The organism is Micromonospora sp. NPDC049301, assembly GCF_040678715.1.
GTDB lineage: Bacteria > Actinomycetota > Actinomycetes > Mycobacteriales > Micromonosporaceae > Micromonospora.
Map to the genome: position 1 here is coordinate 56,342 of NZ_JBFAQO010000006.1, position 91,660 is coordinate 148,001.

General features: G+C 72.5%; 79 protein-coding genes and 3 pseudogenes (1 of these 82 only partly in view). 53 read left to right on the top strand and 29 right to left on the bottom strand.

Annotated features, from left to right (window positions below; genetic code table 11):
- A protein-coding gene (locus tag AB0K07_RS18925) for a lytic murein transglycosylase (protein ID WP_363756738.1) crosses the window boundary here: on the bottom strand, nucleotides 1–921 show its 5' portion. The gene continues 486 nt to the left of window position 1, outside the view; only the first 921 of its 1,407 coding nucleotides appear in the window; it begins with the start codon at nucleotides 919–921; its stop codon lies off the left edge, out of view.
- Between the two features lie 56 nt (nucleotides 922–977).
- Here AB0K07_RS18925 and AB0K07_RS18930 point away from each other — a divergent pair, with 56 nt between their 5' ends.
- Both AB0K07_RS18930 and AB0K07_RS18935 read left to right on the top strand, forming a co-directional pair.
- Complete coding sequence (locus AB0K07_RS18930) at nucleotides 978–1,190, top strand: zinc ribbon domain-containing protein (protein WP_363756739.1); 213 nt, start codon at nucleotides 978–980, stop codon at nucleotides 1,188–1,190.
- A 152-nt stretch (nucleotides 1,191–1,342) separates the two neighbouring features.
- Nucleotides 1,343–4,183 carry an adenylate/guanylate cyclase domain-containing protein gene (locus AB0K07_RS18935; protein WP_363756740.1) on the top strand — a complete coding sequence of 947 codons (2,841 nt, stop codon included), beginning with the start codon at nucleotides 1,343–1,345 and terminating at the stop codon, nucleotides 4,181–4,183.
- Nucleotides 4,184–4,302: 119 nt separating this feature from the next.
- Here AB0K07_RS18935 and AB0K07_RS18940 read toward each other — a convergent pair whose 3' ends face one another.
- Nucleotides 4,303–4,842, bottom strand: coding sequence for a phospholipase (locus AB0K07_RS18940; protein WP_363756741.1), 540 nt, complete (start codon nucleotides 4,840–4,842; stop codon nucleotides 4,303–4,305).
- Between the two features lie 186 nt (nucleotides 4,843–5,028).
- Entirely contained in the window at nucleotides 5,029–6,690 is a 1,662-nt protein-coding gene (locus tag AB0K07_RS18945) for a family 10 glycosylhydrolase (protein WP_363756742.1), read from the bottom strand.
- Nucleotides 6,691–6,995: 305 nt separating this feature from the next.
- Between AB0K07_RS18945 and AB0K07_RS18950 the strand changes: the two genes are divergently transcribed.
- A complete protein-coding gene (locus AB0K07_RS18950) occupies nucleotides 6,996–8,498 on the top strand; it encodes an amino acid permease (protein ID WP_363757158.1) in 1,503 nt (500 codons plus the stop codon).
- Between the two features lie 52 nt (nucleotides 8,499–8,550).
- On the opposite strand, the gene AB0K07_RS18955 is transcribed toward AB0K07_RS18950, so the two are convergent.
- Genes AB0K07_RS18955 through AB0K07_RS18975 form a run of 5 tightly spaced genes read right to left on the bottom strand, consistent with a single transcriptional unit; the run spans nucleotide 8,551 to nucleotide 14,319 of the window.
- A complete protein-coding gene (locus AB0K07_RS18955) occupies nucleotides 8,551–9,579 on the bottom strand; it encodes a glycoside hydrolase family 43 protein (RefSeq protein ID WP_363756743.1) in 1,029 nt (342 codons plus the stop codon).
- Entirely contained in the window at nucleotides 9,576–10,430 is an 855-nt protein-coding gene (locus tag AB0K07_RS18960; RefSeq protein WP_363756744.1) for a carbohydrate ABC transporter permease, read from the bottom strand. Before AB0K07_RS18960 ends, AB0K07_RS18955 begins: the two co-directional genes overlap by 4 nt.
- 10 nt (nucleotides 10,431–10,440) lie before the next feature.
- The gene (locus AB0K07_RS18965) at nucleotides 10,441–11,406 is read right to left on the bottom strand and encodes a sugar ABC transporter permease (protein WP_363756745.1); all 966 of its coding nucleotides are present in this window, start codon (nucleotides 11,404–11,406) and stop codon (nucleotides 10,441–10,443) included.
- A 6-nt stretch (nucleotides 11,407–11,412) separates the two neighbouring features.
- Nucleotides 11,413–12,744, bottom strand: a complete 1,332-nt coding sequence (locus AB0K07_RS18970; RefSeq protein WP_363756746.1) for an ABC transporter substrate-binding protein — start codon at nucleotides 12,742–12,744, stop codon at nucleotides 11,413–11,415.
- Between the two features lie 60 nt (nucleotides 12,745–12,804).
- Nucleotides 12,805–14,319, bottom strand: a complete 1,515-nt coding sequence (locus AB0K07_RS18975; protein ID WP_363756747.1) for an alpha-N-arabinofuranosidase — start codon at nucleotides 14,317–14,319, stop codon at nucleotides 12,805–12,807.
- Nucleotides 14,320–14,465: 146 nt separating this feature from the next.
- On the opposite strand from AB0K07_RS18975, the gene AB0K07_RS18980 reads away from it, so the two are divergent.
- Nucleotides 14,466–15,473, top strand: coding sequence for a LacI family DNA-binding transcriptional regulator (locus AB0K07_RS18980; RefSeq protein WP_363756748.1), 1,008 nt, complete (start codon nucleotides 14,466–14,468; stop codon nucleotides 15,471–15,473).
- Between the two features lie 53 nt (nucleotides 15,474–15,526).
- Here AB0K07_RS18980 and AB0K07_RS18985 read toward each other — a convergent pair whose 3' ends face one another.
- From AB0K07_RS18985 to AB0K07_RS18995, 3 genes and pseudogenes are all read right to left on the bottom strand, one after another.
- A complete protein-coding gene (locus AB0K07_RS18985; protein ID WP_363756749.1) occupies nucleotides 15,527–16,252 on the bottom strand; it encodes a methyltransferase domain-containing protein in 726 nt (241 codons plus the stop codon).
- Nucleotides 16,253–16,428: 176 nt separating this feature from the next.
- Nucleotides 16,429–16,674 (bottom strand): annotated as a pseudogene (locus tag AB0K07_RS18990) (hypothetical protein); the annotation flags it as partial.
- Between the two features lie 38 nt (nucleotides 16,675–16,712).
- Nucleotides 16,713–18,350, bottom strand: a complete 1,638-nt coding sequence (locus AB0K07_RS18995) for an ABC-F family ATP-binding cassette domain-containing protein (RefSeq protein WP_363756750.1) — start codon at nucleotides 18,348–18,350, stop codon at nucleotides 16,713–16,715.
- Between the two features lie 62 nt (nucleotides 18,351–18,412).
- Between AB0K07_RS18995 and AB0K07_RS19000 the strand changes: the two genes are divergently transcribed.
- The 9 genes from AB0K07_RS19000 to AB0K07_RS19040 all read left to right on the top strand — a co-directional run bounded on the left by AB0K07_RS19000 (nucleotide 18,413) and on the right by AB0K07_RS19040 (nucleotide 25,680).
- The gene (locus AB0K07_RS19000; protein ID WP_363756751.1) at nucleotides 18,413–19,183 is read left to right on the top strand and encodes an ROK family protein; all 771 of its coding nucleotides are present in this window, start codon (nucleotides 18,413–18,415) and stop codon (nucleotides 19,181–19,183) included.
- 112 nt (nucleotides 19,184–19,295) lie between these two features.
- Nucleotides 19,296–19,664: a tetratricopeptide repeat protein gene (locus AB0K07_RS19005; RefSeq protein ID WP_109819174.1), complete on the top strand. Its 369-nt coding sequence runs from the start codon at nucleotides 19,296–19,298 to the stop codon at nucleotides 19,662–19,664.
- A gap of 121 nt (nucleotides 19,665–19,785) precedes the next feature.
- Complete coding sequence (locus tag AB0K07_RS19010; protein ID WP_007465523.1) at nucleotides 19,786–20,040, top strand: Smr/MutS family protein; 255 nt, start codon at nucleotides 19,786–19,788, stop codon at nucleotides 20,038–20,040.
- A gap of 618 nt (nucleotides 20,041–20,658) precedes the next feature.
- Nucleotides 20,659–20,844, top strand: a complete 186-nt coding sequence (locus tag AB0K07_RS19015; RefSeq protein ID WP_363756752.1) for a hypothetical protein — start codon at nucleotides 20,659–20,661, stop codon at nucleotides 20,842–20,844.
- Nucleotides 20,837–21,577 (top strand): hypothetical protein, encoded by a 741-nt coding sequence (locus AB0K07_RS19020; RefSeq protein ID WP_363756753.1) that lies wholly within the window; start codon nucleotides 20,837–20,839, stop codon nucleotides 21,575–21,577. The genes AB0K07_RS19015 and AB0K07_RS19020 overlap by 8 nt, the downstream gene beginning before the upstream one ends.
- A 229-nt stretch (nucleotides 21,578–21,806) precedes the next feature.
- On the top strand, nucleotides 21,807–23,042 hold the full coding sequence (locus AB0K07_RS19025; RefSeq protein ID WP_363756754.1) for a hypothetical protein: 1,236 nt from the start codon (nucleotides 21,807–21,809) through the stop codon (nucleotides 23,040–23,042).
- Nucleotides 23,043–23,081: 39 nt separating this feature from the next.
- Nucleotides 23,082–23,423, top strand: coding sequence for a hypothetical protein (locus AB0K07_RS19030; protein WP_363756755.1), 342 nt, complete (start codon nucleotides 23,082–23,084; stop codon nucleotides 23,421–23,423).
- Between the two features lie 537 nt (nucleotides 23,424–23,960).
- Nucleotides 23,961–25,103: a CapA family protein gene (locus AB0K07_RS19035; RefSeq protein WP_363756756.1), complete on the top strand. Its 1,143-nt coding sequence runs from the start codon at nucleotides 23,961–23,963 to the stop codon at nucleotides 25,101–25,103.
- Nucleotides 25,104–25,350: 247 nt separating this feature from the next.
- A complete protein-coding gene (locus AB0K07_RS19040) occupies nucleotides 25,351–25,680 on the top strand; it encodes a hypothetical protein (RefSeq protein WP_363756757.1) in 330 nt (109 codons plus the stop codon).
- Nucleotides 25,681–25,776: 96 nt separating this feature from the next.
- On the opposite strand, the gene AB0K07_RS19045 is transcribed toward AB0K07_RS19040, so the two are convergent.
- Complete coding sequence (locus AB0K07_RS19045) at nucleotides 25,777–26,511, bottom strand: hypothetical protein (RefSeq protein WP_363756758.1); 735 nt, start codon at nucleotides 26,509–26,511, stop codon at nucleotides 25,777–25,779.
- A gap of 550 nt (nucleotides 26,512–27,061) precedes the next feature.
- On the opposite strand from AB0K07_RS19045, the gene AB0K07_RS19050 reads away from it, so the two are divergent.
- Both AB0K07_RS19050 and AB0K07_RS19055 read left to right on the top strand, forming a co-directional pair.
- A complete protein-coding gene (locus AB0K07_RS19050; protein WP_363756759.1) occupies nucleotides 27,062–27,862 on the top strand; it encodes a hypothetical protein in 801 nt (266 codons plus the stop codon).
- A gap of 17 nt (nucleotides 27,863–27,879) precedes the next feature.
- Nucleotides 27,880–28,821: a threonine/serine dehydratase gene (locus AB0K07_RS19055; protein ID WP_363756761.1), complete on the top strand. Its 942-nt coding sequence runs from the start codon at nucleotides 27,880–27,882 to the stop codon at nucleotides 28,819–28,821.
- A 38-nt stretch (nucleotides 28,822–28,859) separates the two neighbouring features.
- Here the strand turns inward: AB0K07_RS19055 and AB0K07_RS19060 are convergent, their stop codons facing one another.
- A complete protein-coding gene (locus AB0K07_RS19060) occupies nucleotides 28,860–31,025 on the bottom strand; it encodes a tetratricopeptide repeat protein (protein ID WP_363756762.1) in 2,166 nt (721 codons plus the stop codon).
- A 284-nt stretch (nucleotides 31,026–31,309) separates the two neighbouring features.
- Between AB0K07_RS19060 and AB0K07_RS19065 the strand changes: the two genes are divergently transcribed.
- Nucleotides 31,310–31,798, top strand: a complete 489-nt coding sequence (locus AB0K07_RS19065) for a hypothetical protein (RefSeq protein ID WP_363756763.1) — start codon at nucleotides 31,310–31,312, stop codon at nucleotides 31,796–31,798.
- 88 nt (nucleotides 31,799–31,886) lie between these two features.
- On the opposite strand, the gene AB0K07_RS19070 is transcribed toward AB0K07_RS19065, so the two are convergent.
- Nucleotides 31,887–34,307: a M28 family peptidase gene (locus AB0K07_RS19070; RefSeq protein ID WP_363756764.1), complete on the bottom strand. Its 2,421-nt coding sequence runs from the start codon at nucleotides 34,305–34,307 to the stop codon at nucleotides 31,887–31,889.
- A gap of 272 nt (nucleotides 34,308–34,579) precedes the next feature.
- On the opposite strand from AB0K07_RS19070, the gene AB0K07_RS19075 reads away from it, so the two are divergent.
- From AB0K07_RS19075 to AB0K07_RS19105, 7 genes are all read left to right on the top strand, one after another.
- Nucleotides 34,580–35,824, top strand: a complete 1,245-nt coding sequence (locus AB0K07_RS19075) for a fused response regulator/phosphatase (protein ID WP_363756765.1) — start codon at nucleotides 34,580–34,582, stop codon at nucleotides 35,822–35,824.
- Nucleotides 35,821–37,572, top strand: coding sequence for an ATP-binding protein (locus AB0K07_RS19080; RefSeq protein WP_363756766.1), 1,752 nt, complete (start codon nucleotides 35,821–35,823; stop codon nucleotides 37,570–37,572). The genes AB0K07_RS19075 and AB0K07_RS19080 overlap by 4 nt, the downstream gene beginning before the upstream one ends.
- A complete protein-coding gene (locus tag AB0K07_RS19085) occupies nucleotides 37,569–38,021 on the top strand; it encodes a response regulator (protein WP_363756767.1) in 453 nt (150 codons plus the stop codon). The genes AB0K07_RS19080 and AB0K07_RS19085 overlap by 4 nt, the downstream gene beginning before the upstream one ends.
- On the top strand, nucleotides 38,014–38,823 hold the full coding sequence (locus tag AB0K07_RS19090) for an inositol monophosphatase family protein (RefSeq protein ID WP_363756768.1): 810 nt from the start codon (nucleotides 38,014–38,016) through the stop codon (nucleotides 38,821–38,823). The genes AB0K07_RS19085 and AB0K07_RS19090 overlap by 8 nt, the downstream gene beginning before the upstream one ends.
- Before the next feature lie 194 nt (nucleotides 38,824–39,017).
- Complete coding sequence (locus AB0K07_RS19095) at nucleotides 39,018–40,034, top strand: hypothetical protein (RefSeq protein ID WP_363756769.1); 1,017 nt, start codon at nucleotides 39,018–39,020, stop codon at nucleotides 40,032–40,034.
- Nucleotides 40,035–40,070: 36 nt separating this feature from the next.
- Nucleotides 40,071–41,633 (top strand): fused MFS/spermidine synthase, encoded by a 1,563-nt coding sequence (locus tag AB0K07_RS19100; protein ID WP_363756770.1) that lies wholly within the window; start codon nucleotides 40,071–40,073, stop codon nucleotides 41,631–41,633.
- 50 nt (nucleotides 41,634–41,683) lie between these two features.
- On the top strand, nucleotides 41,684–43,330 hold the full coding sequence (locus AB0K07_RS19105; protein ID WP_363756772.1) for a serine/threonine-protein kinase: 1,647 nt from the start codon (nucleotides 41,684–41,686) through the stop codon (nucleotides 43,328–43,330).
- A gap of 45 nt (nucleotides 43,331–43,375) precedes the next feature.
- Here the strand turns inward: AB0K07_RS19105 and AB0K07_RS19110 are convergent, their stop codons facing one another.
- Nucleotides 43,376–44,044: a TrkA family potassium uptake protein gene (locus AB0K07_RS19110; RefSeq protein ID WP_363756773.1), complete on the bottom strand. Its 669-nt coding sequence runs from the start codon at nucleotides 44,042–44,044 to the stop codon at nucleotides 43,376–43,378.
- A gap of 193 nt (nucleotides 44,045–44,237) precedes the next feature.
- A complete protein-coding gene (locus AB0K07_RS19115) occupies nucleotides 44,238–45,572 on the bottom strand; it encodes a potassium transporter TrkG (protein ID WP_363756774.1) in 1,335 nt (444 codons plus the stop codon).
- A 140-nt stretch (nucleotides 45,573–45,712) separates the two neighbouring features.
- On the opposite strand from AB0K07_RS19115, the gene AB0K07_RS19120 reads away from it, so the two are divergent.
- Complete coding sequence (locus AB0K07_RS19120; protein WP_363756775.1) at nucleotides 45,713–46,834, top strand: glycerophosphodiester phosphodiesterase; 1,122 nt, start codon at nucleotides 45,713–45,715, stop codon at nucleotides 46,832–46,834.
- Nucleotides 46,835–47,356: 522 nt separating this feature from the next.
- Nucleotides 47,357–48,112: a phage Gp37/Gp68 family protein gene (locus tag AB0K07_RS19125; RefSeq protein WP_363756776.1), complete on the top strand. Its 756-nt coding sequence runs from the start codon at nucleotides 47,357–47,359 to the stop codon at nucleotides 48,110–48,112.
- 36 nt (nucleotides 48,113–48,148) lie between these two features.
- Here AB0K07_RS19125 and tcmP read toward each other — a convergent pair whose 3' ends face one another.
- Both tcmP and AB0K07_RS19135 read right to left on the bottom strand, forming a co-directional pair.
- The gene (tcmP, locus tag AB0K07_RS19130; RefSeq protein ID WP_363756777.1) at nucleotides 48,149–49,309 is read right to left on the bottom strand and encodes a three-Cys-motif partner protein TcmP; all 1,161 of its coding nucleotides are present in this window, start codon (nucleotides 49,307–49,309) and stop codon (nucleotides 48,149–48,151) included.
- Nucleotides 49,310–49,490: 181 nt separating this feature from the next.
- Nucleotides 49,491–49,721, bottom strand: coding sequence for a winged helix-turn-helix domain-containing protein (locus AB0K07_RS19135; protein WP_363757159.1), 231 nt, complete (start codon nucleotides 49,719–49,721; stop codon nucleotides 49,491–49,493).
- A gap of 317 nt (nucleotides 49,722–50,038) precedes the next feature.
- Between AB0K07_RS19135 and AB0K07_RS19140 the strand changes: the two genes are divergently transcribed.
- The 8 genes from AB0K07_RS19140 to AB0K07_RS19175 all read left to right on the top strand — a co-directional run bounded on the left by AB0K07_RS19140 (nucleotide 50,039) and on the right by AB0K07_RS19175 (nucleotide 58,875).
- Nucleotides 50,039–50,341 (top strand): hypothetical protein, encoded by a 303-nt coding sequence (locus AB0K07_RS19140; RefSeq protein ID WP_363756778.1) that lies wholly within the window; start codon nucleotides 50,039–50,041, stop codon nucleotides 50,339–50,341.
- Nucleotides 50,342–50,611: 270 nt separating this feature from the next.
- The gene (locus AB0K07_RS19145; RefSeq protein WP_363756779.1) at nucleotides 50,612–51,817 is read left to right on the top strand and encodes a substrate-binding domain-containing protein; all 1,206 of its coding nucleotides are present in this window, start codon (nucleotides 50,612–50,614) and stop codon (nucleotides 51,815–51,817) included.
- A 2-nt stretch (nucleotides 51,818–51,819) separates the two neighbouring features.
- Entirely contained in the window at nucleotides 51,820–52,563 is a 744-nt protein-coding gene (locus AB0K07_RS19150; RefSeq protein ID WP_074314714.1) for an ABC transporter ATP-binding protein, read from the top strand.
- Between the two features lie 44 nt (nucleotides 52,564–52,607).
- Nucleotides 52,608–53,444 (top strand): ABC transporter ATP-binding protein, encoded by an 837-nt coding sequence (locus AB0K07_RS19155; protein WP_363756780.1) that lies wholly within the window; start codon nucleotides 52,608–52,610, stop codon nucleotides 53,442–53,444.
- Nucleotides 53,444–54,334, top strand: coding sequence for a branched-chain amino acid ABC transporter permease (locus AB0K07_RS19160; protein ID WP_363756781.1), 891 nt, complete (start codon nucleotides 53,444–53,446; stop codon nucleotides 54,332–54,334). The genes AB0K07_RS19155 and AB0K07_RS19160 overlap by 1 nt, the downstream gene beginning before the upstream one ends.
- Nucleotides 54,331–55,440, top strand: a complete 1,110-nt coding sequence (locus tag AB0K07_RS19165; protein ID WP_363756782.1) for a branched-chain amino acid ABC transporter permease — start codon at nucleotides 54,331–54,333, stop codon at nucleotides 55,438–55,440. Before AB0K07_RS19160 ends, AB0K07_RS19165 begins: the two co-directional genes overlap by 4 nt.
- Nucleotides 55,441–55,551: 111 nt before the next feature.
- Complete coding sequence (locus AB0K07_RS19170; protein WP_363756783.1) at nucleotides 55,552–57,681, top strand: DEAD/DEAH box helicase; 2,130 nt, start codon at nucleotides 55,552–55,554, stop codon at nucleotides 57,679–57,681.
- A 267-nt stretch (nucleotides 57,682–57,948) separates the two neighbouring features.
- Nucleotides 57,949–58,875 (top strand): hypothetical protein, encoded by a 927-nt coding sequence (locus AB0K07_RS19175; RefSeq protein WP_363756784.1) that lies wholly within the window; start codon nucleotides 57,949–57,951, stop codon nucleotides 58,873–58,875.
- A gap of 29 nt (nucleotides 58,876–58,904) precedes the next feature.
- Here AB0K07_RS19175 and AB0K07_RS19180 read toward each other — a convergent pair whose 3' ends face one another.
- Nucleotides 58,905–59,321, bottom strand: a complete 417-nt coding sequence (locus AB0K07_RS19180; RefSeq protein WP_363756785.1) for a helix-turn-helix domain-containing protein — start codon at nucleotides 59,319–59,321, stop codon at nucleotides 58,905–58,907.
- Between the two features lie 252 nt (nucleotides 59,322–59,573).
- Between AB0K07_RS19180 and AB0K07_RS19185 the strand changes: the two genes are divergently transcribed.
- Complete coding sequence (locus AB0K07_RS19185) at nucleotides 59,574–60,020, top strand: hypothetical protein (RefSeq protein ID WP_363756786.1); 447 nt, start codon at nucleotides 59,574–59,576, stop codon at nucleotides 60,018–60,020.
- A gap of 26 nt (nucleotides 60,021–60,046) precedes the next feature.
- Here AB0K07_RS19185 and AB0K07_RS19190 read toward each other — a convergent pair whose 3' ends face one another.
- The gene (locus AB0K07_RS19190) at nucleotides 60,047–61,207 is read right to left on the bottom strand and encodes an SAM-dependent methyltransferase (RefSeq protein ID WP_363756787.1); all 1,161 of its coding nucleotides are present in this window, start codon (nucleotides 61,205–61,207) and stop codon (nucleotides 60,047–60,049) included.
- Nucleotides 61,208–61,292: 85 nt separating this feature from the next.
- A complete protein-coding gene (locus AB0K07_RS19195; RefSeq protein WP_363756788.1) occupies nucleotides 61,293–62,978 on the bottom strand; it encodes a DEAD/DEAH box helicase in 1,686 nt (561 codons plus the stop codon).
- A 317-nt stretch (nucleotides 62,979–63,295) separates the two neighbouring features.
- Between AB0K07_RS19195 and AB0K07_RS19200 the strand changes: the two genes are divergently transcribed.
- Nucleotides 63,296–63,946, top strand: a complete 651-nt coding sequence (locus tag AB0K07_RS19200; protein ID WP_363756789.1) for a ferritin-like fold-containing protein — start codon at nucleotides 63,296–63,298, stop codon at nucleotides 63,944–63,946.
- A gap of 57 nt (nucleotides 63,947–64,003) precedes the next feature.
- On the opposite strand, the gene AB0K07_RS19205 is transcribed toward AB0K07_RS19200, so the two are convergent.
- Together AB0K07_RS19205 and AB0K07_RS19210 are read right to left on the bottom strand one after the other, a co-directional pair.
- Nucleotides 64,004–64,231: a DUF3107 domain-containing protein gene (locus AB0K07_RS19205; protein WP_030329796.1), complete on the bottom strand. Its 228-nt coding sequence runs from the start codon at nucleotides 64,229–64,231 to the stop codon at nucleotides 64,004–64,006.
- A 64-nt stretch (nucleotides 64,232–64,295) separates the two neighbouring features.
- Nucleotides 64,296–64,934: a TetR/AcrR family transcriptional regulator gene (locus AB0K07_RS19210; RefSeq protein WP_074314694.1), complete on the bottom strand. Its 639-nt coding sequence runs from the start codon at nucleotides 64,932–64,934 to the stop codon at nucleotides 64,296–64,298.
- A gap of 1,667 nt (nucleotides 64,935–66,601) precedes the next feature.
- Here AB0K07_RS19210 and AB0K07_RS19215 point away from each other — a divergent pair.
- From AB0K07_RS19215 to AB0K07_RS19240, 6 genes and pseudogenes are all read left to right on the top strand, one after another.
- Nucleotides 66,602–68,503 (top strand): annotated as a pseudogene (locus tag AB0K07_RS19215) (hypothetical protein); the annotation flags it as partial.
- A 23-nt stretch (nucleotides 68,504–68,526) separates the two neighbouring features.
- On the top strand, nucleotides 68,527–69,501 hold the full coding sequence (locus AB0K07_RS19220) for an alpha/beta hydrolase (protein ID WP_363756790.1): 975 nt from the start codon (nucleotides 68,527–68,529) through the stop codon (nucleotides 69,499–69,501).
- A 5-nt stretch (nucleotides 69,502–69,506) separates the two neighbouring features.
- On the top strand, nucleotides 69,507–70,361 hold the full coding sequence (locus tag AB0K07_RS19225) for a DUF3152 domain-containing protein (protein ID WP_363756791.1): 855 nt from the start codon (nucleotides 69,507–69,509) through the stop codon (nucleotides 70,359–70,361).
- A gap of 101 nt (nucleotides 70,362–70,462) precedes the next feature.
- Complete coding sequence (locus tag AB0K07_RS19230; RefSeq protein WP_363756792.1) at nucleotides 70,463–71,299, top strand: DUF3152 domain-containing protein; 837 nt, start codon at nucleotides 70,463–70,465, stop codon at nucleotides 71,297–71,299.
- 55 nt (nucleotides 71,300–71,354) lie between these two features.
- Nucleotides 71,355–72,603, top strand: a pseudogene (gene moeZ, locus AB0K07_RS19235) (adenylyltransferase/sulfurtransferase MoeZ).
- A 134-nt stretch (nucleotides 72,604–72,737) separates the two neighbouring features.
- Nucleotides 72,738–73,625, top strand: a complete 888-nt coding sequence (locus AB0K07_RS19240) for a prenyltransferase/squalene oxidase repeat-containing protein (RefSeq protein WP_363757160.1) — start codon at nucleotides 72,738–72,740, stop codon at nucleotides 73,623–73,625.
- 47 nt (nucleotides 73,626–73,672) lie between these two features.
- On the opposite strand, the gene AB0K07_RS19245 is transcribed toward AB0K07_RS19240, so the two are convergent.
- Both AB0K07_RS19245 and proB read right to left on the bottom strand, forming a co-directional pair.
- Nucleotides 73,673–74,914 (bottom strand): glutamate-5-semialdehyde dehydrogenase, encoded by a 1,242-nt coding sequence (locus AB0K07_RS19245; RefSeq protein ID WP_363756793.1) that lies wholly within the window; start codon nucleotides 74,912–74,914, stop codon nucleotides 73,673–73,675.
- A 10-nt stretch (nucleotides 74,915–74,924) separates the two neighbouring features.
- Nucleotides 74,925–76,082: a glutamate 5-kinase gene (gene proB / locus AB0K07_RS19250; protein ID WP_363756794.1), complete on the bottom strand. Its 1,158-nt coding sequence runs from the start codon at nucleotides 76,080–76,082 to the stop codon at nucleotides 74,925–74,927.
- Between the two features lie 13 nt (nucleotides 76,083–76,095).
- Between proB and AB0K07_RS19255 the strand changes: the two genes are divergently transcribed.
- The 3 genes from AB0K07_RS19255 to AB0K07_RS19265 are packed head-to-tail and all read left to right on the top strand — an operon-like array spanning nucleotide 76,096 to nucleotide 79,391.
- Nucleotides 76,096–76,410: an MGMT family protein gene (locus tag AB0K07_RS19255; RefSeq protein WP_121657392.1), complete on the top strand. Its 315-nt coding sequence runs from the start codon at nucleotides 76,096–76,098 to the stop codon at nucleotides 76,408–76,410.
- 32 nt (nucleotides 76,411–76,442) lie between these two features.
- Complete coding sequence (locus AB0K07_RS19260; protein WP_363756795.1) at nucleotides 76,443–77,852, top strand: MFS transporter; 1,410 nt, start codon at nucleotides 76,443–76,445, stop codon at nucleotides 77,850–77,852.
- 27 nt (nucleotides 77,853–77,879) lie between these two features.
- Entirely contained in the window at nucleotides 77,880–79,391 is a 1,512-nt protein-coding gene (locus AB0K07_RS19265; RefSeq protein ID WP_363756796.1) for an aminotransferase class V-fold PLP-dependent enzyme, read from the top strand.
- Nucleotides 79,392–79,434: 43 nt separating this feature from the next.
- Here AB0K07_RS19265 and AB0K07_RS19270 read toward each other — a convergent pair whose 3' ends face one another.
- Together AB0K07_RS19270 and AB0K07_RS19275 are read right to left on the bottom strand one after the other, a co-directional pair.
- Nucleotides 79,435–80,658 (bottom strand): hypothetical protein, encoded by a 1,224-nt coding sequence (locus tag AB0K07_RS19270; protein WP_363756797.1) that lies wholly within the window; start codon nucleotides 80,656–80,658, stop codon nucleotides 79,435–79,437.
- Nucleotides 80,651–81,211 carry a SigE family RNA polymerase sigma factor gene (locus tag AB0K07_RS19275; protein WP_363756798.1) on the bottom strand — a complete coding sequence of 187 codons (561 nt, stop codon included), beginning with the start codon at nucleotides 81,209–81,211 and terminating at the stop codon, nucleotides 80,651–80,653. The genes AB0K07_RS19270 and AB0K07_RS19275 overlap by 8 nt, the downstream gene beginning before the upstream one ends.
- Before the next feature lie 231 nt (nucleotides 81,212–81,442).
- On the opposite strand from AB0K07_RS19275, the gene AB0K07_RS19280 reads away from it, so the two are divergent.
- Both AB0K07_RS19280 and AB0K07_RS19285 read left to right on the top strand, forming a co-directional pair.
- Nucleotides 81,443–82,024, top strand: a complete 582-nt coding sequence (locus tag AB0K07_RS19280; RefSeq protein ID WP_363756799.1) for an NADH-quinone oxidoreductase subunit B family protein — start codon at nucleotides 81,443–81,445, stop codon at nucleotides 82,022–82,024.
- An 87-nt stretch (nucleotides 82,025–82,111) separates the two neighbouring features.
- Nucleotides 82,112–83,428, top strand: coding sequence for a DUF2252 domain-containing protein (locus tag AB0K07_RS19285; RefSeq protein ID WP_363756800.1), 1,317 nt, complete (start codon nucleotides 82,112–82,114; stop codon nucleotides 83,426–83,428).
- A gap of 16 nt (nucleotides 83,429–83,444) precedes the next feature.
- On the opposite strand, the gene AB0K07_RS19290 is transcribed toward AB0K07_RS19285, so the two are convergent.
- The gene (locus AB0K07_RS19290) at nucleotides 83,445–84,491 is read right to left on the bottom strand and encodes a glucose 1-dehydrogenase (protein WP_363756801.1); all 1,047 of its coding nucleotides are present in this window, start codon (nucleotides 84,489–84,491) and stop codon (nucleotides 83,445–83,447) included.
- A gap of 119 nt (nucleotides 84,492–84,610) precedes the next feature.
- Here AB0K07_RS19290 and AB0K07_RS19295 point away from each other — a divergent pair, with 119 nt between their 5' ends.
- Both AB0K07_RS19295 and AB0K07_RS19300 read left to right on the top strand, forming a co-directional pair.
- The gene (locus tag AB0K07_RS19295) at nucleotides 84,611–85,429 is read left to right on the top strand and encodes an NADH-quinone oxidoreductase subunit C (RefSeq protein ID WP_363756802.1); all 819 of its coding nucleotides are present in this window, start codon (nucleotides 84,611–84,613) and stop codon (nucleotides 85,427–85,429) included.
- Nucleotides 85,429–86,391: a complex I subunit 1 family protein gene (locus AB0K07_RS19300; RefSeq protein ID WP_363756803.1), complete on the top strand. Its 963-nt coding sequence runs from the start codon at nucleotides 85,429–85,431 to the stop codon at nucleotides 86,389–86,391. The genes AB0K07_RS19295 and AB0K07_RS19300 overlap by 1 nt, the downstream gene beginning before the upstream one ends.
- A gap of 13 nt (nucleotides 86,392–86,404) precedes the next feature.
- On the opposite strand, the gene AB0K07_RS19305 is transcribed toward AB0K07_RS19300, so the two are convergent.
- Nucleotides 86,405–87,424, bottom strand: a complete 1,020-nt coding sequence (locus AB0K07_RS19305) for a glutathione S-transferase C-terminal domain-containing protein (protein WP_363756804.1) — start codon at nucleotides 87,422–87,424, stop codon at nucleotides 86,405–86,407.
- A 172-nt stretch (nucleotides 87,425–87,596) separates the two neighbouring features.
- Here AB0K07_RS19305 and AB0K07_RS19310 point away from each other — a divergent pair, with 172 nt between their 5' ends.
- The 5 genes from AB0K07_RS19310 (at nucleotide 87,597) to AB0K07_RS19330 (ending at nucleotide 91,640) form a co-directional block, all read left to right on the top strand.
- Nucleotides 87,597–88,028 (top strand): ester cyclase, encoded by a 432-nt coding sequence (locus tag AB0K07_RS19310; protein ID WP_363756805.1) that lies wholly within the window; start codon nucleotides 87,597–87,599, stop codon nucleotides 88,026–88,028.
- Between the two features lie 70 nt (nucleotides 88,029–88,098).
- Nucleotides 88,099–88,710, top strand: a complete 612-nt coding sequence (locus tag AB0K07_RS19315; RefSeq protein WP_363756806.1) for an NADH-quinone oxidoreductase subunit I — start codon at nucleotides 88,099–88,101, stop codon at nucleotides 88,708–88,710.
- A gap of 40 nt (nucleotides 88,711–88,750) precedes the next feature.
- Complete coding sequence (locus AB0K07_RS19320; RefSeq protein ID WP_363756807.1) at nucleotides 88,751–89,329, top strand: NADH-quinone oxidoreductase subunit J; 579 nt, start codon at nucleotides 88,751–88,753, stop codon at nucleotides 89,327–89,329.
- Nucleotides 89,326–89,706 carry an NADH-quinone oxidoreductase subunit NuoK gene (nuoK, locus tag AB0K07_RS19325; RefSeq protein WP_363756808.1) on the top strand — a complete coding sequence of 127 codons (381 nt, stop codon included), beginning with the start codon at nucleotides 89,326–89,328 and terminating at the stop codon, nucleotides 89,704–89,706. Before AB0K07_RS19320 ends, nuoK begins: the two co-directional genes overlap by 4 nt.
- Complete coding sequence (locus tag AB0K07_RS19330; protein ID WP_363756809.1) at nucleotides 89,703–91,640, top strand: NADH-quinone oxidoreductase subunit L; 1,938 nt, start codon at nucleotides 89,703–89,705, stop codon at nucleotides 91,638–91,640. The genes nuoK and AB0K07_RS19330 overlap by 4 nt, the downstream gene beginning before the upstream one ends.
- Nucleotides 91,641–91,660: the final 20 nt, after the last annotated feature.

A 91,660-nucleotide genomic window follows, 5' to 3' on the forward strand; every position in this document is an offset into this window, starting at 1 on the left:
GTAGCCGTACGCCTGCATGGCGGCCGGCGGGACGCCGACCTTGGCGCCGACCTGCTGCGCCCAGCCGGCCAGGACGTCCGAGGGGCGGTAGCCGAGCATCGGCCCGCCGGCCGGCCCGGTGGGCAGCCCTCCGGAGGGGAGCGGCCCGGTCGGCAGTGGCCCGGTGGGGAGTGGCCCGGTCGGCAGCGGGCCGGTGGGCAGGCCGGACGGCAGCCCCGGAGGCGGAACGGCCCCGCTCGGCGTGACGGAGGAGTCGACGGCGACCGGCCTGGGCGCGCGGATGGCGGCCGGGACGAGCACCGCGCCCGCCGCGGCGGTCGCGGCCACCAGGGCGAGCAGGAAGACCCCGGGCAGGGTGAGCCGACCGCTGGGCCGGCGGGCCCAGGCGCGGGTGGCCCGGGCCGCGGTCACCGCCGTCTGGCGCGGCGGCTGGCGAAGCGCGTGCGCGAACGGCACCCGCCGCCGCCGACCGGCGTCGGACGTCGCCGTGCCGGCGGCGCCGTCCACACTGGCCGGTTCGGCGCCCGCCGTGGCGGTGGGCAGGGGTGCGGTCTTCGCATCGCCGGCCGGCGTTTCGGCATCCGGCCCGGCCGGCGTGGTCGCGGCGTCCGATCCGGTGGCTGTGCTCGCCGCGGTCAGGTCACCAGCGGATGCGTCGGCCTCAGGTTCGGCGGCGGTGGCGCCAGCCTCGGTGCTGGCGGTCGGCCCGCTCGTGGCCTCGACGGCCGTCGGAGTCGGTGGTGTCGTCTCTGTCGGTGGTTGGGGAGCACCGGTCGCGCCGCCGCTCAGCCAGGGCCGGCGGGGTCGGGGCACCGCGCGGCGCACCGGATCCGGCGCGGCCCCCGATCCATCGAGCGGCCCGTCCAGCGGCGCGGCCGGTCGCAGCGGTTGCACACGCGTTTTGTCCTCGCCGTCCACCACCCGTCGAGTATCACCCATGCCCCGCCGGACGTCAGGTCCCCCGTACCCTGGTTGCCATGCCGAGGTACGAGTTCCGCTGCCGCGCCTGCGGCGACACCTTCGAGGTCAACCGTCCAATGGCGGCGGCTGGCGCGCCCGCCACCTGCCCGCAGGGGCACACCGACACGGTCAAGTTGCTCTCCGCGGTCGCGGTCACCGGCCGGAGTGCGGGCGGCGCCGCCCCGGCCCCCGCAGGGGGCGGCTGCTGCGGCGGTGCCTGCGGCTGCTGATTCGGCCAATTCACGGCCATCTGGCCGGGCGCCCTTGCCGGGACAGGGTCCGAGTGGCACGTTGAGGCGGCACCTGCCCGGCCGTTCTCACGATGCGTGACCGCTCGGACTCAGGCAGCATGAACCCGACGTCACGGGCGGAGGTTCCACGCATGTCGCCACGGATCCAGCTCCCGAGCGGTTGGGTGACCTTCGTGTTCACCGACATCGAGGGCTCGACCCGGCTGGCCCAGCTGCTCGGCCCGGATTACCGCCCGGTGCTCGCCGAGCACCGACGGCTGTTGCGCCGGACGCTGGCCAGCACCGGTGGAGCGGAGCTGCTGACCGAGGGCGACTCGTTCTTCCTGGCCTTCGACGACGCGGCGGCGGCGTTGACCGCCTGCCTGACCGCCCAGCGCGCGCTGGCCAGCCACGACTGGCCCACGGCGGAGGCCGCGCCCCGGGTGCGGATGGGCCTGCACACCGGCTACGCCGAGCCGCGCGACGGGGAGTACGCCAGTCCCGAGGTGCACCGGGCCGCCCGGGTGGCCGCCGCCGCGCACGGCGGGCAGGTGCTCTGTTCGGCGTCCACGGCTCGTCGGGCGGAGCCGCTGCCACCCGGCGCCACGCTGCTCGACCTGGGCCTGCACCGGCTGCGTGGCTTCGACGACCGGGAACGGCTGTTCCAGCTGGTCGCGCCGGGGCTGGAGCGGCAGTTCCCTCGGCCCCGCACCGCTGACGCGGTGGCGCACAACCTTCCGACCCAGGTGACTTCGTTCGTCGGGCGGCAGGCCGAGCGGGCCGAGCTGGGCCGGCTGGTGGAGGAGCACCGGCTGGTCACCGTGCTGGGTGCGGGTGGCGCGGGCAAGACCCGGCTCGCCGTGGAGCTGGCCAGCGGGGTGGTCGAGGCGTACCCGGACGGGGTCTGGTTCGTCGACATCGCCGCGGTGACCGACCCGGGGTTGGTGGCGTTCGCCATCGCCGCCGTGCTCGGGCTGCGCCCCGAGCCGGGCCGGCCGATGCTGGACACCCTGGTCGAGTACGCCGCGGGCCGCCGGATGCTGGTCGTACTGGACACCTGCGACACCCAGCCGGCCGCCTGCGCGGAGGTCATCTCGCGCCTGCTCTCCGGCGGGCGGGGTGTGCGGGTGCTGGCCACCAGCCGCGAGTCGTTCAGCCTGCCCGGCGAGGTGGTGTGGCGGATCCCGCCGCTCTCGGTCGACCCGAGCGCGGACGGCGCGGAGAGCGACGCGGTGGCGCTGTTGCTGGACCGTACGGCGGCCGCGCGCGGCGGCCGGCAGCCGGATCTGGCCGAGTCGGCCGACCTGAGCCGCGTGGTGCAGCGGCTGGATGGGTTGCCGCTCGCCATCGAGCTGGCCGCCGCCCGGTTGCGGGTGCTCTCCGTCGGCCAGCTCGCCGAGCGGCTGGACGACGTGCTCGGCACCCTGGACGCCGGCCGGGAGGACCCGGAGCCGCCGCCGGTGGAGCGCGGCTGGTCGGGAAACCAGCAGGACACCGTGGACCTGGTGGCCGCGGCAGCCGGCATGTCGCCGCCCACCCCGGCGAGCAGGGCGGTGCAGCGTTCGGCCACCGAGCGGCACCTGACCATGCAGGCCACCGTCACCTGGTCGTACCGCACGCTGGGGCCTCGGGCCGCCCGGCTGCTGCGCTGGCTGGCGGTCTTCGCCGGGCCGGTGGACCTGGCGACGGTGGAGTGGCTGCTGGGCGACGACCCGTTGGATCCGCTCTCGGTGCTGGTGGACAAGTCGATGGTGCTGGCGGAGCCACGCGCGGCCGGCAGCACGTACCGGATGCTCGATCCGATCCGGGCGTACGCCGCGCGGCGGCTGGCCGAGGCGGGCGAGGAGCAGGCTGCCCGGGACCGGCACGTGGCCTGGTCGGCGCACGCGCTGGAGCGGGCTCACCTGGGCCCGGACGGCCGACCGGTGACGCTGTCGCTCTACGCCCTCGACCCGCTGGCCGGGGAGCTTCGGGCCGCGCTGCGCTGGTGCGCCACCGGTGGCAGCGCTCGCGCCGGTCTGCAACTGGCCGGCGGCCTGGACCAGTGGTGGCGTGAGCGCGGGCTGGCCCGGGAGGGGCGGCTCTGGCTGTTCCGGCTGTACGGACGGATCGCCGAGACCGGCGAGCGGATTCCGGAGGCGGAGCTGGCGGCGGCGTACCACATGCACTCGCTGCACGCCGGCGCCGACGGCGAGTTCGCCGAGGAGCTGCGGTTCTCCCAGCGGGCGGAGGCGGCAGCCCGGCAGGCGGGTGACGCGGGGCTGCTGGCCCGGGTGCTCGCCGGGCGGGCCGCGCCGCTGATCGACATGGGACAGTTCGCCGAGGCCGAACGGGTGTGCCGGGAGGTCATCGACTGGGCGCACGGGCAGGACGTGGTCGGCGAGGCGCTGTTCGCGGTGTTCAGCCTGGCCGAGCTGCTGTGGCGTCGGGGCGCGCTGGAGGAGGCGGCGGAGCTGTTGGGTGCCGTCCGTCCGGTGGAGGCGGCCCGGCCGGTGGAGCGGGGCCGGCGTTCGGTGGACATGCTGCTCGGGATGGTCGCGCTGGCCCGCGGTGACGTGATCGCGGCGCACGAGCACCTGCTGGTGGCGCTGCGTTCCCGGATGGGCCACGGCTACCACGGCCGGGCGTGCGACACGTTGAACGCGATCGCGGTGCGTTGCGCGGTCGGCGGGGACCGGCTGACCGCCGCCCGGCTGTTCGGGGCGGCGCAGGCCACCCGGGCCAGCATGCGATCCACGCCGGGCATCTACGGCGGCTACTGGGACGACCAGCAGGCGGAGCTGCGGGAGATGCTGGGCGACGCGGCCTTCGACGACGCGTACGGCGAGGGCGCCGAGTTGGGGTTGGACGAGGCAGCGGCGCTGGCGCTCGACGTGGAACACCCCGATCTGGCGGCGGACTCGACCCGGTTCAGCACGGGTCTCTCCCAGCCGGCGCCCCGCCGCCCCGCCGACCCGGACCGCCATCCCGCCACCCGAACCGAACGTGCCTGACCCCACCCCCCCAGCCTTGTCGATCGAGAGGCTTGCGTCAGGAAGCGGGCTTCCGGTGACCGAAACCTCTTGATCAACGCGGTCGAGGGGGTGGGGTCAGGGGGTGGGGTGGGTGGGGGTTAGGCGCGGATGCCGGCGCGGCGTTCGGCGTCGGCCTTCATCTTGGCGGCGCGGTCGATGTCGGCCTGTTGCACGGCCGCCACGGATCCGAAGACGCTGACCGCCTGGTAGTAGGTCCAGGCCAGGCTGTAGCAGGCGGGCCGGACGACCGTGTTGTACGTGGCGCAGACCCGCTTCAGGTCCTCGTAGAAGGCGCTGTCCAGTCGGGACTTGTTGGCGGAGAACTGACCGACCGACTTGTAGTTGCGGTAGCCGAAGTCGTGCCGGTAGCAGCCGAGGTTGAAGGTGAACCCGAGCGGGTTGTCGGGGCTCGACGAGCAGTAGTCGGTGGACCAGTCGAAGTTGTACTCGGCCCAGGGAGCCCGGTTGACCCGGGCGTTGTTCCAGGAGTTGTAGCTGCTCGCGCTGGTCTGGGTCCAGCTGGAGAGCACCGAGAGCCGCTGCTGGGGGGTGACGGCGGCGGCGGGGGAGGCGACGGCGAGGGTGGCGAGCAGCGCGAGCGCGCCCGAGGCGAACAGGGTGGCGAGACGTCGGGGCACGGGTTACCTCCGCGGGGGTGAGCGGTGTGGGTGCAAGTTACCGGCGGGTCACCGGATGTCGATCAGTGTCGATCAACTGATCAACTGGTCGATATGTGTCTCGCCAACTATTGGTGACATACGTTGAAACAGACGAATGCCCCGGGTGCGCGGTGGCACCCGGGGCATCCGGCGAGGGTCGTACGGTCAGCGCAGAACGAAGGCCGGCGGGCTGAGCCGGCTCTCGTTGGCCGACCGGTCCAGCGCGGTCACCTGGTAGGTGTACCGCTGGCCGGGCTCGGCCGACGTGTCCACCCAGGACTGCACCCCACCGGCCGTGGCGCGGACGGTGTCGACCAGGTGCGCGGCGTCCGCGGTGCCGCACCGACCGGGCAGCGTGGTGCCGTCGAACCGGTAGATCGCGTACGAGGTGGCGGTGCCGAAGGGGCCGGCGCCGTCGGCCGGCTGACGCCAGGTCAGCCGTACTCCGTCGGCGTCCCGCACGGCCCTGGTGACCACCGGGAAGAGGAGCGGCTTGGCCGGCAGGTGCGGCATGGCAGGCACCAGCGCCGGGCGCGAGTAGTGCTCGGCGGCGTAGATGTCGGTGGCGCCGAGCCGGTTGGCCCGCACCTGGACGGCGGAGAAGTGCACGTTGCCCTGCACCTCCGGGTACGCCTGGTTGAGCGTCAGGTGGTCGGACAGCTCCCGTGGGTTCTGCCAGAACGGCCCGTACGCCGGGTCGCCGCTCTTGTAGTCGGCCTGGCCGATGTAGAGCTGGACGCGGGTGCCGCGAACCGTCTCGGCCCACCACGGCACCAGCCGGGCGTAGTCGGCGGCCGGGTACTGGCCGATGTACCAGTAGAGCTGCGGCACCACGTAGTCGATCCACTCCTGCTTGACCCACTTGCGGGTGTCGGCGGAGATGATGTCGTACGACTGGCTGCCGGTGGTGTCCGAGCCGAGCGGGTCGGCGGCCTTGTTGCGCCAGATGCCGAACGGGCTGACCCCGAACTTCACCCACGGCTTCGCCGCCTTGATCTTGCCGTTCATCTCCTGGATCAGCAGGTTGATGTTGTCCCGCCGCCAGTCCGCCCGGTCGGTGAAGCCCCGGTTGTACGCCGCGAAGGTGGCGTCGTCCGGCACCTGGTGGGTGCCGCTGGGGTAGGGGTAGAAGTAGTCGTCGAAGTGCACGCCGTCGATGTCGTACCGGCTGACCGCGTCCATCATCGCGGTCTGCACGAATTCGCGGACCTCCGGGATGCCCGGGTTGTAGTAGAGCCGGCTGCCGGCCACACCGGCCGGCGGGTAGGCGAAGGTCCAGTCCGGGTGCTGCCGGGCCGGGTGGCCGGGGGCGAGCCGGGTGAGGTCCGCGCCGGCTCCGCCGGGGGCCGGCATGGAGACGCGGTACGGGTTGAACCAGGCGTGGAACTCCAGGTTGCGCTTGTGTGACTCGTCGACCAGGAAGGCCAGCGGGTCCCAGCCCGGGTCCTGACCGCGTACCCCGGTCAGGTACTCCGACCAGGGCTCGTACGGGGAGGGCCAGAGGGCGTCGGCGGTCGGGCGGACCTGCACCACGACCGCGTTGTGGTTCAGCCGCTCGGCCAGGTCGAGCAGGCCGCGGTACTCGGCCTGCTGGGCGGCGATCCGGTCCGGGTCGGTCTGGGACGCCTTGCTGGGCCAGTCGATGTTGACCACCGACGAGATCCACATCGCCCGGAACTGCCGCTTCGGGGTGGCCGGGTCGGTGGCGCAGGTGGCGGTGGAGGCGGTGCTGGCGGTGCCGGGCGCGGCACTCGCGGGGCTGGCGGTGACGAGCGTGCCGAGCAGGGCTGCGACCAGCCCGGCGGCTCCGAGCCGAGTTGCCTTCATGCGGTGTGTCCCTTCGTTGGGGCTCCCGGGTGTTCAACGCGGCATCTCGGCAAGATTCGCCGCTCGCTATCTGCCGCTGGAAGGAAATTTTCACACTCGCGCGGTTCTCGCAAGGGTTCACGCCCGCCCGATTCGATGGACGGGTATCGGGCCGTCCCGCACCGATCGTCGGGGTTGCCGGCGGTGACGGGCGTCGCACTCCCGGACGGAACACCGACGCGCGGTTGGCGGCGCGTACCCCTGGGTAACAGCCCCGGTCACCGGCCGCCGGCAATGGTGGTCGCACGGTGGAAGGGGTGAGCGCGGTGTCCGTGCTGCGGACCAAACCGATCAAGGACGTGATAGCCCAGAGCGGGGCGGACGGCAGCGACGGCCGGCCCGGGCTGAAGAGGCGGCTCGGCGCCGTCGACCTCACCGGCTTCGGCATCGGCATCGTGATCGGCACCGGCATCTTCACGCTCACCGGGATCGAAGCCCGGGACAGCGCCGGACCGGGCGTGGTGATCTCGTTCGCCATCGCCGGGGTGGTCGCCCTGCTCGCCGCGCTCTGCTACGCCGAACTGGCCAGCAGCGTGCCGACCGCCGGCAGCGCCTACACCTACGCGTACGCCACGATGGGCGAGATCGTCGCCTGGATCATCGGCTGGGACCTGCTGCTGGAGTTCGCGCTCGGTGCGGCCGTGGTGGCCCGCGGCTGGTCCGGCTATCTGGCCGAGCTGCTCGACCTGCCGACCCGATGGTTCGGCGAGGAGGGCAGCACGGTCAACGTCGGCGCGATCGCGATCGTGCTGATCCTCGGCGTCGTGGCGATCGTCGGCATCCGGGAGTCCGCCCGGATCACCAACCTGCTGGTCCTGGTCAAGGTGGCCATCTGTGTCTTCGTGGTGGTCGCCGGGCTGTTCTTCGTCAAGGCCGCGAACCTCAGCCCGTTCATCCCGCCGGCCGAACCGGCGGGTAGCGGCGACGACGGCATCAAGCAGCCGGTCACCCAGGCGCTCTTCGGGCTGGAACCGTCGGTCTTCGGCTTCGTCGGGGTGCTCAGCGCCGCCGCGGTGGTCTTCTTCGCGTACACCGGCTTCGAGGCGGTGGCCAACCTGGGCGAGGAGACCCGCAAACCGCGCCGCGATCTCACGCTGGGCCTGCTCGGCACGCTGCTGATCTCCACCGTGCTCTACATCGGCGTCTCGCTGGTGGTGGTCGGGATGGTGCCGTACACCGAGATCGACCGCGGCGCCCCGATCGCGTCGGCCTTCGAGGTGGTCGGCGCGGGTTGGGCGGCCATGCTGGTCTCCATCGCCGCCGTCGCCGGCCTGACCAGCGTCATCCTGGTCGACCTGGTGGCGATGGGCCGGATCGGCTTCGCCATCGCCCGGGACGGGCTGATCCCGCCGTCGATCGCGAAGGTCCACCCGCGCTGGGGCACCCCGTACCGGATCTCGGCGATCATGACGGTCGCGGTCGCGCTGCTGGCCGGCCTCCTGCCGCTGTCCGCCCTGGCCGACCTGGTCAGCATCGGGGCGCTCTGCGCGTTCGTGCTGGTCTCGATCGCGGTGCCGATCCTGCGCCGCAGGCGCCCGGATCTGGAGCGGCCGTTCCGGGTGCCGTTCTCCCCGGTGCTGCCGATCGTCTCCGCGCTGGCCTGCTTCTACCTGATGCTCAACCTGTCGGTCGAGACCTGGCTGCGGTTCCTGGCCTGGATGCTGCTCGGCGCTCTGATCTACTTCGGCTACGGCTACCGCCGCAACCGGCTGGCCCGCCACGAGCCCGCCGTCGCCCCGGCCCCCCGGGAGCCGGCCGCCGACAGCTGAGCCCGAACGTGCGGAAGGGCCCCCATTGCCGGGGGCCCTTCCGTGCGGCAGGTCAGGGGCGGGGCTGGGGCCCGCCCGTCGGTCCCTTGACCACCGGCTTGCCGTTCTCCCAGACGACCTCGTCCAGCCAGAGCTGGCGGCCGGGGTCGACGCTGCCCTCCTGGCCGGGCGGCCAGGCGTGGTACAGCAGCCAGGTCCGGCCATCCTTGACCACCATCGAGGCGTGGCCGGGGCCGGAGGCGGCCTCGTTGGTCTTCAGGATCGGGTTCTCGGCGGCCTTCACGCACGGACCGGTCGGGCTCTCGCAGACCGCGTAGCCCTCGGCGTACTCGGCCCGGTCGTAGGCGTTCGCGGCAAAGAAGAGCAGCAGCCGACCGTCCTGGCGGTGGAAGAACGGACCCTCGATCAGGGTGCCCTCCCACGGCTCGGTCTGCCTGAGCAGCTTCGTCGGCTCGCCGACCAGGGTCAGGCCGTCGTCGGCGAGGCGCTGCGACCAGAGCCAGGTGTCCACCCCGATCGCGTTGCCGTCGTTCTTCCACAGCAGCCAGAGGCTGCCGTCGGTGTCCCGGAACGGGCTGGCGTCGATGGCGCCGCCCAGCTCCGCCTGGCAGATCAGCGGGCCGGCCGCCTCGTCCCGGTACGGCCCCTGCGGCGAGCTGGCCACCGCCCGGCCGACGCACTGCCGCCCGGACTCCCGGCCGGCGACGGTGTAGTAGAGCAGGAACTTCTCCGGCGCCAGCTGGATCGCCTCCGGCGCCCAGGTCCTGCCCGCGTCCGCCCAGTCCGGCAGGGTCGGCAGGGCGTCCCCGGCCTCGGTCCAGTCCACCAGGTCGGTGGAGGTGAGCACCGGGACGTTGCGGCCGCCGGCGTTGGTGTGGAACAGGTACCAGGTGTCGCCCACCTGGATCGCCTGCGGGTCCGGGGCGTCGGTGCGTACGACCGGGTTGGTGAACATGCTGGGGTCGCTCCCGCTGCTCGTGGTGGGGGTGGGTTCGGTGTCGTCGGCGCAGCCCGAAACGAGCAGCGCGGCGGCGATGATGATCGCCGCCGCGCCGCCGCGCCAGGTCGTTGTGGGGGTCACCCCTTCAGACCGCTGCGGGAGACGCCCTGGATGATGTGCCGCTGCGCCAGGACGAAGAGGATCAGCACCGGCAGGCTGGCCAGCACCGCGCCCGCCATGATCACCGGGTAGTCGGTGACGTACGAGCCCTGGAGCAGGCCCAGGCCCGGCGGCAGGGTGAGCTTCTCCGGGCTGAACAGCACGAAGATCGGCCAGAGGAAGTCGTTCCAGTTGGTGAGGAACGACAGCACGGCCAGGGTGGCCAGCGCCGGCTTGGACAGCGGCAGCACCACCCGGAAGAAGATCTGCCACTGGTTGGCGCCGTCCAGCGTCGCCGCCTCCTCCAGCTCGTTGGGGAGCGAGAGGAAGAACTGCCGCAGGAAGAACACCCCGAACGCGCTGGCCGCGCCGGGCACGACCACCACGGCGAGGGTGTCGATCCAGTTGAGCTGGTCGACGATCAGGAAGTTCGGGATGATCAGCGACGTCGGCGGGATGAACAGCGTCCCGACGATCAGCGCGAAGGTCACCCCGCGCCCCCGGAACCGCAGCCGCGCCAGCGAGTACGCCGCCATCGAGGCGGTCACCAGCACCAGCAGCGAGTGCAGCGTGGCGGCCAGCATGCTGTTGAGGAACCAGCGCAGCACCGGGTTGGCCGTGTTGTTCAGGATCTGCTCGTAGCCGTAGCCCGCGATCGGATCGGGCAGCCAGCTCGGCGGGATCTGCTGGGCGGCGGTGTAGGTCTTCAGCGAGGTGATGACCATCCACACCAGCGGAACCAGGAAGATCAGGGCGAGCGCTACGAGGGTGGCGTAGAGCACGACCCGGCTCGTGGTCACGGGGCCGCGGGTGGTCCGCGTGGGCGTCGTCATGGCGGTCCCCTCAGTCTTCCTTGTAGCGGAAGAGGCGGAAGTTGGCGATGCTCACGACGGCCAGCATCAGGGCGAACACGATGCTCATCGCGGCGGCCCGACCGGCGTCGTTGTCCCGCAGACCCTCCTCGACGATGAACCACACCACCGTGCGGGTCTCCGTACCGGGCGTCCCCTGGGTGATCAGGAACGACTGGCCGAACATGTTCGCCGAGGCGAGCACGGTCGTGGTGATCACGAAGAGCAGCACCGGGCGCAGGCCGGGCAGGGTCACGTTGCGGAACCGCTGCCAGGCGTTGGCGCCGTCCACCCGGGCCGCCTCGTACAGCTCCGGCGAGATGTCCTGCAGACCGGCCAGGTAGATCACCGCGTTGAAGCCGGAGGTCCACCAGACGGTGACCCCGACCAGCGAGATCCACGCCCACGGCATGTTGGTCACCCAGGGGGTGTCCGAGGGCAGCCCGACGGCGCCGGCGAGCCGGTTGACCAGGCCCAGGTTGGCGTCGAGCAGGAACCGCCAGAGCAGACCGATCACCGCCACGCCCAGCACGTACGGCGCGAAGTAGATCGCCCGGAAGAAGGTCCGGCCCGGGAAGGAGCGGTGCAGCAGCAGCGCCAGCCCGAGCGGTACGACCACCAGCAGCGGCACCGACAGCGCCGTGAAGATCGCGGTGGCCCGGACGCTCTCCCACCAGTCGCCATAGACGGCGGAGTCGCTGGAGAACAGCTCCTTGTAGTTGTCCAACCCGACGAACGGCCGGTTGGGCAGCTGGAAGTCCCACTGGTGCACGCTGAGCCAGAGGCCGAGGACGATCGGCAGCAGGCCGAAGACCCCGAACAGGACCAGGTACGGGGCGAGGAACAGGTATGGCGTCGCCCGTCCGGTCCGGCCCGCCGAGCCGCCCCGGCGGGCTGCGTTGGCCGCCGGGGGCGGCGCGTCACCGCGCGCCGCCCCGACCTCGATCACGTCCGCCACGGGCTATCAGCTCCCGTACTTCTTGCGGTTGTCCTCAAGCTGCTTGTTGGCCTTCGCCACACCGTCGTCGAGCGCCTGCTTGGGCGACTTCTTGCCCAGCGCGGCCTCGTTGAAGGAGTTGTAGAAGGTCGTCATGACCTCGCCCAGGCCCGGGGCCGCCGGCGGGAAGGCCGCGTACTCCAGCTCGGGGGCGAGCGACGAGATCTCCGGCAGCGCCTTGAACTCGGTACCCTCACGGACCGCCTTGCGTGCCGGGATCTGACCGCCCTTGGCCCAGTCCAGCGAGTGCTCGCTCAGCCAGTTGATGAAGACCTTCGCCCCGGAGACCTTGTTGGCGTCGTTGGCCCGCTGCTTCACGATGGTGAAGTTGTGCGAGTTCGCCCAGGCGGCCGGCTTGCTGCCGATCTGGGGCAGCGGAGCGACACCCCACTGCACCTCCGGGCTCTTCTTCAGATCGTTGATCTGCCAGATGCCGTTCCAGGTGAAGGCGTTCTTGTTGCTCTTGAACGCCAGGTAGTCGGCGTCCTGGCCGACGTTGGCCGGCGAGAAGCCCTGCTTGATCATGTCGACCAGCCAGGTGCACGCCTCGACGGCCGGGTCCGAGTTGAAGGTGGCCTTGGCCACGTCAGCGTCGAACAGGGTGCCGCCCCACTGGTTGAGCAGCGAGTAGAAGGTCATGCCGCCGGTGAACTGGAACGGGCTGACCCAGAAGCCCTGCACACCGGCCTTCTTCAGCTCGGTCAGCGCCGCGACGTACTCGTCCTTGGTCGTCGGCGGCTTGTTCGGGTCCAGGCCGGCCTTCTGCATGACGGCCTTGTTGTAGTAGAAGCCCAGCGGGTGCATGTCCAGCGGGATGCCGTACCGCTTGTTGTTGTAGAGCCCGCCCTTCCACACCGTGGGGGCGAAGTCGCCCTCGGAGAGCTCCAGGGTCTTGGCCACGTCGTCCAGCTCGGTGATCACGCCGCGGGCGGCGAAGGTGGCGAGCTGGTCCATGTGCATGACCGCGATGTCCGGGCCGTTGCCGCTGGAGGCCGCGCCGGGGAGCTTGTTGTAGTAGTCCTCCCACTGGTAGGTGGCCACCGACACGGCGATGTTCTTGTGCTCGGTGTTGAACTGGTTCACCAGCGCCTTGAAGATGTCGCCGTCGCCGCCGGTGAAGCCGTTCCACAGCTTCAGGTCGACCTTGGGACCGGTGTACTCCTTGCCGCCGTTGCCGGCAGCCGGGCCGGAGCTGCCGCTGTCACCGCCGCCGCAACCGGCGAGGGTCAGCGAGGCCGCGGCACCGAGTCCGAGACCGAGGCCGAGCAGGCGGCGCCGGCTCACGTCGTTCTGGATCATGCTGGTTCTCTCCTTGAAGGGGGACGGGATGAATTCTGCCTGGTCAAACCCGGCACGCCATCAGGCGCCGACCGGGCCGAAGCGCAGCACGCTCCAGGACACGGCGGGCAGGCGCACGGTGCACCGGCCGCCGTCGGGGGTGGGGGTGGGCAGTTCCCGGGGCGTCACCCGGTCGGGCTCGGCCTCGGTGTTCGTCGCCGACGGGTCAGACCCGGCGGCGAGGCTCAGAAACGATGAACCGGATAGTCCTGGCAGGCCGCGCAGGTCGATCTCCAACGGGAGGTCCGTGGAGCCGCGGTTGACCGCGAAGACGGTCAGCTCGCCGGTCTCCTCGTCGTGTACGGCGACCGTGTCGAGCACCGGCACGTCCCCGTACTTCTTCGTCTCGTAGCGCGGCGACACCGGCTCGGTGCGCAGCACGGTGCCGCGGGCGTACCGGGCGGTCAGCGCGAACGGGTGGAAGATGCTCTGCCGCCAGGCCGGGCCGCCGTTGCGGGTGCGGATCGGCGCGATCACGTTGGCCAGCTGGGCCTGGGCGGCCACCCCGACCCGGTCGGCGTGCCGGAGCAGGGTGATCAGCAGGTCGCCGACGACCACCGCGTCCACTGCGGTGAAGTCGTCCTCGATCAGCGCCGGGGCCTCGATCCAGCCGCGCCGGTCCAGGTCGGCCTTGAGGCGGGACTCGTACCAGACGTTCCATTCGTCGAACGAGATCTTCAGCTTGCGCTTGTGCCGCTGCTTGGCGGCCACGTGGTCGGCGGTCGCGACCACCTCGGTGATGAAGTTGTCCATGTCGACGGCCGAGGCGAGGATGCTGGCCCGGTCGCCGTCGGAGGGGTCGTAGTAGGTGTGCGCCGAGATGTAGTCGACGTGCTCGTAGGTGTGCTCCAGCACGGTCGCCTCCCAGGAGGCGAACGTGGGCATCCGCCGGTTGGAGCTGCCGCAGGCGACGAGGCTGATCGACGGGTCGATCATCTTCATCGCGCGGGCGGCCTCGGCGGCCAGCCGGCCGTACTCGTCGGCGGTCTTGTGGCCGACCTGCCACGGGCCGTCCATCTCGTTGCCCAGGCACCACAGCCGCACCCCGTACGGGTCCTCCGCGCCGTGCTTGCGCCGCAGGTCGGAGAGCTGCGTGCCGCCGGGGTGGTTGGCGTACTCCAGCAGATCCAGCGCCTCCTGGACGCCGCGGGTGCCCAGGTTGACGGCCATCATCGGCTCGACACCGGCCTCGGCGGCCCAGGTCATGAACTCGTCCAGCCCGAAGGCGTTGGTCTCGATCGTCTTCCAGGCCAGGTCGAGCCGGCGCGGCCGGTCGCCGACCGGGCCCACCCCGTCCTCCCAGCGGTAGCCGGAGACGAAGTTGCCACCGGGGTAGCGGACCACCGAGACGCCCAGCTCCCGGGTCAGCTCCAGCACGTCGCCGCGCAGGCCACGGGAGTCGGCGCTGGGGTGGCCGGGCTCGTAGATCCCGCCGTAGACGCATCGCCCCATGTGCTCGACGAAGGAGCCGAAGAGACGTCGGTCGGCCGGGCCGATCGCGAAGGCTGGGTCGATCGTCAGCTGCGCGGTCCGCAAGGGGTGCCACCTTTCCTCATTGCCGGTGCCGGGTGACCGCAGTCACCGCCCACCCGGCCTCCCTGCTTTCTACAACGTTGTAAGCAACGTTGTAAAGGGTTGGTGAAGAGGTAGGGTGCGGAGTGTTACATCGGGGAGGTTGCGGAGTGCGACACAGGCTCAAGGACGTGGCCGAACGGGCCGGCGTGTCGGTGAAAACGGTCTCCAACGTGGTGAACGGCTACGTGCACGTCCGGCCGGACACCCGGGCCCGGGTCGAGGAGGCGATCGCCGAACTCAACTACCGGCCCAACCTCTCCGCCCGCCACCTGCGCAAGGGGCGCACCGGCGTGATCGCGTTGGCGGTCCCGGAGCTGGACATCCCGTACTTCGCCGAGCTGGCCCGTCACGTGGTCACCGCCGCCGCCGACTTCGGCTGGACGGTGCTGATCGACCAGACCGGCGGCGGGCGCGAGCAGGAACGTGTGGTCGCCTCCGGCATCACCGACCACCTGATCGACGGGCTGATCTTCAGCCCGCTGGCGCTCACCGCGGAGGACCTGGCCGGCCTGGACAACAGGCCGATGGTGCTGCTCGGCGAGCGGGTCGACCACGGTCCGGCGGATCACGTGGTGATCGACAACGTGGGCGCGGCGCGGGAGATCACCAGCCACCTGATCGGGCTGGGCCGGCGCCGCATCGCGGCCATCGGCTCGCAGCGCACCCCCGAGGGCGCCAGCGCCCGACTGCGCCTGACCGGCTACGCCGACGCGCTGCGCGCCGCCGGCCTGGACTACGACGAGGCCCTCGTGGCGCCCGCGCCGGCCTGGCACCGCGCGGACGGCGCGGCCGCCATGCGCGGCCTGCTCACCTCGGGGGTACGCCCCGACGCCGTCTTCTGCTTCAACGACACGCTCGCCCTGGGTGCTCTGCGCGCCCTGCACGAGGCCGGCCTGCGGGTGCCCGAGGACGTGGCGGTGGTCGGGTTCGACGACATCGAGGACGGCCGGTTCTCGATCCCCACCCTCACGACCGTCGCCCCGGACAAGGCGCGGATCGCCCGGCTGGCCGTCGAGCTGCTCGCCGAACGTCTCGACGGCGACCCCACGGCCCCCGCCCGCGAACTCTCCGCCCCCTACCGCCTGGAACTACGCGAATCAACCCAAACTCCCTAGCGCACCCCGGCCGATCGCGTTGATCATGAGGTTGGCGGGCCGTGGGGTGTGGGTCAGTCGAAGAAGCGGGCCAGATGGGTCTGGGGAGCGGGGTCGGCGTCCGGTGGCAACGGGGTGAGGTCGGCGAAGATCGAGGCGCCGTCGCAGCCGGCGTGCAGCGGGTACCAGCGCGGCGTGCCCGGCGGGCGGAGCTGGCAGACCCCCTTGAACGTCTGCACGTCCATCAGCCGGACGTGGGTCGGGTCCGCGACCGCGTTCACGTGCCCCCACCAGGGGCTCATCACGTGCAGCACACCGCCCGGACGGAGCACCCGGTGGCACTCGTCCACCAGCGGCAGGAAGTCGATGAGGTGCTCCAGGATGTGCACCGCGAAGAGGACGTCCACCGAATTGTCGGCCAGCGGCAGCGAGCCGGAGAGGTCCGCCACCGCGTCCACCCCCGGGGCCGGGAAGATGTCCAGCCCCAGGTTGCCCGGCCACTGCTTGGTCGGCCCGCACCCGAGGTCCACCACCACCGGCTCCCGCCCGCCGACGCTCACCCGGCACCACACGCCGTAGACCCCGGCGAGCCTCCCCACCAGGTCCCGGACCAGCCGCAGCTCGGCGGGCTCGGCCACCTCCCCGCTCAGGTGGGCGACCCCCCGGTCGAACCGCACCTCGACCGCCAGGCCCCGCAGCCGGTCGTCGTGCTGGACCTGGTCCGCCCACGCCTGAGCGAGGAAACCGTCGATCGCCCGCAGCCGGTCGGCCGAGGGCGGAGTCTGTGCCAAAGCGACCATTCGGGCCACCTCCCGCCGCGCGTTACCCGCATCCGCGCCCGCTATGCCCGGCCCGGCGGGCCGGCTCGGCCGGGAGCGCGAGGGGCGGGCGCCGGACGCGGTCAGCCGGAGATGGTGCGGCGGCCCGGCCGGCCGCCACCGCGCATCCGCTGGCGGGGCGGTGGGGCGGCGGGCTTCGGCCGCTTGAGGTGGTAGCGGTGCAGTTCGTTGTGGCCGGGCAGGGACGGATCCTCGCTCATCGCGACCAACTCCCAGCCCTGGTCGCCGGCCCGGTTGAGGTGGGCCAGCGCCGTGTCGCCGTACGGCGTCACGTCGACCATCGAGCCGTCCGGGCCGTACCAGACGAAGACGACCTCCCAGCCCAGATCGTTGGTCGCCGCCTGGCGACGGCGGATCAGCAGCGCGTACTCCCACTTGAGCATGGCGTCATTCTCACCCCGTCGCGGCCCGCCGGCACGGATCAATCCTCGGCGATCCGCCCGGCGTCGACCCGCAACCGGCGGTTCGTCTCGATGGCGGCGAGCATCCGCCGGTCGTGAGTGACCAGGAGCAGCGTGCCCGGATAGCTGGCCAGGGCCGATTCGAGCTGCTCGATGGCCGGCAGGTCCAGGTGATTGGTGGGCTCGTCGAGCACCAGCAGGTTGACTCCGCGCCCCTGGAGCAGAGCCAACGCCGCCCGGGTCCGCTCGCCGGGGGAGAGGGTGGCCGCCGGCCGCGGCACGTGCGCCGCCCGCAGGCCGAACTTGGCCAGCAGGGTCCGCGCGTCCGCCGGCGACATGTGGGGTACGGCCGCCTGGAACGCGTCGATCAGCGGCACGTCGCCGAGGAACAGCCCTCGGGCCTGGTCCACCTCGCCGACCACCACCCCCGGCCCCAGCGAGGCGGTGCCGGCGTCCAGCGGCAGCCGACCGAGCAACGCGGCCAGCAGGGTGGACTTGCCCGAGCCGTTCGCCCCGGTCACCGCGACCCGGTCCGCCCAGTCGATCTGGAGGTCCACCGGGCCGAGGGTGAACCCGCCGCGACGTACCACCGCGCCGCGCAGCGTGGCCACGACCGCGCCGGCGCGGGGTGCGGCGGCGATCTCCATCCGCAACTCCCACTCCTTGCGGGGTTCCTCGACCACGTCGAGCCGTTCGATCAGCCGCTCGGTCTGCTTGGCCTTGGCCGCCTGCTTCTCGGTGGCCTCGCTGCGGAACTTGCGACCGATCTTGTCGTTGTCGGTGGCCTTGCGCCGGGCGTTCTTGACGCCCTTCTCCATCCAGGCGCGCTGGGTGCGCGCCCGCGCCTCCAACCCGGCCCGGGTGTCGGCGTACTCCTCGAAGTCCGCGCGCGCGTGCCGGCGGGCCACCTCGCGCTCCTCCAGGTAGGCCGCGTAACCGCCGCCGTAGTGGTGCACCTGCTGCTGCGGCAGGTCCAGCTCCAGCACCCGGGTCACCGTGCGGGTGAGGAACTCGCGGTCGTGAGAGACCAGCACCGTGCCGGCCCGCAGCCCGGTGACGAACTCCTCCAGCCGCTCCAGCCCGGCCAGGTCGAGGTCGTTGGTCGGCTCGTCGAGCAGGAACACGTCGTAGCGGCTGAGCAGCAGCGAGGCCAGCCCGGCCCGGGCCGCCTGGCCGCCGGAGAGCCCGGTCGTGGGGTGGTCCAGGTCGACCGCGAGCCCCAGGTCGGCGCTCACCTGCTCGGCGCGCTCGTCCAGGTCCGCGCCCCCGAGGGCGAGCCAGCGCTCCAGCGCGTCGGCGTACGCGTCGTCGGCACCCGCCGCCCCGGCGGTCAGCGCCTCGGTCGCCGCGTCCAGGGCGGCCTGCGCGGCCGTCACCCCGGTGCGCCGGGCCAGGAAGCCGCGCACCGTCTCGCCGGGCCGCCGTTCCGGCTCCTGCGGCAGGTGCCCGACGGTCGCGGTGGGCGGGCTGAGCCGGACGCTGCCGGCCTCCACCGGTAACAACCCGGCGAGGGTACGCAGCAGGGTCGACTTGCCGGCGCCGTTCGGGCCGACCAGGCCGACCACGTCGCCGGGGGCGACCACCAGGTCCAATCCGGCGAAGAGCGGGCGGTCGCCGTGCCCGGCGGCCAGGTCCTTGACGATCATCGTGGCGCTCATCAGGACGGCAGCCTATCCGGCCGCCGGCATACGGCCGGGCGGCAGCGGGCAGACTCAACGGCGTGGTGACCACACTGGCGATCGACTGCGGTGGCGGCGGCATCAAGGCCTCGGTCCTCGACGAGGCCGGCACGATGCGGGCCCGGCCGCTGCGAGTGCCGACGCCGTACCCGCTGCCGCCTGCGCTGTTCGTCCAGACCCTGCTCGACCTGGGCGGGCGGCTACCGGCTGCCGATCGGCTCACCGTGGGCGTACCCGGGATGATCCGGCACGGAGTGGTCGTGACCACACCGCACTACGTGACCCGCAGCGGACCACGCAGCCGGGTCGACCCGGACCTGCTCGCCCAGTGGTCCGGCTGGGACGCTCGTGGGGCCCTGGCCGACGCGTTCGGGGTGCCCGCGCTGGTGCTCAACGACGCCGAGGTGCACGGCGCCGGGGTGGTCGCCGGCACCGGTTGCGAGCTGGTGCTGACCCTGGGCACCGGGCTGGGTAGCGCCCTCTTCGACGGCGGGGTGCTCGCCCCGCACCTGGAGCTGTCCCACGCCCCGGTGCGGTGGGGCACCACCTACGACACGTACGTGGGCGAGCCGGAACGCCGTCGGCTCGGCGACGCCTTCTGGTCCCGACGGATCCGGCAGGTGGTGGACGGACTTCGCCCGGTGTTCCGCTGGGACCGGCTCTACCTGGGCGGGGGCAACTCCCGGCTGATCCGGCCCGAGCAGCTGGCCCGGATGGGCGACGATGTGGTGGTGGTGCCGAACACCGCCGGGATCGTCGGCGGCGTCCGTGCCTGGGAGCTGTCCACCGGGCGCCGGGACGCCCGCACCTGATTCCGCCGTCCGGCCCGAACCGACACGATCTCGCCCCGGGGAACAGTCGCTAAACGCCCGATGTTGTGCCAGCGTCGGAACAGGTGACGGCGCGACCCGAGGAGGTGGGCAGATGGATCTTCTGGCGGACTACCGGCGGGCGACCATGTTCTTCGAAGCCGGTGACCCGAGCGGAGCGGCCCGACTGCTGGAGCCGATCGTGGACGCCGAACCCGGCAACGCGGCGGTCCGGCAACTGCTGGCCCGGGCGTACTTCCAGTCGGCCCAGCTCAACCGGGCCGAGGAGCAGTTGCGGGAGCTGGTCGACCGGGACCCGAGCGACCACTACGCCCACCACGTGCTGGGCCGGACGCTGGAGCGGCTGAACCGGCACTCGGACGCGCTGCGGCACCTGCGGATCGCCGCCGCGATGTACGCGGCCAACGACGACTACCGGATCGCGCTGGAGCGGGTGGAGACCCGGCTGGGCGGTACGCGCTGACCGCGGACCGGTGACGTGCACGGGGCGGCCCTTCGGGGCCGCCCCGTCGTCGCTCTGCGGGTGGGCCGCCGGGCGTGCCTAGGATGGCGGACATGGGACCTGACCGGCCGGGGGCTGCGGCATGAAGCTCAAGCTGGATCTGCACGAGATCTTCAACAAGGGCCAGGACATCGACCGCGCGTTGCGCGGGATCATGGACGAGGCCGTGGCGAAGAAGGCCACCCTCGTGGAGATCATTCCTGGCAAGGGATCGGGCCAGCTCAAGAAGCGGGTGCTGCGGTTCCTCGACCAGAAGGACGTCAAGCAGCTCTATCACCGGGTGGAGAAGGACTCCAAGAACTTTGGTCGGCTCTTCGTGCACTTCCGCTGGAAGTAAGGGCCCCGGCTTCGCGACGTCCCACGCTGCCCCCGACGTGCGTCCTGACCTGCCGAAACGCCTTCCGTCGGTTTCCGGCTTCTTCCGCTGTTGCTCATGCTCACTTGTGCCGGATCTGTGCCATGTGATCATGGCGAACTTGCCGGCCTCCCCCCGGCCGTTGGTCGACCAGCGCTACTGGGGCCGCCTGGGACGCACTGTAAATCCGTCGCGAAAGCTACAGAGGTTCGAATCCTCTACACGCCACCAGGTGCGAGAACGGCCCCTGACCAGCAGAAACGCGGTCGGGGGCCGATCTTGTTTGGTCCCGCTGAGTCTGGCTGTCGCTTGCCTTCGCTCACTGTCCGGGGGCGTATCCGGGGGAGCGGGCCGACGGCTCGCTAGCAAGGTCTGCTCAACTCGCCGATGGCTTAAGACGCGAAGGGCCGGGCTGCGCGGGTCCTAGAGCTGGCAGAGTCCTGCCCGATTGGGGGGTGTCGCTTCTCGCACTCCGTGTCCAGACTTATCCACACCGTCGCCACCGAAGGTGTGTCCGTCCGTTACTACGGGTAGTAGATGTCTGGGGGTCCGCCTACCATGAGTCTTACTGCAGTACCGCTAACGACGAAAGGAACGGCTATGCCAACCGCCATCGTCAAGTCGCGGGATGAACTGCTGGCATGGCGCGAAGCGCTCCTCACCCGCGTGAGCATGGATAAGGATACGTTGTACGACCTGGGGCGGAACTTTGACCTGCGCCCTGACGAGCGTGCGGTGTACGAAACCGTCCGCAGCATTGACTATCTTCTCGGCGAAGATGAGTGACACTGCCGACGAGCAACTGATCGACAAAGCTACCGCGTTCGCCGAAGACCTCACCTCCCGTATCGGGCGCGTCATCCCCACCGCGATGGCCTTGTCTGCCGTCGTTGTCGGCAGCGACGACAGCCCGCGCGTGATCGTGGCTGCGTACGACAACGGCGAAGAGGCCCTGTTCCCGCTGCACATCGGCGGGACCCGTCGATTGGACTTGTTCGTCAAGTTGAACTGCTGCTGGGACCGGGGTGCCTCCTTCCTTGCCGTGGAAGAGTCCTGGTTCCACGTGATCCCGGTTGGCGACAAGGTCCCCCTCTTTCGGTACGAGTACCTGCGGCGCGCGAACGGCTCTATCCCTGCGGCGCACGTCCACGTCCATGCCCACCGTGATGAGTTTGCCTACGCCCTAGTGGCTGGCGAGAAGGGCAAAGCTCGCCAGCGGTGGCGCGCCGGGAAGCCTCCGCGCATGGCCGAATTCCACTTCCCCGTCGGCGGCCATCGGTTCCGTCCATGCATCGAAGACGTCCTCAACGCGGTGGTCGTCGAGTTCGGTGTGGACCATGTTGACGGGTGGGAGGCGGCGGTTCGTGCGGGCCGCGAGCAGTGGCGTCGCACTCAGCTACGTGCGGCAGTCTGCGATGCCCCTGACGAAGCTGTGGCGGCGCTCCGCGGCTTGGGCTACGACGTGAAGCCGCCCGACACGGCGGTTCGCGACGATCTCGATCGGCTGCGAGCGTACTGAGGAGCACTGAGCCTCGTAGCGCTGCCGGTGTGAGCCCCATGTCCCGGATGTCGTCCACCAGGTGGACTTCGACTCCGAGGCGGGAAGGTTCATCGCAGCGAGAGCGGCGCAGACGAAGTTCCGGCACCGATGCGGCGCAGGTGCCTGGTGACGACGATCCGCAGCGCGATCAGGCCTGACGCGCAGTCGCGGTTTGTCCCGAGCCTGGCGACTCGCGGAAAGGAGCGACATGGAGCGCTCGGACTTGCTCAACGACGCCGAGCGTCAGCTCTGGGACGCGTTCCCTCGGGGGATGATGGTAGATCTCGGGGATGGCGACCCCACGGCTGAGCACTTCGATTCGGATTCGTGGTCTGAGGACCGTCAGGTGCGCGGCCAGGTCATCGCTCGCCTGCTTCTTGGTTTGCGTGAGGGGGAAGCAGGCTACGTCCCTGGGGTCATGCTGGCAGGTGCCCGGATCGTCGGCGAGTTCGACATTAGCGGTGGTCAGGCGGAGCATCAGCTTGTCCTCAGCCGCTGCTGGGTGGATGCGCCGTTGACCTTCACCGGAGCCTCCTCTGGGCCGACGACGTTCTACAGAACCCGCCTACGTGGGTTCACCGGTTCGGACTGGCAGGTTCGTGGCTCGGCATCTTTCTACAAGACTCAGTGCCGGGGAGAGTTGGTCCTGACCGGGGCGAACATCGATGGTCTGCTCGCCTTCGCCGGCGCTACCCTGACCAACCCCAACGGCAACGCCCTCAGCGCCGACGGCCTCACCGTCGGCCGGAGCATGGTCTGTGGGGAGGGCCTCACGGCCGCCGGCGAAGTAAGCCTTCTCGCCGCGCACATCGCCGGTGTCGTCGACTTCAGCGGCGCTACCCTGACCAACCCCGACGGCAGGGCCCTCGCCGCCGACATGCTCACCGTCGGCCAGGGCATGGTTTGTGGGGAGGGATTTACCACTACCGGCGAAGTTTGCCTCCGTGGCGCGCACATCGGCGGTGTCCTCAACTTCACCGGCGCTACCCTGACCAACCCCAACGGCAATGCCCTCATCGCCGGCTGGCTCACCGTCAAACACGGCATGGTCTGCGGGGAGGGCTTCACGGCCGCCGGCGAAGTAAGCCTTCACGCCGCGCGTATCGGCGGTGTCCTCAACTTCACCGGCGCTACCCTGACCAACCCCAACGGCAGGGCCCTCACTGCCGACGGCTTCATCGTCGACGAGAGCATGGTCTGTGGGGAGGGCTTTACGGCCGCCGGCGAAGTAAGCCTTCTCGCCGCGCGTATCGGCGGTGTCCTTGACTTCACCGGCGCCACCCTGACCAATCCCGACGGCAGGGCCCTTAGCGGTGACCGTCTCACCGTCACACACGGCATGGCTTGCATCCGCGGGTTCGCCGCCACCGGCGAAGTACGTCTTCTCGGGGCGCACATCGGCGGGCTGAGCTGGTCGCGGAATAGCCGCCGGCAGCGCGGGTAGTGAGGCCTCCAAGGACAGCGGCTATCGGATGGGGGAGCCATGGGTGAGGCGTCGATTCCACGGTTTGCCGGCAACAGCCACACGCTCCAGTTCGAAGACGGCGCCGTGTTCCGTGAGACCTACTCGCCGGACGGCCGTTCGCTGCGCTGGGAAGGGCTCGAAGGACCCTTCGCGGGCTCGGCGGAAACGGTGAGCCTTTACGTAGGAGAGGTTGCCGACGGGGTCTACTTCGTCAGCTGGCTGGAATCCAGCGGCATGACCGTCAGCCGGGTCATGGACTTCAACAACGGCACCGCGCAGGACTTCTGGACCAAGCCCGCGGAGGCAGGGCGCGGCGGCCGCGTTGCCGAGATGCACACGGGGACCATGTCGCCGGCTTAAACCCGTACAAAAGTTCTCACACGGCGGCGGCATGTCTGGCAGGTGTTGATGTCTGATCGCCGGCAGCCGGCGCCGGCAGCCGGCCGGGTAGAACACATGTTCGGTCAGTGCGCGTTGCCGCGGCCCCGCCTCGGGCAGCCGGGGACTTCATGCACCGGCAGGTAGGGCGCCCTCTTCGAGATAGGCGGAGTGTGCCTGCCTCCGCGCCTGCATGGTGGCTCGGAGCCGACGCGCCAGCCTGGGAATGGTCAGCTCGTCGAGCTGCCCGTCAGCTACGAATGCCCACTCCGCAATCTCGCCGTCACGGAAGGACACGGATGAGAGCTGGTCGGGCGTGGGGAGTGGCCGGAGGCGGTTGATCGCACGCGGAACCTGGTCGACGCGGCCCTCTGCCAGCAGTCCGGTGCTCGGCAGGTGGTGACCCGGTGATGAGCCGCCCTGCCGTGACCCGATCGGTTTGTGACCCGAGGGTTGCAGAGTTTCCGATTTCTCGCCCGGGCCTCAAGCGACGACACGAAACTAGTTCATGTGAGGAGAATGGCGTCTGTCCTGCTTCTGCCGGTCGTACTCGTGGCTGGCTGTGGCGGCCCGCTCGTCCCCGCGGACACCAAGCGGCCCGGGCGAGCTTCGACCGCCAGCCAGTCGCCTGCGCCGAAATCCCAGATCACCGTCGTCGCCGCCGGTGACCTCTTGGTGCATCCCGAGTTGACGGCCCAGGCCGCGACCGACGCCCGCGCCGCGGGACGCGCCGGCCACGATTTCACCCAGGTCCTGGCCGCGGTACGGCCGGTGGTGAGCCGGGCCGACCTGGCGATCTGCCACATGGAAACCCCACTGGCGGAGCCGTCCGGCCCGTTCACCGGTTACCCGATCTTCAGCGTGCCCCCCGAACTGGCCGATGCCGCAGCAGGGACTGGTTTCGACACCTGCTCGACAGCGTCCAACCACTCCCTTGACACTGGTCTACCGGGTATCCGCCGCACTCTGGACAGGCTGGACCGGGTCGGATTACGCCATGCCGGGACCGCGCGCAGCGCGCTGGAGGCGGCGCGGCCCAACATTCTCGACGTGGCCGGGGTGAAGGTGGCCCAGTTGTCGTACACCTTCGGGTTCAACGGCATCCCTCGGCCTGCCGGCCAGGACTGGGTCGCGAACCTCACCGACCGCAACGCCGTCTTGGCCGAGGCACGGCAGGCCCGCGACCAGGGTGCGGAGATTGTCATCCTGTCGATGCACTGGGGCACGGAGTACCAGAACAAACCGAACGACGACCAGCTCCAGCTCGCCCGAGATCTCCTCGCCTCACCCGACATCGACCTCATCGTGGGCCACCACGTACACGTAGTACAGCCGTTTGAAAAGATCGGCACGAAGTGGGTGGCGTACGGGCTCGGCAACTTGACCACGTACGGCTCTGAGGAGAGCACCCAACAGGCGGTGGTGCCAGAGTTCACCTTCACCCGTACGACGTCGGGCCGATGGGAGGTGAGCGGCGTCGAGGTGCATGCCACCTGGATGCAGTACCAGCCTGCGGCCCGGGTGGTCGACCTGGCCACCGCTGTAGCCGACGTCGGAGCGCCGGAGGACCGCCGGGCCGACCTGGCCCGCGTCCAGCAGCAGATTACCCAGTACGTCGACATGCGGGGTGCCCTGTCCGCCGGGCTACGAATGCGGCGCTGACCCTCGCCTGGTGACCCGGTCATGAGCCGAGTTGTGCCCGTCTGTTCCCGCGATCTTCGATCGGTGTTGCGTCGCAGGTCAACGCCGTGGTCTGGCCCGATTCGTGCACTTCCGCTGGAAGTAGCGGCGGCACAGCCTTTGACCTGCACAGCAGGCCGCTGCCAGGGCCGTTGAGCCATGATCATGCCGTGTCCAGGCTGAGGTGGGCGCGCTGGACTTGCGCCGTAAGGGGGGTGATCATCAGGCCGTGGCTGAGACCGTCGTCGAGATTCACGTCCCGCTGGTGGCAACGCCTGGCCTTGCCGCTCGCGCTTACCAGTTCCCTTGGATCGAAGATGTTGAGAACTTCCTTGCCGACCTGGAGGATCGGGGGGACGTCGAGGTGTTCGACGAAGGGGAGGAGCTCGGAGACGTCTACGTCTTCGCCATCGGCGGAGCGAAAGAGGCTGCTCTTCTGGCCACCGCGTCCCGCGTGGCCATGCTCGACCGGGTGCCACGAGGTGCGTTCGCCGTCGTCACTGACGATGAGACGGACGAGATCGGCCAGGGGCGGCGAGTGGAACTCGAGACGTCCTGACCGGCGGCCCCACGATCATGCCGTTTCCAGGCCGTCGAACGAGGGCCGGCGCATACCTGGCCGCCTACAGGGCTGACAGTCCCGATTGGGTCGATCTCAGGCGTCTCGCTCGGGTAGTTCGGCGCGAAGCCGTTCGTACTCGACCTGACTACCGATCGCGGCCCGGTGTTCGGGGTGACTGACGTAGTGCCCGATGACGGCGGCGAGAAAGCCGGCGTCGACGTTGTCCGTCCGCAAAGCCATTCGGCTCCATGGAATGCCACGCCGCACAACCAGTTGAGGTTCCGCGACGCTCATCCGGAGCCACGAGGGGCGGTCGGCGGGCGGGGGGATCTTTGGGGCCCGTAGGGCCTCCCACGGCAGAGTGAGCGAGTCCAGAGTCCCGGTCTGCCGTAGCCCGTACGGGTGGAGCCGCACCCCGTGAGCCCGCCACGCCCGAGCCACCGCCAGCGCGGCCAGGACGATCCAGCCGACATCGATAACCACGTCGAACGTCGACAGAGTGTCCTGCCTGGTCGAGCGCACCAATGCGCCGAGGTGGGCCGACGCGGGCCCGAGGAAGCCCAGGGCGAAGAACACCGTCCACGCCGGTCCGGGTGTGGCGAAGGCGGGGATCTGCGGCTGCACCACGAAGTAGGCCGGACGGACCCCCATGACGATGACCCCCAGGACCAGGGCCGCCAGGGCAAGGACGAACAGGGGGCGGGCAAGGCGTGGCCCCAGGGTGGGCGCGAACCCGAGGGTCGCGGCGTTCGCGGCGGCCACCAGAAGCCCGAGCACCAGGACGAGGTGCCGGTGGCGCACCGTGGCAGCGGAAACCTTGGCGATCATGCCCGTGACCATACGAGCTGATGCTCGCAGGACTTGCTGGCCGATCGGTCGACGCTGAACGCCGAAGCGCCTGGGCGTAGCTAGCCGAGGCGCTGGAGGTGAGCTGTCAGTAGGCCTTTGCGTCCGGGCGGGAGCCGTGGCCGGCCGGACGCCGGGACCAGCACTGCGGGCGCTGCCGGACGGCGAGCTCCAATGCCTGATGGTCGGACTCGATCATTTCCCGGGCTATTCGACGCGCCATTTCCAGGCGGTCGACGTGCATGTCAAGATCAGTCGGGCCGGCGCCAGCCATAATCGAACTCCTCGTCAGCGTTCGAACTAGTCGCATCATCCGTCACGCCGGGATCCGTCACCATTCTCCGATCGGTGGAAAGCGCTCGCCGTACGGCTCGGTGTCGCGTACCCCGGTTGCGCCGATGATAGCGACGCCCGCGCCACCCCGCCCGGAACTGCGGAAACGCGGCCTTGCCGGAGGTTTGTACATTGCACGGTGCGCGGATCGGGGGGCGCGACATGTCCGGTGAGGGATCTTCGCTACAGGAGGACCGCCGTGCAGCATTCGAGCAGGACCGATCCGTTGTTCGTCGCCGTCGAATCCGATTCGATCACCCGTGCGGATGTCGCCGGGCTCATCGCGGGGCGGTTGGCCGCCGTCCGGGTGCCGGGCCTGCTGTCCGCGGCCCGTTGCCACGCGATCACCGCCGCCCTCGCCGACGCGCCGATGGACCGCTACGACGAGAGCCGCGTCTTTCCGGTCGTCGCCAAGTTCGGCCCGGCCATCAACGACCACCGCGATGCCGGTGACCTGCGCGAGGACTACTGGGACGCGGCCCGCGCGGCCGAGAAGAGCTGGTCCACGCTGGGCCTGGCGGACGCGCCCCGGGAGCTGTGCCTGGACGCCTTCCGGGCCGCCTGGCCGGATGTCGCACCTGGGCGGCGGCAGCGCCGGGAGATGCACGTCGGCATCGTCCGGGAAATCAACGCCGGTCTCCAGGTGCACTTCGACGACGCCGTCCGGGAGTACGCCGGCCGGCTGCTCGACGCCGACGTGGTGGCGCAGTTGGCGTTCAACATCTACATCCGGGTGCCACCGACCGGCGGCGAGACCGTGCTGTGGCGGCGGCGGTGGCAGCCGGCCGACGAGGACCTGCGCATCCCCGGCGGGTACGGCTACGACGAGTCGGTGGCCGGCGGTGCGCAGTCGTTGACGTTGCGACCGACGCTCGGCGAGGGATTTCTGTTCGACCCCCGTCACTACCACACGGTGCGTCCCGCGACGGATGGCCGGCGGATCTCCATAGGATGTTTCGTCGGGCTCACCGACGACGGTCGACTGGCCCTCTGGTCGTAGCGAAGGGCGTTTTCCCCATGGTGGACAGAAGCGACGTCGAGGCGGCTGCGGCGCTGGTGGAGGGGCGGGTCCGGGAGACCCCGGTGCTGACCATCGACGGCGCCGACCTGGGTGTGCCGGGGCAGCTCAGTCTCAAGCTGGAGTTGCACCAGCACACCGGCTCGTTCAAGCCGCGCGGCGCGTTCAACCGGATGCTCCAGGGGCCGCTGCCGTCGGCCGGGGTGATCGCCGCCTCGGGCGGCAACCATGGCCTCGCCGTCGCGTACGCGGCCCGCTCGCTGGGCGTTCCGGCGGAGGTCTTCGTCCCGGTCACCGCCTCGCCGGTGAAGGTTCAGCGGTTGGCCGGGTTGGGCGCCCAGGTGCGGCAGGTGGGCCAGCACTACGCCGAGGCGTTGGCGGCGAGCACCGAGCGGGCCGAGGCGACCGGCGCGCTGGTCGTGCACGCGTACGACCAGCCGGAGGTGGTGGCCGGTCAGGGCACCGTGGGCCGGGAGCTGGAACGGCAGCTGGACGGGATCGACACCGTGCTGGTGGCGGTCGGCGGCGGCGGGCTGGTCTCCGGCATCGCCAGCTGGTTCGACGGGGCGGTCCGCGTCGTCGCCGTCGAGCCCGAGCAGATCCCCACCCTGCACTCGGCCCTCAAGGCGGGTCGGCCGGTCGACATCGAGGTGGGTGGCATCGCCACGGACTCGCTGGGCGCCCGCCGGATCGGCGAGATCGCCTTCGACACCGCCCGCCGGACGGGGGTGGTGTCCGTGCTGGTCGGCGACGAGGACCTCGTCCGGGCGCGCCGACTGCTCTGGTCGGAGCTTCGGGTCGCCGCCGAGCTGGGTGGCGCCGCGGCGCTGGCCGCGCTGGTCGGCGGCGCGTACGTGCCGCAGGCGGGGGAACGGGTCGCGCTGATCGTCTGCGGTGGCAACACCGACCCGAGCGACCTGGGGCCGGCCGCGCCGCACTGAGCGACGCCCGGCCGCCCGGCAACCCCGCCGCCGGTCGCTCAGCGGCCGGCGGTGGGCGGACCGTCGCCGTTACGCAGCCGGCGCAGCGCGTGTTCCACCTGGAGCGTGTCCAGGTGGGTGTCCCCGAGCAGCCGCCGACGGTCGGCCAGGAGCTGCTCGTACGCCTCGATCGCCGGGTCGAGTCGCCCGTCGAGCAGCAGCACCGCCGCCAGGGTGGCCCTGATCGCGAGCACCTCGCTGCGGTCGGCGTGCCGTGGCTCCACGGTCGCCAGGGTGGCCCGCAGTTCCGCCTCGGCCTCGGCGAGCCGGCCCTGCGCCTGCATGCACCGGGCCAGCGTGTGCCGGGCCTGCCAGGTTTCCGGCTGGTTGAGCGGCCACAACCGGTAGCGGACCTCGAGGATGGCGTGCAGCATCTCCTCGGCCTCGGGGGCCCGGTGTTGGGCGAGGACGGCCAGCGCGAGGCTGTGCCGCACGATCATGGTGTCCCAGTGTTCGGGGCCGCGGACCTGGTCCTCCGCGGCGACGATCTGCCGCAGCTCCAGCTCGGCCTCCGGCCACTGGCGCTGCGCCATGATCGCCTTGGTGAGCTTGTGTCGGCTGGCGAGGGTGTCCGGATCGTCGCTGCCCAGCACGCGGGTGCGGTCCGCGATCACGTCGCGGAGCACCCGGTCGGCCATCTCCGGCTGGTTGCGCTCCAGCCAGGTGCGGCCCAGCTCGTGGCGCAGCGCCAGGATCTGCGGCCGGTCCAGGTCGTGGTCGTACGCGCCGCAGCCACGCACGATCGGGTCCAGGATGTCGAAGGCCGAGCCCGGCAGGCCGACCGCGATGAGGTAGCGGGCGGTGAGCCGGGCCAGCTCCAGCGCGCGGCGTACCGTCTCGGGGTCGTGCTTCTGCGGCACGAGGTATTCCCGCACGGCCTCGACCAGGTGCGGCACCAGCACGTCCCAGTTGGCCCAGACCGCCGAGTCGTCCGGGCTCTGCCCCTCGGTGGCGGCGAGCAGCAGTTTCATGACCAGACCGTGGTACTCGGCGAGCTGCTCCCGGACCTCGTCGCGGTCGCGGAACATGGCGTGCACCAGCGGGTGCAGCGACAGCACGTGCGCGAACGCCGGGTCGGTGACGTCCTCCCGGACGTCGAAGTCGACCAGGGCGAGGTCGCCGATGCCCTCCAGCACCTTCACCCGCTGCCGGCCGGTGAGCCCCTCGAAGAGTGGCGACCCGGCCAGGATCGCCGGCTTGAGCACCACCTCGTAGGGCACCGGGGAGACGCTGAGGCAGGCCAGCACGTTGAGCAGCGGGCGGCTCTGCTGGAGCTTGCGGCGGGCCAGCAGGTCCAGTGAGATGTCGTCGACCTCGCGGACGATCTCCAGGCCGAGCGACTCGTCGAGATCGACGTCGGCGGCGTCGCGCGGGGAGCGGAACCGGCGCTCCACCGCCGCCCGGTAGTCGGCGAAGGTGGTGATGGTGGAGGAGCCACGCCAGACCGGGCTCGCGTTGACCGACCGCAGGTAGTTGCCGGCGGCGCGCAGGGCGAGCGGCAACCCACCCAGCTCCCGGGCCAGTTCCCGGGCGTCGGCCAGGTCGCCGGCCCCGGCGCCGGCCCGGTCGATCAGCACCTGCGCGCCCGCGCCGGCGTCGAGCGGGCGCACCTGGTGCAGCGTCGACCAGGTGCCCCAGGTGGCCCGGTTGCCGTCCCGGGTGGTCACCAGGACCATGCCGTCCTCGGCCTCCGGGGCGCGCAGCCAGCCGGTGCCGTCGGCGAGCACTCCGTCGGTGGGGCCGAGCGTGCCGGGCTCGTCCACGCTGTCGAAGATCAGCAGCCAGGGCTGCCCGGCCTGGTTGAGGTAGCGCCAGACCAGATCGGTAGCGCTGATCATCCCGGCCCAGGCCTGGTCGACCTGGGTCTCCGAGGCGCCGAGCTGGCTGACCACCTCGCGCATGCCGGAGTTGAGTCGGCCCGCCTGCACCCACCAGACGGTCCGGCCGTCCGCCCGGGCCCGGCGGGCGATCTCCAGTGCGACGTGACTCTTGCCGGAGCCCCCCATGCCGCACAGGATGTGCACCGACGGTCGTTCGCCGGCGACCTGTGGTGGTCGCATGATCTCGTCGATCAGGTCGTCGCGCCCGTGCAGCGGGCAGTCCAGCCGCCCGAGCGGCGGGTCGACGGAGACGCGACTCGGCCGGTCGTAGGCCGGCCGGGGCACGCCGGCATCCTCGGGTGGAACGTCCGCAGGCAATGCGGTCCCCCTTCGGTGGCGAAATTGCTGCCGGGGCGGGCAACGAATAGATCATGTCCACTAGTGGACAGTCGGAGGGGTTGGCGCCCGCACCACGTCAACCGCAAGGGTATCCATCCCCGTACTGGCTTGCACACTCTCCGTTTAGGCCACCCAGGTGACCGGAATCGGTGCCGCGAATTCCATTTCGCGGTTTGATTCGGGCCGATCCGCCGTGCGCGCCAGTCGCGCGGTGCCTCCACGATGGACGCATGAACTGGCTGCCATACCAGGACAGCGCCGACTGGGGCTCCGTGCCGGACTGGTTCGGCGCGATCGGCTCCATCGCCAGCGTCCTGATCGTCTACCTCGGGCTACGTCGGGAGATTCGCGCTCGCCGCAGGGACGAGCTGCGGGTCCGGGCCACGCAGGCCCGGCTGGTCTCGGCCGTGGCCGAGATCCGCGGCAACTCGGTGCTGCGGGTCGTGGTGGCCAACGAGAGCGACGCCCCGGTCCTCGACGTGACGGTGCTGCCGCGGCTCGTCCCGCCCGACGATCCGGACGGCACGCCGACGGAGTTGGCCGAGGCGAAACAGGTCCGCCGGATACACGGACGGGAGAGTCACGAACTGTTCGTCACCGTGACGGCGGAACATCGGTTGCGCGCGGCCGACGCCGTTCTGGTGGATCTCACCTTCACCGATCATGACGGAAATCGCTGGCGCCGTAGCGGCGCCGGTCAACCCGAGGCGGTGGGCTGACCGCATTTGACCGGACGGACCCGTCCACCATTCCAATCGGTACGCACAGTCGGCGGTCCGGCGGAGCAATGCTCCGCCGGACCACCCGTCAGATGGGATAGGTGCGTGCGACCGCCAGCATTTCGGAGCTGTGCGAACCGACGATGCCGACGGCCGGCGGCCGGGGGCGGAAGCCGGGCAACGCGTCCAGCCCGTCGCTGGCGTCCATCGCCCGCAGCGCCACCTGCCCGGCGGTCGGCCGCAGGGTAAGCGTGACCTCGATCCCCTCCGTCGGCGGGGCGTGGAAGACCAGCCCGAAACCCCACCGGCCCGGCCGTGGTTCCACCGGCACCGACCGGCCGGCGACCTCGGCGCGCAGCACGGTGGCGGTCGACGTGTCGACGTGCAGTGTGGCGAGCCGGACCGCCCGCTGCGGGGTGAGCCGCAGCCGCAGCGTGCGTTCGCCGCCCGAACCGGAGTCGCCGAGCACCTCCAGCTTCGGCGCCGGCAGGTTCGCCGGCTGGGCCGGACCGGACCGTAGCTCACCGTCGCCGAGCCCGGGGAAGTCGTCCTCGACGCTGGTCATCCCGTCCACGTAGCCGTCCGTCCACGGCTGCGCGTCCGTCTCGTGGCTCAGCCAGCGGGCCTGGCCGGTGCCGGCGTCCATGGCGTACATCAGGTGGGTGGGCGCGGGGTGGGCGGCGTCGAACCGGTCGACGGTCAGCCCGACCCCGGCGAGCACCACCGCCGCCAGGGCGGCGGCCCCGGCCGGCAGCACCGCGAGCCGTCGGGCCCGCAACGCCACCAGCCCGCGCTGGCCGCCGGCCTGCGGGTGCAGCAGGTCGACCACCGGAAGCGCGGTCAGGCCGAGCAGCACCGCGACCAGCGCGGCCACCCCGCCCATCGCCATTCCCAGCGCGGGGAAGAGCAGCACCACGGTCGGCAGCAGGATGACCACGCCGACCGCCGCGGCGGCGGTCACCGCCACCACCGGCCACGGCCCGCTCTGCCGGGTACGCAGGGCTAGCAGACCGCCGAGGGCGCCGGCCAGCGCCGGCAGGGTGGTGAGGTACGCCCCGCCGGGCACCGCCACGGCGAGCAGCACGCCGAGCAGGGCCAGCCAGGCCAGCCCGCCGACGGCGAGCGCGGCCGGCCCGACCCGACGGCGGGTCAGCGCGTACCAGGTGAACAGGATCGCGGCGGCGAGCGCCAGCACGGACAGCCGGTACCAGATCGGCCGGTACGGATCGAGCAGTTCCGCGTACCCCGGTCGGATCGCGGTGATCGCCATCCAGAGCAGTTGCGCGGCCAGCGGCGCGGCCACGATCGGCACCAGGGTCAGCCCGAAGCCGGCGGCGAGCCCGCCGGTGCTGGCCCGGCCCCGCCGGCGGATGAGCCACCCCAGCGCGGCCACCGCGAGCACCGCGAGCAGTGTCAGCGGCAGGGTGAGCCAGCCCGGGTAGCGGACCAACCCGCCGGGGACCGGGAAGTAGGTGGCGTCGTGTCCGGAGCGCAGGTCGGTCAGGTCGGTGCGACCGAACTCCCGGGCCAGGCCCAGCGCGTTGTCCCCGTGCTGCTGGAGACTGCCCCGGTCCATGACCGCCGGGGTGTCCAGCGGCGTGTGGTAGATCGCGCCGCCGTCGATGTACGCCGAGTTCAGCCCGACGAACTTCCGGTCCAGGAACGCGGTGAAGTCGGTGTCGTTGGGCAGCGCGCGGTAGATCTCCACGGCGAAGGAGGTGCCCACCGGGTGCGGGGCGGCCCGGCCGAACACGTCCACCAGCTTCGCGTTGTTCCGGGACGTCTCGAACATGATCACCGGCCCGGTGGAGCCCCGCGCCTCGAGGTTGAGCACCACCCCACCGTCGGCGGCCAGCGGGTGGCTGGCGGCGAACGCGGACGCGCCGCAGAGGCACGCCTCCTCGGCGTCGGTCAGCACGAAGACGATGTCGTTGCGCGGCCGGGGGCCGGCGGCCAGCGCCCGGGCCACCTCCAGGATGGCCGAGGTGCCGGCCGCGTCGTCGTTGCCGCCCGGGCCGGTCTGCACCGAGTCGTAGTGGGCGACCAGGAAGACCCGGCCGGTCGAGTCGGTGCCGGGCAGCCGGGCCACCACGTTGCGGACCCGGGCCAGCGTGGCCCCGCCCGCGGCCCCGCTGAGCTGGCCGGCCTCCGGGGCGACCGCGTCATGCACGCCGGTCTCCAGGCCCAGCCCCTGTAGCTGCTGCTCGATGTGTGCGCGCACCTGGTCGTTGGCCGGGCTGCCGGCGGGGTGCGTCCGCGCCGCGATGACCTGGACGTCCTCGTACGCCCGGCCGGCGCTGAACTCGTCGGCGGGCGCGTCGGTCGGCGTCGGGGCCGGGGTGCGCAGGTCGAGCAGGCTGCCGGCGCCGACGGCCGCCAGCGCGACGAGGGCCGCCGCGGCGGCCGCCAGCCGCCGGCGGGGCCGGGCCAGCGCCCGGTCGGCGGCGGGTACGCCCGGACCCGGGCGGACCGGCCTGCCCTTCGTGGCGGGGGTGGGGGGTGCGCCCACGGGAACTCCTCGGGGGGTGGTGGGGCCTGGGGTGGCACCATCCTGCCTGCCGGCGGCCCCGGGTGGGATGGCCGGTCGGGCAGTGATCGGGTGGGACGGCCGGACGCTCCAGCGTCCACGCCCGCCCGGTTTGTCCTGTCGCGGGTAGTGATCCGGCCCATCCCCGGCCGCGCCGAGCCCGTCGTGTTGTGTGCGACCGTTGTCTAATACAGGATCAGCAGGGCACTCGGAAGGAGCCCGACATCACCAGCGACCTCCCGCGTCTGGCGGCGGTGACCCGGCCGCACCGGGGAGCCGGCCTGGCCGGTTCCCCCGTCGTGCCGTACCCGCACGGCGGCCTGTCGCGGCACGCCAATCTGCCCCCGGGTGAGCGGTTGCGGGTGCTGCTGGTGGAGGACGACGAGGGCGACGCCTTCCTGGTTGCTGAGCTGCTCGCCGAGACGAACTCGATGATCGAGCTGTCGGTCGCCAGCAGCCTCAGCGAGGCGCGGCAGCGGATGGTCGGCATCGACTGCGTCCTGCTCGACCTCGGCCTCCCCGACGCGCAGGGGCTCGACGGGCTGCGCCAGGTGCTGGAGATGTCCAGTGGGGCCGCGGTCTGCGTGCTGACCGGTCGCACGGACGAGCACCTCGGCATCGTCGCCGTCGCCGAGGGCGCGCAGGACTACCTGGTCAAGGGTCAGGTGGACGGGGTGTTGCTGACCCGGGCGCTGCGCTACGCGGTGGAGCGCAAGCGCGCCGACGAGAACGCGCGCCGGCTGCGCGAGGTCGAGCTGCGCCAGGCCGAGTCGGCTCGGCTCGAACGCGGCCTGCTGCCCCAGCCACTGATGTCGACCGACGAGGTGGCCGTCAACACCTTCTACCGGCCTGGCCGGCACGCCGCGCTGATCGGCGGGGACTTCTTCGACGTGGTGCAGACCCGTCCGGACCGTCTCGACCTGATCGTCGGGGACGTCTGCGGGCACGGGGTGGACGAGGCCGCGCTCGGCGTGGAGCTGCGGGTGGCCTGGCGGGCACTGGTGCTGGCCAAGGTGCCGGACGACGAGGTGCTGCCCGCGCTGGAGCAGGTGCTGATGAGCGAGCGCCGCCTCCAGGAGATCTTCGCGACGGTGGCCACCACCCGACTGGACCTGGGCGCCAACCGGGCCACCGTCCGGCTCGCCGGGCACCCGCCGCCGTTGCTGCTGTCGGGCGGCCGGGTCGCCCCGGTGCCCGCGCCCGGTGGCCTGCTGCTGGGCGTACGACCCCGCCGGCCGATCGCCTACGACCTGGAGTTCGACACCGATGACTGGTCCCTGCTGATGTACACCGACGGCCTGATCGAGGGGCGGGTGGGCGCGGGCAACGAGCGGCTCGACGTGCCGGGCCTGAGCGCGCTGCTCGACGAGCCGGCCAACCGTGAGGTGTCGCTGCCCGAGCTGCCGGCCTGGCTGGTCGGCCGGGCCGAGCACCTCAACGGCGGCCCGCTCGCTGACGACGTGGCCATGCTGCTGGTCAGCCGGGGCGGTGGCCGGTGACGCCGGTGGTCGGCGGCTGGAGTCTGCGCCGCCGGGTCATCACCCTGCTCACCGTCGTGGGCGTGCTGCTGATCGGCCTGGCCGGCGCGGAGGCGGCCATGGCCGCGCGCAACCGCACCCAGATCGACGCCGTCCTGAACGAGACCGGCCCGCTGCGGGTGCAGTCGCAGGAACTGCTCAACGCGGTGCTCGACCAGGAGACGGCGGTCCGCGGGTACGCGGTCAGCGGCGATCCGAACGACCTGGACCCGTACCAGACGGGGCTCGACCAGGAGAAGAAAGTCGTCGCCGCGATGCGGGCGCTGCTCGACGACTATCCGCAGATCGGCCAGGAGCTGCGGATCGTCGAGGAGCGGGCCGAGCAGTGGCGGCAGTTGGTGGCGGTGCCGGTGGTCACCACCACCGAGCAGAGCGGCACCAGCGCCGGCCAGGCGTTGATCACCGAGCGGGCCCGGCAGCAGTTCGACGAGGTCCGGGCGGCGATCGAGGACCTCCAGGCGGAGATCCTGACGGCCCGGGAGCAGTCCGCGGACGACGTCCGCAGCAGCAGCAACCTGCTGGTCGCGCTCCTGATCATCGCCGCCCTCGTGGTGGTTGTCGCCGGTTCGGTGCTCCTGCTCTCCCTGGACCGGATGGTGATCGGTCCGCTGGTCGGGCTCGCCGACCAGGTCCGCGAGGTGGCCAAGGGCGACTACCAGCACGGGATCGCCACCACCGGCCCGCCGGAGTTCGTCCAGCTCGGGGCGGATGTGGACGCGATGCGCCAGAAGATCGCCTCCGACCTGGCCGAGGTGCGGGAGGCCCGTGAGCGCATCGAGTGGGTCAACAGCCAGCTCCAGAAGCAGGCCGAGGAGCTGACCCGGTCCAACCGCGACCTGGAGCAGTTCGCGTACGTCGCCTCGCACGACCTCCAGGAGCCGCTGCGCAAGGTCGCCAGCTTCTGCCAGCTGTTGCAGCGCCGCTACGCCGGCCAGCTCGACGAGCGGGCCGACCAGTACATCGCCTTCGCGGTGGACGGCGCGCAACGGATGCAGCGCCTGATCAACGACCTGCTGGCGTTCTCCCGGATCGGCCGGCTCACCAGCGGCTTCACCGAGGTCGACCTCAACAAGGTGATGGGCGACGTGGCGGGCCAGACCGAGGCCGCCCGGCAGTACGCCGACGCCGAGCTGACCTGGACCGAGCTGCCGGTGATCCGGGGCGAGGAGCCGCTGCTCACCAATCTGCTGGCCAACCTGGTCAGCAACTCGATCAAGTTCCGCCGCCCGGACTTGCCGCCGAAGGTGCACGTCTCGGCCCGGCTGGTCGGCTCCGAGTGGGAGATCAGCTGCCAGGACAACGGCATCGGGATCGAGCCGGAGTTCGCCGACAAGATCTTCGTGATCTTCCAGCGGCTGCACTCGAAGGACGCGTACCCGGGCACCGGCATCGGCCTGGCCATCGCCAAGAAGATCGTGGAATACCACGGCGGCCGGGTGTGGGTGGACACGGACGTGCCGGAGGGCACCACCATCCGGTTCACCCTGCCGGCGACCCCCGAGGACGTCGAGGCTGCCACCGCGACCGCCGCCGGCTCGCCGGAGTCGCCGCAGGAGCCCCCGACGGGTGACGAGACGGGCGATGTCGCGCCCGCGAACGAGGCGTCGGCGACGCCGCCCGAGCAGTCCGCCGGGGCGGACCGACCGGACCGGGCCGATGGCTCCCGGGAAAGCGGTAGAACGGGTGACATGAGGGAGACGGTGGGATGACCGCGCCGGCGGACGGCAGAAGCCCGATCGAGGTCCTGCTCGTGGAGGACGACCCGGGTGACGTGCTGATGACCCAGGAGGCGTTCGAGGAGCACAAGCTGCGCAACCGGCTGACCGTCGTGTCCGACGGCGCCGAGGCGCTCGCCTACCTGCGGCAGGAGGGCCAGTACGCCGATGCGGTGGCACCCGACCTGATCCTGCTCGACCTCAACCTGCCCCGCCGGGACGGCCGGGAGGTGCTGGAAGAGATCAAAAAGGACCAGGAGCTGCGTCGGATCCCGGTCGTGGTCCTCACCACCTCGCAGGCCGACGAGGACATCCTGCGCAGCTACCAGCTGCACGCCAACGCCTACGTGACCAAGCCGGTGGACTTCGAGCGCTTCATCTCGGTGGTCCGCCACATCGACGAGTTCTTCGTCAGCGTGGTCAAGCTGCCGCCGCGTGGCTGACGCCCTGCTCGACGATGTCGGTGACCTGCTCCGGGAGGCCGCCGACCAGGTCGTGCTCCCGCTGTTCCGCAAGCTCGACGACGCCGACGTGTCGGAGAAGGCACCCGGCGAGATCGTCACGGTCGCGGACCGCCGGGCCGAGGAGCTGATCTCCGCGGGGCTGCGCCGGCTGCGTCCCGGCTCGATGGTGGTGGGCGAGGAGGGCGTCGCCGACGATCCGGGGCTGCTGCGGCATCTGCGCGACGGCGGGGACGTCTGGCTGGTCGACCCGGTCGACGGCACCGCCAACTTCGCCGCCGGCCGTCGGCCGTTCGCCCTGATGGTGGCGCTGCTGACCGGCGGGCGGCTGACCGCCGGCTGGATCCTCGATCCGCTGGCCGACACCCTGGCCAGCGGCCGGGCCGACGACGGCACCCTGCTCAACGGCCGGCCGGTGGCCGGCACCGGTTCCGCGCTGCGACCGGGCGAGCTGCGCGGCGCCGCGATGACCCGGTTCCTGCCGCCGGACACCCGGGACCGGGTCCGTGCCGGCGGCCGGCGGCTCGGTGAGCTGCTGCCCGGCCAGCACTGCGCCGGTCGGGAATACCTGGACATCCTGACCGGTGAGCAGCAGTTCGCCCTGTTCTGGCGCACCCTGCCGTGGGACCACGCCCCGGGCGCCCTGCTGGTCCGCGCGGCCGGCGGCGTCGCCCGTCGCTTCGACGGCGTCGACTACCACCCGGCCGACGAGGGCCACGGCCTGCTCGTCGCGGCCAACGAGCAAATCTGGGCCGAGGTGCACGACGCCCTGCTGGGCACCTGATCCGCGCACTCCGCGACGGCGCCGGCACGGTGTGTCGACACCTGCGCGGCTCGGCCGTCACGGGGCTGGTCACCGGCGCGGCTTCCGGTATCGTGACCGGCGGTCTCCGCCAGCAGGCCGCCGATCGGCGCCGGCGGGGACGCCGCCGCGTAGTGGGTTCACCGGGGGCCGGCGGTCGACGGAAGGACGCTTTCGTGCCCAGGACCAGGCTCAGCCAGCGGCGCGGTCGCCGCGCACTGTTCGCTCTCGTCGCCGCCGTCGCGCTGGTGCTCGCCGGCGGCGCGGTGCCGGCGTACGCGGAGCCCGGCGAGGGTGGCAGCAAGAAGCTGCGGGACGCGCTGGAGCTGACCGCCAAGGGCCACATCGAGGCGAAGGCCAAGCTGGACAACTCCGAGCGCCGGCAGACGGCGCTCACCGGCGAGCTGAAGAGCGTCGAGAGCCGGCTGGTCGAGCTCACCGCCCAGGTCGGCGAGGTGGCCGCACAGTCGTACCGCGCCGGTCGGCTCACCCCGGTGTCGATGCTGCTCAACAGCGCCAACCCCGAGACGTTCCTGCAACGGGCGGCCGACCTGGACCTGATGGCCCAGCGCGACGGCAGGCGGGTCCGCACCCTCACCGAGGCCCGGCAGCAGGCGCAGCAGGCCAAGGTCGCCATCGACGCGGAGGTCCGCGAGCAGCAGAAGCAGCTCGCCGTGATGGCGAAGAAGAAGAAGGAGGCCGAGGCGGCGCTCGCCGAGGTCAGCTCGGGCAGCAGCAACGGTTTCAGCGGTGGCAGCTCCGCCTCGGCGAAGCCGGCGCCCCGCAACCCGGACGGGTCGTGGCCGTCGGAGTCCTGCTCCGTGAACGACCCGACCACCTCCGGCTGCATCACCCCGCGCACCCTCAACGCGCTCAAGCAGACCCAGGCGGCCGGCTACAAGCGGCACGTCTCCTGCCACCGCAGCGGCGGCGGCGGCGAGCACCCGAAGGGCCGGGCCTGCGACTTCGCGGCGGCCACCAACGGCTTCGAGGACCGCTCGGCGACCGGCGGCGACAAGGCGTACGGTGACAGCCTGGCCGCCTGGCACGTGCGCAACGCCAACCGGTTGGGTGTGCTCTACGTGATCTGGTATCGGCAGATCTGGCACCCCGGCACCGGGTGGCGCGCGTACAGCGGCAGCGGCAGCCCGGCCGCAGACCACACGAACCATGTTCATCTCTCGATGTACTGACCCGCGGCACCAGCTTCGCTGCGTACCATCGCGACGATGAGCTCTCCACCGCCCGACGTAGCGACCCCGCCGGCCTCCTCGGCGCCGTTCGTGCCGGTCACCGGCCGGGCGTTGCCCAACGGCCTGGCCGCTTTCCTGGTGTTCTTCTCCAGCGGCGCCGTGCTGGTGCTGGAGACCGTCGCGCTGCGCCTGGTCGGCCCGTACGTCGGGGTGACCCTCCAGGTGACCAGCTCGGTGATCGGCATCGCGCTGGCCGCGATCGCGTACGGGGCGTGGTCCGGCGGCTGGCTGGCCGACCGGCGCGACCCGCGGGGCCTGCTGGCGCCGGCGCTGGTGCTGGCCGGCATCGCCACCGCGATCACCCTGCCCGTGGTCCGGTACGCCGGTGAGGTGCTGCGCGGCGGTGCCGCCAGCGCCATCCTGCTGCTGGTGGCGCTGGCCGTGTTCGTGCCGGCGGCGCTGCTGGCCGCGGTCACCCCGCTGGTCGTGAAGCTTCAGCTCGCCGACCTGCGCCGCACCGGCCAGGTGGTCGGTCGGCTGTCCGGGATCGGCACCCTGGGTGGCATCACCGCCACCCTGCTCACCGGCTTCGTGCTGGTCGCCGCGCTGCCCAGCACGGTGATCCTGCTGGCGCTGGCGGTGGCGCTCGGGCTGGCCGGCATCGGCCTCGGCTGGTACCTGCGCCGGCAGGCGCACACCGAGCTGCCCGGTCCGGCGCGGACCCGGGCCGCGCTGGCGGTGCTCGGCCTGGTCGGTGCGGGCCTGACCACCGTCGCACCGAACCCCTGCGACATCGAGACGGCGTACCACTGCGCCCGGGTGACGTCGGACCCGGACCGGCCCAGCGGGCGAACGCTGCTGCTCAACTCGGCCCAGCACTCGTACGTGGACCTGGCCGACCCGAAGCACCTGGAGTACGCGTACACCAAGTGGATCGGCGCCGTCGCGGACGTGGCCGCGCCCACCGGGCAGCGGCTGGACGCGCTGCACCTGGGTGGCGGCGGGTTCACCGTGCCGACCTACCTGACCGCCACCCGGCCGGGCACCGACAACGTGGTGTTCGAGATCGACGGTGGGCTGGTCGAGCTGGGCGAGCGGGAGCTGGGCGTACGCCCGGGGCCGGGGCTGCGGGCGGTGGTGGGCGACGCCCGGATGCTGGTCGCCGGGGAGCCGACGGACAGTCGCGACCTGGTGGTCGGTGACGCGTTCGGCCACCTGGTGGTGCCCTGGCATCTGTCCACCAGGGAGATGGCCGCCGAGGTCCGACGGGTGACCCGCCCCGGTGGGGTGTACGTGCAGAACGTCATCGACTACCCGCCGCTGCGGTTCATCCGCGCCGAGCTGGCCACGGTGGCCGCCGAGTTCACGCACGTCGCGTTGATCGCCCCGCCGGAGGCGCTCGCCGAGGAGCAGGGCGCCAACTTCCTCATCGTGGCCTCCGACGCGCCGCTGCCGCTGGCCGCCATCCGTGCCCGGCTGGACGAGGTCGACCGACGGGTCAGTCTGCTCTCCGGCGCGGAGCTCACGGACTTCGTCGGCGACGCGCTGGTACTGACCGACGACTTCGCCCCGGTGGACCAGCTGCTGGCCACCGCCTGATCGGGTGACATTCCTGACCGATTCCGATACCACAGGTGTAGCCCGCCCCTGTGTGGGCAACAACGGCCACCATGGGCGGTGGGGACCGGAAGAGCGCACAACTGCTCGATGAGCGATATCGGCTCATCGAGCAGCTCGGTGCCGGCGGCATGTCGGTGGTGTGGCGGGGCTACGACGAGGTGCTGGGCCGTCAGGTCGCGGTGAAGGTGCTCGCGTCCCGGCTGGCCACCGACCGGGCCTTCCGGCACCGGATCCGCATCGAGGCGCAGGCCGCCGCGCGGCTCTGCCACCCGAACATCACCAACGTGTACGACTACGGCGAGTCCCAGCGGGCCGGCCTGACCGTGCCGTACGTGGTGATGGAGCTGGTCGACGGAGGTTCTCTCGCTGCCAGGCTGGCCCGGGAGGGGCAACTGCCGTGGCGGGAGGCGGTGACCATCGGCGCGGAGGTCAGCTCGGCGCTGGCCACCGCGCACGCCCGGGGCGTGGTGCACCGCGACGTCACCCCGGGCAACGTGATGCTCACGTCGACCGGGGTCAAGGTGGTCGACTTCGGTATCTCCGCGTTGGTGGGGGAGAGCGAGAAGGGGCCGGACGGGACGCTGCTGGGCACGCCCGCGTACCTCGCCCCGGAGCGGCTGGACAACGGCCAGGTCTCCCCGGCCACCGACGTGTACGCCGTCGGGCTGCTGCTCTACCGGATGCTCACCGGCCGGCTGCCGTGGCAGGCCAGTACGACCACGCAGATGCTGCGCGCGCACATGTACAACGACCCCGACCCGATGCCGGAGGTGCGGGGGCTGCCCGACGAGGTGACCGACCTGGTGCGGCGCTGCCTGGCCAAGCAGCCCGGGCAACGGCCGGCCACGGCCGAGCTGGCCCGGACCCTCGCCGACGCGGCCGGAATGCTGGCGGCGGTGCCGGTCTCGCCGGCCGGAGGGCCGGTGGACCCGGCCGTGCTGGCCAACGCGGGCACGACGATCCTGCCCTGGTCGGCGGAGACCGACGCGCTGCCGCTCTCGCGTACCCGCAACAGGTCCCGACAGGCGAACCGACGCAGGCGGGTGGAGGCCGGGGTGGCCGCCGCCGGGCTGCTGGCGGTCACCGCGGCGATGTGGGGGTTCACCTCGCGGACCCCCGCCTCCGGCGAAGGCCGGCCGACGACCGAGGCCCGGATGGGCCTGCCGACGGCGGCGCCCTGCGAGGTGGCGTACGCGCTGCGCGCGGACTCCGGCACCGCCTTCGCCGCCGAGCTGACCCTGACCAACACCGGTGACCGCGAGCTGCGTGACTGGGCGATGAGCTTCACCTTCCCCGGCCAGCAGACGGTGACGAAGGCGGAACCGACCCCGGTGCACCAGCAGGGGCGCACGGTGCTGGTCCGGCCGGCCGCCCAGCGCACCACCCTGGCGCCCGGCGCGGCCGAGAAGCTGACCCTGACCGGGAAGTACAGCGGGGCGAACCCGCTGCCGGTCGAGTTCCGGCTCGGCGACGCGACCTGCGGGGTACGCGTCTCCGGGGTGGCCGGAAGCACGCCGTCCACCGCCCCGCCGACCAAGGCGGCCACGACGAAGGCCCCGCCCAAGGCGGCGACTGCCCGTGGTGGTTCCGGTGGTTCCGGCCCGACGAAGGCCAAGCCCGAGAAGCCTGGCAAGGGCAAGGGGCCGGGTGGTGGTCCGGGAAAAGGGGGAAAGTGAAGAGTGAGGGGAGGGGACACGGAGGCGGGAAGAAGTGAGACGGGGTCAGCCGAGCCCCGCGAACCGCTGCACCTGGTCGATCCCACCCTCCACGACCAGCACTCCACCCTGGGGCAGTTTCGTGTTGTCCGACGCGTACCGGAAGCGCTCGCCCGGCAGCTTGGCGCCGATCACCCGGACGCCGAAACGGTCGTCCGGGCGCAGGTCGAGCACGGTGCGCCCGACCAGGGACGCCGGCACGCGGACGGTGGCGATCGCGAAGTCGTCGTCCAACTCGATGAAGTCGAGCAGCCGGCTGACGATCAGGTGCGCCACCCGATCGCCCGTCTCCGCCTCCGGGAAGATCACGTGATGCGCGCCCACCGACGAGAGAATCTTGGCGTGCTTCTGTGAGGTCGCCCGGGCCCAGATCTGCGGCAGGCCCAGCTCGGTGAGCGCCAGCACGGTGAGCACGCTCGCCTCCACCGAGGCGCCGATGGCCACCACCGCCCGCCCGAAGCTGGCGACGCCGAGCTGCCGCAGCGCCCCCTCCTCGGTCGAGTCGGCCTGAACCACCCGGTCGAGCTGGGCCGACCAGCGCTGCACCTGATCCGGGTTGCGGTCGATGGCCAGCACCTCGCGGTCCATCCGGCTCAGTGACCCGGCCAGGTGACACCCGAACCGGCCCAGCCCGATCACCACGACGCCACCGCCGTCCGCCCGTCTAGCCGACACCTCGACCCCCCTCGTGCCAGGGCCTGTGTCAAAGCCCCTGGCCGACCTGCGCCGGGCCCAGACGACGACCGGCCGCGTTGGAGATTCTTCCGCATACGACACCGGTATCCGGAGGAATCTCCGCCGTGCCGGACCGCCGCCTGGACTCCGCCGGGACTGCGCCTCGGCTCGACCGAGGACTTCGACACAGGCCCTAGCCGACAATGGGTTGTTCCTGGGGGTAGCGGTAGAGCCGCCGTCGGGTGTTCAGCGCGATCGCCGACCCGAGGGTGAGCGGCCCGACCCGGCCGATGAACATCAGCACCGCCAGGGTCAGTTGGCCGCTGGCCGGCAGCGTGCCGGCGAGCCCGATGGTCAGCCCGGTGGTGCTGAACGCGGACGTGACCTCGAACAGGGCCGCCACGAAACGGACGCCCTCGGTGAGCAGCAGCAGGATCATCGTCCCGGCCGTGACCAGCGCGACGCTGAGCAGCGCCACGGTGATGGCCTGCCGCTGACTGGCGGTGGCCACCCGACGGTGCCCGACCGTCACGTCAGGCTCGCCGCGCAGCTCCGCCCAGATGGTGAACGCCAGCAGGAAGAACGTGGAGACCTTGATCCCACCGGCCGTGCTGGCGCTGCCGCCGCCGATGAACATGAGCACGATCAGCAGCGGGTAGCTCTCCTCCTGCAGGGTGGTGATGTCCAGGACGCTGAAGCCGCCGGTACGACTCAGCGCGATCTGGGTGAACGACGCGAGAACCTTGCCTGCGACGTCGTACGACCCGATGGTGCCGTCGTTGGTCCACTCCGCGGCGAGCAGGCCGGCGGAGCCGAGCAGCAGCAGCGCGACGCTGCCCCAGATGGTCAACTGGGTGGCGACCACCCAGCGCGCCGGCCGACGCCACTCGCGGACCGCCTCGAACAGGGCGGGAAACCCGAGCCCGCCGACGATGGCGCCGAACGCCAACGGCAGCGACACCCACGGGTCGCGGGCGAACGCCAGCAGGCCTTCGGAGTAGAGCGCGAAGCCACCGTTGTTGAACGCCTGGACCGCGTGGAAGAGGCCCGACCAGAGGGCTCGCCCGGGTGGATAGTCGTAGACCAGCCAGAGGCGGCCGGCGACCAGCGTGGTCATCACCGCCTCGCAGGCGAAGACGGTGACCGCGATCCGGCGCAGCAGCCGGGCGACGTCACCGATGCCGAACTCCGCGGTCTCGGCCTGCACCAACAGCCGGTTGCGCAGCCCGAGCTGGCGGGAGACCGCCAGGATGACCAGCGCCGCGACGGTGAGGATGCCGAGGCCGCCGAGCTGGGTGAGCAGGGTTATCACCACCAGTCCCCCGCCGGACCAGTAGTTGGGTGTGTCGGTGACCGCCATGCCGGTGACCGACACGGCCGAGGTGGCGGTGAAGAGTGCCGTGACCAGGGGCGGACGCTGGTGGTCGACGGTCGCCCAGCGCGCCGTCAGCAGCACGGTCCCGAGCAGGATCGGCACCAGGAACCCGAACGGCACCAGCCGAACAGGGTTCCGGAAAAACCAGCGCACCAGACAATCTTCCTTTTCCGCGCCGTGGCGGGAGCGGGAACGCCCATTCCGGAGATTCATCTGCTGGCCAGTCGTCGACCAACTCCCGGTCAGACCGGGGCGGTCTGCTGAACCGGTTCCCTCAACGACAGGAGACGGCGTTGCGACGTTCCCTCTCGACCCTCGGCGTGGCCAGCGCGCTGCTCGCCGCGGCCGTGGCCGTACCGACCATGGCCGCCGCCGACCCGGCGACCAAGGCGGGCCACGCCCGGGCGAACGACCGGCCGATCGTGATCGGTCACCGCGGCGCCAGCGGCTACCGGCCGGAGCACACCCTGGAGGCGTACCGCCTGGCGATCCGGATGGGCGCCGACTACATCGAGCCGGACCTGGTGTCCACGTCCGACGGTGTTCTGGTCGCCCGGCACGAGAACGAGATCTCGGGTACCACCGACGTGGCGGCCCACCCGGAGTTCGCGGCGCGCAAGGCGACGAAGACCATCGACGGCGTCGCGGTGACCGGCTGGTTCACCGAGGACTTCACCCTGACCGAACTGAAGACGCTGCGGGCCAAGGAGCGGCTGCCGCAGGTCCGCGTCGCGAACACCGCGTTCGACGGCCGCTTCGAGGTGCCCACCCTCCAGGAGGTCATCGACCTGGCCCGGACCGAAGGGCGGGCACGGGGCCGCGCCATCGGCATCTACCCGGAGACCAAGCACCCGAGCTACTTCGCCTCGATCGGCCTCGCCTTGGAGGAGCCGCTGGTCCGGGTGCTCCGGCAGAACAAGCTGAGCCACCGCGACGCGCCGGTCTTCATCCAGTCGTTCGAGACGGCCAACCTGCGCAAGCTCAACCGCATGATCGACGTCAACCTGGCCCAGTTGCTCGACGCCACCGGTCGCCCGTACGACTTCACCGTCGCCGGCGACACCCGCACCTACCAGGACCTGGCCAAGCCGGCCGGGCTGAAGTGGATCGCCGCGTACGCCGACGGCATCGGGGCGAACAAGAACCTGATCGTGCCGCGGGACGCCTCGGGCGCCCTGCTCGCCCCGACCAGCGTGGTGCGCGACGCGCACCGGGAGGGGCTGCTCGTGCACTCCTGGACGTTCCGCGCGGAGAACCAGTTCCTGCCGGTGGACTTCCGCATCGGTACCGACCCGAACGCGCGCGGCGACATCACGGCCGAGTACGAACTCTTCCTCGGCCTGGGCCTGGACGGCGTGTTCACCGACCACCCCGACACCGCCGTCGCCGCCCGCGCCGGCCTCGCCGAGAGCTGACCCGCCCTGACCGGGCTCCGACCCGGTCCTGACCTGCCCTGACCGGGCTCCGACCCGGTCCTGACCCGGCCCGGAGCTGATCCGCTCCGGGCCGACCGCCGGGCCGACCCGCGCCTCGGCCCGCAGGCTGGCCCGTCGTCCGTCACCCGGACGACGGGCCAGCGGCACGTCGGGGAGCGGCGACGTCGAAGATCGTGCTCGATCCACATGGAGTGGTCTCGCTGCTTGTCCGAGGCCACCAGGCCCAGATCGGGCACGATCTTGAAGGGTGGCGGTGTCGTGCAGGCATCGGATGTGTTCTTGAGGCAGCAACTTCACCGATGTTGCTGCCTTGGGGCGGGTTGAGGCAGCAACATCAGGGAAGCTGTGGTGATCTTCGCCCGCTGGGCGTCGGGGACGCGGCAGGATGGGCCGGCGACGGGCTCACGTCGAAGCGGCAGTTAGCCGACCGACACGCCGCGCAACCCTTCCCATGCGTACGGTTGTTCGACAGTATTGGCGCGTCGAGTGGAAGGAGGGCGCATGGCGGACAAAAGCGCCATCGAGTGGACGGAAGCAACCTGGAACCCCACCACAGGTTGTGACCGCATCTCGTCAGGCTGCGACAACTGCTATGCAATGACTCTCGCCAAGCGCTTGAAGGCCATGGGCTCGGCCAAGTATCAGACCGACGGCGACGCTCGCACCTCCGGGCCGGGATTCGGGATCGCGCTCCACCCCGACGCGCTTGATATCCCGCGACGCTGGCGTGATCCTCGAACAGTCTTCGTCAACTCGATGTCGGACCTGTTCCACGCAAGGGTTCCTCTCGCCTACGTGCAGCAAGTCTTTGCCGTGATGCGCGACACGCCGCGCCACACCTTCCAGGTGCTTACGAAGCGCGCGTCTCGGCTTGCCAAGGTTGCGCCTCACCTTGACTGGCCGCCGAACGTTTGGATGGGCGTGAGTGTCGAAGACGACAGCCAGCGAACTCGGATCGATTTCCTTCGGCAGGTGCCGGCGGCGGTTCGCTTCATCTCTGCTGAGCCGCTGCTTGGTCCCCTGCCTGACTTGGATCTTGTTGGCGTGGACTGGCTGATCGCGGGTGGCGAGTCGGGCCAGGGCTGTCGCCCGATGGATGGGTCCTGGGTCACCGACCTTCGCGACCAGTGCGATCAGGCAGGGACCGCCTTCTTTTTCAAACAGTGGGGTGGTCGCACGCCCAAGGCCGGAGGACGCCTGCTCGACGGTCGCACATGGGATGAGATGCCAACGCCTCGCCTTCCCGCCGCCGCCTAATGGCAGCCGGTCGGTGTTCCGTCGAGAGTCCGCTGCTCAGCGCTGCCGAATGGGCTCCTTCCAGAAGTCCCCAACGCCGGTGTGGTCAATCAGCCCCTGCCGGTGCAACGACTTGACTGCGTGCCGCGCATGACGTGTCCACGCCTGGCCGAGTACCCCTCGATAAACCTCAGGCACCCTCTCCGCGAGCTGGACCGGGCTCGATTCCCCAAGCAGCCGCACGATGTTCTGCTCAACAACTTGGGCCACGCGCGGTAGGCTGGCACTCACATACGCATGCCGATCGAACGCAAGTGACCCGAATAGAGTGTCCTGACTCATTTGGCTGTTGTATCGGGCTTCCTCCAGGTCGACGCCCGCCTGCCCCAGCGCATCGGCGAAGTGCCAAGCGCCTTCGGTGTGCCTCGTGAACAGCATCAGGACATACTTCGGCGCGAGTTCCGGACGCGGACGGACCGGCATCGTAATTGCGCTGTAGCTCGTCCCCGTAGTCAGCCGTTTCTCGTACTCCGCGCCGACTCTGAGGGCGACGTCGGTCGCCGTTTCCTCATCTCCCTCACCGTTGATTCGAGCGAAGTGGTCCTGCCACCAGTCATCGCCAAGAAACCTCGTGAGGTGTTCGGCCGTCTTTTGCTCAGCAGGAGGCAGTCGACCACCTCGGGAGCGCGCTACTTGAACCGCTCGTCCCATCCTGGCGATGGCAGAGACGCTGAAGTGAAGGAGCACCTCCGTCGGAGGGGCTGACGGTCGGCCGAGGAGCCCTGAGCGCACCAAGCTGAAGTCAAGCGCGAGGCCAAACGGATCAAGGAAGGCAAAGAGCGACGCTTGACGAGCAACCGAGAGGACCTCAGGCAGATGATCTGCCACGTCGCCTTGCCGCAGAATGCGCCTCGTTGAGCCCCCACGCTGCTGCAGAACCCGCTCCAGATTCGCGAAGTGAGAAGGATCTTTCTCTACGAGGAAGAGCAACACGCTCCGAAAGCCCTTGACCGTGTCGGCACACCGGGACAGCAGTAGCGGCGAGCCTTCCTCCCCTTCCTCCTCGTACTCGCCTCGTCCGGCGTAGCCATCGAGGAAGACGACCGGTTTGCCCTGTCCGGTCTTGGACGCGAAGACGACCGGGTATCGCTTGAGGATGCCGTGCTTGAGTACTGCTGCGGCCTTACGGGACCGGAAGAAGTCGTCGTTGGCCGACACCGCGCCTCCTTGCTCACATCACCAGTGGTGATGCGAAGGTAGCGGAGAGTGCGGCTAGTTTCTGTCCTGCTTTTCGCGCGCAGCCGTTCGCCCGAGGTCGTCATGCCGCTCGCCAGCGATAACGGCAAGCGAGCGGCAGTTCAGGTAAAGGGCCGTGTCCTCGATCTGACACTTAGGCGAGTCAGTCGCGCAGTTGCTTGGCCACGTAGGTGCCGCGGCCGGGCTGGCCGGTGATCAGTTCGCGGTCATGCAGTAGTGAGAGTGCCCGTGAGGCCGTGTTCATGTGTACGGCGTAGGTCTCGGCGAGTTCCCGAGTGGATGGCAGCTTGTCGCCTGGCTTCAACTCACCGCTTTTGATCTTCGCGGCGATCTCGTTGGCGATGCGACGATACGGGGCTTCCGCTGTGGGCATGGTGAGGACTCCGGTCGGTTCGGCGTCTTCGATCATGCCGGCCTACACCAGTTACTGCAACAAGTTGTGGTGCCGCCGTATCGAAGGGTCGACCTACACAAGTATTTGGTGTAGGTTGCTGATGTCCGGCTCCGGTTGGTTCGGCAAACCCTCGGAGTGCGGGCCTGAGGTGGGCTCCGCGTTCGTACCGCCGCCGACGAGGGCTGCGGGCGTGGGGCCGGGCGGCCTGGCGCGCGTCCCCTACCCGCACGCCGGGCCGCCCTCCAGAGCGGCGGATCGAGGATGCGCCGCCCGATCGACGAAGGAGGGCGGTGGTCATGGGCGACGGCCGGGAGCGGTTCGTGGTGCACCTGCCGGTGGTGGCCGCCGATCTGCCGGGCGCGTTGCGGTTCGCGCGAGCGATCACCCGGGCGCTGGGCTTCCTCGCCGACGTGGACCGGGCCGAGACGACGGTCTCCGAGGAGGACGCTCAGTGCGTACGTCATCGGGTCTTCTGTGACAACCTGCTCGACGGTCGCTGGCGTTGCCCGCGCCCGGCAGCCCACGACGGGCCGTGCGGTCGTCCGGTGGATGTCCGCCCGCTGCATGTCGGCGAGGTGGGGGTGTCCGGTGCCGACTGATGCCGCGATGTCGCCGATATCGAGTCGATCAACGGGCGGCAAGGCGAAGCGGGGCTGATGGCGCGCGGCGACACTCGGGTCGGGCGGTCCGTGGGGGTGCCGGCCATCGGGAGGGCTGGCCCTCGGGTGGTAGTGCGGCCAGTTGTAACGCCCGGCCACCTCATTCCTGTTACTTGTGTGTTTCCGCCACATAGCTCGTGGGTGACGTCACTTCTAGCGTGAGCCGTCACGAAGAAGTTCTCTCCCTCCGAGTCCTCATGTGGAGTCGCAATGACGGTCCGGACGACGCGGCGGGTGTTCCTCTCCGCCGCCACGATGATGGCCGCGGCGTTGGCCGCCACGGCCTGTGGCAGCCCGCAGGACACCGCCACCGGCGGCGGCGACAGCGCCGCGCCGGTCAAGGTCGGCCTGGTGTACTCCCAGTCGGGTGCCCTGGCCAGCTACGGAAAGCAGTACATCGAGGGGTTCAAGGCGGGGCTGGACTTCGCCACCCAGGGCACCGGCAAGGTCGGTGACCGGAAGATCGAGCTGACCGAGGTCGACGACGCTGGCGACCCGGCCAAGGCGGTCTCCGCGGCGAAGGACCTGATCGGCAAGGGCACGAAGATCATTGCCGGCTCCACCGCCTCCGGCGTGGCACTCCAGGTCGCCCCGATCGCGGCGCAGAACAAGGTGCTGTTCATCTCCGGGCCGGCCGCCACCGACGCGGTGACCGGGGCGAACAAGTACACCTTCCGCTCCGGCCGGCAGTCGTACCAGGACGTGGTGACCGCCAAGTCGTTCATCGGCGACCCGTCCGGCAAGAAGGTCGTGGTCTTCGCCCAGGACGGCGCGTTCGGCGACGCCAACGAGGCGGCCGTGAAGGCGGTCATCGGCAGCGCGGGCGCCACCGTGAGCAGTGTCCGGGCCCCGGCCAGCGCCACCGAGTTCACGCCGTTCGCCAGCCAGATCAAGGCGGCAAAGCCGGATCTGCTCTTCGTCGCCTGGGCCGGCACCACCGCCCCGGCCATGTGGCAGACCCTGGACCAGCAGGGCGTGCTCTCCTCCACGACGGTCGTCACCGGCCTGGACATCCGGGCCTCCTGGCCGACCTTCGGCGCCGCCGGCGCGAAGATCTCCTTCCTGTCGCACTACTTCGACGGGGCCAGCGACACCGAGGCGTCCAAGGCCGCCAAGGCGAAGATCCCGGGCGGCACGCTCGACCTGTTCCACCCGGACGGCTTCGCCGCCGCGCAGATGGTGGTCCGCGCGGTGCAGGAGGGTGGGGACGACGTCGACAAGATGGTCACTGCCCTGGAGGGCTGGAGCTTCGACGGGGTCAAGGGCAAGATGACCATCCGGGCTGCGGACCACGCGCTGCTCCAGCCGATGTTCCAGGCCAAGCTGACCGGCAGCGGCACCGCCTTCACGGCATCCGCGCAGAAGAGCCTCACCGGTGACGAGACCGCGCCGCCGGCCGTGGCCATGAAGGGCTGACCATGCTCGCCACCCGCGGTCTGACCTGGCGGATCGGTGAGGTCGCCATCGTCGACAGCGTCTACCTCGACCTGGCGCCCGGGGAGTTCCTGGGCGTGATCGGGCCGAACGGCGCCGGCAAGACCTCACTGTTCAACCTGATCACCGGCCTGCGCCGGGCCACGGAGGGCCGGATCACCCTGGACGGGCAGGACATCGGGGCGCTTCCGCCGCACCGGCGGGCTCGCCTCGGGCTGGGCCGTACCTTCCAGGCGTCCTCGGTCTTCGGCTCGCTGAGCGTGCGGGAGAACGTCCGGCTCGCCGTGCAGGCGCACCGTGGGGGCTCGATGAAGTTGTGGCGGCGGGCGGCGGCCGACCGGGAGGTGGCCGCCGCCGCCGACGCGGCGCTCGACCGGGTCGGCCTCGCCCACCGGGGTACGGCGCTGGCCGGCACCCTGGCGCACGGCGAGAAGCGCAAGCTGGAGATCGCCCTGCTGCTGGCCGGCGAGCCGCGGGTGATGCTGCTGGACGAGCCGATGGCCGGGGTCAGCGCCGAGGACGTGCCCGAACTGGTCTCGGTGATCAAGTCGTTGACCGGGGACAGCGGCCGGGCGGTGTTGATGGTCGAGCACCACATGGACGTCATCCTGGAGCTGGCCGACCGGATCGCCGTCATGCACCACGGCGCCCTGCTGGCCTGCGACACCCCGGAGACGGTGATGGCCAACCCCACGGTGCAAGAGGCCTACCTGGGGGAGTCACTGTGAGCGCGAGGAGTGCGAGCCCCGCAGTCGCGAACGGAGGCGGTTCAGTGACCGAGCCGATCCTCAACGTGGAGGACCTGTCGGTGCGGATCTCCGGGCTGCACATCCTCCAGGGTGTGTCCTTCACGGTCGCACCCACCGGCGTGACCGTCCTGCTCGGGCGCAACGGCGTCGGCAAGACCACCACCCTGCGCGCGATCGTCGGCCTCACCCCGCCCGCCGGGGAGGTCCGCGGCACGATCCGGATGGGCGCGCAGAGTCTGCTGGCCCGCCCCACCCACCGGCTGGTCCGCGGCGGGCTCGGTTACGTGCCGGAGGACCGCTGCGTGTTCGCCGGGCTCACCGTCGCGGAGAACCTGCGGCTGGCCGAGCGGCGCGGTGTCAGCCCGGCGTACGACAAGGTCTTCGCGCTCTTCCCGGAGCTGGAGCGGCGCGGACGGCAACGGGCCGGGTCGCTCTCCGGCGGGCAGCAGCAGATGCTCGCGATCGGCCGGGTGCTGCTCAACGACAACCGGCTGCTGCTGGTCGACGAGCCGACCAAGGGGTTGGCGCCGAAGGTGGTGACCGAGGTGGCCGAGGTGTTGGAACGGGTCGCGGAGTCGGTGCCGGTGCTGCTCGTCGAGCAGAACCTGGCGGTGGTGCGGCGGCTGGCCCGCGACGCGGTGGTGCTGGCCGCCGGCAAGGTGGCCTGGACCGGCGACGCCCGCGAGCTCCTGCAGGAGACCGCGTTGACCAGGTCGCTGCTGGGTGTCGGTTCGGCGGAGGTGGCCGCGCCGAGCGCGAGGAGTGAGCTTGCGAGCCCCGCAGTCGTGAGGAAGGACCAAGCGCCGAGCGCGAGGAGTGAGCTTGCGAGCCCCGCAGTCGTGAGGAAGGACCAGCCCTGATGGGGACCGTGATCCTGTTGACGCTGACCGGGCTCGGCCTGGCGGCGCTGTACTTCCTGGTCGCCTCCGGGTTGTCGCTGGTCTTCGGCCTGGCCGACGTGCTCAACTTCGCGCACGGGCTGTTCCTCGGCGTTGGCGCGTACGCCACGTGGTGGGCGGCGGGCAACCTGCCGGGTGCCGGTGCCGACGGGCTCGGCTTCGTGCTCGCGGTCGCCTTCGGGGTGGCCGCCGGCACGTTGGTGGCGGTGCTGGTCGAGCTGGTGCTGATCCGTCCGCTCTACTCCCGCACCATCGAGCAGGTGCTGGTCACCGTCGGTCTGTCGTTGGCCGGGGTGGCACTGCTCCAGGCCACCTGGGGCGCGGACGCCCGGCCGTTCCCCCGCCCGGACTGGACGCGGCAGGTGACCGGGATCCTCGGAGCGCAGGTGCCCAACGGCGGCCTGCTGCTGATCATCGCGGCGGTGCTGGTGCTCGGCGCGCTGCTGGCGTTCCTGCGCTGGACCCGGTACGGCCTGGTGATCCGGGCCGGGGTGGAGAACCGGGAGATGGTGACCGCGCTCGGCATCGACGTGCGCAAGGCGTTCACGCTGGTCTTCGCGATCGGCGGGGCGGCCGCCGCGCTCGCCGGTGCGCTCGGCGGGGTCTACTTCGGCACGGTCTCGCCCGGGCAGGGCAGCTCGTTGTTGATCTTCGCGTTCATCGTGGTGGTGATCGGCGGGATGGGCTCGGTGGTCGGCTCCGCGTACGCGGCGGTCGTGGTCGGGCTGGTGCAACAGTTCGTCAACTACTACGGCACGTCCGGGCTGGGCGACATCTGCGTGGTCGGCCTGCTGGCCGTGGTGCTGCTGCTGCGCCCGCAGGGCATCGCCGGAAAGGTGGCAACGGCATGACGAACTCCGTGGTCGACGCGCCTCCGGCGCGGGTGCCCGCCGAGCTGACCCCGCAGCGGGGGCGGTGGCACCGGGTGCGCCCGTTCCTGCCGCTGGTCGCGCTGGCCGTCCTCGCGATCCTGCCGTACTCGACGATCTCCCTGCCGGGGATCTTCGAGGGGCCGGTCAACTCGCCCGGCACCCTGCAACTGCTGGCCATCTGCCTGATCTTCGGTGGGCTGGCCGCCGGGTACGACCTGCTCTTCGGCCGGACCGGGATGCTCTCCTTCGGGCACGCGCTCTACTTCGCCGCCGGTGTGTACGGCACCGACATCCTGGTCACCCGGGCCGGCCTGCCGCTGTGGCAGGCGGCGCTGCTGACCGTCGTCGGCGGCACGATCCTCGCCGCCCTGCTCGGCGCGGTGGCGCTGCGTACCGTGGGCATCGCGTTCGCCATGGTCACGCTGGCCTTCGCCCAGGTCGGGGCGATCCTGGTGGCGCGGGACTTCGGCGGGCTCACCGGCGGCGAGGAGGGCCTGCCGCTGGACGTGTCCGGGCTGCCCGCCGGGCTGGTCGGGGTGACCAACACGGTCAACCTGTACTGGCTGGCGCTCGCCTACCTGGCCCTGGTGGTCTTCGTGGTGCACCGGGTGAGCGGGTCGCCGACCGGTCGCGTGCTCGCCGGGCTGCGGGACGACGAGCGGCGCATCGGCGTGCTCGGGCTGGACCCGTACCGCTACAAGCTGGTGGCGTTCACGCTCGCCGGCGGGCTGGCGTCGGCCGGTGGGGTGGTCTACTGCCTGATCGTCGGTGGTGCGTCGCCGCACATCACCTCGTCCGAGCTGACCCTGTCGCTGCTGGTCATGGTGGTGCTGGGCGGGCCGGGCACCCGGTGGGGGCCGGTGCTCGGTGGTGTCCTCTACATGTACCTGGACCACCGGCTCACCGCGTTCGGCACGAGCGACGCGGTCGACAACCTCCCGGCCGTCCTCAGCCATCCGTTGAGCCAGCCGCTGTTCGTCCTCGGCACGGTGTTCATCCTGGCCGTGTACTTCTTCCCAGGAGGCCTGACCAGCCTCGCCCCCCGCCTGGCCCACCTCCGCCGAAGCCTCCGCACCCGCCGCTGACCCCTCCGACCCGCTGTTGATCGAGAGGTTTCGGTCCGAATCCGGCCTCCGGACGACGTGAACCTCTTGATCAACAGCGGGAACGACGCAGGGCGCTGGTAGAAATGCCGGATGAGCGAGGAACGGGCGGCGGTACGGGAGCGGGCCGAGGCGGTGCTGCGCCGGCTGGCCGGTGAGCACGCCCGGCTGCGCGAGGACCAGTGGCGGGCGATCGAGGCGCTGGTCGTCGACCGGCGGCGGGTGCTGTGCGTGCAGCGCACCGGCTGGGGCAAGTCGGCGGTCTACTTCGTGGCCACCGCGATGCTGCGGGACGCCGAGCAGGCCGAGCAGGCCGGGCCGACGGTCATCGTGTCGCCGCTGCTGGCGCTGATGCGCAACCAGGTCGAGGCGGCTGCCCGAGCCGGCATCCGGGCCCGCACCATCAACTCGGCGAACCTGGACGAGTGGGACCAGATCACCGCCGAGATCCAGTCGGGCGCTGTCGACGTGCTGCTGATCAGTCCCGAGCGGCTGAACAACCCCGACTTCCGCGACGGCGTGCTGCCGAAGCTGGCCGTGACCACCGGGCTGCTGGTCGTCGACGAGGCGCACTGCGTGTCCGACTGGGGGCACGACTTCCGGCCGGACTACCGCCGGCTGCGCACCTTCCTCGGCAACCTGCCCGAACGCACCCCGGTGCTGGCCACCACCGCCACCGCCAACGCCCGGGTCACCCAGGACGTGGCGGAGCAGTTGGGGGACGCTCTCGTCCTGCGCGGCACGCTGGACCGCGAGTCGCTGCGCCTCGGTGTGCTCGAGCTGCCGAGCCCGGCGCACCGGCTGGCCTGGCTCGCCGACCACCTGGACCAGCTGCCCGGCTCCGGCATCGTCTACACGCTGACCGTCGCGGCGGCGGGGGAGACCGCCGAGTTCCTGCGCTCCCGGGGCTACCCGGTGGCCTCGTACACCGGGCAGGCCGACGACGCCGACCGGCGCGCCGCCGAACAGGACCTCCTGGACAACAAGATCAAGGCGTTGATCGCCACCAGCGCGCTCGGCATGGGCTTCGACAAGCCCGACCTGGGCTTCGTCGTCCACCTCGGCGCGCCGCCCTCACCGATCGCCTACTACCAGCAGGTCGGCCGCGCCGGTCGCGCCGTCGAGCACGCCGAGGTGCTGCTGCTGCCCGGCGCCGAGGACGCCGCCATCTGGCGCTACTTCGCCTCGCTGGCGTTTCCGCCCGAGCAGCAGGTCCGGGCCGTGCTGGCCGCCCTGCACACCGACCGTCCGCTCTCCACCCAGGCCCTCGAACCGCTGGTCGACCTGCGCCGCGCCCGCTTGGAGCTGATGCTCAAGGTGCTCGACGTGGACGGCGCGGTCCGCCGGGTGCGCGGTGGCTGGCTCGCCACCGGCGAGCCCTGGGTCTACGACGAGGCCCGGTTGCGGCGCGTCGCCGAGGCGCGCACCGTCGAGCAACAGGCCATGCGGGAGTACGCGACCACGTCCGGCTGCCGGATGCGGTATCTACGGGAGTGCCTGGACGACACCGGGGCGGCCGACTGCGGCCGGTGCGACCGGTGCGCCGACCCGCTCTTCGGTCCGGACGGGTCGACGGCCGCGCTCGCCGCCGCGCAGACGTTCCTGGGCCGGCCCGGCGTGGAGATCCCGCCGAAGAAGCTCTGGCCGACGGGGCTGGACGCGGTGGGCGTACCCCTGAAGGGCCGGATCCCCCCGGCGGAGCAGGCGCTGTCGGGGCGGGCCGTCGGGCGCCTCTCCGACCTGGGTTGGGGTGGCCGGCTGCGCGACCTGGTCGGCCCGGAGGCGCCTGACGCGCCGGTGCCCGACGACGTTGCCGGCGCGGTGGTGGAGGTCCTGAAGGCGTGGGCGCACGGCGACGACCCGTGGCCCCGCCGTCCCGCGGCGGTGGTCGCGGTCGGTTCCCGCCGGCGGCCCCGGCTGGTCGGCTCGCTGGCCGAGCGGATCGCCGCCGTGGGCCGGCTGCCGCTGCTCGGCGAGGTCGTCGCGGCCGGTCCGGGCGGCGCCGGCGGGCCGCGTGGCAACAGCGCCCAGCGGGTCCGCGCGTTGCATGAGGCGTTCACCGTGCCGGCCGAGCTGGCCGACGCGCTGGCCGGGCTGGCCGGCCCGGTGCTGCTCGTCGACGACCTGGTCGACTCGGGCTGGACGATGACGATGGTGACCCGCGCACTGCGCCGGGCCGGCGCGCCGGACGTTCTCCCGCTCGCCCTCGCCGTGGCCGGCTGACCTCGCCGGGGGCCCTTTCCGGCCCGGTCGGCCGGTTCGTAGTCGGCCGCTTGCTCGGGTCGTGGCGGAAAAGTTCCCGGGCAGGGCGGATTGCGATGGTCGCCACGCCGTCCCGGCGTCGGCCGGGACCGGCCCGCCGCGACGGTACCGTGGGCGGCATGACCGATCAGCCGCCCGTCACCCGCGCGTACGCCATCTCCGGGATGGCCTGCGAGCACTGCCGGCAGGCGGCCGTCGCCGAGGTCGGCCACGCGCTGGGCGCCGGCGGTGCCTGACCGGATCTCCGCCGCGCCGGACCGGAGCACCCTCCGGCTGGCGCTGGTGGTCGGCGGGTTGGTGCTCGCGGTGCTGCTCGGTTTCGGCCTGGGCCGGATGAACGCCGGCGGCGGCACCACCGACCGCCCGTCGCTGACTGCCGCCCACACCCACCCGCCGGGGAGCACGCCACACGACCACGGCACTGCCGCGGGCGTCGACCAGGGCGCGGGTGCCGAGCCCGGCGGCCTGTCGGTCAGCTCGGCCGGCTACACCCTCGCCCCGCTGGTCACCGAGTTCCCGGCCGGCCGCCCGGGGGAGCTGCGGTTCCAGGTACGCGACGCGGAGCGCCGGCCCGTCACCCGCTTCGCCGTCGTGCACGACAAGCCGATGCACCTCATCGTGGTCCGCCGGGACCTGAGCGGCTACCAGCACCTGCACCCGACCATGGCACCCGACGGCACCTGGTCGGTGCCGTTGACCCTCGCGCAGCCCGGCGTCTGGCGGGCGTACGCCGACTTCACCGTGGTCGCCGACGACGGCGGTCAGGCCTCGGTGACCCTCGGTACGGACCTGGTCGCGCCCGGCGGCTACCAGCCCCGGCCGCTACCGGCGCCTGCGACCTCCACGACGGTGGACGGGTTCACCGTCGGCTACCAGGGCAGCCCGCAGGCCGGGGCGACCGTGCCGCTGACCTTCCGGATCGACGCCGCCGACGGTGCCGCGACGCTGGAGCGCTACCTCGGCGCGTACGGGCACCTGGTGGCGCTGCGCGAGGGTGACCTCGCCTACCTGCACGTGCACCCCGAGCCGGAGCTGGTCGACGGCCAGGTGAAGTTCTGGCTGACCACCCCGGGCCCCGGCCGCTACCGCCTCTACCTGGACTTCCAGGTGGCCCAGAAGGTCCACACCGCCGAGTTCACCCTCACGATCCCCTGACCCCGCCTCCGGTCCGGGGGCCCCGGGGGTTAGCCGGCGCGGCGGATGGGGCGGCGGGCCAGGTAGCGGAGCAGGTCGCGGATGTGGTGCTTCTCCTCGGCGGGGACGGTGGGGTCGGCCAGCCGGTCCAGGATGGCGCGGACGTCGGCCTCGACCGGGCCCTCGTCGTTACGCCGGCGGGGCGCCGGGCCGGCGTCGGGCAGCCCGAGCGCCCGGAACGCGGCCGCGACCGGCAGGTCCAGTGCGGAGCAGAAGCCGCGCACCTTGGCCAGCTCGGGGTAATCCTGCCAGTCACCGGCCAGCCAACGGAAGACGGTGGAGCGGCCCACGCCCGTGTGCGATGCAAGATCGGTGACCGTCCACCCGCGTTCGTCGCGAGCGTCGTCGATGGCGCGCCGGACGAAGCGGGCGAAGGCCATCTGTGGTGAAACCTCTGCGGAACCCATCCCTGCGGGTCTTCCCCTCCCGGCCGAAGCACTGGGGCGATGCGCCTTCTGAGGGTAGTACGCCGGGGGCGGGAAACAATTGACTGACCGCACAAACTGTCCCGTGGACGGGACTTTTCCTCAGCCCTGACGTGGGCCGCCCCGAACCGGGACCCAGCGATCATCGTCGTTCTTCCACTAAGCTCTGTGCCCGTCCCGGCATGGCGCGCGCTCGCCTGCCGCGTCCGACCGGACCACCGCCCGAGGAGCACCATGGCCGACTCGAGCCGCCCACTGCCGTACCAGCCCGGTGCGGTGAGCCTCTTCTTCGTCGCCAAGGCCGGCGTCTTCGCCGCCGCGTTCTGGGTGTGGTTGCTGATCCTGGTGCTGCGCACCGACGCGGCGACCGGTGCCCACGTGCTCGCCGCCACCGGTGCGATCACCACCACGCTGGTCGGGGTGGTGCTGGGCATCCGGATGGCGTTGCAGCACAACGCCGCCGTCCGGCACGCCGAGGTGAAGAAGCTGCTGGTCGACATCTCCTGGAACGCCTTCGCCGCAGCCGGCAACGCCGATAACCAGGGCACGGTGGTGCCCTTCCCGACCGGCCCGGCCGACAGCGAGTGGGCCACCCAGCGGGCCGGCAGCGACCGCGTGTCGGCCTTCGACCGTGGAGCCAGCGGGCGCGACCGCGGCAGCAACGGTGACCGCCGCCGCTAGCCGACCGGGGCGACCCGCCCGTCGCCTCAGGCGACGGGCGGCTCGTCGGCGGCCAGCAGGGTCTCCAGCCGGGGCGTGACCTGCCACTGGTCGACCAGCTCGCGGTACTCCGCTCGCTGCGGGTCGGTGGCTCCCGCACCGGTACGGCGGGCCCGGATCAGCAGGTTGCGCGGGGTGTGCTGGGAGTCCACGAACTCCACCACCTCGGTTCGGTACCCGTGCACCCGCAACAGCCCGGCCCGGAGCGCGTCGGTGAGCACGTCGGCGAACCGCTCCCGCAGGATGCCCTGCCGGGTCAGCAGCTCGTACGGAGTCGGGGCGGGGTGGGCGCGCAGCTGCTTCGCCAGGTCGTGGTGGCAGCAGGGTGCGGCCAGCACCCAGCGGGCCTCCCAGCGCACCGCGCGGGCCAACGCCTCGTCGGTGGCGGTGTCGCACGCGTGCAGCGCCAGCACCAGGTCCGGGGCGGGGTCGACCACGGCGTCGGCGATCGTGCCGGCCACGAAGCTGACCCGGTCGGCCCAGCCCAGCCGCTGTGCCAGCTCGGTGTTGCGCCGCCGCTGGTCCTCCCGGACGTCCACGCCGATCAGCTCGACGTCCAGCCCCCGCCCGGACAGGTAGCGGTACGCCGCGAAGGTCAGGTACGCGTTGCCACAGCCCAGGTCCACCACCCGGAGCGGACCGGTCAGCTCGTCGGGCAGGGTCGCGGCCAGGGCCCGCAGGAAGGCGTCCACCTGGCGGCGCTTGGCCGCCGAGCCGCCGATCTCGGCGAAGATCTCGTCGCCCGGGTCCAGCAGGTACTCCTTCGCCCGGTCGTTTCCGCTTGGCGTCGGGGCCGGCCGTGCCGTCGCGGCCCGGTGCACCTGCGCCTCGCCGGACTTCGTCACGCGTAGCTGGAGCGTGGCGTCGGTCGTCTCCACGTGCCAGTTGCCGAACGGCTCGGCCAGCAGTTCGTCGATGGCCGCGGCGACCTCGGGGCCGGGGGCGAGGTTGCGGGTGTACGGGCGGGCGCCGTCGGAGGTGGCGATCTGGAGGCGGGGCCCGGCCTTCAGCGTCACCGGTCGCAGTTCGACACGGGCCACCGTGGGGCGGCGCCCGCGGCGGCGCCCGGCGGCCACGGCCCGGGTCAGCGCGGGATCGAGCAGCAGCGCCCTGACCTCGGTCAGGGCGGCGTCCAGTGGTTCCGGCATCGTTCCAGCTTCCGAGGTGGGGTGGGAAGGGAACATCCCCCGTACCGCGCAGGGCGGTGCGGGGGATGTCGGGTGTGGCTGTGCGTCAGTCCGCGGTCGCCTCGGCCGGCGTACCCGCGCCGGAACCGCCACCACGGCGGCGCCGGCGGCGACGCGGCTTCGACGGCTCACCGTCGGCCGCGGCGGTCGGCTCGGCCGGGGTCGCGTCGGCGGAGATCACCGCGGTCGGCTCGCCCACGACCGCCTCGCCGGCCCGGCGGCGACGCCGACGGCGGGGGGTGCGGGTGCCTTCCTCGCCGACGGCGGCGTCCGACGGCGCCTCGGCGGCCGGCGTGCCGGCGTCGGTGCGGTCCCGGCGGCCGTCGCTGCGACCGCGACGCTCGCCCCGCCCGTCGCCGCGGCTCTCGCCACGTCGGGAGCCCCGACCGCCGCTGTCGCCGCGCCGGGAGCGCGTGCCGCCCAGGTCTTCCTCGATCTCGGCGGACAGCCCGGCCCGGGTGCGTTCGGCGGTGGGCAGGGTGCCGGTGACCTCGGTGGAGATGTGCAGGTCGGTGTAGAGGTGCGGGGACGTGTGGTACGTCTCCGGCGGCTCCGGCATCTCCAGACCGAGGGTCTTGTCGATGATCCGCCAGCGCGGCATGTCGTCCCAGTCGACGAACGTCACCGCGACACCGGTCGCCCCGGCGCGGCCGGTACGGCCGATCCGGTGGGTGTAGGTGTCCTGGTCTTCCGGGCAGTCGTAGTTGATGACGTGGGTGACGCCTGTGACGTCGAGCCCACGGGCCGCCACGTCGGTGGCGACCAGGATGTCGATCTTGCCGGCCCGGAACGCCCGGAGCGCCCGCTCGCGGGCACCCTGGCCGAGGTCACCGTGCACCGCGGCGACCGCGAACCCGCGGAAGTCGAGGTCCTCGGCGACCCGGTCGGCAGCCCGCTTGGTCCGCGTGAAGATCATGGTCAGCCCACGCCCCTCCGCCTGGAGGATGCGCGCCACCACCTCGACCTTGTTCATCGAGTGAGTGCGGTAGACCAACTGCTGGGTCTGCGGTGAGGGACCGGTCTCGGCGGTGTGCCCGGCGTGGATCGTCATCGGCTGGCGCAGGAAGCGCCGGGACAGGGTGACGATCGGGTCCGGCATGGTGGCCGAGAAGAGCATCGTCTGCCGGTCTTCCGGAAGCATCGCCAGGATCTTCTCGACATCGTCGAGGAAGCCCAGGTCGAGCATCCGGTCGGCCTCGTCGAGGACGAGTGCGTGCACCCGGTCCAGACGGAGGTGCTTCTGCTTCTGCAGGTCCATCAGCCGGCCGGGAGTGCCGACCAGGATCTCGACGCCCTTGCGCAACGCGTCGATCTGCGGCTCGTACGCCACGCCACCGTAGATCGGCAGCACCCGGACGCCTCGCGTCCGGCCGGCGGCGGCCAGGTCCTTGGCGACCTGGATGCCCAGCTCACGGGTGGGGACGACGACCAGCGCCTGGGGGACGCCGTCGCTGCCCTCGCTCGGGGCGAAGACCCGCTCCAGCAGCGGTACGCCGAAGCCGAGGGTCTTGCCGGTGCCGGTGGGGGCCTGGCCGATCAGGTCGACGCCGCGCAGCGCGATCGGGATCGCGTACTCCTGGATGGCGAACGCGCGGGTGATGCCGGCCGCGGCCAGCGCCTCGACGGTCTCCTCGCGGGCGCCGAGTGCGGCGAAGGTGGGAGCCTCCGGTCGAACCGGGGCCGTGGGGGCCAGTTCCTGGCCGTCCATCAGATCTTGAGTCAACTCGCTCATGTGGATGTGGGGGTGCCCTCTCGTGGGTGCGCCCCGTCATGTCCTCAGGGCGCGTTCGGTATGACGCGGGCCACACGGTCGGGGGCAGACTGCCGAGCCGGACCGGGCCGCACGCGCGCCGCGGGCTGAGCTTCGATCAGATCGGCGCCCACGGCAACTGCTCTATGCTACCTGAACAGGCATGCCCCCGTCCCGATTCCCGGCCGGCCGGCGCCCACGCGGGGCCCTCGGTTGTGACCTGCGCCACGTTCTTTCCGGTCCGGGTCGTGCCACGCGCGGGGCACCCACGCCCGGTCGACGCGCGGTAGCCTGCGCTCGTGTCCGCGCCGACCACCCCCGGTCCCGCCGTCGCCGACCTGCTGGGTCTGGTCGCCTTCGGTGAGCTGCTCGCCTTCGAGCGGATGGCCGGCGACGCCCGGCTCGCCCCTGACCTGCACCGCCGCGCCGCGCTCAGCGAGATGGCCGCAGCCGAGATCGCCAACTACCGGCGGCTCGCCGACCGACTCACCGCGCTGGGCGTGCGGCCGGAGGAAGCGATGACGCCCTACCTGGAGCCCCTACAGGCCTACCACGACTCCACCGAGCCACGGGACTGGGCGGAGGTCGTGACCAAGGCGTACGTCGGCGACGCCATCACCGACGACTTCATCCGGGAGAGCGCCGACGCGTTGGACGAGCCCGATCGGTCGCTGGTGCTGGACGTGCTGCACGACTCCCGGTACGCGGAGTTCGCCGCAGCGGAGATCCGGGTAGCGGTCGCCACTGACCCCCGGGTGGCCGACCGGCTCTCCATGTGGGCCCGGCGGCTGGTCGGCGAGGCGCTGTCCCAGGCCGGCAGGGTCGCCGCCGAGCGGGCCGCCCTCACCGCGCTGATCGCACAGGGCGACCGGGTCGACGTGCCGGGCCTGTTCCGGCGGCTCACCGCCGCGCACACCGCACGGATGGCCGCCGTCGGGCTGAACAACTGACCGGAGCCGGCCCGCGGCAGGTGGGCCAGCGCCGACCTGCCGCGACGGCCGGAACGGTCAGCGGACGGTGAAACCGACCGCCCGGGGCGACGCCTCGGCGATCTCGACGTAGGCGACCTTCTCGACCGGAACGATGACGCGCCGGCCCTTCTCGTCGGTCAGGGAGAGCGTGCCGCCGTTGCCGGCGAAGGCGTCGGTCACGATCTGCTCGATCTCGGCCGGCGACTGCGCGCTGTCCAGAACCAGCTCGCGCGGCGCGTACTGCACGCCGATCTTGACCTCCACTGTGCCTCCTCAACTGGGGCGAAAGAACCGCCCTGCGAAGGCTATCCGATCACGGGGGCGGCGGTCAGGCTGACTCACCTTGCAGCGGGAAGCTGGCGATGCCCCGCCAGGACAACGCCGCCACCAACGCCTCGGCCTCGGCCTTCGGCACCTGCCGCCCGCCGGCCAGCCAGAACTGCGCCGCCGTCTCCGCCGCACCGACCAGGCCCGAGGCGAGCAGCTCGGCGTGCGCCCGGCTCACCCCGGTGTCCGAGATGATGGTGTCGGTGATCGCCGCGATGCAGCCCTGCTCGACCCGCTCGACGCGCTGCCGCACCGCCGGGTCGTTGCGCAGGTCCGACTCGAAGACGAGGCGGAACGCCTCGCTCTCGTGGTCGACGAAGTCGAAGTACGCCCGGACCGACGCGCTGACCCGCTCCTTGTTGTCGCTGGTGCCGCGCATCGCGTCGTGCACCTTGGCGACGATGGCGTCGCAGTGCGTGTCGAGCAACGCCAGGTAGAGGTCCATCTTTCCCGGGAAGTGCTGATAGAGCACCGGCTTGGAGACCCCGGCCCGCTCGGCGATGTCGTCCATCGCCGCGGCGTGGTAGCCCTGCGCGACGAACACCTCCTGCGCCGCCGCGAGCAGCTGCTTACGGCGCGCCGAACGGGGCAGGCGGGTGGGCCGGCCGGCGGTCTGTGCACCGTTCCCCACAGCGGTCATGGGATCCTCCGAGTTCTCCGTACGAGCCGGCATTTTCCCCCCAGACCGGGCGAGGCCCGTGACCCCCGTCGTGGAAATGGCCCGCCGCTGTAACTTATCGCCACTGTCACCACACGGTAGCCTCAGCGAGGGCGACCAAGGAGCGCGCGGTGAGTGAAACAGGGCAACCCGGAGCCGCCACCCCGGGAGAGCACGGTGACGGAGCGGGTCAGCACGACGACCCGGGCCGTTCCGGCAGTGGGTGGGCGCCCCCGGCGGGCGGGTGGTCCCGGGCCGGTGAGCGCGATGACGCACGGGAACAGGCGGCGCGTTGGCAGCCCGACCCCGCGTCCGGCTGGCGCGCGGCCTCCACCCGGCACGGCGACCTGCCGGCACCCCTGGCCGGGCTGCCCGGTGACCCCGAGCCGCCCGGCAAGGTCAATGGCCACCACGCCAACGGCGTCCGCCACGCGGGTGGCGAGGCCAACGGCGTCCACCACCCCGGTGTCGAGCCGCCGGCCGGCCGCCCGGCGCCAGTGAGCGCGCCGCCGGGGTTGACCGCCGACGACCGGCGTGACCCGGCCAGCGACCGACTGGTGGTGCCGGCCCAGCGCCCGGTCCCACCGCCTGAGCAGGGCCCCGGCGAGCCCGACGGCCCGGCCCGACACTCCACCGTCGACCCGGCCGGCGGCCACGGCGGCCGCTGGGCCGACCCCGGTCCGCCCACCTCGGCGCCGCCGGGCGTCCAGGTGCCACCCGTCGGCACCGCCGCCTCGGGCTTCGAGGTCCCGCCCGGCTTCCACGCACCCACCGCCGAACGGCCGGCCGCCGACGAACCGCCGGCCGCCCCGCGCGGCTGGCGCGACCCGCTCCCGCCGGAGGCGTCCGTCGAGCCGGGGCGCACCCCGCACCGGGCCGCCGGGCACGCCGACGACTCCGAGTCGGGCCGCGACGCCGACGGCACCGGTGCCGGGGACGCACCCCGGGCCGGGGAGTCGCCGACCATCGAGCCGGACTGGTCCGGGCCGAGCTGGAACCGCCCGAGCTGGGGCAGCGGCTGGGCACCGCCCTGGTCGCGACCGGATGCCGAGCCGGCCGGCCGCCCGGCCCGGGACGAGCCCGCGCTGGGCTGGGTCGCCGAGCCCAACCAGCCGTACGAGCCGGCCCGCGTCGAGCCCACCCGCCCGTACGAGCCGGTACGCGCCGATCCGCCCCGGGGGTACGACGTCGCCCAGCCCGAGCCCGAGGCGGCGCCGGAGCCGACCGCGGAACGTGGCGCGGCCGGGCCGGCCGACCGCCCCTCGTGGGCCGGCGGCCCGGCGGCGAGCCCCGCCAGCGCGCCACCGGAGTCGTCCCCGGCCCGGTCGGCGAAGCTCCCCTCCTGGGCCGGTGGGGCCACCCCGACCAGCGGTCCCCCGGCCGACCGGCCCTCGTGGGCCAGTTCCGCGCCGACGAGCGCCCCCCGGGTCGAGCCGACCAGTGCCCCGAGGGTCGAGCGGCCCTCCTGGGCCGGCGGATCGGATCCGGCGCCCACCAGTGCGCCGCCGTCGCGCCCGTCCTGGGCCGGTCCGGCCCCGACCACCGCTCCGCCGGCCGTCCGGCCCTCCTGGGCCGGTGGACCGGATCCGGCCCCGACCAGCGCCCCGCCGTCGCGTCCGTCCTGGGCCGGCGACCCGACGCCCACCAGCTCACCTCCGGGCGACCGACCGTCCTGGGCAGGCCCGGCGCCGACCGACGCGCCGCCGGCACCACCGGAAGCGCCCCCGGCGCCGACCGGGCCACCGCCGGTGCTGGCCGAGGCACCCCCGGCGCCGGCCGGGCCGGCGCTCGCCGCGGAGCGACCCTCCTGGACCGGCGGGTCGCCGACGATCCCGGCGAGCGCACCGCGGACCGAGCGCGCCGACTGGTCCGAGGGGCGCCTCCCGGCGGCCTCGGCCGAGCGCCCGTCCTGGCCGGCCTCCCGGTCGGCGAGCACGCCTCGCGCGAGCGACGCGGTTGAGTCCTCCGGCCCGCTCCGGCCCGAACCCCGGTCGGTCGCACCGTTCCGGCTCCGGCCGGAGACCCCCGAGCCACCCCGGACACCTCCCGCGGCGACCGGCCCGGCCCCCGCCGCCACCGCGCCGACCTCGACCGGTGCCGTCCCGGCCCCCGCCACGAGCGGGCCCGGGCGCCGCGACCGACCCGCACCCGCGCCCGCCCCGACGAGCGCCCCTCCCTACGCGGCTCGCCGATCCGCCCCCGATCCCGCGTCGCCGGCCGAGCCGGCCGACGACGGGCGGCTGCCGGACCAGACGTCGGCGGTGCTGCCGCAGCGCGTCCCTGCGGAACCGGACGTGCCCGTCGTGCCGGAGCCGCCAGCCGTGGAGCCACCCGCCGAAACCCCGGAACTCGCCCGCATCGCCACCCACCTGCGCCGTGACGACGAACCCGCGCCTCTGCGGGAGCGCCCCGAGGGGTTCGACGTCAACGCCATCCTGGACGCCGTTCGGGAGGTGGCCGGCGTACGGGACGCCGCCCTGCGCCGTACCCCGGCGGGAGCGCACAGCCTCCGCCTCGACCTGGCCGACGGTGCCGACCCGGCCGAGGTGAGCCGGCACGTGGCCCGGCTGCTCCAGGAACGGATGGGGCTGGCGGCCGCCCCACAGAACCTGCCCGGCCAGCCGTCCACGCCGGCACCGCCGGTCCGCCGCCGCGCGGCCGAGCCCCGGTCCGCCGAGCCCCGGTCCGCCGAGCGGCGTTCCGCGGAGCCCCGGCCCGCCGAGCGTCGTTCCGCGGAGCCCCGGTCCGCCGAGCGGCGTTCCGCGGAGCCCCGGCCCGCCGAGCGGCGTTCCGCGGAGCCCCGGCCCGCCGAGCGGCGTTCCGCGGAGCCCCGGCCCGCCCAGTCGGGCGACGCCGGCGCCGAACCGCGCACCGGTGAGATGCAGGCCACCGGATCGCCCGCCGCCGGCCGGGGCGAGGCCACGCCGGCAGGCCCCGAACAGCCGTTGGGCGCGGAAGGGGCGCGTCGCCGCCGGGCGAGTGCCCCGCACCGTGGTCGTGCCACGGTGGAGGAGCCGGGATCAGTCTCGGCCGCGCCCGCCGGTGCGGCCACCGGCAGCCCGGCGACGGCCGGTACGTCGTACTCCGGTGGTCAGGTGACCACGACGGAGTCGGCGCCGTCCCGGCCGCTGGACACGGGTGGCACGCCGGGGCCGCGGGTCGTGATCGATCACGTGCAGGTCAGCACCTTCGGGCTGGACGCCAACGTGGAGGTTCGGCTGCTGGCCGGCGGTGACAGCGCCGCCGGCTACGCCACCGGGCCGGCGGTGGACGGCTATGTGCTGCGGCTCTGCGCGGTTGCCGCGGCAGCCGCGGTGGACGAGTTGCTGCGCGGCGCCGAGAACGCCGAGCGGGGGCGCTGCTTCGTGGAGCACGCGGCGGTGGTGCCGTTCGGCAACTGCGAGGTGGCGACCGTGGTGGTACTGCTGGTCTGCGAGGGCTGGGTCGAGCAGCTCGCGGGGTCGGCCCTGGTCGCCGGTGACCCGCGACAGGCGGTGGTCCGGGCGACGCTGGCAGCGGTGAACCGTCGGCTGGAGGCGCTGCTGTCCTGAGCGGTCCGGGGCAGACTGGGACGATGAAGCGCGCCACACTCTGGCCCGATCATCTTCTTCCCGACGACCGGGTCCCGCCGCCGTGGCCCGGTCGGGCGGTCCGCCTCGACGGCTCGGTCACGTACGTGCGGGACACTCCGGCCACCGCCGCCGGCGCGGAGCCGGCGCTGTACGTGCACGGCCTGGGCGGTTCATCGCAGAACTGGACCGACCTGGCCGGTCTGCTCTCCGATCGCCTGGACGGCCAGGCCATCGACCTGCCCGGCTTCGGCCGCAGTGAGCCGGGCCGCCGCTACACGGTGCCGGCCTTCGCCGATCTGGTCGTCCGCTGGATCGAGCACTCCGACCGGGGGCCGGTGCACCTGTTCGGCAACTCGCTGGGCGGCGCGGTCACGGTGCAGGTGGCCGGGCTGCGGCCCGACCTGGTCCGCACCCTCACCCTGATCTCTCCGGCGCTGCCGTTCCTGGATTTCCGTCGCTCGTTGCAGGGGCGCCTGCTGCCGGTGCTGGCCATTCCCGGGGGCGAGCGGTTGGTCGCCCGGCGGCTCACCCAGCTCGCCCCGGAGGTGATGGCCCAGCAGGTGTTGGAGGCCTGCGTCGCCGACCTGAGCCGGATCTGCGCGCAGCGGCGCGCCGAGGCGCTGGAGGAGATCCGGGTGCGCTACGAGGCGGAGCACTACGCCGCCGCGTACGTCCGGACGTTCCGCGGGCTGGTCTCCAGCTTTCTGCGGGCGTACCTGCCGGGGTCGAACTCGCTGTGGCGGCTCGCCCGGTCGGTGCGCGCGCCGACCCTGGTGGTGGGTGGCCGGCAGGACCGGCTGGTTGACGTGCGCGTCGCGCCGCAGACCGCCCGGGCCATCCCGGACAGCCGGCTGCTGATGCTCGACGGCGTCGGCCACGTGGCGCAGCTGGAGGTGCCCCGGGTTGTCGCTCGGGCGGTGGTCGGCCTACTCGCCGAAACGGAGGAGACCGCCACCCGGCCTGATCTGGCAGGCTGAGCCGGGTGCCCACCTCCGCCCGCCGCCCTCGCCGCCGTCAGCGACGATTCGCACTGTTCGCCCAGCTGGTGGCGGTCGTGCTGGCCGTCGGTGCGGCGGTGACCGTGATCGCCGAGGGGCCGGGTGGCCACCCCGGCGCCGACCGGCTGGCCGCCGACGAGATCGACGCGTCGCTGCTGGCCGCACCACTGCCGCCGTCGGCCGACCCGTCGCCGTCCGGGTCACCGGTCGCCCCGTCGAGCCCACCCCCGGTGCTGCGGCTGTCCGGGGCGGTCCCGACCGCCGGCACCGGCCGGTTCGGCTATGACGAGCGCACCGGTCCGGTGCTGGGCCGAGCCGGTGAGCTGCGGCGCTACCGGGTGGCGGTCGAGGCGGGCAGTGGCGAGGACCCGGTCGCGTTCGGGCAGGCGGTCCAGACGGCACTCGCCGGGCCGGGCAGCTGGGTCGACAGCGGCCGGCTGAGGTTGCAGCAGGTGCCGGGGAGCGCGGCCCGTGACTTCACCGTCTACCTGGCCACGGCTCGCACGGCGGGCCGGATGTGCGCCGACGGCGGGGTGGACATCCGGGTCAACGGCCGGCCGTACACCTCCTGCCGCGCGCCCGGGCAGGTGATCATCAACCTGGATCGGTGGCGGCTGTCCGTCCCGCACTTCGTCTCCGCCCGCGTGCCGCTGGCGGTCTACCGGACGTACGTGGTCAACCACGAGGTGGGGCACCAGCTCGGGCACCGGCACGAGCGCTGCCCGGGCACCGGCCGGCCGGCGCCGGTGATGATGCAGCAGACCCTCTTCCTCAACGGGTGCCGGGTCAATCCGTGGCCGTACCTGGACGGTCGCCGTTACGTCGGCCCCGCGCTGTGACGGTCTGGTCCGACATGGTCGAGTCGCCGCCGCCATCACGTATGTCGCGTTAATAGCGGCAATCGCGGAGAAATGCCCGATTGATCTGGCACGCTCGACGTATGACGCCGTCGTCCCCTTACGGCCCGCCGCAGCCGGCCGGCCCGTCCGGCCGGTCGGCGGACCGGACCCCGGACGCACGGTCCGCGCTGCTCCGGATGCGCCGGCGACGCCGTCGTAGCCTGCTGCTCGCACTGTTCCTGGTCGCTGTGGCCGCCGTCGGGGTGACGCTGGCCCGGGGCGGCGAACCACCGACCCAGGCGCCCGTGACCACCCACGGCCGGATGGGGCACGGCGGCGGAGTGGACGCCCACCCGGCACCCACCAGCTACCCGTCGGTCGGCGCGGGACGGTTCACCGCGGCCGATGGCGGGACCGAGGTGCACGGCGAGGACGGGCCGCTGCGCCGCTACCGGGTAGCGGTCGAACGCGGCACCGGCCAGGACGCCGACGCCTTCGCCGCCACTGTGGACGAGGTGCTGGCCGACCCGCGCAGCTGGATCGCCTCCGGTGAGCTGCGGGTGCAGCGGGTGGCCGACGCCGCTGCCGCCGACTTCACCATCTACCTCGCCACCCCGGTCACGTCCGAGCAGATGTGCGCCGAGGGCGGGCTGACCACCGAGCGCTACACCTCCTGCCGGCTCCCCGGCCAGGTCATCATCAACCTGGCCCGCTGGCTGGAGGCGGTCCCCGACTACGGCGCCGCGCTGGAGACGTACCGCACCTACGTCATCAACCACGAGGTCGGTCACGAGTTCGGCGAGGAGCACGAGGCGTGCCCGGGGCCGGGGGAGCCTGCGCCGGTGATGCAGCAGCAGACGTACGGGCTGGAGGGCTGCGTCGCCAACGCCTGGCCCTACGTCGACGGCCGCCGCTACGCGGGTGACATCGTCCCCTGATCGACCGGTCGTCGCTTATTCCCGCTCCCGCATTGCGGGCCACGTGTCCTGCCTCATGGCCGAGCGGGGGGCCGGCGAGCAACAATGGCGCGGTTCACACCGCCGATCCCGGGGAGTCCACCGTGTCGTTGCCCCCGCTCGTCGAGCCCGCCGCCGAGCTGACCGTTGACGAGATCCGCCGCTACTCCCGCCACCTGATCATCCCGGACGTCGGGGTGGCCGGGCAGAAACGGTTGAAGAACGCCCGGGTGCTCTGTGTGGGCGCCGGTGGTCTCGGCTCACCCGCCCTGATGTACCTCGCCGCGGCCGGGGTCGGCACGCTCGGCATCATCGACTTCGACACCGTCGACGAGTCCAACCTCCAGCGCCAGATCATCCACGGCGTGTCCGACGTCGGCCGGTCCAAGGCCGAGTCCGCCGCCGCGTCGATCCGCGAGATCAACCCGCTGGTCAACGTGGAGATCCACAACACCGCGCTGGACCGGGACAACGTCCGCGAGATCTTCGCCCAGTACGACCTGATCGTCGACGGCACCGACAACTTTGCCACCCGGTACATGGTCAACGACGCGGCGGTGCTGCTCGGCAAGCCGTACGTCTGGGGCTCGATCTACCGCTTCGACGGCCAGGCGTCGGTGTTCTGGGCCGAGCACGGCCCCTGCTACCGGTGCCTCTACCCGGAGCCGCCGCCGCCCGGCATGGTGCCGTCCTGCGCCGAGGGCGGCGTGCTCGGTGTCCTCTGCGCGTCGATCGGCTCGATCCAGGTGAACGAGGCGATCAAGCTGCTCACCGGCATCGGTGAGCCGCTGGTCGGCCGGTTGATGGTCTACGACGCCCTCGAGATGGAATACCGCAAGATCAAGGTTCGCAAGGACCCGAACTGCGCGCTCTGCGGCGAGAACCCGACGGTCACCGACCTGCTGGAGGACTACGAGGACTTCTGCGGCGCGGTCTCCGAGGAGGCCCAGGAGGCGGTGGTCGACTCGACCATCACCGCGCTGGAGCTCAAGGAGTGGCAGGACGCCGGCAAGGACATCTTCCTGGTCGACGTCCGGGAGCCGGCCGAGTACGAGATCGTCCGGATCCCCGGCGCCACCCTGATCCCCAAGGGCGACATCATCTCCGGTGAGGCGCTGGCCCAGCTTCCGCAGGACCGGCAGATCGTGCTGCACTGCAAGTCCGGCGTCCGCTCGGCCGAGGCGCTCGCCGCGCTCAAGGCGGCCGGGTTCCGCGACGCCGTGCACGTGCAGGGCGGCGTGCTCTCCTGGATCAAGCAGATCGACCCGTCGCTGCCCGCGTACTGACCGCGGCGGAGCCGGGGCGGCCGACACCGCTGCCCCGGCTCCGGCGCGCCCGGCCCTGCGGTCGGGACGCGCCGGCGAATCGACGCACGCGGCTCCAAGCAGCCCTCCGGCCGCAGCGACGCAGCCATTCCCGGCTGGCCGATTCCCCGAGGCGGTATCGCGTCTGCGCAGGTAGCGTCACCGCCGTGGTCGATCTGGATGCCGCGATCGGGTTCGTCGTGGCGCACGGGGACGCGGTGGAGCGCGCCCGCCTCTCCTGGCTGCGCAACGGCACGCCGGTGCCCGCCGAGTTGCTGGAGACGGCCGAGGTCGGCCAGGCGCCCGACGGCGGCTGGCCGGCGACGTGGGGCGGCGAGATCGCCTCGATCGACGCCACCTGCTTCCGCCTCGCCGAGCTGGACGACCTCGGCGCGCTCGGTCGTCCCGCCGCCCGCCGCGCACTGGACTGGTTGGCCTCCCGTCAGCAGGCCGACGGCGGCTGGGACGAGGACCCGACGCTGGCCGGCGTGGCACCGGAGTGGGCCCGCCCCGGCGACTCGGAGGCGGGGCTCTTCCTCACCGCCAACGCCGGCTTCTGGCTCACCGTGGCCGGCCTGGACGCCCGCGCCGCGGGTCCGCTCGATCACCGGGTCGGAGGGGCGTACGCGGGGGTGGTGCAGGCGGCCGCCCACTCGCTCGCCGCGCGGCTGCGTCCGGACGGCAGCTGGCCGTCCTTCCTCGCCGCCGGCTGGCTCAGCGCGGCGGTGCTGCACCGGCAGGACATGTTCCAGGAGTCGGCGCGGATCCAGGTGGTGCTCGCCGAGCGGATGCCCACGATGTCCCCGGGGGACGTGGCCTGGCTGGCGGCCACGCTGCGCCGGGTCGGCATCGACCCGCAGGACTGGATCATGGTGCGGGCCCTCCGCCGCCTGACCGAGACGCAGCGCAGCGACGGCGGCTGGGAGAGCGACGACGGGCACCAGTTCGACGTGCACTCCACGCTGTCCGCCATCCGCGCGTGCCGGCCCGCGATGGTCGGCTGAGGCGTGGCTGGCCGGCGGCGGTCGGCTGAGGCTCGGCAGCCGGCCGGCTAACGCAGGTGACCCGCCCCGGTGACCACGTACTTGGTGCTGGTCAGCTCGGGCAGGCCCATCGGGCCCCGGGCGTGCAGCTTCTGCGTCGAGATGCCGATCTCCGCGCCGAAGCCGAACTCGCCCCCGTCGGTGAACCGGGTCGAGGCGTTCACCATCACCGCCGCCGCGTCCACCCGGGCGACGAACTCCCGGGCGGCGCTCGCCGAGTCGGTGAGGATCGCCTCGGTGTGCCCGGTGCCGTACCGCCGGATGTGCGCGACCGCCGCGTCGAGCGAGTCGACGACGGCGACGGAGATGTCCGCCGAGAGGTACTCGGTGGCGTGGTCCTCCTCGGTGGCCGGGACGACGGCGGCGGAGTATCCGGCCACCTCGGGGGAGCCGTGCACGGTCACCCCGGCCTCGGCGAACGCGGCCAGCATCGGCGGCAGGAACGCGTCGGCGACGGCCGCGTGCACCAGCAGCGACTCGGCGGTGTTGCAGGTGGAGAGGCGCTGGGTCTTGGCGTTCAGCGTCACCGCGACGGCCTGCGCGACGTCCGCGGCGGCGTCCACGTAGACGTGGCAGTTGCCCACCCCGGTCTCGATCACCGGGACGGTCGACTCCTCGACCACGGTGCGGATCAACGACGCGCCGCCGCGCGGGATCAGCACGTCGACCAGCCCCCGGGCGCGCATCAGCTCCTTGACCGACTCGCGGGAGCTTGCGTCGAGCAGTTGCACCGCGTCGGCGGGCAGCCCGGCCCCGGCGACCGCGTCGCGCAGCACCGCGACCAGCGCGGCGTTGGAGTGCGCGGCCGACGACGACCCGCGCAGCAGCGCCGCGTTGCCGGACTTCAGGCAGATGCCGGCCGCGTCCACCGTCACGTTGGGCCGCGCCTCGTAGATTATGCCGACCACCCCGAACGGCACCCGGATCTGGCGCAGCTCCAGCCCGTTGGGCAGGGTCGAGCCGCGGACCACCTCACCGACCGGGTCGGGCAGCGCGACCATCTGGCGCAGCGCGTCGGCGATGCCGGCCACGCGACCCGCGTCGAGGGCGAGCCGGTCCAGCACGGCCGCGCTCAGCCCGGCCTCGCGGCCGGCCGCCAGGTCCGTCATGTTCGCGGCCAGGATCTCCGGGGTACGCGCCACCAGCGCGTCGGCCATCGCGGCCAGCGCGGCGTCCTTGGCGGTACGCGTCGCCACGGCCAGCGTCTCCGCCGCCGCCCGGGCCCGGTGGGCCTGCTCGCTCACGCTCATCGGTCACTCCTCACAGCAGCACCAGGTCGTCGCGGTGGACGACCTCCCGCTCGTACGCCGGGCCGAGCGCCGCGGCGAGTTCGGAGGTGGAGCGACCGAGCAGCCCCGGCAGCTCCACCGCGTCGTAGTTGACCAGCCCGCGCGCGACCGGCGCGCCACCGGAGTCGACCAGGTCGACCGGGTCGCCGGCGGTGAACGTCCCGTCCACGGCGGTGATGCCGGCCGGCAGCAGCGACTTGCGCCGCCCGACGACGGCGGCCACCGCGCCCGGGTCGAGGTGCAGGCGCCCCCGTGGCGAGGTGGCGTGGGCCAGCCAGAACAGCCGGGCCGCCGGGCGCTGCCGCTGCGGGTGGAACAGCGTGCCGACCGGCTCGCCGGCCAGCGCCGGGGCGGCCAGGCCGGCGGCGGTGAGCACCACCGGGATGCCGAAGCCGGTGGCGATCCGGGCCGCCTCGACCTTGGTCACCATGCCGCCGGTGCCGACCCCGGACCGGCCGGCCCCGCCGATGGTGATCCCGGCGAGGTCGTCCTCGTCGCGGACCTCCGTGATCCGGGTGGACTGCGGTCGGGTCGGGTCGCCGGTCCAGAGAGCGTCCACGTCGGAGAGGAGCACCAGCAGGTCGGCGTGCACGAGCGCGGCCACCAGCGCGGCCAGCCGGTCGTTGTCGCCGAACCGGATCTCCTCGGTGGCCACCGTGTCGTTCTCGTTGACGATCGGCACCGCGCGCAGGTCGAGCAGCTTGCGCAGGGTGCGGTACGCGTTGCGGTAGTGCGCCCGCCGGGTCACGTCGTCGACGGTGAGCAGCACCTGCCCGACGGTCAGCCCGTGCCGGGCGAAGGCAGCCGCGTACCGGCCGATCAGCAGGCCCTGCCCGACGCTGGCGGCGGCCTGCTGGGTGGCCAGGTCACGGGGGCGTCGGGTCAGCCCGAGCGGGGTCAGGCCGGCGGCGATCGCGCCCGAGGAGACCAGCACCACCTCGCGCCCCTCGGCCGCGAGCCCACCGAGGGTGTCGACGAGCGCGTCGACCCGCTCGTCGGCCAGCCCGCCGGTGGCGGTGGTCAACGAGGAGGACCCGATCTTGACGACGACCCGTCGGGCCGCCGTGACTGCGTCGCGCACCCGCCCATTCTGCGTGGTCGGTGCGGCGTGGCCCGGTCGCGTTCCCATATCGTGGCCGACTGTGACACCTGACGAGTACGTCGAGGCGGTCCTCGACCTGGTCGAGCGGATCCCGGAGGGCCGGGTCATGTCGTACGGCGGGGTGGCCGACGCCCTCGCCGAGCGCTCGGGCCGCGCCTCGGCCCGGCTGGTCGGCAACATCATGGCCCGGCACGGCGGTTCGGTGCCCTGGCACCGGGTGGTCAGCTCCGCCGGACGGTTGCCCCCGGGGCACGAGCGGGAGGCGCGGGCCCGGCTGCGCGCCGAGGGGGTGCCGTTGCGCGGTGAGGGAGTGGACATCCGGGTGGCGGGTTGGTCGCCGGAGGAGGGGATGTGACCTCCGCCATAACGTGAGTAACATTCGGCCCCATGACCGCGCCGCCGGGTGACGCCGGCTCACCAGCCGCCGGCCCGCTACCCCGGCCGGTGCACGCCGGGTACGCGCTCGGCTCCCTGGCCACCGGCGCGTTCGGCACGGTGCCCGGGCTGCTCCTGCTGCCGTACCTGACCGACACGCTCGGTGTGGCCGCCGGCATGGCCGCGCTGCTGGTGCTGCTGCCCAAGGCATGGGACGTGCTGGTCAACCCGGTCGCCGGGCGGATCTCCGACCGCACCCGGTCGCGGTGGGGCGCCCGCCGGCCGTACCTACTCATCGCCGGTCTCGCGCTCGCCGTGCTCTTCGCGGCCATCTTCGCGGCGCCGTTCGACAGCGGTCCCGCCGCTGCGGCGTACGTGGCGTTCGCCTTCCTGGCCACCGCCACCGCGTTCGCCTTCTTCCAGGTGCCGTACGTGGCGATGCCGGCGGAGCTGACCGACGACTACACCGAACGCACCCGGTTGATGACCTGGCGGATCGCCGTGCTGGCGCTCGCCATCCTGGTCTCCGGCGCGGTCGCCCCGCTGGTGGTGACCGCCGGTGGCGACGGTGTGCCCGGGCACCGGTGGATGGGGCTGTTCGTGGCGGTGCTGATCGCCCTCGGCGCCCTCGGCGCGTTCCTCGGCACCCGGTCCGCGCCGACCGGGGCGGTGGGCGGCAGCGAGCCGACACTGCGTGCCCAACTCGCCGTCGCCGGCGGCAACCGGCCGTTCCGGGCGCTGCTGATCTGCTTCGTGGTGCAGTCCGCCGGCGTGGCGACCATCCTGGCCGGGGTCAACTACTTCGCCGGGCAGATCCTGCGCGACGAGCAGAGCGGGCCGACGCTGCTCTTCGTCTGCTTCGTCGGGCCGGCGCTGCTGGTGATGCCGATCTGGTCCCGGGTCGGCGCCCGGGTGGGCAAGCGGGCCGCCCTGGTCGCCGCCGCGCTGATCCTCGCCGCCGGGGCGCTCGCCCTGGTCGCCGCGCCGGTGCTGCCGCCGGTCGCGGTCTACCTGCTGGTCGCGGTGATCGGCGTCGGGTACGCCGGGCAGCAGGTGTTCGCGCTGGCCATGCTGCCGGACTGCATCGCGTACGACACGGCGCGCACCGGCCGGCGGCAGGCGGGCGTCTTCACCGGCCTCTGGACCGCCGGCGAGACCCTCGGCCTGGCCCTCGGCCCGGGCATCTACGGCCTGGTGCTCCAGCTCTCCGGCTACGTCTCCTCGGACACCGGCACCGCCGCCGCGCAGTCCGACCTCGCTCGCCTCGGCGTCCTGCTCGGCTTCACGGTCCTGCCCGCCCTCCTGGTGGGCCCGCCGGTCCTCATGCTCCGCCGCTACACCCTCACCCCCGCCGTCCTGGCCGCCGCCACGCAGCACCGCCGCGTCGATCATGGAGTTGTGGTGGGGGACGACAGCCGTTGACCGTCACGAGAAGGGCACCATGACTCCATGATCGACGAGAACAGGGTGGGAGCCGGGGCGCTCGCCGCCGACGGGGTGGCGGCGGAGGACGTTCTCGCCGAGGTTCGTGCGCTGCGGGCGGGGGACCGGCCGACGCACGGCGGACGGCTGTTCGCGTACGTGTACGACCCGGCGGTGCCGGGGCTGGACGACCTGGCGGCCGCCGCGCACCAGGAGAGCGCGCACGTCAACGGGCTGGACCCGACCGCGTTCCCGTCCCTGCTGGCCATGGAGAACGCGCTGGTCGCCGCGGCCGGCTGGGTGCTCGGCGGCGGACCGGGCACGACCGCCCCGGACGTCGTCGGCAGCGTCACCAGCGGCGGCACCGAGTCGCTGATCCTCGCGGTCAAGGCGGCCCGGGACGCCCGTCCGGAGCAGGTCGCACCGCGCATCGTGGTGCCGGGGAGCGCGCACGCGGCGTTCGCCAAGGCGGCGCACTACCTGCGGGTGGCGCTGGACGTGGTACCGGTCTCCCCGGACACGCTGCGCCCCGACCCGACCGCGATGGCCGCGGCGATCCGCCCGGAGACGGTGCTGGTGGCCTGCTCCGCGCCGTCGTACGCGCACGGGGTGGTCGACCCGGTCGCCGAGATCGCCGCCGTGGCGGCCGACGCCGGTGTGCGCTGCCACGTGGACGCCTGCTTCGGCGGCTGGACGCTGCCCTACCTGCGCCGTCTCGGTACGCCGGTGCCGCCGTTCGACTTCGCGGTACCCGGGGTCACCTCCATCTCGGTGGACCTGCACAAGTACGCGTACGCGCCGAAGGGGGTGTCGGTGCTGCTGCACCGCGACGCCGCGCTGCGCGCCCCGCAGTACTTCGCGTACGCGGACTGGCCCGGCTACACCATGATCAATCCGGTCATCGCGTCCACCCGCTCGGGCGGGCCGATCGCCGCCGCGTACGCGACCCTGCGACACCTCGGCGACGCCGGGTACCTGGCGCTGGCCGAGCGCACCCGCGACGCGGTGGCCGCGCTGGCCGACGCCGTGCGCGGGGTCGACGGGCTGCGGCTGATGGCCGACCCGGAGTCCACCGTGGTCTGCTTCACCGCCACCGAGGGCGGCCCCGACCTGTTCGTCCTGGTCGACGAGCTGACGGCGCGCGGCTGGCACACCCAGCCCCAGCTGTCGTACGCCGGCCTGCCGGCCAGCGTGCACCTCACGGTGACCGCCGCGGTCGCGCCGCGGGTCGCCGAGTTCGGGCCGGACCTGGCCGACGCGGTGGCGGCGGCCCGGGCGGTCGGCCCGGTCCGGCTGCCCGCGGAGTTGTCCGCCCTGGCCGCTGCTCTCACCCCGGACGCGCTCACCCCGGAACTGGTCGTCGGTCTCGCCGCCGGGCTGGGCCTCGCAGGCGGATCGGATGCGGGCGGCACGCCGGGAGGGGGGCCGCTGCCGGAGCGGATGGCGGTGGTGAACACGTTGCTCGACGCCGCGCCACCGGCGCTGCGGGAGCGGCTGCTGGTCGAGTTCGTCGGTCTGCTGCAACGGCCGGCCTGGTGACCGGTGGGGGTGACGGCCTCGCCGTCACCCCCGAACCGGCCGTTCACCGGTAGGCGATGGTGTCCTCGTTGTTCCCGAGGTCGGGGTCGATCAGGTAGTGCCCACCGGGACCGGCCGCCGTGCCGCGCACCGTCGCCGTGCCCGGTGGCAGTTCGGTCCCTGGGGGGAGTCGTACGCCGAGGCGAATCGTCAGCTCACCGTTCGGCTTGATCGGACCCACTCGGCACCGCAGCGGGGGCCCGTACTTCCCGGCATCCGGCCCGCAGTCGGCCCAGGCGGGGCCGTCCGGCGCGAAGGAGGCGGGCAGGTCCAGCTCGAGGAAGACCTCGTCGACGTGCCGGTCCCCGATGGCGCGGACCCGCACCTGGACCGCGCCGACCCGGGACCCGTCGGTGGGGTCGTCGGCCAGGATGAGGTCCTTCGCGGTCACCGCCAGGTTCGTGGAGTACGGGTTTGGGCCGAACGAGGTGGGGCCCTCGACCTGCGAGAACCGCTCGCCCGTCCAGCGGTACCCGCGCCACTGCCGCTGCGACCACTCGCCCGGCCAGCCACCGCCCGGGTGCAGGTCGGCCACCTCCACTCGCACGGTGCCGTCGGAGCGCGCGTCCAGCCCGGTCAACCACTGCGGCTTCTCGCGGGTAGTGGCGACCACCCGGCCGATCGTGACGATCCTGCCTGCCTCGTCCCGATCGAACGCGACGACCTGCTGCGGTCCGCCGCTGCCGAACGAGCACAGCAGCATGGCCACGGTCTCGGTGGCGCCGTCGCCGTCGACGTCGGCGTAGTCGATCGCTTCGAGGGCGTTCGTCCCCTCCTTGGCGGTGCCGGGGTCGCCGACCAACCGGACCCTGCTGACCGGGCAGTCGGGTGGTCCCGACCGCCAGGCCGGCAGCTCCACCCGTGCGGCGAGCAGTTGGGCGCGGCTGATCCGCCCATCCGGAGCGGTGACGACAGTGGGGCTGGCACTGGTCGCCGGTGGCGTGCCGGTGGGGCTCGGCGAACCGCTCGGCGTGGGACTCGCGGTCACGCTCGGGGTGGGATCCACCGGCCCGGGTGACGGGCCGGTGCGGTCCAGGGCCGCGTACCCGACGGCCGGGCCGCCCAGCAGCGCCACCGCCGCCGCTCCGGCCGTGGCGAGGTGGCGACGCCGTTGCCGGCGAACCGTCCGCCGGACCTCCGCCGGCCCCGGTACCTCGATCTCGGCCAGCATCGTGCCGCGGTACCGGCTGAACTTCTCGGCAAGGTCGACGTTCTCCAGCTCAGACATTCTCCACCCCCTCGGTGGTGTCACGCAGATATCCGGCCAGCGCCGTCCGGCTCCGGTGCAGCCAGGACTTGACCGTGCCCTCGGCGACCCGCTCCTGCGCCGCGATCTCGGCCACCGTCAGATCCGCGAGATAGTGCAGCACCACGGCCCGGCGCTGCCGGGGCGGCAGCTTCGCCAGCGCCGCGTCGACCGCCACCCGGTCCGGCGTCGGCCCGGCGACGTGCGTCTCCCGCTGCCGCAGCAGGTAGGCCTGCGCGGTGCGCAGCCGTCGCCACCGGTTGTGGCCGAGGTTCCAGGCGACCCGGCGCACCCAGGCCAGCGGGTCGTCGTAGCCGGCGACCCGGTCCCAGCGCGCGAACGCCTTGCAGAAAGCCTCCTGAACCAGGTCCTGCGCCTGGCCGCGGTCCCCGGTGTAGGCGGCGAGCTGCACCACCAGGGCGCGATAGTGCGCGTGGTAGAAGTCGTCGAAGCTCAGCTCGGCCCGCTCGGGCCCGGCGTCGTGAAGGTGGTCCGGCGGGGGCTCACCCGCCCGAACGTCTCTCGTCACACTCACTCGCTCTCCCCCGTGGTGTACGCGGCGTCGGACACCCCGACAGAGGTGACACACCCGGACGCCGGGGAAGGTTGCGACTGCCAGAAAGCTGACGCTGCCGCGCTCGTATCGATCCTGGCGGATCCGGACGGGTGCCGGTACCCGCTGTGGGCCTGGCCCGCGCCGACGGCCACCGGGCCGGCGTCGGTCGCTGTGGTTGACTGTCCGGTAGGGGACAGGAAGGGGACGCTCGTGCAGCTGCCGGCAGTGCTCGGCGAGCCGATCCGGTTCGTGCTGAACTGGGGGCGCCGCTACTCGCTCTGGGTCTTCAACTTCGGCCTGGCCTGCTGCGCGATCGAGTTCATCGCCACCAGCATGGGGCGGCACGACTTCATCCGGCTCGGCGTGATCCCGTTCGCCCACGGCCCCCGGCAGGCCGACCTGATGGTGGTCTCCGGCACGGTGACCGACAAGATGGCCCCGGCCATCAAGCGGCTCTACGACCAGATGCCCGAACCGAAGTACGTGATCTCGTTCGGCGCCTGCTCCAACTGCGGCGGCCCCTACTGGGACTCGTACTCGGTGACCAAGGGCGTGGACCAGCTCATCCCGGTCGACGTGTACGTGCCCGGCTGCCCGCCCCGGCCGGAGGCGCTGCTGCACGGCATCCTGCGCCTCCAGGAGAAGATCGCCGCCGAGCAGTCCGGCGTCGGCGGCGTGTCCCGGCCGGATCTGCTCGCCGCTCCGCTGGACACCGCACCCCGCGAGGCCGCCGCCCCGCGCTCCGTCGACTCGCTCACCGCCCCGCCGGTACGCCCACCCGCCGCCGGCTGACGCGGCACCCGGATCGTCCCGTCGGCCCCGCCGGACCATTCGGTCGTCCGACGCCGCAGGTGGCGGCGTCGAGCTAGCCTGCGCACCATGAGCAGCTCCGTTGACCAGCGGTCAGCCCACATCGTCGACGTGCTGACCGAGGAGTTCGGCGCGTCGATGGCGATCGACCCGGCCGCCTTCCGGCGCAAGTTCCGCAAGATGGCCGCATCGCCCTTCGCCTTCTACCGGGGCAGCGCCGCGCTGTTCTACGCCGACCAGATCGGCGACTTCGCCGACGACCGGTTCCTCGACGAGCGGACCGGCCGGGTGTGGATCCACGGTGACCTGCACGCGGAGAACTTCGGCACGTACATGAACGCGTCCGGGCAGCTGGTGTTCAACGTCAACGACTTCGACGAGGCGTACGTCGGGCCGTTCACCTGGGACCTGCGGCGGTTCGCGGCCAGCGTGGCCCTGCTCGGCTACAGCAAGGCGCTCTCCGACACCGTGATCGGCGAGCTGGTCGCCGGCTTCGCCCGGTCGTACCTGACCGAGCTGCGGGCGATCGCCGCCGGCGGCGACGACGCCATCGGCTCGATCACCCTGGACAACGCGGACGGGGTGCTGCGCCGGGTGCTCCAGCAGGCGCGGCTCAACACCCGGGTCGACCTGCTCGCCGAGCAGACCACCGTCGACAACTACGAGCGGCGCTTCTCGCTCGGGGACGGCGTCTTCGAGATCGACGGGGACACCCGTGACAAGGTTCTCGCCGCCTTCGAGGAGTACCTGGGCACGCTGCCCACCGCCTCGGCCCGGCTGCGCCCGGTGGCCGCGCGGATCAAGGACGTGGTGCTGCGCAAGGGGGTCGGCATCGGCTCGGCCGGGCTGCCGTCGTACAACCTGCTGCTGGAGGGGCACACCCAGGCGCTGGAGAACGACGTCGTCATCTACATGAAGCAGGCGCAGGTGCCGGCGGTGGCCCGGTACGTCGGCGACGAGTCGGTCCGCGGCTACTTCCAGCACCAGGGCCACCGGACCGCCGAGTCGCAGCGTGCGTTGCAGGCGCACGCCGACCCGTGGCTCGGCTTCACCGAGCTGGACGGCGCCGGTCAGCTCGTCGCCGAGGTCTCCCCGTACGCGGCCGACCTGGACTGGTCCGACGTCAACGAGCCGGAGGAACTGACCGGGGTGCTCGCCGACCTCGGCCGGGCGGTGGCGCGCATGCACTCGGTCGCCGACGACGAGTCCAGCCACGACCTGGTGGACTACTCCACCGAGGAGGCGATCGTGGCCGCGGTGGAGACCGACGAGCCGGGCTTCGTCACCCACCTGGTGGACTTCGCGCACGCGTACGGGGTGCGCGCCCGGCAGGACCACCAGCTCTTCGTGGACCTGTTCCGCAACGGCCGGCTGCCCGGCATCTGACCGGCCCGCCGGTCGCTCAGTCGCCGAACTCCAGCACCACCTTGATGTCACCCTTCTCGGCGGTGTACGCCTCGGCGTACCGCTCGACCGGCAGTCGCCGGGTGAGCAGCGACTCCAGCCAGGACTGGTCGGCGCGGCTGAGCGCCTGAGCGGCCATGTTCCAGTGCCGCCGGTTGGCGTTCACCGAGCCGAAGACCACGTTGTTCTCCAGCACCAGGGCCCGGTTGAGCGCGCCGGCGTCGAAGTCGATGCTCCGCCCGCCGCTGGACACCCCGGCCAGGCAGACGATCCCGGTCGGGGCCGCCTGGCACATCACGTCGATGACCACCGTCGGGGCGCCGGTGCACTCGACGACCACGTCCGGCTCGAAGGGCAGCTTCGTGACCGGCACCGTGTGGTACGAGGCGCCGAGCGCGGCGACCAGCTCCGGCTTCGGCCCCGAGGTCGCCCGGTCCAGCACGTGCACGGCGAGCCCACGCTGGGTGGCGAGCAGCGCGGCCAGCAACCCGATCGGCCCCGCCCCGGTCACCAGGACGGTCTGCGGCTGCCACTCGGCCCGGTGCCCGATCCGCTCGATGTGGTCCCACGCCTTGGCCACCACGCTGGTCGGCTCGAGCAGCATCCCGACCCGGCCCAGCGCCGGGTCGAGCCGGACCGCGAACTGGGGTTCGATCCGCCACCGATCGCGGGCGAACCCGGGCAGCGCCTTGATGCCGTGCTCGGTGTACTGCCCGTTGCGGCACATGTCCCACTCGCCGACCGCGCAGTTGGGGCAGGGCACGGGGTCGGGGTGTCGGACGATCCCGGCCACCAGGTCACCGGGTTGCAGGGTGCCGGTCGGGTCTTCCAGCACCCGGCCCAACGACTCGTGCCCGATGATCAGACGGTCGGCGCCGGCCGGCGCCTCGCCGTACTCGCCAGCGATGATCTCGTGGTCGGTGCCGCAGATTCCCACCGCCAGCGCCTCGACCAGGACGGCACCCTCCTCGGGCTCCGGCTCGGGCTGATCCTCGACGAGGCTCAGCGAGTTGGCGACTCCCGGTTTCACAGTCACAGCGCGCACTCCCTCATCTTTCCCCGCCCGGCACCCGGCCGCCCCGCAAAGCCGGCAGATCGTCGGCCGCCGGTGGTGGGCCGGCGCGGGCCGGGCCGCCGCCGCAGCCAAGCCCTAGGATCAGCGGCATGACTCCGGAAGAGGTCGGCGCTCGGCTGGTCGCGCTGCTCGCGCCGGTCGAGGCGACCCCGTCGGTCTCCGGCGGGCAGCGGTACGCCCGGGCCACCGTCGACGTGCCGCCGGCGAGCTGGCGCGACGCCCTGCGCGCCGCCCGCGACGACGCCGAGCTGACCTGCGACTTCTTCGACTGGCTCTCCGCCGTGGACGAGCTGGCCGAGGGCTTCGACGTGGTGGCGCACCTCTGGTCGACCCGGCTGCGGCACGGTGTGCTGCTGCGCACCCGGCTGCCGCGCGACGCGGCCACGGTGGCTTCGGTGGTCGACGTCTACCCGGGTGCCGCCTGGCACGAGCGGGAGACGTACGAGATGTTCGGCATCGGCTTCGAGGGGCACGGGGAGCTGCGGCCGCTGCTGCTGCCGCCGGAGTTCGAGGGCCATCCGCTGCGTAAGGAGTTCGTGCTCGCCTCCCGGGTGGCCAAGCCCTGGCCGGGTGCGAAGGAACCGGGCGAGTCCGAGGCCGGCGGTGGCCGCCGACCGATCCGCCCGCCGGGCGTGCCCGCGCCGGGCGAGTGGGGGACCACGCCCACCCCGGCCGGCGCGGGCGGGGCGGGGGAGGGTCCGCGCGGCGGCACCCCGGCCAGGCCGGCCGGTGAGCGGCCGGCGCGGCCCGCCCCGGGGGCCCGTCCGGCGCGTACTCCCCGGCCCGCCGGCGCCGCGGACGGCCCGGCCCCGCCCGACCAGCCCGCGCCGGGCGCGAGCCCGGGCGGCCCGGTCGCGGACCCGCCGGCGCGCGGCGACCGGACCGACGACGACGGGGGTACGGCCTGATGCCGCTCTGGGTGGAGCTGGTGCTGCGGGTGGGCGGCGTGCTGGTCGCGTTCCTCACCCTGCCGCTGCTGGTGGGGCAGGCCGAGCACAAGGTGATGGCGCACATGCAGGGCCGGCTCGGCCCGATGTACGCGGGCGGCTTCCACGGCTGGGCGCAGCTCGTGGCCGACGGGGTCAAGTTCGTGCAGAAGGAGGACATCACCCCGCGCGAGGCGGACCGGGCCGTGTTCCGGCTGGCGCCGGCGGTGGCCCTGGTGCCCTACCTGCTGGTGCTGCTGGTCATCCCGCTCGGCCCGAACGACCTGGTCGGGCAGCCGCTGGACATCGGCCTGTTCTTCGTGCTGGCCGTGGTCGGCGTCGGTGTGGTGGCGGTGCTCATGTCGGCCTGGGCGTCGGCGAACAAGTACAGCCTGCTCGGCGGTCTGCGCGGGGCCGCCCAGTTGCTCGGCTACGAGCTGCCGCTGGTGCTGGCCGCCGCCTCGGTGGCCATGGCGGCGGGCACGCTCAGCCTCTCCGGCATCGTCGCGGCGTGGCAGCCGTGGTGGCTGCTCTGGCAGGCGCCCGCGATGATCATCTTCTTCGTCGCGGGGCTGGCCGAGATCCGCCGGCCGCCGTTCGACATGCCGGTGGCCGACTCGGAGCTGGTCTTCGGGTACATGACCGAGTACACGGGGCTGCGCTTCGCGTTCTTCCTGCTCGCCGAGTACGTCGGCATCGTGGTGATCGCGGCGCTGACCACGGTGCTGTTCCTCGGCGGCTGGCAGGGCCCGTTCGCCGACGAGCAGCTGGGCTGGCTCTGGACCCTGCTCAAGGTCTTCGCCGTGGCGTTCGTGATCATCTGGCTGCGGGTGTCGTACCCGCGACTGCGCGAGGACCAGCTCCAGCGGCTCTGCTGGCTGGTGCTGGTGCCGGCCTCCCTCGCCCAGCTGGTCCTCACCGCGGCCGTCCGTATCGCCCTCTGACCCGTCCCCGGAGTCAGCGCAGCGGGGTGTGCGCGGGATCGACGGGCTCGGCCGGTGGCGGTGGCGGCGTGCCCTCGCCGAAGGGACGACCGCCCAGGGTTTCCCGGCCGTGCGGGGTGATCCAGTTGGACAGGTCGGGGCCGAGGGGCACGATCCCGGTCGGGTTGATGTCCCGGTGCACCTCGTAGTAGTGCCGTTTGATGTGGTCGAAGTCGATGGTGTCGCCGAACCCGGGGGTCTGGAACAGGTCCCGGGCGTACGCCCAGAGCACCGGCATCTCGCTCAGCTTCTGCCGGTTGCACTTGAAGTGGCCGTGGTAGACCGGGTCGAAGCGGACCAGGGTCGTGAAGAGCCGCACGTCGGCTTCGGTGATGGTGTCGCCGACCAGGTAGCGCTGGTCGGTCAGCCGCCCGGACAACCAGTCCAACCGGTCGAAGAGCCGGTGGTACGCCTTGTCGTACGCCTCCTGGCTGCCGGCGAAGCCGCACCGGTACACGCCGTTGTTGACGTCCCGGAACACCACGTCGTTGACCTCGTCGATCTGCGCCCGCAGGTGCTCGGGATAGAGCTGCGGCGCACCCTCTCGGTGGTACGCACCCCACTGGGTGGACAGGTCCAGGCTCATCTGCGCGTAGTCGTTGGTCACCACCTGCCCGGTCGGCACGTCGACGATCGCCGGCACGGTGATCCCACGCTCGTAGCCGGGGAAGCGCTTGAAGTACGCCTCCTGGATGCGCTCGATGCCGAGCACCGGGTCCCGACCGCCCGGGTCGAGGTCGAAGGTCCAGCTGCGGGCGTCGTGGGTGGGGCCGGCCACCGCCATCGAGATGGCGTCCTCCAGGCCGAGCAGCCGCCGCACGATGATCAGACGGTTGGCCCACGGGCAGGCCCGGCTGACCGCCAGCCGGTACCGGCCCGGCTCCACCGGGTACCCGTCGCGCCCGTCCGCCGTGATCCGGGTGGCGATGTACCGCTGGTCCCGGGTGAACTCGCCGCCCGGCTCGACGTACGTCCCGCCTGTCTCCTCGCCCACGTCGCCCTCCCGGTCCGGATGTCGTCTTCGGTCCCCATCCTCGCTGATCTCCGGCCCGCCGGCTCGCCGCCGCCCAACCTGGTCGCGCCGTCCACCCGCCGGCCCGGTGCGGCCGAGCCGGCCGGCGTCCCGAGCCGGCAGGCGGCGGACCCGGTGCGGCTACCCTGCCGGCATGACGGATGTGGAGGCGGCGGCCCGGCGTTTCATCGCCGACGTGTGGAACGCCCGCCGGGAGGAGTCGGCCTACGAGCTGGTCGCCGAGGAGTGCCCGGGGCTGGGCGGTACCGGGCCGGAGGCGACGCTGGCCTGGCACCGCGAGCGGCGGGCGGCCTTCCCGGACCTGCGCTACAAGATCGTGGACGTGGTGGCCGCCGGCGAGCGGGTGGCCGTGCACTGGCGGGCGGCCGGCACCCAGGCGGGGCAGTTCGGGCCCGTGCCCCCGACCGGGCAGGTGGTCAGCTACTCCGGGGCCACGTTCCTGCGCTTCGACGCGGCGGGCCGGATCGTCGAGGTGTGGAGCTGCAACGAGCTGTTCCAGCTGCTCCAGCAGCTCGGCGTCGAGATGCTCCCGCCGACCGGCGTCAGCGGGCCTGGCGGGGCGTGACCCTGCTTCACCGCGTCGATCACCGGCGACCCACGGGTGGTGGTCGCGCGCGCCGGGGCCACAGGGCAGGATGGTCGGCATGAGCGACCCCAGCGAGCACGGCCTCCCCGGCGAGCGCGGCCTCCCCGGCGCGGGCCTGGTGAAGGGGCTGGCGGTCACCCTCAAGACGATGACCAGCCGCTCGACCACCCAGCAGTACCCGGACGTCGCCCCCGAGCTGCCGCCCCGCTCCCGGGGCGTGATCGCGCTGTCGGAGGAGAACTGCACGGTCTGCATGCTCTGCGCCCGCGAGTGTCCGGACTGGTGCATCTACATCGACTCGCACAAGGAGGAGGTGGCGGTGCCCGGCGCCGCCCGCCCCCGCCAGCGCAACGTCCTCGACAAGTTCGACATCGACTTCTCGCTCTGCATGTACTGCGGCATCTGCATCGAGGTCTGCCCGTTCGACGCGCTCTACTGGTCGCCGGAGTTCGAGTACGCCGAGTACGACATCAAGGACCTGCTGCACGACAAGGACCACCTCGGCCAGTGGATGGCCACCGTCCCGCCGCCGCCCGCGCACGACCCGAACGGCGAGCCGGCCAAGGAGGAGACCGCCGCCGCGCGCAAGGCGGGCGCCGCACGTCCGGTCCCGCCGGCGGTACGCCCCGAGCCCGACGCCGACCAGGGTTCCGCGTCGTGACCGCGCGACGCGCGGCGGCCCGAGTCGTGAGGGCGGCCCGGTGACCGGCGCGGACCTGCTGCTGCTCGCCCTCGGCGCGGTGGCGGTCGGTGCCGGCGTGCTGGTGGTGACCACGAAACACCTGGTCCGGGCGGGGCTCTACCTGGTGGTGTGCCTGGGCGCGTTGGCCGGCGACTATCTGGTGCTCAGCGCCGAGCTGGTGGCCTGGGTGCAGGTGCTGATCTACGTGGGCGCGGTGGTGGTGCTGCTGCTGTTCGCGGTGATGCTGACCCGGGCGCCGATCGGCGCGTCGGACGATCTGGACCGGCCCGGCTGGCCGGCCGCCCTGATCGGTGGCGGCGCCGGGCTGGGGCTGACCGTCCTGCTGATCCACGCGTACCGGTGGAGCACCGTGGCGCTGCCCGGCGCGGGCACCGCGGAGCGGCTGGGGGAGCAGATCTTCCGGTCGTGGGTGCTGCCGTTCGAGGTGCTCTCCGTGCTGCTGCTGTCGGCGCTGGTGGGCGCGGTGGTGCTGTCCCGGCCGGACATCGGCCGACCCGTCCGGGCAGCGGACGGCGGGGCGGCGGACGGCACGGCGGCGCAGGACGCGGTCGACGTGGATTCCGGGGGGCGCCGGTGAGACCGGTCATCCCGTACGTCACCGCCGCGCTGCTGTTCGGCCTCGGCGTCTACGGCGTGCTGCGCCGCCGCAACGCGGTGCTGGTGCTGATGGCGGTCGAGCTGATGCTCAACGCGGTGAACCTGATCCTGGTCACCGCCGACACCACCGCCCGCGCCGTGCTGCCGCACTCCGGTCAGGTGTTCGCGCTCTTCGTCATCGTCCTCGCCGCCGCCGAGATCGGGGTGGGGCTGGCGATCGTCCTCCAGCTCTACCGGCTGCGCGCCAGCGTGGCGGTGGACGAGGTGCCGCTGACCGAGCCCGCCGAGTCGCCGCGGACCGCCGGTGCGCCGGCCGCCGCCGGCACCGGGGGCCTGGGCGCGGAGGCGGGCCGGTGACCGGGCTGCTCGGGGCGCTGCTGCCCGCCGTACCGCTGGTCGCCGGGCTGCTCGGCCTGCTGCTGCCGCCGGCCCCACGGCAGCCCGCCACCGGTGTCGAGGGTGGCGATCGGGCCCGGCGGGTGGCCGTCGTGCTCGGTGTGGCCGGCGCGGCCGGGGCGCTCGCGCTGGCCGTCGCGCTCCTGGTCACCGTGGACGAGCCCCGCGAGACGTCGACCACCTGGGTCGACCTCGGCGGGCTGACCGTCACCCTCGGCGTACGGCTGGACGGCGCCGCCGCGCTGGTGGCGGTCGCGGTCGCCGCGGTCGCCCTGGCCGTGCAGGTCTACTCGATCGGCTACCTGCGACGCGGCCCGCACGACGACGTCGACGTCGACCACCGCTACCCGCCGTACGCCGCGCAGATCAGCCTCTTCACCGCCGCCATGCTGCTGGTGGTCGTCGCCGGTGACCTGGTCATGCTGCTGGTCGGCTGGGAGGTGATGGGCCTCTGCTCGTACCTGCTCATCGCCCACGACCGCCGGCTGCCTGCTGCTCCCGCCGCCGCGATGAAGGCGTTCCTGGTGACCCGGGTCGGTGACGTCGGGTTCCTGCTCGGCATCGCGCTGCTCGGCGTGTCGACGGGCAGCTTCCGGATCGCCGACGTGCTCGCCCACGACCACTCCACCGCGACCCTGACCGCCGCCGGTCTGCTGCTGCTGGCCGGGGTGGCCGGCAAGAGCGCCCAGTTCCCGCTGCACACCTGGCTGCCGGACGCGATGGCCGGCCCGACGCCGATCTCCGCGCTGATCCACGCCGCGACGATGGTCGCCGCCGGGGTGTACGCGGTGGCCCGCCTCTACCCGCTGTTCACGGCCGCGCCGGTGACGCTGACCGTGCTCGGGGTGATCGGGTCGATCACCCTGCTGCTCGGCGCGCTCGCCGCCACCGCGCAGGACGACATCAAGCGGGTGCTGGCCTGGTCGACCGTCTCCCAACTGGGCTACATGACCGGGGCGCTGGCGGTCGGTTCGCCGTCGGCGGCACTGTTCCACCTGCTCACGCACGCCGCGTTCAAGGCGCTGCTGTTCCTCGCCGCCGGCGCGGTGATCCACGCTGTGGGCACCACGCTGATGTCGGAGATGGGCGGGCTGCGCCGCAGCATGCCGGTGACCTTCTGGTGCACGGTGGTGGGCCTGGGCGCGCTGGCCGGGGTGCCGCCGCTGGCTGGCTTCTGGAGCAAGGACGGCGTGCTGACGGTCGCCGAGGCGGCCGGGCGGGAGGGCACCGGCCCGGCGCCGTCCTGGGTGGGCTGGCTGGTCTGGCTGGCCGGGCTGGCCGGCGTGGCGATCACCGCCTGGTATGCCGGCCGACTCCTGCTGCGGGCCTTCTTCGGTGAGCCCCGGCTGCCGCTGGTCCGGCCGCACGACCCGCCGGCGGTGCTGCGCTGGCCGGTGCTGCTCCTCGCCGTGCCGGCCGCGCTGCTCGGCCTGGCCGGGTTCGTCGGGGCGTTCGCCGATCGGCTGCGGTTCGCCACCGTGCCGGTGGCGGGTGCGGAGGACGCCCTGGTCCACCTCGGGCCGGGGCTGCTGCTGCCGCTCGTGCTGCTGCTGGTCGGCGCGGGGCTGGTGCTGCTGGGCTGGCGTCGGGATCCGGCCGCCGATCCGGCGGCCGCGCTGGGTCCGCTGCGGCCGCTCTTCGCCCGCGCGTTCCGGCTCGACGACGTCCAGCACGCCCTGGTGGTACGCCCCGTCCGGGCGCTGGCCCGGGCCGCGCGCACCGGCGACGAGGTCGTGGTGGACGGCGCGGTCGAGGGCAGCGGGCGGGCCGCGTCCGGCCTGGGCGCCGGGCTCGCCGCGCTGCACCGGGCGGCACTGCCGCGGGCCGCCGCCGGGGTGCTGGCCGGCGCGCTGTTGATCGGGCTGGCCGCCGCTCTGATCGGAGGTTCCCGGTGAGCGCGAGGAGTGAGCCGGTG

Bases quoted from the DNA above. Each gene is read 5' to 3' on its own strand.
- AB0K07_RS18930 (WP_363756739.1), top strand. From the start codon at position 978: ATGCCGAGGTACGAGTTCCGCTGCCGCGCCTGCGGCGACACCTTCGAG.
- AB0K07_RS18935 (WP_363756740.1), top strand. From the start codon at position 1,343: ATGTCGCCACGGATCCAGCTCCCGAGCGGTTGGGTGACCTTCGTGTTC.
- AB0K07_RS18945 (WP_363756742.1), bottom strand. From the start codon at position 6,690: ATGAAGGCAACTCGGCTCGGAGCCGCCGGGCTGGTCGCAGCCCTGCTC.
- AB0K07_RS18960 (WP_363756744.1), bottom strand. From the start codon at position 10,430: ATGACGACGCCCACGCGGACCACCCGCGGCCCCGTGACCACGAGCCGG.
- AB0K07_RS18970 (WP_363756746.1), bottom strand. From the start codon at position 12,744: ATGATCCAGAACGACGTGAGCCGGCGCCGCCTGCTCGGCCTCGGTCTC.
- AB0K07_RS18985 (WP_363756749.1), bottom strand. From the start codon at position 16,252: ATGGTCGCTTTGGCACAGACTCCGCCCTCGGCCGACCGGCTGCGGGCG.
- AB0K07_RS18995 (WP_363756750.1), bottom strand. From the start codon at position 18,350: ATGAGCGCCACGATGATCGTCAAGGACCTGGCCGCCGGGCACGGCGAC.
- AB0K07_RS19005 (WP_109819174.1), top strand. From the start codon at position 19,296: ATGGATCTTCTGGCGGACTACCGGCGGGCGACCATGTTCTTCGAAGCC.
- AB0K07_RS19010 (WP_007465523.1), top strand. From the start codon at position 19,786: ATGAAGCTCAAGCTGGATCTGCACGAGATCTTCAACAAGGGCCAGGAC.
- AB0K07_RS19015 (WP_363756752.1), top strand. From the start codon at position 20,659: ATGCCAACCGCCATCGTCAAGTCGCGGGATGAACTGCTGGCATGGCGC.
- AB0K07_RS19020 (WP_363756753.1), top strand. From the start codon at position 20,837: ATGAGTGACACTGCCGACGAGCAACTGATCGACAAAGCTACCGCGTTC.
- AB0K07_RS19025 (WP_363756754.1), top strand. From the start codon at position 21,807: ATGGAGCGCTCGGACTTGCTCAACGACGCCGAGCGTCAGCTCTGGGAC.
- AB0K07_RS19030 (WP_363756755.1), top strand. From the start codon at position 23,082: ATGGGTGAGGCGTCGATTCCACGGTTTGCCGGCAACAGCCACACGCTC.
- AB0K07_RS19035 (WP_363756756.1), top strand. From the start codon at position 23,961: ATGGCGTCTGTCCTGCTTCTGCCGGTCGTACTCGTGGCTGGCTGTGGC.
- AB0K07_RS19045 (WP_363756758.1), bottom strand. From the start codon at position 26,511: ATGATCGCCAAGGTTTCCGCTGCCACGGTGCGCCACCGGCACCTCGTC.
- AB0K07_RS19055 (WP_363756761.1), top strand. From the start codon at position 27,880: ATGGTGGACAGAAGCGACGTCGAGGCGGCTGCGGCGCTGGTGGAGGGG.
- AB0K07_RS19065 (WP_363756763.1), top strand. From the start codon at position 31,310: ATGAACTGGCTGCCATACCAGGACAGCGCCGACTGGGGCTCCGTGCCG.
- AB0K07_RS19085 (WP_363756767.1), top strand. From the start codon at position 37,569: ATGACCGCGCCGGCGGACGGCAGAAGCCCGATCGAGGTCCTGCTCGTG.
- AB0K07_RS19100 (WP_363756770.1), top strand. From the start codon at position 40,071: ATGAGCTCTCCACCGCCCGACGTAGCGACCCCGCCGGCCTCCTCGGCG.
- AB0K07_RS19125 (WP_363756776.1), top strand. From the start codon at position 47,357: ATGGCGGACAAAAGCGCCATCGAGTGGACGGAAGCAACCTGGAACCCC.
- AB0K07_RS19135 (WP_363757159.1), bottom strand. From the start codon at position 49,721: ATGCCCACAGCGGAAGCCCCGTATCGTCGCATCGCCAACGAGATCGCC.
- AB0K07_RS19140 (WP_363756778.1), top strand. From the start codon at position 50,039: ATGGGCGACGGCCGGGAGCGGTTCGTGGTGCACCTGCCGGTGGTGGCC.
- AB0K07_RS19145 (WP_363756779.1), top strand. From the start codon at position 50,612: ATGACGGTCCGGACGACGCGGCGGGTGTTCCTCTCCGCCGCCACGATG.
- AB0K07_RS19150 (WP_074314714.1), top strand. From the start codon at position 51,820: ATGCTCGCCACCCGCGGTCTGACCTGGCGGATCGGTGAGGTCGCCATC.
- AB0K07_RS19160 (WP_363756781.1), top strand. From the start codon at position 53,444: ATGGGGACCGTGATCCTGTTGACGCTGACCGGGCTCGGCCTGGCGGCG.
- AB0K07_RS19165 (WP_363756782.1), top strand. From the start codon at position 54,331: ATGACGAACTCCGTGGTCGACGCGCCTCCGGCGCGGGTGCCCGCCGAG.
- AB0K07_RS19170 (WP_363756783.1), top strand. From the start codon at position 55,552: ATGAGCGAGGAACGGGCGGCGGTACGGGAGCGGGCCGAGGCGGTGCTG.
- AB0K07_RS19180 (WP_363756785.1), bottom strand. From the start codon at position 59,321: ATGGGTTCCGCAGAGGTTTCACCACAGATGGCCTTCGCCCGCTTCGTC.
- AB0K07_RS19185 (WP_363756786.1), top strand. From the start codon at position 59,574: ATGGCCGACTCGAGCCGCCCACTGCCGTACCAGCCCGGTGCGGTGAGC.
- AB0K07_RS19190 (WP_363756787.1), bottom strand. From the start codon at position 61,207: ATGCCGGAACCACTGGACGCCGCCCTGACCGAGGTCAGGGCGCTGCTG.
- AB0K07_RS19195 (WP_363756788.1), bottom strand. From the start codon at position 62,978: ATGAGCGAGTTGACTCAAGATCTGATGGACGGCCAGGAACTGGCCCCC.
- AB0K07_RS19210 (WP_074314694.1), bottom strand. From the start codon at position 64,934: ATGACCGCTGTGGGGAACGGTGCACAGACCGCCGGCCGGCCCACCCGC.
- AB0K07_RS19220 (WP_363756790.1), top strand. From the start codon at position 68,527: ATGAAGCGCGCCACACTCTGGCCCGATCATCTTCTTCCCGACGACCGG.
- AB0K07_RS19230 (WP_363756792.1), top strand. From the start codon at position 70,463: ATGACGCCGTCGTCCCCTTACGGCCCGCCGCAGCCGGCCGGCCCGTCC.
- AB0K07_RS19245 (WP_363756793.1), bottom strand. From the start codon at position 74,914: ATGAGCGTGAGCGAGCAGGCCCACCGGGCCCGGGCGGCGGCGGAGACG.
- proB (WP_363756794.1), bottom strand. From the start codon at position 76,082: ATGGGAACGCGACCGGGCCACGCCGCACCGACCACGCAGAATGGGCGG.
- AB0K07_RS19260 (WP_363756795.1), top strand. From the start codon at position 76,443: ATGACCGCGCCGCCGGGTGACGCCGGCTCACCAGCCGCCGGCCCGCTA.
- AB0K07_RS19265 (WP_363756796.1), top strand. From the start codon at position 77,880: ATGATCGACGAGAACAGGGTGGGAGCCGGGGCGCTCGCCGCCGACGGG.
- AB0K07_RS19270 (WP_363756797.1), bottom strand. From the start codon at position 80,658: ATGTCTGAGCTGGAGAACGTCGACCTTGCCGAGAAGTTCAGCCGGTAC.
- AB0K07_RS19285 (WP_363756800.1), top strand. From the start codon at position 82,112: ATGAGCAGCTCCGTTGACCAGCGGTCAGCCCACATCGTCGACGTGCTG.
- AB0K07_RS19295 (WP_363756802.1), top strand. From the start codon at position 84,611: ATGACTCCGGAAGAGGTCGGCGCTCGGCTGGTCGCGCTGCTCGCGCCG.
- AB0K07_RS19300 (WP_363756803.1), top strand. From the start codon at position 85,429: ATGCCGCTCTGGGTGGAGCTGGTGCTGCGGGTGGGCGGCGTGCTGGTC.
- AB0K07_RS19310 (WP_363756805.1), top strand. From the start codon at position 87,597: ATGACGGATGTGGAGGCGGCGGCCCGGCGTTTCATCGCCGACGTGTGG.
- AB0K07_RS19315 (WP_363756806.1), top strand. From the start codon at position 88,099: ATGGTCGGCATGAGCGACCCCAGCGAGCACGGCCTCCCCGGCGAGCGC.